Annotated in this window: 106 protein-coding genes (2 of these 106 running past the window's edge); 48 read left to right on the top strand and 58 right to left on the bottom strand. The window is 73.0% G+C overall.

Features of this window, described 5'->3' with window-relative positions:
• The 4 genes from QCD66_RS25360 to QCD66_RS25375 form a co-directional block, all read right to left on the bottom strand.
• Positions 1-2,412, bottom strand: partial view of an ATP-binding protein gene (locus tag QCD66_RS25360; protein WP_407566806.1) — the 5' portion only. The gene continues 495 nt to the left of window position 1, outside the view; 2,412 of the gene's 2,907 nt are visible here — the first part of the coding sequence; its start codon is at positions 2,410-2,412; the stop codon falls past the left edge of the window.
• Between the two features lie 5 nt (positions 2,413-2,417).
• Positions 2,418-4,214: a hypothetical protein gene (locus QCD66_RS25365; RefSeq protein ID WP_375735218.1), complete on the bottom strand. Its 1,797-nt coding sequence runs from the start codon at positions 4,212-4,214 to the stop codon at positions 2,418-2,420.
• A gap of 430 nt (positions 4,215-4,644) precedes the next feature.
• Complete coding sequence (locus tag QCD66_RS25370; protein WP_375735219.1) at positions 4,645-4,797, bottom strand: hypothetical protein; 153 nt, start codon at positions 4,795-4,797, stop codon at positions 4,645-4,647.
• Positions 4,794-4,952, bottom strand: a complete 159-nt coding sequence (locus QCD66_RS25375; protein WP_375735220.1) for a hypothetical protein — start codon at positions 4,950-4,952, stop codon at positions 4,794-4,796. The genes QCD66_RS25370 and QCD66_RS25375 overlap by 4 nt, the downstream gene beginning before the upstream one ends.
• Before the next feature lie 106 nt (positions 4,953-5,058).
• Here QCD66_RS25375 and QCD66_RS25380 point away from each other — a divergent pair, with 106 nt between their 5' ends.
• The 3 genes from QCD66_RS25380 to QCD66_RS25390 all read left to right on the top strand — a co-directional run bounded on the left by QCD66_RS25380 (position 5,059) and on the right by QCD66_RS25390 (position 8,114).
• Positions 5,059-5,577, top strand: a complete 519-nt coding sequence (locus tag QCD66_RS25380; protein WP_375735221.1) for a DUF6993 domain-containing protein — start codon at positions 5,059-5,061, stop codon at positions 5,575-5,577.
• 549 nt (positions 5,578-6,126) lie between these two features.
• On the top strand, positions 6,127-7,338 hold the full coding sequence (locus QCD66_RS25385; RefSeq protein ID WP_375735222.1) for a hypothetical protein: 1,212 nt from the start codon (positions 6,127-6,129) through the stop codon (positions 7,336-7,338).
• A 95-nt stretch (positions 7,339-7,433) separates the two neighbouring features.
• Entirely contained in the window at positions 7,434-8,114 is a 681-nt protein-coding gene (locus QCD66_RS25390) for a hypothetical protein (RefSeq protein ID WP_364214127.1), read from the top strand.
• Positions 8,115-8,136: 22 nt separating this feature from the next.
• Here QCD66_RS25390 and QCD66_RS25395 read toward each other — a convergent pair whose 3' ends face one another.
• Complete coding sequence (locus tag QCD66_RS25395) at positions 8,137-9,072, bottom strand: LysR family transcriptional regulator (RefSeq protein WP_375735227.1); 936 nt, start codon at positions 9,070-9,072, stop codon at positions 8,137-8,139.
• A gap of 113 nt (positions 9,073-9,185) precedes the next feature.
• On the opposite strand from QCD66_RS25395, the gene QCD66_RS25400 reads away from it, so the two are divergent.
• The 4 genes from QCD66_RS25400 (at position 9,186) to QCD66_RS25415 (ending at position 13,191) form a co-directional block, all read left to right on the top strand.
• On the top strand, positions 9,186-9,830 hold the full coding sequence (locus QCD66_RS25400; protein ID WP_364214281.1) for a succinate dehydrogenase cytochrome b subunit: 645 nt from the start codon (positions 9,186-9,188) through the stop codon (positions 9,828-9,830).
• 3 nt (positions 9,831-9,833) lie between these two features.
• Positions 9,834-11,774 (top strand): fumarate reductase/succinate dehydrogenase flavoprotein subunit, encoded by a 1,941-nt coding sequence (locus tag QCD66_RS25405; protein WP_364214124.1) that lies wholly within the window; start codon positions 9,834-9,836, stop codon positions 11,772-11,774.
• A complete protein-coding gene (locus tag QCD66_RS25410) occupies positions 11,771-12,526 on the top strand; it encodes a succinate dehydrogenase/fumarate reductase iron-sulfur subunit (protein ID WP_364214121.1) in 756 nt (251 codons plus the stop codon). The genes QCD66_RS25405 and QCD66_RS25410 overlap by 4 nt, the downstream gene beginning before the upstream one ends.
• A 113-nt stretch (positions 12,527-12,639) precedes the next feature.
• Positions 12,640-13,191, top strand: a complete 552-nt coding sequence (locus tag QCD66_RS25415; RefSeq protein WP_364214119.1) for a hypothetical protein — start codon at positions 12,640-12,642, stop codon at positions 13,189-13,191.
• Here the strand turns inward: QCD66_RS25415 and QCD66_RS25420 are convergent.
• The 4 genes from QCD66_RS25420 to QCD66_RS25435 all read right to left on the bottom strand — a co-directional run bounded on the left by QCD66_RS25420 (position 13,167) and on the right by QCD66_RS25435 (position 20,693).
• Positions 13,167-15,590: an EAL domain-containing protein gene (locus QCD66_RS25420; protein WP_364214116.1), complete on the bottom strand. Its 2,424-nt coding sequence runs from the start codon at positions 15,588-15,590 to the stop codon at positions 13,167-13,169. The two genes, QCD66_RS25415 and QCD66_RS25420, sit on opposite strands and share 25 nt — an antisense overlap.
• A gap of 124 nt (positions 15,591-15,714) precedes the next feature.
• Positions 15,715-17,259 carry a dGTP triphosphohydrolase gene (locus tag QCD66_RS25425; protein WP_357537988.1) on the bottom strand — a complete coding sequence of 515 codons (1,545 nt, stop codon included), beginning with the start codon at positions 17,257-17,259 and terminating at the stop codon, positions 15,715-15,717.
• A 449-nt stretch (positions 17,260-17,708) separates the two neighbouring features.
• A complete protein-coding gene (locus QCD66_RS25430; RefSeq protein WP_375735224.1) occupies positions 17,709-18,458 on the bottom strand; it encodes an SDR family oxidoreductase in 750 nt (249 codons plus the stop codon).
• A gap of 96 nt (positions 18,459-18,554) precedes the next feature.
• Complete coding sequence (locus QCD66_RS25435; protein WP_375735225.1) at positions 18,555-20,693, bottom strand: putative bifunctional diguanylate cyclase/phosphodiesterase; 2,139 nt, start codon at positions 20,691-20,693, stop codon at positions 18,555-18,557.
• Positions 20,694-20,971: 278 nt separating this feature from the next.
• Between QCD66_RS25435 and QCD66_RS25440 the strand changes: the two genes are divergently transcribed.
• Both QCD66_RS25440 and QCD66_RS25445 read left to right on the top strand, forming a co-directional pair.
• Positions 20,972-21,997 carry an ROK family protein gene (locus tag QCD66_RS25440; protein WP_375735226.1) on the top strand — a complete coding sequence of 342 codons (1,026 nt, stop codon included), beginning with the start codon at positions 20,972-20,974 and terminating at the stop codon, positions 21,995-21,997.
• Positions 21,998-22,326: 329 nt separating this feature from the next.
• Positions 22,327-24,774: a Tex family protein gene (locus tag QCD66_RS25445; RefSeq protein ID WP_364214101.1), complete on the top strand. Its 2,448-nt coding sequence runs from the start codon at positions 22,327-22,329 to the stop codon at positions 24,772-24,774.
• A 166-nt stretch (positions 24,775-24,940) separates the two neighbouring features.
• On the opposite strand, the gene QCD66_RS25450 is transcribed toward QCD66_RS25445, so the two are convergent.
• The gene (locus tag QCD66_RS25450) at positions 24,941-26,245 is read right to left on the bottom strand and encodes an NAD(P)/FAD-dependent oxidoreductase (RefSeq protein WP_364214098.1); all 1,305 of its coding nucleotides are present in this window, start codon (positions 26,243-26,245) and stop codon (positions 24,941-24,943) included.
• A 137-nt stretch (positions 26,246-26,382) separates the two neighbouring features.
• Here QCD66_RS25450 and QCD66_RS25455 point away from each other — a divergent pair, with 137 nt between their 5' ends.
• Positions 26,383-26,559: a hypothetical protein gene (locus QCD66_RS25455; RefSeq protein WP_357538001.1), complete on the top strand. Its 177-nt coding sequence runs from the start codon at positions 26,383-26,385 to the stop codon at positions 26,557-26,559.
• Positions 26,560-26,568: 9 nt separating this feature from the next.
• Complete coding sequence (locus tag QCD66_RS25460) at positions 26,569-27,285, top strand: methyltransferase domain-containing protein (protein ID WP_375737092.1); 717 nt, start codon at positions 26,569-26,571, stop codon at positions 27,283-27,285.
• Between the two features lie 151 nt (positions 27,286-27,436).
• On the opposite strand, the gene QCD66_RS25465 is transcribed toward QCD66_RS25460, so the two are convergent.
• Positions 27,437-27,826: a DUF2267 domain-containing protein gene (locus QCD66_RS25465; RefSeq protein WP_364214094.1), complete on the bottom strand. Its 390-nt coding sequence runs from the start codon at positions 27,824-27,826 to the stop codon at positions 27,437-27,439.
• Positions 27,827-27,992: 166 nt separating this feature from the next.
• Between QCD66_RS25465 and QCD66_RS25470 the strand changes: the two genes are divergently transcribed.
• The gene (locus tag QCD66_RS25470) at positions 27,993-28,841 is read left to right on the top strand and encodes an aldo/keto reductase (RefSeq protein WP_364214091.1); all 849 of its coding nucleotides are present in this window, start codon (positions 27,993-27,995) and stop codon (positions 28,839-28,841) included.
• A 15-nt stretch (positions 28,842-28,856) separates the two neighbouring features.
• Positions 28,857-29,270: a hypothetical protein gene (locus QCD66_RS25475; protein WP_407566807.1), complete on the top strand. Its 414-nt coding sequence runs from the start codon at positions 28,857-28,859 to the stop codon at positions 29,268-29,270.
• A gap of 8 nt (positions 29,271-29,278) precedes the next feature.
• Here QCD66_RS25475 and QCD66_RS25480 read toward each other — a convergent pair whose 3' ends face one another.
• From QCD66_RS25480 to QCD66_RS25500, 5 genes are all read right to left on the bottom strand, one after another.
• Positions 29,279-29,749: a MarR family transcriptional regulator gene (locus QCD66_RS25480; RefSeq protein WP_364214086.1), complete on the bottom strand. Its 471-nt coding sequence runs from the start codon at positions 29,747-29,749 to the stop codon at positions 29,279-29,281.
• Positions 29,750-29,771: 22 nt separating this feature from the next.
• A complete protein-coding gene (locus QCD66_RS25485; protein WP_364214083.1) occupies positions 29,772-30,986 on the bottom strand; it encodes a PP2C family protein-serine/threonine phosphatase in 1,215 nt (404 codons plus the stop codon).
• 102 nt (positions 30,987-31,088) lie between these two features.
• Complete coding sequence (locus QCD66_RS25490; protein WP_375737094.1) at positions 31,089-31,793, bottom strand: SDR family NAD(P)-dependent oxidoreductase; 705 nt, start codon at positions 31,791-31,793, stop codon at positions 31,089-31,091.
• A 112-nt stretch (positions 31,794-31,905) separates the two neighbouring features.
• Positions 31,906-32,580, bottom strand: a complete 675-nt coding sequence (locus tag QCD66_RS25495; RefSeq protein ID WP_407566808.1) for a phosphatase PAP2 family protein — start codon at positions 32,578-32,580, stop codon at positions 31,906-31,908.
• A 41-nt stretch (positions 32,581-32,621) separates the two neighbouring features.
• Positions 32,622-33,179 (bottom strand): GNAT family N-acetyltransferase, encoded by a 558-nt coding sequence (locus QCD66_RS25500; RefSeq protein WP_375736807.1) that lies wholly within the window; start codon positions 33,177-33,179, stop codon positions 32,622-32,624.
• Between the two features lie 154 nt (positions 33,180-33,333).
• Between QCD66_RS25500 and QCD66_RS25505 the strand changes: the two genes are divergently transcribed.
• From QCD66_RS25505 to QCD66_RS25515, 3 genes are all read left to right on the top strand, one after another.
• Positions 33,334-33,702, top strand: a complete 369-nt coding sequence (locus QCD66_RS25505) for an FKBP-type peptidyl-prolyl cis-trans isomerase (RefSeq protein WP_364214071.1) — start codon at positions 33,334-33,336, stop codon at positions 33,700-33,702.
• A 74-nt stretch (positions 33,703-33,776) separates the two neighbouring features.
• The gene (locus QCD66_RS25510; RefSeq protein WP_375736808.1) at positions 33,777-34,928 is read left to right on the top strand and encodes a polysaccharide pyruvyl transferase family protein; all 1,152 of its coding nucleotides are present in this window, start codon (positions 33,777-33,779) and stop codon (positions 34,926-34,928) included.
• A 109-nt stretch (positions 34,929-35,037) separates the two neighbouring features.
• On the top strand, positions 35,038-35,760 hold the full coding sequence (locus QCD66_RS25515; RefSeq protein WP_364214065.1) for a DUF4142 domain-containing protein: 723 nt from the start codon (positions 35,038-35,040) through the stop codon (positions 35,758-35,760).
• A 63-nt stretch (positions 35,761-35,823) separates the two neighbouring features.
• On the opposite strand, the gene QCD66_RS25520 is transcribed toward QCD66_RS25515, so the two are convergent.
• Positions 35,824-36,462, bottom strand: coding sequence for a hypothetical protein (locus QCD66_RS25520; RefSeq protein WP_364214062.1), 639 nt, complete (start codon positions 36,460-36,462; stop codon positions 35,824-35,826).
• A gap of 18 nt (positions 36,463-36,480) precedes the next feature.
• Between QCD66_RS25520 and QCD66_RS25525 the strand changes: the two genes are divergently transcribed.
• Positions 36,481-36,669, top strand: a complete 189-nt coding sequence (locus tag QCD66_RS25525) for a hypothetical protein (protein WP_375736809.1) — start codon at positions 36,481-36,483, stop codon at positions 36,667-36,669.
• 84 nt (positions 36,670-36,753) lie between these two features.
• On the opposite strand, the gene QCD66_RS25530 is transcribed toward QCD66_RS25525, so the two are convergent.
• Together QCD66_RS25530 and QCD66_RS25535 are read right to left on the bottom strand one after the other, a co-directional pair.
• A complete protein-coding gene (locus QCD66_RS25530; RefSeq protein ID WP_375736810.1) occupies positions 36,754-37,845 on the bottom strand; it encodes an App1 family protein in 1,092 nt (363 codons plus the stop codon).
• A gap of 122 nt (positions 37,846-37,967) precedes the next feature.
• Positions 37,968-38,753, bottom strand: a complete 786-nt coding sequence (locus QCD66_RS25535) for a trypsin-like serine protease (protein ID WP_375736811.1) — start codon at positions 38,751-38,753, stop codon at positions 37,968-37,970.
• A 292-nt stretch (positions 38,754-39,045) separates the two neighbouring features.
• Here QCD66_RS25535 and QCD66_RS25540 point away from each other — a divergent pair, with 292 nt between their 5' ends.
• From QCD66_RS25540 to QCD66_RS25555, 4 genes are all read left to right on the top strand, one after another.
• The gene (locus QCD66_RS25540) at positions 39,046-39,891 is read left to right on the top strand and encodes an ATP-binding protein (protein ID WP_375736812.1); all 846 of its coding nucleotides are present in this window, start codon (positions 39,046-39,048) and stop codon (positions 39,889-39,891) included.
• Between the two features lie 48 nt (positions 39,892-39,939).
• Entirely contained in the window at positions 39,940-40,845 is a 906-nt protein-coding gene (locus tag QCD66_RS25545; RefSeq protein WP_375736813.1) for a diacylglycerol/lipid kinase family protein, read from the top strand.
• Between the two features lie 120 nt (positions 40,846-40,965).
• Positions 40,966-41,886, top strand: coding sequence for an ABC transporter ATP-binding protein (locus QCD66_RS25550; protein WP_375736814.1), 921 nt, complete (start codon positions 40,966-40,968; stop codon positions 41,884-41,886).
• Positions 41,883-42,617, top strand: coding sequence for an ABC transporter permease (locus QCD66_RS25555; RefSeq protein ID WP_375736815.1), 735 nt, complete (start codon positions 41,883-41,885; stop codon positions 42,615-42,617). The genes QCD66_RS25550 and QCD66_RS25555 overlap by 4 nt, the downstream gene beginning before the upstream one ends.
• Before the next feature lie 45 nt (positions 42,618-42,662).
• Here QCD66_RS25555 and QCD66_RS25560 read toward each other — a convergent pair whose 3' ends face one another.
• The 6 genes from QCD66_RS25560 to QCD66_RS25585 all read right to left on the bottom strand — a co-directional run bounded on the left by QCD66_RS25560 (position 42,663) and on the right by QCD66_RS25585 (position 50,112).
• Positions 42,663-43,478 (bottom strand): anchored repeat-type ABC transporter permease subunit, encoded by an 816-nt coding sequence (locus tag QCD66_RS25560; RefSeq protein WP_375736817.1) that lies wholly within the window; start codon positions 43,476-43,478, stop codon positions 42,663-42,665.
• Positions 43,479-43,513: 35 nt separating this feature from the next.
• Positions 43,514-44,263, bottom strand: coding sequence for an anchored repeat-type ABC transporter ATP-binding subunit (locus tag QCD66_RS25565; RefSeq protein ID WP_364214037.1), 750 nt, complete (start codon positions 44,261-44,263; stop codon positions 43,514-43,516).
• On the bottom strand, positions 44,260-45,795 hold the full coding sequence (locus QCD66_RS25570) for a TIGR03773 family transporter-associated surface protein (RefSeq protein ID WP_407567258.1): 1,536 nt from the start codon (positions 45,793-45,795) through the stop codon (positions 44,260-44,262). Before QCD66_RS25570 ends, QCD66_RS25565 begins: the two co-directional genes overlap by 4 nt.
• A 5-nt stretch (positions 45,796-45,800) precedes the next feature.
• Positions 45,801-47,315: an anchored repeat ABC transporter, substrate-binding protein gene (locus QCD66_RS25575; protein ID WP_407566809.1), complete on the bottom strand. Its 1,515-nt coding sequence runs from the start codon at positions 47,313-47,315 to the stop codon at positions 45,801-45,803.
• Positions 47,312-48,307, bottom strand: a complete 996-nt coding sequence (locus QCD66_RS25580) for a WxL protein peptidoglycan domain-containing protein (protein WP_407566810.1) — start codon at positions 48,305-48,307, stop codon at positions 47,312-47,314. Before QCD66_RS25580 ends, QCD66_RS25575 begins: the two co-directional genes overlap by 4 nt.
• 338 nt (positions 48,308-48,645) lie before the next feature.
• The gene (locus QCD66_RS25585) at positions 48,646-50,112 is read right to left on the bottom strand and encodes a choice-of-anchor M domain-containing protein (RefSeq protein WP_375737235.1); all 1,467 of its coding nucleotides are present in this window, start codon (positions 50,110-50,112) and stop codon (positions 48,646-48,648) included.
• A gap of 306 nt (positions 50,113-50,418) precedes the next feature.
• Here QCD66_RS25585 and QCD66_RS25590 point away from each other — a divergent pair, with 306 nt between their 5' ends.
• The 5 genes from QCD66_RS25590 (at position 50,419) to QCD66_RS25610 (ending at position 54,603) form a co-directional block, all read left to right on the top strand.
• Entirely contained in the window at positions 50,419-51,519 is a 1,101-nt protein-coding gene (locus QCD66_RS25590) for a PP2C family protein-serine/threonine phosphatase (protein WP_364214025.1), read from the top strand.
• A gap of 48 nt (positions 51,520-51,567) precedes the next feature.
• Positions 51,568-51,804, top strand: coding sequence for a hypothetical protein (locus QCD66_RS25595; protein WP_364214022.1), 237 nt, complete (start codon positions 51,568-51,570; stop codon positions 51,802-51,804).
• 193 nt (positions 51,805-51,997) lie between these two features.
• Complete coding sequence (locus QCD66_RS25600) at positions 51,998-52,720, top strand: FKBP-type peptidyl-prolyl cis-trans isomerase (RefSeq protein ID WP_407566811.1); 723 nt, start codon at positions 51,998-52,000, stop codon at positions 52,718-52,720.
• Positions 52,721-52,741: 21 nt separating this feature from the next.
• Positions 52,742-53,677, top strand: coding sequence for a M56 family metallopeptidase (locus QCD66_RS25605; protein WP_407566812.1), 936 nt, complete (start codon positions 52,742-52,744; stop codon positions 53,675-53,677).
• Between the two features lie 56 nt (positions 53,678-53,733).
• The gene (locus tag QCD66_RS25610) at positions 53,734-54,603 is read left to right on the top strand and encodes a LysR family transcriptional regulator (RefSeq protein ID WP_375735638.1); all 870 of its coding nucleotides are present in this window, start codon (positions 53,734-53,736) and stop codon (positions 54,601-54,603) included.
• A gap of 76 nt (positions 54,604-54,679) precedes the next feature.
• Here the strand turns inward: QCD66_RS25610 and QCD66_RS25615 are convergent, their stop codons facing one another.
• Positions 54,680-55,255 carry a snapalysin family zinc-dependent metalloprotease gene (locus tag QCD66_RS25615; protein ID WP_357538049.1) on the bottom strand — a complete coding sequence of 192 codons (576 nt, stop codon included), beginning with the start codon at positions 55,253-55,255 and terminating at the stop codon, positions 54,680-54,682.
• 126 nt (positions 55,256-55,381) lie between these two features.
• Here QCD66_RS25615 and pepN point away from each other — a divergent pair, with 126 nt between their 5' ends.
• Positions 55,382-57,919: an aminopeptidase N gene (gene pepN, locus QCD66_RS25620; RefSeq protein WP_375735636.1), complete on the top strand. Its 2,538-nt coding sequence runs from the start codon at positions 55,382-55,384 to the stop codon at positions 57,917-57,919.
• A gap of 7 nt (positions 57,920-57,926) precedes the next feature.
• Here pepN and QCD66_RS25625 read toward each other — a convergent pair whose 3' ends face one another.
• The gene (locus QCD66_RS25625; protein WP_375735635.1) at positions 57,927-58,652 is read right to left on the bottom strand and encodes a hypothetical protein; all 726 of its coding nucleotides are present in this window, start codon (positions 58,650-58,652) and stop codon (positions 57,927-57,929) included.
• A 237-nt stretch (positions 58,653-58,889) separates the two neighbouring features.
• Between QCD66_RS25625 and QCD66_RS25630 the strand changes: the two genes are divergently transcribed.
• Entirely contained in the window at positions 58,890-59,210 is a 321-nt protein-coding gene (locus QCD66_RS25630; protein ID WP_357538054.1) for a hypothetical protein, read from the top strand.
• A gap of 144 nt (positions 59,211-59,354) precedes the next feature.
• On the opposite strand, the gene QCD66_RS25635 is transcribed toward QCD66_RS25630, so the two are convergent.
• Positions 59,355-59,897 (bottom strand): type II toxin-antitoxin system PemK/MazF family toxin, encoded by a 543-nt coding sequence (locus QCD66_RS25635; protein ID WP_357538055.1) that lies wholly within the window; start codon positions 59,895-59,897, stop codon positions 59,355-59,357.
• A gap of 179 nt (positions 59,898-60,076) precedes the next feature.
• Between QCD66_RS25635 and QCD66_RS25640 the strand changes: the two genes are divergently transcribed.
• Positions 60,077-62,053 carry a lantibiotic dehydratase C-terminal domain-containing protein gene (locus tag QCD66_RS25640; RefSeq protein WP_375735634.1) on the top strand — a complete coding sequence of 659 codons (1,977 nt, stop codon included), beginning with the start codon at positions 60,077-60,079 and terminating at the stop codon, positions 62,051-62,053.
• 339 nt (positions 62,054-62,392) lie between these two features.
• Here QCD66_RS25640 and QCD66_RS25645 read toward each other — a convergent pair whose 3' ends face one another.
• Entirely contained in the window at positions 62,393-63,958 is a 1,566-nt protein-coding gene (locus tag QCD66_RS25645; protein WP_375735633.1) for an aldehyde dehydrogenase family protein, read from the bottom strand.
• Positions 63,959-64,137: 179 nt separating this feature from the next.
• Here QCD66_RS25645 and metH point away from each other — a divergent pair, with 179 nt between their 5' ends.
• On the top strand, positions 64,138-67,755 hold the full coding sequence (gene metH, locus QCD66_RS25650) for a methionine synthase (RefSeq protein ID WP_375735632.1): 3,618 nt from the start codon (positions 64,138-64,140) through the stop codon (positions 67,753-67,755).
• 317 nt (positions 67,756-68,072) lie between these two features.
• Here the strand turns inward: metH and QCD66_RS25655 are convergent, their stop codons facing one another.
• Positions 68,073-69,221, bottom strand: coding sequence for a M20/M25/M40 family metallo-hydrolase (locus tag QCD66_RS25655; RefSeq protein ID WP_375735631.1), 1,149 nt, complete (start codon positions 69,219-69,221; stop codon positions 68,073-68,075).
• Between the two features lie 28 nt (positions 69,222-69,249).
• Complete coding sequence (locus tag QCD66_RS25660) at positions 69,250-70,308, bottom strand: pyridoxal-phosphate dependent enzyme (protein WP_375735630.1); 1,059 nt, start codon at positions 70,306-70,308, stop codon at positions 69,250-69,252.
• Between the two features lie 83 nt (positions 70,309-70,391).
• On the opposite strand from QCD66_RS25660, the gene QCD66_RS25665 reads away from it, so the two are divergent.
• On the top strand, positions 70,392-71,300 hold the full coding sequence (locus QCD66_RS25665; protein ID WP_375735629.1) for a LysR substrate-binding domain-containing protein: 909 nt from the start codon (positions 70,392-70,394) through the stop codon (positions 71,298-71,300).
• Between the two features lie 6 nt (positions 71,301-71,306).
• Here QCD66_RS25665 and QCD66_RS25670 read toward each other — a convergent pair whose 3' ends face one another.
• Together QCD66_RS25670 and QCD66_RS25675 are read right to left on the bottom strand one after the other, a co-directional pair.
• Positions 71,307-72,947, bottom strand: a complete 1,641-nt coding sequence (locus QCD66_RS25670; RefSeq protein ID WP_375735628.1) for a LamG-like jellyroll fold domain-containing protein — start codon at positions 72,945-72,947, stop codon at positions 71,307-71,309.
• Between the two features lie 69 nt (positions 72,948-73,016).
• Positions 73,017-73,604 carry a CGNR zinc finger domain-containing protein gene (locus QCD66_RS25675; protein ID WP_375735627.1) on the bottom strand — a complete coding sequence of 196 codons (588 nt, stop codon included), beginning with the start codon at positions 73,602-73,604 and terminating at the stop codon, positions 73,017-73,019.
• Positions 73,605-73,665: 61 nt separating this feature from the next.
• On the opposite strand from QCD66_RS25675, the gene QCD66_RS25680 reads away from it, so the two are divergent.
• Together QCD66_RS25680 and QCD66_RS25685 are read left to right on the top strand one after the other, a co-directional pair.
• The gene (locus QCD66_RS25680; RefSeq protein ID WP_364213981.1) at positions 73,666-74,949 is read left to right on the top strand and encodes an MFS transporter; all 1,284 of its coding nucleotides are present in this window, start codon (positions 73,666-73,668) and stop codon (positions 74,947-74,949) included.
• A gap of 22 nt (positions 74,950-74,971) precedes the next feature.
• Positions 74,972-75,235, top strand: coding sequence for a transcriptional regulator (locus tag QCD66_RS25685; RefSeq protein WP_364213978.1), 264 nt, complete (start codon positions 74,972-74,974; stop codon positions 75,233-75,235).
• A 97-nt stretch (positions 75,236-75,332) separates the two neighbouring features.
• Here QCD66_RS25685 and QCD66_RS25690 read toward each other — a convergent pair whose 3' ends face one another.
• A complete protein-coding gene (locus QCD66_RS25690) occupies positions 75,333-76,127 on the bottom strand; it encodes a class I SAM-dependent methyltransferase (RefSeq protein WP_375735637.1) in 795 nt (264 codons plus the stop codon).
• Positions 76,128-76,782: 655 nt separating this feature from the next.
• Here QCD66_RS25690 and QCD66_RS25695 point away from each other — a divergent pair.
• Positions 76,783-77,514: a FadR/GntR family transcriptional regulator gene (locus QCD66_RS25695; protein WP_364213975.1), complete on the top strand. Its 732-nt coding sequence runs from the start codon at positions 76,783-76,785 to the stop codon at positions 77,512-77,514.
• A gap of 127 nt (positions 77,515-77,641) precedes the next feature.
• Here the strand turns inward: QCD66_RS25695 and QCD66_RS25700 are convergent, their stop codons facing one another.
• Positions 77,642-78,250, bottom strand: a complete 609-nt coding sequence (locus tag QCD66_RS25700; RefSeq protein ID WP_364213972.1) for an SAM-dependent methyltransferase — start codon at positions 78,248-78,250, stop codon at positions 77,642-77,644.
• Positions 78,251-78,405: 155 nt separating this feature from the next.
• On the opposite strand from QCD66_RS25700, the gene QCD66_RS25705 reads away from it, so the two are divergent.
• Positions 78,406-79,614 (top strand): RNA-guided endonuclease InsQ/TnpB family protein, encoded by a 1,209-nt coding sequence (locus QCD66_RS25705; protein ID WP_375735626.1) that lies wholly within the window; start codon positions 78,406-78,408, stop codon positions 79,612-79,614.
• A 281-nt stretch (positions 79,615-79,895) separates the two neighbouring features.
• Here the strand turns inward: QCD66_RS25705 and QCD66_RS25710 are convergent, their stop codons facing one another.
• On the bottom strand, positions 79,896-82,334 hold the full coding sequence (locus tag QCD66_RS25710; RefSeq protein WP_375735625.1) for a transketolase-like TK C-terminal-containing protein: 2,439 nt from the start codon (positions 82,332-82,334) through the stop codon (positions 79,896-79,898).
• Positions 82,335-82,577: 243 nt separating this feature from the next.
• On the opposite strand from QCD66_RS25710, the gene QCD66_RS25715 reads away from it, so the two are divergent.
• Positions 82,578-83,141: a hypothetical protein gene (locus QCD66_RS25715; RefSeq protein WP_375735624.1), complete on the top strand. Its 564-nt coding sequence runs from the start codon at positions 82,578-82,580 to the stop codon at positions 83,139-83,141.
• A gap of 19 nt (positions 83,142-83,160) precedes the next feature.
• Here QCD66_RS25715 and QCD66_RS25720 read toward each other — a convergent pair whose 3' ends face one another.
• Positions 83,161-84,096, bottom strand: a complete 936-nt coding sequence (locus QCD66_RS25720; RefSeq protein WP_375735623.1) for a TerC family protein — start codon at positions 84,094-84,096, stop codon at positions 83,161-83,163.
• Positions 84,097-84,356: 260 nt separating this feature from the next.
• Here QCD66_RS25720 and QCD66_RS25725 point away from each other — a divergent pair, with 260 nt between their 5' ends.
• The 3 genes from QCD66_RS25725 to QCD66_RS25735 all read left to right on the top strand — a co-directional run bounded on the left by QCD66_RS25725 (position 84,357) and on the right by QCD66_RS25735 (position 86,856).
• The gene (locus tag QCD66_RS25725) at positions 84,357-85,109 is read left to right on the top strand and encodes a BTAD domain-containing putative transcriptional regulator (protein ID WP_364213960.1); all 753 of its coding nucleotides are present in this window, start codon (positions 84,357-84,359) and stop codon (positions 85,107-85,109) included.
• A 438-nt stretch (positions 85,110-85,547) separates the two neighbouring features.
• Positions 85,548-86,366, top strand: a complete 819-nt coding sequence (locus QCD66_RS25730) for a hypothetical protein (RefSeq protein WP_364213956.1) — start codon at positions 85,548-85,550, stop codon at positions 86,364-86,366.
• A gap of 16 nt (positions 86,367-86,382) precedes the next feature.
• Positions 86,383-86,856, top strand: a complete 474-nt coding sequence (locus QCD66_RS25735) for a hypothetical protein (RefSeq protein WP_357538088.1) — start codon at positions 86,383-86,385, stop codon at positions 86,854-86,856.
• Positions 86,857-86,914: 58 nt separating this feature from the next.
• Here QCD66_RS25735 and QCD66_RS25740 read toward each other — a convergent pair whose 3' ends face one another.
• The 3 genes from QCD66_RS25740 to QCD66_RS25750 are packed head-to-tail and all read right to left on the bottom strand — an operon-like array spanning position 86,915 to position 90,319.
• Positions 86,915-88,000 (bottom strand): hypothetical protein, encoded by a 1,086-nt coding sequence (locus tag QCD66_RS25740; protein ID WP_407566813.1) that lies wholly within the window; start codon positions 87,998-88,000, stop codon positions 86,915-86,917.
• Complete coding sequence (locus QCD66_RS25745; RefSeq protein WP_375736003.1) at positions 87,997-88,728, bottom strand: hypothetical protein; 732 nt, start codon at positions 88,726-88,728, stop codon at positions 87,997-87,999. Before QCD66_RS25745 ends, QCD66_RS25740 begins: the two co-directional genes overlap by 4 nt.
• 4 nt (positions 88,729-88,732) lie before the next feature.
• Positions 88,733-90,319, bottom strand: a complete 1,587-nt coding sequence (locus QCD66_RS25750) for a protein kinase domain-containing protein (RefSeq protein ID WP_375736004.1) — start codon at positions 90,317-90,319, stop codon at positions 88,733-88,735.
• 207 nt (positions 90,320-90,526) lie between these two features.
• Here QCD66_RS25750 and QCD66_RS25755 point away from each other — a divergent pair, with 207 nt between their 5' ends.
• Positions 90,527-91,240 (top strand): hypothetical protein, encoded by a 714-nt coding sequence (locus tag QCD66_RS25755; protein WP_364213941.1) that lies wholly within the window; start codon positions 90,527-90,529, stop codon positions 91,238-91,240.
• A 170-nt stretch (positions 91,241-91,410) separates the two neighbouring features.
• Here QCD66_RS25755 and QCD66_RS25760 read toward each other — a convergent pair whose 3' ends face one another.
• The 7 genes from QCD66_RS25760 to QCD66_RS25790 all read right to left on the bottom strand — a co-directional run bounded on the left by QCD66_RS25760 (position 91,411) and on the right by QCD66_RS25790 (position 99,762).
• Positions 91,411-92,553: a M14 family zinc carboxypeptidase gene (locus tag QCD66_RS25760; RefSeq protein WP_407566814.1), complete on the bottom strand. Its 1,143-nt coding sequence runs from the start codon at positions 92,551-92,553 to the stop codon at positions 91,411-91,413.
• A 1,000-nt stretch (positions 92,554-93,553) separates the two neighbouring features.
• Positions 93,554-94,252 carry a fasciclin domain-containing protein gene (locus QCD66_RS25765; RefSeq protein ID WP_364213935.1) on the bottom strand — a complete coding sequence of 233 codons (699 nt, stop codon included), beginning with the start codon at positions 94,250-94,252 and terminating at the stop codon, positions 93,554-93,556.
• Between the two features lie 110 nt (positions 94,253-94,362).
• Positions 94,363-96,438, bottom strand: a complete 2,076-nt coding sequence (locus QCD66_RS25770) for a M14 family zinc carboxypeptidase (RefSeq protein ID WP_407566815.1) — start codon at positions 96,436-96,438, stop codon at positions 94,363-94,365.
• Positions 96,439-96,743: 305 nt separating this feature from the next.
• On the bottom strand, positions 96,744-97,400 hold the full coding sequence (locus tag QCD66_RS25775; RefSeq protein ID WP_357538100.1) for a response regulator transcription factor: 657 nt from the start codon (positions 97,398-97,400) through the stop codon (positions 96,744-96,746).
• A gap of 564 nt (positions 97,401-97,964) precedes the next feature.
• Positions 97,965-98,567 carry a disulfide bond formation protein DsbA gene (locus QCD66_RS25780; RefSeq protein ID WP_375736006.1) on the bottom strand — a complete coding sequence of 201 codons (603 nt, stop codon included), beginning with the start codon at positions 98,565-98,567 and terminating at the stop codon, positions 97,965-97,967.
• 27 nt (positions 98,568-98,594) lie between these two features.
• On the bottom strand, positions 98,595-98,813 hold the full coding sequence (locus QCD66_RS25785) for a hypothetical protein (RefSeq protein WP_357538103.1): 219 nt from the start codon (positions 98,811-98,813) through the stop codon (positions 98,595-98,597).
• A 166-nt stretch (positions 98,814-98,979) separates the two neighbouring features.
• On the bottom strand, positions 98,980-99,762 hold the full coding sequence (locus QCD66_RS25790) for a TetR/AcrR family transcriptional regulator C-terminal domain-containing protein (RefSeq protein ID WP_375736007.1): 783 nt from the start codon (positions 99,760-99,762) through the stop codon (positions 98,980-98,982).
• A 76-nt stretch (positions 99,763-99,838) separates the two neighbouring features.
• On the opposite strand from QCD66_RS25790, the gene QCD66_RS25795 reads away from it, so the two are divergent.
• The 3 genes from QCD66_RS25795 to QCD66_RS25805 all read left to right on the top strand — a co-directional run bounded on the left by QCD66_RS25795 (position 99,839) and on the right by QCD66_RS25805 (position 103,309).
• The gene (locus QCD66_RS25795) at positions 99,839-100,825 is read left to right on the top strand and encodes an ATP-binding cassette domain-containing protein (RefSeq protein ID WP_375736008.1); all 987 of its coding nucleotides are present in this window, start codon (positions 99,839-99,841) and stop codon (positions 100,823-100,825) included.
• Entirely contained in the window at positions 100,822-101,598 is a 777-nt protein-coding gene (locus tag QCD66_RS25800; protein WP_375736009.1) for an ABC transporter permease, read from the top strand. The genes QCD66_RS25795 and QCD66_RS25800 overlap by 4 nt, the downstream gene beginning before the upstream one ends.
• A 160-nt stretch (positions 101,599-101,758) precedes the next feature.
• Positions 101,759-103,309, top strand: a complete 1,551-nt coding sequence (locus QCD66_RS25805) for a hypothetical protein (protein ID WP_375736010.1) — start codon at positions 101,759-101,761, stop codon at positions 103,307-103,309.
• Positions 103,310-103,336: 27 nt separating this feature from the next.
• Here QCD66_RS25805 and QCD66_RS25810 read toward each other — a convergent pair whose 3' ends face one another.
• The 4 genes from QCD66_RS25810 to QCD66_RS25825 all read right to left on the bottom strand — a co-directional run bounded on the left by QCD66_RS25810 (position 103,337) and on the right by QCD66_RS25825 (position 106,187).
• Positions 103,337-104,029: a hypothetical protein gene (locus QCD66_RS25810; protein ID WP_375736011.1), complete on the bottom strand. Its 693-nt coding sequence runs from the start codon at positions 104,027-104,029 to the stop codon at positions 103,337-103,339.
• The gene (locus QCD66_RS25815) at positions 104,026-104,853 is read right to left on the bottom strand and encodes an ATP-binding cassette domain-containing protein (protein ID WP_375736012.1); all 828 of its coding nucleotides are present in this window, start codon (positions 104,851-104,853) and stop codon (positions 104,026-104,028) included. The genes QCD66_RS25810 and QCD66_RS25815 overlap by 4 nt, the downstream gene beginning before the upstream one ends.
• The gene (locus tag QCD66_RS25820; protein WP_357538117.1) at positions 104,850-105,188 is read right to left on the bottom strand and encodes a PadR family transcriptional regulator; all 339 of its coding nucleotides are present in this window, start codon (positions 105,186-105,188) and stop codon (positions 104,850-104,852) included. The genes QCD66_RS25815 and QCD66_RS25820 overlap by 4 nt, the downstream gene beginning before the upstream one ends.
• Before the next feature lie 63 nt (positions 105,189-105,251).
• A complete protein-coding gene (locus QCD66_RS25825) occupies positions 105,252-106,187 on the bottom strand; it encodes a nitroreductase/quinone reductase family protein (protein ID WP_375736013.1) in 936 nt (311 codons plus the stop codon).
• A gap of 355 nt (positions 106,188-106,542) precedes the next feature.
• Between QCD66_RS25825 and QCD66_RS25830 the strand changes: the two genes are divergently transcribed.
• Entirely contained in the window at positions 106,543-106,737 is a 195-nt protein-coding gene (locus QCD66_RS25830; RefSeq protein WP_357538121.1) for a hypothetical protein, read from the top strand.
• 37 nt (positions 106,738-106,774) lie between these two features.
• Here the strand turns inward: QCD66_RS25830 and QCD66_RS25835 are convergent, their stop codons facing one another.
• The 4 genes from QCD66_RS25835 to QCD66_RS25850 all read right to left on the bottom strand — a co-directional run bounded on the left by QCD66_RS25835 (position 106,775) and on the right by QCD66_RS25850 (position 109,418).
• Positions 106,775-107,119 (bottom strand): ADP-ribosylation/crystallin J1, encoded by a 345-nt coding sequence (locus QCD66_RS25835; protein WP_357538123.1) that lies wholly within the window; start codon positions 107,117-107,119, stop codon positions 106,775-106,777.
• 103 nt (positions 107,120-107,222) lie between these two features.
• Entirely contained in the window at positions 107,223-107,546 is a 324-nt protein-coding gene (locus QCD66_RS25840) for a putative quinol monooxygenase (protein WP_375736014.1), read from the bottom strand.
• Between the two features lie 67 nt (positions 107,547-107,613).
• Entirely contained in the window at positions 107,614-108,279 is a 666-nt protein-coding gene (locus QCD66_RS25845) for a LuxR C-terminal-related transcriptional regulator (protein ID WP_375736015.1), read from the bottom strand.
• Entirely contained in the window at positions 108,267-109,418 is a 1,152-nt protein-coding gene (locus tag QCD66_RS25850) for a sensor histidine kinase (RefSeq protein ID WP_375736016.1), read from the bottom strand. The genes QCD66_RS25845 and QCD66_RS25850 overlap by 13 nt, the downstream gene beginning before the upstream one ends.
• 168 nt (positions 109,419-109,586) lie before the next feature.
• Between QCD66_RS25850 and QCD66_RS25855 the strand changes: the two genes are divergently transcribed.
• The 3 genes from QCD66_RS25855 (at position 109,587) to QCD66_RS25865 (ending at position 111,004) form a co-directional block, all read left to right on the top strand.
• On the top strand, positions 109,587-109,754 hold the full coding sequence (locus QCD66_RS25855; RefSeq protein WP_357538130.1) for a hypothetical protein: 168 nt from the start codon (positions 109,587-109,589) through the stop codon (positions 109,752-109,754).
• A gap of 87 nt (positions 109,755-109,841) precedes the next feature.
• Positions 109,842-110,639 (top strand): hypothetical protein, encoded by a 798-nt coding sequence (locus QCD66_RS25860; protein ID WP_375736017.1) that lies wholly within the window; start codon positions 109,842-109,844, stop codon positions 110,637-110,639.
• A gap of 5 nt (positions 110,640-110,644) precedes the next feature.
• The gene (locus QCD66_RS25865) at positions 110,645-111,004 is read left to right on the top strand and encodes a hypothetical protein (RefSeq protein WP_375736018.1); all 360 of its coding nucleotides are present in this window, start codon (positions 110,645-110,647) and stop codon (positions 111,002-111,004) included.
• A gap of 231 nt (positions 111,005-111,235) precedes the next feature.
• Here QCD66_RS25865 and QCD66_RS25870 read toward each other — a convergent pair whose 3' ends face one another.
• Complete coding sequence (locus tag QCD66_RS25870; RefSeq protein ID WP_375736019.1) at positions 111,236-111,649, bottom strand: GNAT family N-acetyltransferase; 414 nt, start codon at positions 111,647-111,649, stop codon at positions 111,236-111,238.
• Positions 111,650-111,728: 79 nt separating this feature from the next.
• Here QCD66_RS25870 and lipB point away from each other — a divergent pair, with 79 nt between their 5' ends.
• Positions 111,729-112,397 carry a lipoyl(octanoyl) transferase LipB gene (gene lipB, locus QCD66_RS25875; RefSeq protein WP_357538138.1) on the top strand — a complete coding sequence of 223 codons (669 nt, stop codon included), beginning with the start codon at positions 111,729-111,731 and terminating at the stop codon, positions 112,395-112,397.
• On the opposite strand, the gene QCD66_RS25880 is transcribed toward lipB, so the two are convergent.
• Together QCD66_RS25880 and tnpB are read right to left on the bottom strand one after the other, a co-directional pair.
• Positions 112,385-113,188, bottom strand: a complete 804-nt coding sequence (locus QCD66_RS25880; RefSeq protein ID WP_375736020.1) for a hypothetical protein — start codon at positions 113,186-113,188, stop codon at positions 112,385-112,387. The two genes, lipB and QCD66_RS25880, sit on opposite strands and share 13 nt — an antisense overlap.
• A 134-nt stretch (positions 113,189-113,322) precedes the next feature.
• Positions 113,323-113,330 carry the end of an IS607 family element RNA-guided endonuclease TnpB gene (gene tnpB / locus QCD66_RS25885; protein ID WP_407566816.1) on the bottom strand. Its footprint extends 1,372 nt past the window's final position, so only the last 8 of its 1,380 coding nucleotides appear in the window; the start codon falls outside the window, past its right edge; its stop codon occupies positions 113,323-113,325.

A 113,330-nucleotide genomic window follows, 5' to 3' on the forward strand; every position in this document is an offset into this window, starting at 1 on the left:
TGACAGGGCGCAGTGCCGCAGCCGGGCCGGCAGTGCCTCGACCTCCGCCATCAGGTCGCCGTCGGGCAGCGGGCTGCCCCAGCCGGTCAGGTGTCCCAGGACGCCGAGTTCGGCCCAGACGACGAGCAGCGGCCGATCCTCGAGAAGGTGTTCGGCGTGCCGCATCTGGCGCAGGTCGCAGGGCCGGGCGCGGCAGTCGGTGCCGCAGGTGACGCTGCGCCGGCCGATCAGGGTGTCGACGGGTGCGGTGCGCACCGCGGCGGCTTCCCGGTCGGTGCCGTCGGGGACGGTCACCAGCAGCGGATGGTCCATCCCGTCGGTGAACACCGCGCCGGTGCCGGGCCGGAGCGTGACCAGGTATGCCGACTGCGCCTCGGTCAGGTTGACGGTGGCGCCGACGGCGTCCCGGTCGTCACGGGCCGGCAGCCGGTGGATGACCTTGACCGCGGTGTTCTTGATGACGTCCGGGGCGATCTTGGCGGGAATCTGTTCGGCGATCACCAGGCCCTCGCCGTACGCCCGGATCTCGGCGAGCAGCGACGCGAACAGTTCGACGGCATGGGCGGCCGGCCCCGGACGTTCGCTGCGGCGCAGCAGCCGGTGTGCCTCCTCGAAGACGCTCAGGTGCCGCAGCCCGGCGCGCGCGGGTGCCGGGTCGCGCCGCTGGGCGACCCGCAGGTGTTCGACGAGCCGGATGAGCAGGGCACCCATCAGGAACGCCTTGTCGCGGTCGTCGCCGACGTCCTCGATCTCGAACACGACCCGGGAGGCGAGCAGCCGGTCGAGGTCGAGCGGGTGGCCGCCCTCGAAGAACCGGCCGGTCGTGCCGAGCCGCAGGCTGGCCAGCCTGACCCGGACGAATCCGCGGACGTTGTCGCTGATCTCCGGGCCGTACCCGATCTCGGCCACCACCTGTTCGGCGGTCCGTTGGAGGTCGGTGAGGGTGGGGTGGCGGGGCCGGCGGCCGGCGGTGCGGGCGGCGCCGAGCGGCAGGTCCCAGCCCTGCTCCGTGTAGCAGCGGTGCAGCGCGGCGGCCAGCACCTGCGGGAACGGTTCGTCGGCCTCGAACGCCGCCAGGAACAGCGCGCGGACCAGGTCGAGATGGGTCTGGAGCGGGAACCCGGCGGCGGGTTCGAGCGGGTTGAGGCCGACGGGCGGGGCGTCGGGGTCACCGGGCCGGACGGCGACGACCCGGCCCGGACCGAGCCGGGCGGCCATCGAGCGGTATTCGGCCTTGGCCGGTTCGACGACCAGCCACGGCAGGCCGGCGGCGGTGGCACCGTCGAGCAGGTGCCGGATGGTCTGCGATTTGCCGGCGCCGGTCGCCCCGCAGACGAAGGTGTGCCGGTTGAGGCTCGCGCCCGGCAGCCGGAGCCGGCCGGCGGGCGCTCCGTCACGGTCCAGGATCTCGCCGATGTCGATGCCGCCGGGGTCCGCGGCCTCGGGGGTGACGTCAAAGGTCGGCCTGGGTACGACCCGCAGACCGGGCACCTCCACCGCGGGTGGCCGGGCGAGCGCGGCGACCAGCAGCGAACCGGCCAGCAGCGGTTCGCCTCCGGGGCCGTCGGCGGCCGGGTCGAGCGGGCCGGCCGGATCGACCGGGGCCGGGTCGGGGACGAACGCGTACGGCAGTCCGGTCAGGTCGGCGCCGGCGCAGAGCAGACCCGCGACGGCCGTGGCGGCGGCCGGGTCGGGGCCGCCGGCGAACAGCCGTACCCGCCAGAGGCCGGTCGCCTCGGCGGCGCGCAACTCGCGGTGCCGGTGTTCCAGCCGGACGGCGCGTACCGCGTGCTCCGGTGACGAGGCGCGGGCCCGGGCGTCGCGTTCGGCGGCGGCGACCCGGTCAGCCTCGCGGCGGATGTCGGCGGGCGGGACCGGTACGGCGACCAGCAGCCAGGCGAAGGGGCGGTGCCAGGCGCCGAGCAGCCCGTCGGCGAGATCGGGGCGCCGCGCGGCCGGCTCCGGTGTCGGCTGGTCGACGAGGAGGCCGTCGACCACGCCGCGCAGTTCGGCCCAGGCGGGCAGGGCGCCGAGGAGCCCCGCCACGTCGGCGGCGGGACAGGGCTCGCCGCGGCTGCCGGGCGGGAAGCTCAACGGCACGGCCCGCCCGGCGGCGGCACCGCGCGGTGCCGGTGGCGCGTCGCGCGGTCGCGGGACCGGTGCCGTCGGTGCGGTCGAGGCGGTGGTCAGCACGGTGACCGGGCCGCCTTGCGCTGTCCGGCACCAGCCGAAGACCAGCGGTGGGGCCGGGGCGTGGACGCCGAGGTGGTAGGCGGAGACGACCGCCGCGTGCCGCCGGGGCCGGTCCGGGTCGTTGCCGGCGCGGTCCGGGTCACCGGGCGGTGGTGGGGCCGGCGCGAACACCTCGACGACGCGGCACAGGTCGGCGGGCGCGACGACGGGCGCGGACACGGTGGTCACGATGGCGGCCGTTGGCGCGGCGGCCGGGCCGGCGGCGCCGCGGTGAGCGGCAGCGGGGACGCCGCGGGTAACGGGGCGGCGGCGGTCGGGCCCCCGACGGCCGGTCCCGTGACCTCCGGCGGGGACGGCAGCGGGCCCATGCCGACCCGGGGCAGGGTGACGAGGTCCGGGTTGCACTCGGTCGGGACCACGGTGGCGCCGTCGTCGTCGCGGCGGACCAGGATCAGCGCGTAGTCGGGCAACTCCTGGAAGGTCCGCGGTTCGACGGCGTACTCGTAGACCCGCTGCCGGCTCTCGGCGTCGCTCCAGTTGGTGCCGTCGGCGAGGCTGCGGGTGCGGCTCCAGTTCCGGGTGACGCTCCAGTTGGCGCTCTCGCTCAGGTTCCAGCCCCGGTTGCGGCTCCAGGTGGTCGGCGTGGATCCGCGACCGCCGCCGCGGCCGGTGCCGTCCGACGTCCCCCACCCGGTGCCGTGCCCCTCGGTCTCGCTCGCGCCCTCGGTGTCGGCGACCGTGTGCGTCTCGTTGCCGCCCAGGGTCCGGGTCAGCTGGGAGAGCACGAACCGGTGTTCCCGGCCGACGAAGTCGGCGGCGTGCCGGGCCTCCTCGTGGTTGCCGAGCCGCATGAAGCCGACCGTGCCGGCGCCGATCGCCTGCACCACCGGGCCGCGCAGGTGGCGGTGGAGCAGGACCAGCCGTACGCCGCGTCGCTCGCAGAGGTCGCCCAGCCGCTCGACGTGCCGGGCGGGCAGGTCGTCGGCACCGGCGACGACGAGGCTGCCCGGCCGTGTCGGCCCGTGGGCGATCCGCCGGATCAGCCACTGCACGACGAGGTCGTCGAGCAGTTCGGCACGTACGGTGCGACCGCCGGTCGCCAGGGCCAGGCAGGTCAGCGCGGCGGCCGGGCGGGCGTCGCGCCGGGTGCCGAGCGGGGCCAGCGGTTCGACGAACGACTCCAGCCGGCTCAGGTGCTGGTGCGCGTGCCGGCGGTAGTCGTCGCCGAAGAGCCGGTCGGCGACGTGCCGGCGCTCCTCGGGGGTCAGCTCGGGGGTGTCGCCCGGTTCGTTCATGAGGACCCGGAGCGCGGCGGCGAGCCTGGCCATCGAGATGTGCTCGCCGAGCGCCGCGCAGACGGCGGTCAGGATCCGGTCGTCCATCAACCGGCCGGCCAGCTCGGTCGACGGTTGTCCGGAGTGGATCGACTCCACCAGTGAGTCGACGAGCTGGCGGGGAGTGAGCCCGACGAGCAGGTCGCTGTCGGCCAGTTCGTCGGGGAGCAGCAGCAGATCGACGGTCAGCCCGTTGGCGGCGGCGACCCGCAGCAGTTCCCGGCTGACCGCCTCACCGGACAGGTCGACCATGACCATGGGGCCCCGGGTGGCCAGCAGCGACGTACCGCAGACGGTCAGCAGGGCCTCCCAGCCCCACAGGTTGCCGCCCACGACGTCGACCCGGCGGGCGTCCGGTCCCGGCGACACGGTGCCCCATTCCGGCAACGCGTCGACCCGGTCGGTCTCCTGCCGTTCGAACGTGGCCTTGCGGGCCGCCCATTCGGCCTCGGCCCGCTCGTGCCGCTGACGCAGTTCGTCGGCGGTGCGGACGGCCCGGCCGCGCAGTACGCCGTACCGGACGAGGACGCCGGCGGCGGCGCCCAACCCGGCGAGCAGCGACACCGTGCCGAGTGTGCGGAACAGGTCGCCGGCCATCGAGCCGACACACGCCAGAATGGTGGCGGCCGCCGTCCCGGAGCCGGCGGTGACGAACAGGTTCCGGGGCAGCCGCGCTCGGGCGACCACCACTTTGGCCGAGAGATCGACCCGAGGTGGCGGTGGCAGGGGGAGCATTTCGGGAAAGGGCCGCCGCTGCGTGTTCCGGTCCCGGAAGACCCAGCCGAGACGCTCTCCGGCGGTCAGGAGGGTGGTGGTTTCGTCACCGGGCGACGGCGCTGCCACCGGCACTGTTTCCCATGATCGACACCCCGTCATCGAATGCATGAGCTTCAATTGAAAGAGGTCATGCTAGACCGATTCGCAAGCTCTCCACCAGGGACGTTTCATTGTTGCCGGAAGGGCGACGCCCGCGAAGCCCAGTTATTACGCCACGATCGGGTGATATGACCAAGGGTGCCACTTTGAGCACGTCGCCAGATGGCGCGAACCGTCCTCAGTGGTCGCGGCGCCCCTGCCTGACGGCGGCCCAGCCGTCGGCGACCCAGCCGTCGGCGGCTCAGCTCACGGCGGCGCGGACGAGCGCGGCGGCCCCGCCCAGCGACGCCTTCTCGGCGGCGCTCAGCGTGGGATCGCCGGCCCGCATCGCGACCGCCGTACGAGGTGTCCTTGAGCGGGCCGATGCGGGGGATGCCGGATCGAAGTCCTTCATGCCGAAGAACTGCAACTCGATGTCGCCGCGTTCGACGACGAGGTAGGGGTAGGGCGCCTTTGGAGGTAGGTCACCTCGAAGCCGAGCGCGTTGTAGAAGTCGGACACCGGGCTGACCTGGGCGCAGGTGAGCAGCGGGATGGTCTTCTCGGCCATGCGGCGACGGTAGACCGGATCGGTGCCCATACGCCTATGGAAAGTTCGGGGGCGGCGCCGGACCGGCGGGGCGGTCCGGGACGGCCGCGGTCGATAGGTTGTCGGCATGGCGGGTGAAGCGGCACGGACGCGCCGGTCGTGGCTCCTGGTCGGGCTGCCGGCGGTGGCCGTCGCCGCCGGGGCGCTCGCGGTGGGCCTGCCGGTGCTGCGTGGCCTGGGAGTGACCGGGAACGACCCGCCGGTGGTCGTCGAGCGGTCGGCTTTCGCCGTCGTGTGCGAGGTCAGCCGGCCCGACGACTGCGAGCGGCGGACGCGGCTGCACGCCGACCGGCGGCCGGTGCCCCTGCCGGAGCACATGCGGGCGCTGACCGACTGGCAGCGGGTCGTCCTGCCCGCCCCGTCCGGCGGTGTGGTCGCCGTCGACGAGGTAAGGGCGGCGATCGTCGCCGCCGGGCACCCCGATCCGGTGGTCCAGATCGCGCTGGCCGGCGACCCGGCACCGCCCGGCACGGTCCTGTTCGCGGTGCCGGTGTACGAGACCTGCGTGATCGGTCACCTCGGTGGTGGATCACACGACCTTCAGGTGGTCGGCCGGCTGCCCGACGGCCGCTGCCTGGCCGGCTGAGCCGGGCGGGCCGACACGCCGGGGCGGGCCGCCCGAGCCGGGCGCACCAGTACGCCGGGAAGGGCGGGCCGCCCGAACCGGGCGGGCCGAGTGCCGCCGGCGCCGGCGCTCCCACGCGACCTCGGCGACCCGCCGGCCACGGGAGACTTTTCAGCACTTATCGCCGTGGCGGACCGAGGGCGACGGACAGAGACCGGTTGATCTGGGCGGGAGAGACCTTATCCACGCGTGGTGAGGTCTCTCCCGCCCAGATCAACGAGGACCGCCCACGACGCTCCGGCAGAAAGCGTCCGTCGACCGTGCGCCGGGATGGGCGGACCGGTCGGATGGCGATCCGGCGCCTGGCCGTCGGCGCTGGTCGACCCTCATCGCCCGGCAGATTTCGGGATCGTTTCGGACCACCCCCTTGCCTGAGTTGATCGAGACCTTCTAGGGTCCGAGAAAGCGCTTGCCGCAACAGTTGCAGCCGGCCGGCGAGCCGTTTCGCCGGAGGTGGTCCGTGCGCCCGTACCCACAGATCATGGTCGCCGGGACGGCGGGTGCCGCGCGATGAGCGCCAGCCCCACGACCGCCCCGCGGCGGTGGACCGACGCGGCCGGCGCCTGGCTCGGCCTCGGCGCCGCCCCCGCCGCGCTGATCATGGGCGCCGGGATGGCCGACCGCAACGGCGGCGCGCTCCCCCTGGTCGCCGTACTCTGCGGTGCGGTGCTGATGGCGCTGCTGCTCTTCGGGCAGGGCGCGCTGGGCGTACGTCCCCCGTACGGCGAGGGCGCGACGCTGACCGAGGTGGCCCCGCGCTACCTGCACCCGTCGAGCCGTCCGCTGATCGGCCTGGTCCTCGGCATCGCCATGATCGGCTGGAACGGGTTCAACGTCGGACTGGGCGGCGCCTCCCTGGCCGCCGTGACCGGGCTGCCCGGCCCGGTCGCCGCGCTGCTGCTGGCCGCCACCGTGATCGCCGCGTCGTTCGCCTCGCCCCGGCTCGGCAACCGGATCGCGGTGCTCACCACGCTGTCGGCGCTCGCCCTGGTCGCGCTCTGCCTGATCCGGTTGCGCCCGGACTCGTCGCCGGTCACCGCCGGGGTCGGGGGCCTCGGCATGGCCGCCGACGTCGCCGCGATGTGCGGGTATGCCGCCGTCTTCGCCCTGCGTGCCCCCGACTTCAGCCGTGACCTGGCGGGCCGGCGCGACCTGCTGTGGTGCGTGGGGCTGCTGGTCGTACCGGCGGCGCTGCTCGTCGTGGCCGGTGCCGGGGTGTGGCTGCGTACCGGCTCGGCCGACGTGGTCGCGGTGCTGGGCGGCACCGCGGGAATCGCCGCGTACGGGAACCTGTTCGTCACCGCCGGCATCTTCGCGCCGTCGCTGACCACGACGTTCTCCGGGGCGCTGGCCCTGCGCGGGGTGTGGCCGAGGTTGTCGACGGCCGTCGCGACGCTGCTGGTGGCGGTGCCCGGCGCGGCGCTGGCCGCGATGCGGTTCGACCGGCTGATGCTGCCCTGGCTCACGGTGCTGGCGGCCGCACTGCCGCCCCTGGTCGTGCCGATGGCCGTCGAGGCGTTCCGGCGCCGGCGCGGGCGGGTGCCGCGGACCGTACCGGTGTGGACCTGGCTGCCGGCGGGTGCCGTCGCCGTCACGCTCACCGTCGTGGGCACGCCCGTCGCGGCCCTGGTCGGCCTGCTGCTGGCGGCGCTGGCCACCGCCGGTCACCTGCGGCGCCGACCGCCGGGTACGGGTACGACCGGCAGGCGGCTTTCGCCCTGACCGACGGAAGTTTTCGGCATCGGCGTCTAACTATGGACTGGTCTCGACGAAAGCCGTAACCTCTGCGCAACAGCGCCCGCCTCGAGGAGCCGTGCATGTCGCCGAGAACCGGCCCGCCGTCGTACACCCGGAACCGGACCGGCGGCGGACGCCCCGGGTGGCGGACGGCGCTGGTCCTGCTGCTGTCGGTCGTCCTGGCCGGGCTGGTCGGCGGTGCGATCGGCTATTCGATCGCCGCTCCGGACGCGACCGAGTCGGCGGTGGAGCGGATCCGGGCCGAGGAGGCCCGGCGGGACGTCGCCCAGATCACCGCGCTGACCGCGCAGGCCCGGACCACCCGGGCCGAGTTGGAGACCCTGCTGGGCGAACTCGACCCGGCCCTGGCCGCCGGCGCGCCACCGGCCGACGCCGACCGGGTGGCCCGCTGGCAGGCGACCATGCGGACCGCCGTCGAGCGGCACGCCGAGACCCCGTCGGGTACGACCGCGACCAACGTGGCCCGCGGCGCGCTGCGCGGCGCCGTCGACGGCTTCGCGACCGCGGTCGACCTCTACGCCGCCGCGCTGCCGTTGCCGGCGGCCGACCGGGCCACGCTGCTGACGGTCGTGCAGCGCCAGCGGGCCGACGCGGCGACGGCCTGGTCGGTGGCGGCGGCGCAGCTCGACCAGATCAACATCGACGCCGGCAACGGGCACCAGCACGTCTACCTCGGCGGGCACGCCGGCGAGGGCGCGTTCACCCCCGACGGCGCACCGGAGGGCCACTCCGACGACTGAGGCCGCTCTCCCCCGGGCCGGTTCACAGGGGTTCGACGCCGGCCGGGAGGGTGCGGTCGGCGGCGGCCCTGCGCAGGTATTCGTGCAGGGTCTGGCGCAGCGCCTGGGCGGCGTGGGTCGGCACCACGCCCCGGCGCCAGGCCAGCGCGATCGTGCGCCGGATGCCCGGTGCGGCCAGCGGGGTGGCGTGCAGTTGGGGCCGGCCGGCGACGACGATGCCGGGCACCAGGGCGACGCCGAGGCCGGCCTCGACGAAACTGAGCACGGCGTCCATCTCGCCGCCCTCGACGGCGAACCGCGGGATGAACCCGGCGTTGCGGCACGCCTCCAGGGTCGCGTCGCGCAGGTCGTATCCGGTGCGGAACATGACCAGCGGCTGGTGGCGCAGCGCGATCAGGTCGACCGGACCCTCCGGTGCCACGCCGAACAGCGGGCCGACCGACGCGACCACGAGGTTCTCCCGCAGGATCGGTTCGGCGGTCAGGGTCGGGTCGGTGCCCTGGCCGGGCAGGATGATCAGGGCCAGGTCGAGTCCGCCCTGGGTGAGTTCGCGTACGAGGTCCTGCGAGCCCCCTTCCTCGACGTGCAGGTCGATGGTGGGGTGGGCGGCCCGGAACCGGCTGAGCACCTGCGGGGCGAGCGACGAGCACAGGCTGGGGGTGGCGCCGAGGCGTACCCGGCCGCGCCGCAGGCCGACGAGTTCCTGGACCTCGCGCCGGGCGGTGTCGACGTCGGCCAGGATCCGGGCGGCCAGCGGCAGGAGGGCGTCGCCGGCGGCGGTGAGGGTGACGTTGCCGCGTACGCGTTCGAACAGGGGGGCTCCGAGCTCGGCTTCCAGGCTGTGAATCTGCTTACTTAAAGAAGGCTGAGTGATCCCGACGCTCTCGGCCGCCTGGGTGAAATGTCGGTGTTTGGCCACGGCCAGGAAGTACTTGAGCTGTTGGAGCTGCATACCGATAGCCTATGGCTATCGTCGCTGCGACTGCGATGCATTGGACGACTGGATCAGGCGGTCCTTACGTTCGTGCCGTGGCAGTAGCGACCCGGTCGCCGATCCGCTCCAGCGTCGGCATGAAGGCCCTCATGGCGGTGACGGGCATCCTCTTGGTGCTCTTCCTCTTCGCCCACATGCTCGGCAACCTCAAGATCTTCGTGGGCCAGTCGTCGTTCGACGAGTACGCCCACTGGCTGCGCGGCATCGGCACCCCGATCCTGCCCGACACCTGGTTCCTGTGGATCCAGCGCTTCGGGCTGCTCGCCGCGGTCATCGGACACATCGTGGCGGCGACGGTGCTGGCCGTACGCGCCCGCAAGGCCCGCCCGGTCCGCTACGCCCACCGGCCCAAGGTGCAGGGCAGCTACGCGGCCCGCACCATGCGCTGGGGCGGCGTGATCATCGTCCTGTTCGTGGTCTACCACATCCTCGACCTGACCACCGGACACCTGAACCCGATCGGCGACAAGTCCGCCCCGTACGGCAACGTGGTCGCCGACTTCGCCCCGGACCGGTGGTACGTCACCGCCTTCTACACGCTGGCCATCCTCGCCCTCGGCTTCCACCTGCGGCACGGCATCTACAGCGCGCTGCGCACGCTCGGGCAGCAGACCGCGGACGGGGAACGCAACGCCCGGGTGATCGCCCTCGGCGTCGCGGTCGTTCTCTGCGTCGGCTACCTGACGGTGCCGTTCGCCGTACTCACCGGATTGGTGTCCTGAGCCATGACCGAACTGTTCACGGTCGGCGACCCGATCGCCGACACCAAGGCGCCGGACGGCCCGGTCGAGACCCGGTGGGACCGGCGGCGGTTCTCCGCGAAGCTGGTCAACCCGGCCAACAAGCGCAAGCTGTCGGTGATCGTGGTCGGCACCGGCCTGGCCGGTGGCTCCGCCGCCGCGACCCTGGGTGAGCTGGGCTACCGGGTCCGGTCCTACTGCTACCAGGACAGCCCGCGCCGGGCGCACTCGATCGCCGCGCAGGGCGGCATCAACGCCGCGAAGAACTACCGCAACGACGGCGACTCGGTGCACCGGCTCTTCTACGACACCGTCAAGGGCGGCGACTTCCGCTCCCGGGAGTCGAACGTGCACCGGCTGGCCCAGGTCTCGGTGGAGATCATCGACCAGTGCGTGGCGCAGGGCGTGCCGTTCGCCCGCGAGTACGGCGGGCTGCTCGACACCCGCTCGTTCGGCGGCGCGCAGGTGTCGCGGACCTTCTACGCCCGCGGCCAGACCGGCCAGCAGTTGCTGCTCGGGGCCTACCAGGCGCTGGAGCGGCAGGTCGCGGCCGGCACGGTGGAGATGTTCACCCGGCACGAGATGCTGGAGCTGATCGTCGTCGACGGCCGGGCCCGCGGCATCGTCGTCCGCGACATGGTGACCGGCGAGATCAGCACCGACCTGGCCGACGCCGTCGTGCTCGCCTCCGGCGGCTACGGCAACGTGTTCTTCCTGTCGACCAACGCCAAGGGCTGCAACGTCACCGCCACCTGGCGGGCGCACCGCAAGGGCGCGCTGTTCGCCAACCCCTGCTACACCCAGATCCACCCGACCTGCATCCCGGTCTCCGGCGACCACCAGTCGAAGCTGACCCTGATGAGCGAGTCGCTGCGCAACGACGGCCGGGTGTGGGTGCCGAAGAAGGCCGGCGACGACCGGGCCGCCGCCGACATCCCCGAGGACGAGCGCGACTACTACCTGGAGCGGATCTACCCGGCCTTCGGCAACCTGGTCCCCCGCGACATCGCCTCCCGGGCGGCGAAGAACGTCTGCGACGAGGGGCGCGGGGTCGGCCCCGGCGGGCTCGGCGTCTACCTCGACTTCGCCGACGCCATCGGCCGGCTCGGCCGCAAGGCCGTCGAGGCCAAGTACGGCAACCTGTTCGAGATGTACGAGCGGATCACCGGCGAGGACCCGTACACGGTTCCGATGCGGATCTACCCGGCCGTGCACTACACGATGGGCGGCCTCTGGGTCGACTACGACCTCCAGTCGACGATCCCCGGCCTGTTCGTGATCGGCGAGGCCAACTTCTCCGACCACGGCGCCAACCGGCTCGGCGCCTCGGCCCTGATGCAGGGCCTGGCCGACGGCTACTTCGTGCTGCCGAACACGATCGGCGACTACCTGGCCGCCGGGCCGTTCGAGCGGCTCGCCGCCGACGACCCCGAGGTCGCCGCGGCCCGTACGGCGGTCGAGGACCGGATCGCCAGGCTCCTCGCCGTGAACGGCGACCGTACGGTCGACTCGTTCCACCGCGAGCTCGGCCGGATCATGTGGGAATACTGCGGCATGGAGCGCACCGACGCCGGGCTGCGCAAGGCGATCGACCTGATCCGCGGGTTGCGCGAGGAGTTCTGGCAGCGGGTCCGGGTGCCCGGCGAAGGCGAAGGGCTCAACCAGGCGCTGGAGCGGGCCGGCCGGGTGGCCGACTTCTTCGAGTTGGCCGAGCTGATGTGCGTCGACGCGCTGCACCGCACCGAGTCGTGCGGCGGCCACTTCCGGGCCGAGAGCCAGACCCCGGAGGGCGAGGCCGAGCGGGACGACGAGAACTTCAGCTACGTCGCGGCCTGGGAGTTCACCGGCACCGGCGACGCACCGGTGCTGCACAAGGAAGACCTGATCTTCGAGTACGTCCACCCGACGCAGCGGAGCTACAAGTGAAACTGACCCTGCGCATCTGGCGCCAGAACGGCCCCGAGGACAAGGGCCGGATGGTGTCCTACCAGCTCGACGACGTGTCGCCGGACATGTCGTTCCTGGAGATGCTCGACGTGCTCAACGAGCGGCTGACCCTCGACGGCGAGGAGCCGGTCGCCTTCGACCACGACTGCCGCGAGGGCATCTGCGGCATGTGCGGCATGGTGATCAACGGCGTGGCGCACGGGCCGGAGCGGGCCACCACGACCTGCCAGCTCCACATGCGGCACTTCAAGGACGGCGACACGATCGACATCGAACCGTGGCGGGCCCGGGCGTTCCCGGTGGTCAAGGACCTCGTCGTGGACCGCTCGGCGTTCGACTCGATCATCCAGGCCGGCGGGTACGTCTCCGCGCCCACCGGCAGCGCGCCCGACGCCCACGCCACCCCGGTGCCGAAGGCGAACGCGGACGCGGCGTTCGAGGCCGCGGCCTGCATCGGCTGCGGCGCGTGCGTGGCGGCCTGCCCGAACGGCTCGGGCATGCTCTTCACCGCCGCCAAGATCACCCACCTCGGGCTGCTGCCGCAGGGCCAGCCGGAGCGGTCGGCACGGGTGATCGACATGGTGGCCGCCCACGACGACGCCGGGTTCGGCGGCTGCACCAACGCCGGGGAGTGCACCACGGTCTGCCCGAAGGGCATCCCGCTGACCACCATCGGCCGGCTCAACCGGGACTTCCTCAAGGCGTCGGCGAAGCGTCCGGACAACGCGTAAACCGGCCGACCGGGCCGGTCGGGGCGGGCCGGTCGGCGGTTCGATCGGCCGCCGGTGGCGCGATACCGTTTCGGCTCCCGTGTTGATCACGGGCGGGATCGGGAGGTGGATCGGTGCGGGTCGTGGCCGAACGGGTGTTGCCGGCCGAGATCGCCGAGCAGGCCTGGCAGATCTACGCCGAGGCGTTCGAGGAGATGAAGATCCGGGCGGTGCAGCGGCACGTGCTCCACCGCCACGAGTTCGACGAGGTGATGACCGACGAGCGGGTGCGCAAGCTCCTCTACGTCGACCAGCGCCGGCCCGACCGGATCCGGGGCGTCGCCACCGTCACCGACGACCTGTCGGCGATCCCGTTGATCTCACCGGAGTACTTCGCGCACCACTGGCCGGACCTCTTCGCCGCGCGCCAGATCTGGTACGTCGGCTTCCTCGCCGTACACCCCGCCGCCCGGGGCACCGGCGCCTTCGCCCGGCTGACCCGGGAGATCTGGCGACCGGTGCTGGCCGCCGGCGGGATGGCCGTGGTCGACGTCTGCCGGCACAACGACGAGCTGGGCTTCCACCGGGCGATCCACCACGCGCTGGGTTCGCTGGGCGGCGGCGTACGCGCCGAACACATCGACGACCAGTCGTACTGGATCTACGAGGCGCCCGTGCCGTCCTGAACCGGTCCCCGCCATGCCGCCGCCGTCGGCGGGCCGGACGGCACGGTCGCCGGCGGCCCCGGTGACCGGGACGGCACGACCGGCGACCCCGGTGGGAGGGCCGGCAGCGTGGACCAGCGCTCCCCGAACCGGGCGGGGCCGATCGGGGCGCCCCACAGCAGCCCCTGCCCCATCACCACGCCGAGTTCGGCGAGGACACCCTGCTGGGTCGTCGTCTCCACGCCCTCGGCGACCACGGTGAGCCCGAGCGCACTGCTCATCGCCGTGACCGCCCGGACGATCTCCTCGTCCTGCGCGTTGACGCCCAGGCCCCGGACGAACGACCGGTCTATCTTGACGCCGGTGACCGGATGGCGCCGCAGGTAGCCCAGCGCGGAGTAGCCGGTGCCGAAGTCGTCGACGACGATGCGTACGCCGATCTCGCGCATCTGGCGCAGGACCTCGTCGGTCACCGCCGACGCGTCGATCATCACCGACTCGGTGATCTCCAGTACGACGACGTCGGGCGGGACGCCGTACTCGGTGAGCGTCGAGGCGAGCACGTCCGGCAGGTAGGGGTCGCGAAGCTGGCGGGGCGAGACGTTGACGGACATCCAGAAGTCGTCGCCGACGGCGTCGGTACGCCGCCAGTCGGCAAGCTGCCGCACGCTCTCCCGCAGCACCCACCGACCGATCTTGGCGATCAGGCCGGTGTCCTCGGCGATCGGGATGAAGACACCCGGCGGGATCGCCCCGCGCGTCGGGTGGTTCCAGCGGATCAGCGCCTCGGCCCCGAGCAGCCCACCGGTACGCAGCTCGACGATCGGCTGGTAGGCCAGGTGCAACTGCGGCGACACCGCCGACCCGTCGGGGGTCTCGGCCGGCAGGGCCTTGCGCAGGTCGACCTCGATGTCGACCCGCTCCCGGACCCGCTGGTGCATCGACGAGTCGAACATCGTCCACTTGCCGGGGCCCTCGGACTTGGCCTGGTACATGGCGGTGTCGGCCTCGCGCATCAGGTCGTCGGCCGTGACCTCGGTGCCGGCGTCGACCGGCCGGCCGGCGATGCCGACGCTGGCGCTGATGACGACCTGGGCGAACGGCATCGACAGCGGCGCGCCGAAGCAGTCCAGGACCCGTTCGGCGAGCGCGACGGCGTCGTCCCGGCTGCCGACGTCGACCATCACGAACTCGTCGCCGCCGACCCGGGCGACGGTCGCCGGCACGGGCACGACCGTACGCAGCCGCCGGGCCACCTCGACGATCAACTGGTCGCCGGCGGCGTGCCCCCACGAGTCGTTGACCCGTTTGAAGCCGTCCAGGTCGAGATAGAAGACCCACACCATCGCCCCGGGCGGGGCCGGCGTGTGGAGCAGCCGACCGACGTGCTCGGGCAGCATCGTCCGGTTGGGCAGCTGGGTGAGCGCGTCGTGGGTGGCCTGGTGCTGGTAGCGGTGCTGAGCGGCGGCGTACGCCGACACGGCCGACACGGCCCGCCCGAGCAGCAGGACGACCATGGCGACACCGCCGACCGCGATCACCACCCGCTGCAGCGCGCTCTTGTCGGGCAGCAGGACGGTGAGCAGGAACGGCACGGCGAGCGCCGGCACGATCAGCAGCAGCCGCGGCCACGACCACGCCTGCACCGGCAGCGGGGTGGCCCGCCCGAGTTCGACCATCGACGGGTGCAGGGCGGCCGCGCCGATGAACGCGAAGCTGAACAGGAACGGCAGGTCGAGCAGGGGCGACCCGGTCAGGTGACCGGTCCGGCCGATGATCGCGTACGCGACGTCGCCGATCAGGACGCCGGTCATCGTGGCGACCAGCAGCAGGTAGCTGGGCCGCCGGGCGGCGGTGGTGAACGCCAGGTTGACCACCAGCAGGACCAGCACCGTGTCGAAGAGCGGATAGACGCCGGCCAGCGCCGACACGACGGCGGACCGGTGCGCGATGCTCGCCGCGGGTACGGCGAACAGCAGGATCGACACGATGGCCATGCCGACGCAGACGATCAGCCCGTCGATGACCGCGTGCTTCTCGATGGCGCGCCGGGCGCGTAACAGGCCGGCGAGACTGAGCAGCATCAGGACGTATCCGGGCACGGTGAACATGTCGGCGGCCAGCTCGCTGACCCCGGTCCGGCCCGACGCCCACGGGCGCAGCAGTGCCCCCGCGGTGAAGACGACGATGGCGGCGGCCAGCAGCGTCCAGGGGTTGCGCAGTTCGGTGCGGTGCCAGCGGGGGCCGACGAGGAGCGCGACCACACCGGCGATGGCCACGACGATGAACGTCAGGCCGGACAGGACCGGGCTGACGTCGGCGACGTAGAGAACGGCGGCCAGAAGCCCGCCGACTACGTAGAGGCAGGCGGGCAGAGCCGAGGCGGCGGGGCTGTCCGACGGCGAAGCCGTACGCGGCATCGGCATCGCCCCCTGAACGGACACGTGTGCTGACTGATCGTCTGGCAGGGCCACACAGTATCAAGGCAAGCCGGAACCGGTGGGTGAAGATCCCCACCCCGGCCCGTCGGCGCCGCCGGGCAGGTCACAGCACGAAGGCGTCGGTCCAGAGCTGACGGGAGCGCCCGGAGAGGGCGTCGAGCAGGGCGACCGCCTGCCCGTCGGTGAGCGCCGCGACGAAGTCGATGACCGCGCGGCCGCGGGCCCGGGCCCTCAGGTCCGGACCGCTCCCCCGGCCCGTACCGGCCGCGTCGGCACCGGCCGACAACAACTCGGCCTCGGCCAGCTCGACCAGGTCGTGCAGCCGGCGCGGGAGCCGGGTCTCCTCGCCGGGGTCGAGGATCCAGGCGACCAGCGCCTCGACCAGGGTGGCCAGCAGCCGGGCCTGCCCACGCTGGTGCAGGGCCAGATCCGGACGTTCGAGCACGAACCGGTGGTGGACGAACTTGAGCACCTGCACCTCGTGCCACTGTGCCGCGTGCAGCAGGACGTGCCCGGACCGCATCGACGGCTCGGCGACCACCTCGATCGCGTCGACCAGCCGGCGGGTCCACCGGCTGGAGAACCCGGTGACGTACTGCTCGGCCGCGAGCGAGCCGTCGAAGGGGGCGGCGAGCAGCCCGTCGACCAGTTCGGCCCGGACGTGCTCGACGGCCGCCGCGAACGCCTCGTCGTCGCTGATCCAGCCGTCGCGGCGGTGCAGCCGGCGACGCAGCCGTTCGATGGCCGCGCCGGGCCGCCGGCCACCGGCGTCGAGTTCGCCGTCGGGCAGTTCACGCAGCCGGGTCGCCTCGCGCTGCCAGCCCATCAGCTCGCCGGCCACCGCCCCCTGCTGGAGCACGCCGACCCGGTGGAAGTCCTCCAGGTCGTGGATGGCGTACGCGATGTCGTCCGCGGTGTCCATGATCGACGCCTCGACGGTCTGCTGCCAGTCGGCGACCCGGCCGGCGAACGGGGCCCGGGCCTGGCGCAGGTCGTCGACCTCGGTCGTGTACGCGCCGAACTTCAGTGACCCGCTGCCCGGGTCGTCGGCCGGCGGGGTCGCCCCGCGCGGCGCCGGATCCAGGTCACGCGGGTGCGGATCTGGATGATCGTGGCGGGTCCACGGATACTTCAGGATCGCCGCGCGGACCGCGGCGGTCAGGTTCAGACCGATCGTCGCCGTCCCCCGGATCTCGGTGCTGGTGACGATCCGGTACGACTGCGCGTTGCCCTCGAACCCGTCCGGCAGGCCGAGCCGCTGGCGGGCCAGCCGGTCCAGCACCTGCTCGCCGAGATGGCCGAACGGCGGGTGTCCGAGGTCGTGTGCCAGCGCCGCGGCCTCGACCACGTCCGGGTCGCAACCACCGAGCTTGTCCAGCAGGTCGCGGTAGCGGTCGTCGGCCGACAGCCGCTCGGCGACCGCCCGGCCGACCTGCGCGACCTTGAGGCTGTGCGTCAGCCGGTTGTGCACCAGCAGGCCGGACCCGCCCGGGCTGATGACCTGGGTCACCCCACCGAGCCGGGAGAAGAACGGCGAGCCGACGATCCGGTCGCGGTCGGCGCGGAACGGGCTCGCGGCCAGATCGCCGTACGCGGTGGCGCTGTCGCCGAACAGGCGCTGGGCGCGGGGATCGACGGGGTGGGTCATGAAGTCGACCGTACTCCCGACCGGTTCGGGCGCGCCGGGCCGGTCCTCGGCGTGCCGGGAGGGTCGGGTCGGACGGGGCGGTCCGGTCGTGGGTGGCGGGGCGGGCCATCCGGTCGTCGGTGGCGGGCGGGACGGTCCGGTTGTCGGTGGCGGGCGGGGCGGGGTTGGGCCTCCGGACGACCGATGTGCGGCCGCCGCAGGCATGGATTGCTGTTGCGGCCCACAGCGAATTCGGCGTATCCACAGCGATTTCGCTGTGAGCCCGGACGGCTACACCCGTCCGAACTCCGCGGCGAATCCGGACTGACCATCAGTAACGGGCACGAGCCGGTCACCGCTTCTCCTTGATCGCGTCCCTCCTGGTCGCGACACCCCGGCCCGGCACCCCGCACCCGGCGACCGGGGGCCGCCGGCCCGCGTCATCGCGGCGGGGCCCGGGGGCGGGGACTCTACGGGGCCGGCCGCCGGGCCAGCCACTCGGCGAAGGTCTGGGTGCCGTGCTCGGCGGCCGGACCGGCGACGAGCGTGCCGTCGCGCATCGCCCGGCCGAACGCGCCGGGCAGCGGGAACTGGATGACCGGGCCGCGCGCGCCGACGGAGCGTGCGTAGGCCCGGACCAGGTCGGCCATCATCTCCTCGCGTGGCCCGCCGAGGTCGGTGGCCCGGCCGACCGGTTCACCCTCGGCGAGGTCGACGAGTCGTTGCGCGACCTCCCGGGCGGCGACCGGCTGTGACCTCATCGTCGGGATGAGCGTGAGCGGGCCGAATCTGAGCTGCCCGTAGATCTGGGTCGCGAACTCGTGGAACTGCGTCGCGCGCAGGATCGTCCAGGGCTGTCCGCCGTTCGCTACCAACCGCTCCTGGGCGACCTTTCCGGCGTAGTAGCCGAACGGGGCCCGGTCGATGCCGACGATCGACAGCACGAGGAGGTGCCGTACCCCGGCGGCCGCTCCGGCGGTGAGCAGGTTCGTGGTCACGGCCCGGAAGAACCTTTCCGCCACCTCGGCGGAGCGGGTCGACACCGAGGTCACGTCGACGACCGCCCGTACGCCGCCGAGCGTGGCCGCCAGGCCGGTGCCGGCGACGAGGTCGACGCCGGTGGAGCGGGCGAGCACGACCGCTTCGTGCCCTCGTTCCCGCAGGACGTCGACGACGTGCCGTCCGACGGCGCCGGTTCCTCCGGCGACTGCGATCCTCATCCGTGTCTCTCCCGCCTGTGCTGGGTGCGGTTGCCGTCATGGAGGACGGGACAGCACCGACGGATGTGACGGACCGGTTGTGGACGGCTGCCGGCGTCAGGTGGCGGGGTGGGTGAGGTGGTGCGGGTATTCACCGATCTGTTCCGCCCGGCCGGCCGGGCCGAAGTGCCAGCCCTGGGCCAGGTCGCTGCCGAGGGTGGCGAGCCGCTCGGCTTGCTCGGCGGTCTCGACGCCCTCGGCGGTGACGCTCATGCCGAGCATGTGGGCGAGGCGTACGACGGTCTCCACGATCTGCTCGTCGACCCGGTCGGGGGTCGGCAGCCGCATGCCGGCCATGAACGCGCCGGCCAGCTTCAGCCCGTGCACGGGCAGGTGGCGCAGGTGGGCCAGGTTCGAGTAGCCGGTGCCGAAGTCGTCGATGACGATCCGTACGCCCATGTCGGCGATGGCCTGGAGGGTGGCGACGGGCCGGTCGTACGACTGCATCACCGCGCTCTCGGTGATCTCCAGTTGCAGTGCCTGCGGGGGCAGCCCGCTGTCGCGCAGTGCCCGGGCCACCTCGTCGGCGAGGTCGGGTTCGGTGAACTGGCGCATGGAGACGTTGACGCTGACGAACCGGGGTGGGCCGCCGTCCTGCCAGCGGGCGGCGTCGGCGCACGCCTGGCGCAGCACCCAGCGGCCGAGCGCGACGATCACCCCGGACTGCTCGGCAACCGGGATGAAGGTGTTGGGCGACAGCCGGCCCAGCTCGGGGTGGTGCCAGCGCAGCAGTGCCTCGGCACCGCGCAGCCGGTGGTCGGTCAGCGAGACGATCGGCTGGTATTCGAGCTGGAACTCGCCGCGGCGCAGTGCCTCGGGCAGCCGGCCGGCGAGGTCGTAGCGGCGCATCTGGGCGGCGTTGCGGTCCGGGTCGAACAGCGCCCACCGGCCCCGCCCGTCGGCCTTGGCCAGGTAGAGGGTGGCGTCGGCGGCCCGCAGCACCTCCTGGAAGTCCTCGCCGTAGGCGGGCCGTTCGAGCACCCCGATGCTGGCCGACACGGTCAGCCGATGGCCCTCGACCTCGACCGGCGTGTCGAGCACCTCGAGGAGCTGCTCGGCGAGCGCGGTGACCTGGCCGGGGCCGTCGGTGTCGCGCAGCAGGACGACGAACTCGTCGCCGCCGACGCGCGCGATGACGTGGCCGGCGCCGGTGACCCGGTCGTGCAGCCGGCCGGCCACGGCGACCAGCAGTTGGTCGCCGATCCCGTGCCCGAGCGTGTCGTTGATGATCTTGAAGTCGTCGAGGTCGAGGAAACAGACGCCGACCCGACGGTCCGGGGTGGCGGCGGCGATGGTGTCCTTCAGCCACCGGTAGAGCAGGGTGCGGTTGGGCAGGCCGGTCAGCGGATCATGGTGGGCCTGGTGGTGCAGCTCGGTCTGCAGGCGATGCCGGTCGGTCACGTCTTCGGCCATCGCCACCAGGTAGGCCGGCCGGCCGTCGTCGCCGTGGACCAGGGAGACCGACAGCGTCATCCAACCCGTCGTGCCGGCCGCGTCGACGAACCGCTTCTCCATCCGGACCAGGCGCCCGCCGGAACCGAGCAGCCGTTCGACGATCTCCTGCCGGATCGACGGCACGTCGTCGGGGTGGAAGAAGTCGAGCACCCGCCGGCCGACCAGCTCGGCGGCCGGGATGCCGAGCATCAGGGAGACGGCGGGGTTGGCCTCGACGAGCCGGCCGCGCAGGTCGGCGATGGCGATGGCCGTGCCGGCCGCGCTGAACACCGCCCGGAGCCGGGCCTCGCTGTCGCGTCGGGCGTGCTCGGCGGTGTCGACGGCCGCCAGCGCCGCCGCCCGGATCCGCTCCTGCCCCATCAGGGTGCGTTCCCGCTCCGCCGCGCAGAAGCCGGCCGACAGGCCGCCGAGCAGTTCGCCGAGCCGGACCTCCACCGCTCGTCCGGCCAGTCCGGCCTCGGCCGGGAGCCGGGCCAGCGTGGTGATCGAGTCGCGCAGCACCTCGGGGGCGGTGAGCCGGGCGCGGACGAGGGCGACGCCGACATCGTGCCCGACCCGCTCGTGCTCGGCCGGGGCGCGCAGCGCGCCGGCCATCCGCCGGACGAGTTCGTGCAGGAAGACGCGCAACTGGTCGCCGTCGGGGGCCAGGTAGCCGCTGGCCCGCACCGCGGACACCCAGCGTTCCGTCAGGTCGGACAGATCCCGTCCGGCTGTCGTCTGGTCGCTTTCGGTGCCATGCACGCCATCACCGCCCTTTCGGCCGCACCTTAAACCAAACCGTCCACCCACGGGACCCCGCACCCCGCCTCTCCCGCCCACCCGCAGGCCCGCCCGCCGCCGTCGCGCCGGCCCGGCCGCCACCCGCCCGCCACCCGCCCGCCGATCAAGGAGGAATCGTGGGGGTTATGTCCACTTTGGGCAGCAACGAGTCCTCGATCAACGCGGCGGTCGACGCCGGACCGGTCACCCGTCCCCTGAGTACGATTCCTTTCCAGTCAACGCGAAAGGGCGGCAACTCTATGGGGACCGTCGACCGACCGGTCGTCGTCGGACTGGACAACGGTGGCAACAGCACGAACGCGACCGTCCTCGACGTGTCGGGCCGGTTCCTGGTCGACCGGCTGGTCGAGACACCGAGCCGGGTGCTGGAAGGGCCCGCCGCCGCGGTCGAGGCGATGGTGACGGCGATGGACGCCGCGCTCACCCTGACCGGGGTCGCCCGGGAGCGGGTCCTCGCGGTGGGCCTCGACACCCCCGGTCCGGCCAGCGCCGACGGGGTGATCAGCTCGAAGGGCTCCACCAACTTCTCGCAGCCACCGTGGCGGGGTTACGACATCCGTACGGCGCTGGCCGACCGGCTCGGCCTACCGGTGGTCTACAACAACGACGGCAACGCGGCCGCCCTCTACGCCCACCACGTGCACTTCGGCGCCGGCGCCGGACAGCACTCGTCGATCTCGGCCATCGTCGGCACCGGGCTGGGCGGCGGGGTGGTCGAGTCCGGCCGGGTGGTCCGGGGCGCCGCCGGGATGGCCGGCGAACTCGGGCACGTACACATCCCGCTGCACGGGCTCCTCGCCGAGGGGCAGCCGATCCCGACCTGCCGGTGCGGCTTCGCCGGCGACGTGGAGAGCGTCGCCTCGCTGACCGCGATCGAGCGCAACCTCCTGCCGTACTGGTTGGGTCGCTACCCGGACCACCCGCTGGCCGCCGCCGAGTCGCCGCGCGCCGCGGCCAAGCTCGTCCGCACGTACGGCGAACAGGGCGACGAACTGGCCCGCCGGGTCTTCGACCAGCAGGCGATGGCGCTCGGACGGCTGTTCACGATCGCGGCCAACTTCACCGACCCGAGCGTGTTCTTCGTCGGCGGCGGTGTGGTCGAGACGGATCCGGGGTTCCGGGAATGGTTCCTCGGCCGGATCCGGGAGCACACCCTGCTGCGTACCGAGCAGGCCGCGGCGTCGCACTTCGCCCTGGTTCCCGACCTCGACATGGCCGGCGCCCGCGGTTCGGCCATCGCCGCCCTGAACGTCCTCCCCCGCTGACCCACCCCACCCGCCCCGTCTCGCATCCCACCCACTCCCGCCCCGCCCTCGCCCGCCCTCGCCCGCCCCGCCCTCGCTGATCAAGGGGATCCTCTTCGCAAAGCGGGCGGGAAACACCACAACTTCCCCTTGATCGGCGCTCACCCGGCGCTCACCGGGCGCTCACCGGGCGCTCACCGGGCGCTCACCGGCGGCGGAGGCGCGGGAGGTGCCGCACGGCGTGGGGTGGGCCACGGGGGCCGACGCGCCGGGGTGGGCGCGCGACAAGCGGGGTCGGGCCCGGGCAGAATGCAGCGGCGAAGTCCACCGGAAAGGGACGGATCAGGATCGTGACTACGGCGGTTTACCAGCGGATCGCGCAGGAGCTCGGCGTACGCGAGCGGCAGGTGCAGGCGGCGGTCGACCTGCTCGACGGCGGCGCCACGGTGCCGTTCATCGCCCGCTACCGCAAGGAAGCGACCGAGATGCTCGACGACGCCCAGTTGCGGACCCTCGAGGAGCGGTTGCGCTACCTGCGGGAGATGGAGGAGCGTCGCAGCGCGATCCTCGAGTCGATCCGCGCCCAGGGCAAGCTCGACGACGCCCTCGAAGCGTCGATCATGGCCGCCGACTCGAAGGCCCGGCTGGAGGACATCTACCTGCCGTACAAGCCGAAGCGGCGGACGAAGGCGCAGATCGCCCGCGAGGCCGGGCTGGAGCCGCTGGCCGACGGGCTGCTCGCCGACCCCACCGTCGACCCGAAGGTCGCCGCCGAGAAGTACGTCGACGCCGACCGGGGCGTCGCCGACGCCGTCGCCGCGCTGGACGGGGCCCGGGCGATCCTGGTCGAGCGCTTCGCCGAGGACGCCGACCTGATCGGCGGGCTGCGCGAGCAGATGTGGTCGCGGGGCCGGGTCACCTCGGCCGTACGCGACGGCAAGCAGGACGAGGGCGCCAAGTTCTCCGACTACTTCGAGTTCGCCGAGCCGTTCACGAAGCTGCCGTCGCACCGGGTCCTGGCCCTGTTCCGGGGCGAGAAGGAGGGCGTGCTCGACCTGTCGCTGGAGCCGGACGAGCAGCCCGCCGACCCGACCGCCCCGGTGACGCCGAGTGACTACGAGCGGCGGATCGCCCACCGGTTCGGCATCGCCGACCAGGGCCGTCCCGGCGACCGGTGGCTCGCCGACACGGTCCGCTGGGCGTGGCGTACCCGGATTCTCGTACACCTCGGGGTCGACCTGCGGACCCGGCTGTGGCAGGCGGCCGAGGACGAGGCGGTCCGGGTCTTCGCCGCCAATCTGCGCGACCTGCTGCTCGCCGCGCCGGCCGGGACCCGGCCGACGATGGGGCTCGACCCGGGATTCCGTACCGGGGTGAAGGTGGCGGTGATCGACGGCACCGGCAAGGTCGTCGCGACCGACACGATCTATCCGCACGAGCCGGCGCGGCGGTGGGACCAGTCGGTCGAGACGCTCGCCAAGCTGGCCGCCGCCCACCAGGTGGAACTCGTCGCGATCGGCAACGGGACCGCGTCCCGGGAGACCGACAAGCTCGCCGGTGACCTGATCAAGCGGCATCCGCAGCTCCGGCTGACCAAGGTCGTCGTGTCGGAGGCCGGCGCGTCGGTCTACTCCGCGTCGGCGTACGCCTCCCAGGAACTGCCCGGCCTCGACGTGTCGCTACGCGGCGCGGTGTCGATCGCCCGGCGCCTGCAGGACCCGCTCGCCGAACTGGTGAAGATCGACCCGAAGTCGATCGGGGTCGGGCAGTACCAGCACGACCTGGCCGAGACCAAGCTGTCCCGGTCGCTCGACGCGGTGGTCGAAGACTGTGTCAACGGCGTCGGCGTCGACGTCAACACCGCGTCCGCGCCGCTGCTGAGCCGGGTCTCCGGGATCGCGCCCGGACTGGCCGAGAACATCGTCATGCACCGCGACACGAACGGGCCGTTCCGCAGCCGCAAGGCGCTGCGGGACGTACCCCGGCTCGGGCCGAAGGCGTTCGAGCAGTGCGCCGGCTTCCTGCGCATCCCCGGCGGCGACGACCCGCTCGACTCCTCCAGCGTGCACCCCGAGGCCTACCCGGTGGTCCGGCGCATCCTGGCCAGCACCGGCACCGACCTGGGCGCGCTGATCGGTAACAACTCGCTGCTGCGCGGACTGCGCCCGGAAGGGTTCGTCGACGACACGTTCGGTCTGCCGACCGTCACCGACATCCTGCGGGAACTGGAGAAGCCGGGCCGTGACCCGCGTCCGGCGTTCAAGACGGCGACGTTCGCCGACGGCGTGGAGAAGATCTCCGACCTGACGCCGGGGATGCTGCTGGAGGGGGTCGTCACGAACGTGGCGGCGTTCGGCGCGTTCGTCGACGTCGGGGTGCACCAGGACGGGCTGGTGCACGTGTCGGCGATGTCGAACACCTTCGTCAAGGACCCGCGCGACGTGGTCAAGCCCGGCGACATCGTACGGGTCAAGGTCGTCGACGTGGACATCGCGCGCAAGCGGATCGGGCTGACGCTGCGCCTCGACGACGACGTGACCGCCGGCCGGGGCGACCAGCGGTCCGGCGGCGGCCGTCGCGAGGGCGGCCAGCGCGGGGACGGCCCGCGCGGTGACGGCCAGCGCGGCGGGCAGCGCGGGGACGGCCAGCGCGGCGGCGGGCAGCGCGACGGGCGGCAGGGTGGTCGCGGCGGTTCCGGCGGCCGGGGTACGTCGGGCGGCTTCACCGGCGGCGGTGCGCTCGCCGACGCCCTGCGCCGCGCCGGCCTCGACAAGGGCCTGGGCGGGTCCGGGCGCTGATCAGCGCCCGCGGCGCGGGCCGGCTTGCCGTCGCGCGCCGCGGGCTGGCGTGCCACCGCGCGTTGATCAAGGAGAAAGCGTGCCCGTTCCGGGGGGCTTTGTCGCTCGACTTCTCCTTGATCAACGCGCGGACCCGGCGCGCCCGACGCGTGCCGGGCGCGCGGGCTCAGCGGGCGGCGTGCATCAGTTCCGGGGAGGAACTGTCCAGCGGGACCGCCTGGGGCGGTACCAGGCCGAGTTGCACGCCCTGCCGGGGCAGGACCGAGCCGACCAGCCAGTCGGCGAGGACCCTGATCCGGTTCCCCGGCATCGACACCAGGTGGTAGCCCCGGGTCACCACCTTGGCGACCGGCCCGGACAGCGGCACCCCGAGCGGGTTGCCGGCCGCCTGCGTACCGCCGAGGTCGACCACGAAGCCGAGGTCGTGGTGCTTGTACGGGCGCCGCGCCCCCCGCCCGTACGAGGCGGCGATGTTGTCGGCGGCCAGCCGGCCCTGCCGTACGGCGTGCTGGGCGGTCATCGTGGTGATCTCGCCCGGCCGGGTCAGGTCCGGTACGGCGGCCGCGTCGCCGCAGGCGTACACCTCGGGGTGGCCGGGGACGTTGAGGTACTCGTCGACGACGAGCCGGCCCTTGGCGGTCGGCACGCCGAGGTCGGCGACCAGCGGGTCGGGGCGTACGCCGACGCACCAGATCAGCGAGCGGGTCGCGACGAATCCGCCGTCGGTGAGGCGTACGCCGTCGTGGGTGGCCTCGGCGACCGACGTACCCATGCGGACGTCGACGCCGCGGCGCCGCAGCACCCGGTCGGCGGTGCGGGACATCCGCTCGTCGAGTTCGGGCAGGACCCGCCCGGCGACGTCGAGCAGCAGCCAGCGCGGCGGGTTGCCGGCCAGGCCGGGCAGCCGGCGGGCGAGCGCGTCGGTGTAGAGGATGCCGTTGCCGGCGACCTCGGTGCCGGTGTAGCCGGCGCCGACGACGACGAAGGTGCGGCGGGCGTCGCGTTCGGCCGCGTCGGACGTCTCGGCCGCGAGTTCGACCTGCCGGGTCAGGTGGTCGCGCAGGAAGAGCGCCTCGGGGATGCCCCGGAAGCCGTGCGCGTGCTCGGTCAGGCCGGGGATCGGCAGCAGCTTGTTGACGCTGCCGGCGGCCAGCACCAGCCGGTCGTACGTCAGCTCGCGGGGCCCGCCGCCCGGTCCCCCGTACGTGACGCACCGCCGGCCGAGGTCGATCCGCTCGGCCTCGCCGAGGATCAGGCGTACGCCGGGCAGGGTGTCCACCAGCGACACGGTGACCCGGCGCGGCTCGAGCACCCCGGCGGCGACCTCCGGCAGCAGTGGGAGGTAGAGGAAGTAGTCGTGCGGGTTGACCAGCACGATCTCGGCGGCACCCCGGGCCAGGCGGGACAGCCGGCGGGCGGCGTGGTAGCCGGCGAACCCGGCTCCGATGATCACGATTCGTGGTCGGCTCATGCCTGGGTCTCCGATCGGTCGTCGGTGCCGCCGGATTCCCCGCCCGTCGGCGGACAAACCCGGCCGCCCGGTTTACCGCGCGTGCCGCGGGTATACCGCGCCGTCCGGACGGACGATCCGACAGCGGAGGGCGTGACATGGGCGAGGGCAAGAAGAAGCGGACGGACGACCGGGAACCGGCCGGTGAGCGCGACGAGCGGCAACTGTCCCCGGACTGGGCCGACGAGGCGGCCGAGGCCCGGACGGCGGACGACCCGAGGGCGCGGGCACCGCACGACCGGACCGGGACGCCGAGTACCGGCGCGGCCCGCTGACCGGCCGCGGTGACGGTTGTCGAGGCGCCGGCGCAGAGCCGGCTGCGGTTGCGTGACCGGTGCCTGGACCATTTCGCCGACGATCTGCTGACCAACGACCCCCGGCTGCGTGACCTGCGGGTCAACGTGACGTTCGACCGGGGGGTGGCGCACGTGACGGGCGCGGCGGACAGCCGTGCCCATCTCGCGATCCTGCGTGACCTGCTCGGCCGGTTCGAGGGCGTGTACGCCGTCTGGGACCGGGTCGCGGTCGCCGGGCGCGAGCCGGTGGTCCTCGACCTGGGGTGTGGGGACACCCTGCAACAGCCGGGCAGCCTCGGCATCGACTGGCGGCCGGGGCGTGGGGTCGCGGTGGTCGCGGACCTGGCGGCCGGGATCCCGGTACGCACCAACTCGGTCGACCGGATCTTCACCGTGCACGTCCTGGAGCACCTGACCGACTACCTGCCGCTGCTCGACGAGTGCCACCGGGTGCTGCGGCCGGACGGCGTGCTGCACGTGCTCGCGCCCTGGTGGCGGCATGTCAACGCGGTGGCGGACCCGACCCACGTACGGTACTTCGACCCGCAGACGATCAAGAGCATCTGCGAGCGGCGGGACGCGGCGTACCCGTGGCGGCCGCTGCACGCGGCGTGCGACGGCGCCACGGTCTTCGCCGACCTGTCGCCGGCCCGGCCCGGCGACGACACACCCGGCCCGGCGTTCCTCGCCCGCTTCTTCGACTGAGCCCGCCCGACCGGCCGGCCCTCGGCCGCGGCGGCCTCGGCCGTGCCGGCCCGCCGGCGGCCCGTCATGATCCCGGTGATCAGGGGCTGGTGACGGCGGCACGCCGACGACACGCCCGACGTACTCCCTGATCACGCGGATCTAGGGCGGGTCAGCCGCTCAGGCCGGGGCGGCCGAACAGGACCGCGTAACCGGACGGGAGCTGGCCGAGCACGTCGTTGAGTTCGCCGCCGGTGACCGAGTCGGCGACGGTCGACAGCACCGCGCTCGCGTCCCACTCGGCGGTCATGTCGGTCGCGCCGGTCTCCTCCGCGACCCGCTCCAGGAACTCCCGGACGCTGAACTGCTCGGCGGCACCGGACCGGGCCTCGAACGGTGTCGCCGCCGCCCCGGGCAACTGGGCCCCGAGGTCGTGGGCCTCGCCCGGCGAGAGCCGCTGCGCCAGCACCCCGAGCACCGTGGTGGTGATCCGTTCGGCCTCGTCCCGGTCGACGTACTCGCCGCGTTCCCGGACGTCGGCCAGAAACTTGTCGTACCGCATTGCGTACCTCCCGGTCCGCGTTCGCGCCGGACTGCCCGGCCCGTCGGGCCGAACGGGTGGCCGGCCCGTCGAGCCCCACGGATACCCGGCGCGGCGGCGACGATTCCGGTTTGCCCGTACGGCGGCCCGGGAACTCGCCGCGTCCGGCAATCGTGGAGGAGCAGCCATGACTCAGACCGCACAGCGCGCGATCAATCTGCCCTCGGGTGACGCCGTTCCCGTTCTCGGCCTCGGCACGTGGGGAATGGCGGAGGACGTACGCCGCCGCGACGAGGAGGTCGCCGCCCTGCGGCTCGGGCTGGACCTGGGCATGCACATGATCGACACCGCCGAACTCTACGCCGACGGCGCCGCCGAACAGCTGGTCGGCGAGGTCATCAGGGGTCGGCGGGACGAGGTCTTCATCGTCGACAAGGTGTCGCCGACGAACGCGAGCGCCACCGGCGCGGTCAACGCCTGCGAGCGCAGCCTGCGCCGGCTGGGTACCGACCGGATCGACCTGTTCCTGCTGCACTGGCGGGGCACGGTACCGCTGGAGGAGACGATCACCGCGATGACCACGCTGGTCACCGAGGGCCGGATCCGGCACTGGGGGGTCAGCAACTTCGACCTGCCCGACCTGGTGGAGCTGACCAGCCTGCCCGGCGGCACGGCGGTGGAGGCGAACCAGGTGCTCTACAACCTCGGCAACCGGGGCATCGAGTGGGAACTGCTGCCCAGGTGCCGGGAGGCGGGGCTGCCGGTGATGGCGTACTCGCCGCTGGGACGCGGCCGGGTGCTGGGCGACCCGGCCCTGCGCGAGGTGGCGATCCGGCACGACGCGAAGCCGGCGCAGGTGGCGCTGGCCTGGACGCTGCGCCAGGAAGGGGTGTGTGCGATCCCGAAGGCGAGCACGCCGGGCCACATCCGTGACCTGTGGGGGGCGTTCGACCTGCGGCTCACCGGCGACGACCTGACGATCCTGGACCGGGCGTTCCCGCCGCCGAACGGCCAGACCACGCTGGAGATGCTGTGAGCGTACGGTCGTCGGATGGACGACGAACGCGGGTGGCAGGAGCGGCGCAGGCTCGCCGTCGAGGCGCACGGGGCGGCGCTGGCCCGGGCCCGGGCGGCCGAGGAGGAGCGGGCGGCGGCCCTGATCGCCGGGTTCGTCGCCCGGGCACGTGACCGTGGCCTGGCCACGGTCGCGCTGACCGCCCGCTCGTACGGCGGTCGCGGCCGCTACCGGACCGGGCTGCGGGGCTGGTACCTGCGGGCCGACCTGGCGGTCGGCGAGGACGGCAACCTCTACCTGCTGACCGTCCCGGCCAGCCTGCGGGCCCGGTTGGTGGGTACGGCGCTACCGCCGTACCCACCACGGCTGGTGATCGGCGAGGGTGGCCGGGACGGCGAGTCGATCCCGCTGGAGGTGCTGCTGCACCGCCGGCTGGACGCCGACGGCTGACCGACGGGTCAGGCGCTCTTCACCTCGGTCGGGGTGTCCACCGCGCCGTGCACCGTCCCGGCCGCGCTGCTGAAGGCCACCAGGGAGAGCAGCAGTTCGCGCTGGGCCCGGCTGGGCATCCGGTCCAGCACCGCCTGGACCGCCTGGTAGCGGCGTTCCTTCAGTTCCTGGAGCAGCACCCGGGCGGACGCGGTCACCGAGAGCTGGACCTCGCGGCGGTCCCGGGGGTCGGGGGCGCGGCGCAGCATGCCGGTCGCCTCCAGCCGGTCGCAGAGCCGGCTCGCCGACGACGGCACGACGTCGAGCAGTTCGGCGAGCCGGTTGACGTTGGTGCCGGGCCGACTGCTGATGATGGACAGCACGCGGAGCTGGGTCGGCGACACCGTCGAGTCGTGGCTGGACCGTGCGGCGTCGAGCACAGCGATCAGCGACTCTGCGGCCGCCTCGACCGCGGCGGCGAGATTCGCAGATCGCTCCATGCCGTTGTCCTCTTGCCTTGGTCTAGCCCGTCCGATCCGGTTCGATCCTGCGTACGCCGCTACCCGCGGTATCGAGTTTCATACCATCCCAATCCAGACAGACGATGACGGCGTCGTCTTCGAGATCAGCATGTTCGTGGTAGGCGCGCAACTCGCGCATCACCGTACCAACCGCTTCGGTCGCCGGCTGCAGCCGAGTTCGACGGATGGCTCTGGCAAGGGCACTCTCGCCGTACGGGGCCCGGCCGCCGGGAGCGGCGGTGTAGACGCCGTCGCTGACGACCACCAGCCGGTCGTCCGGTTCGAGCTTGAACTCCTGCGCCTCGTAGCGGGTGTCGGCGAACATCCCCAGCGGGAGCTGCTGGTCGAGCCGGAGCAGTTCGACCTGCTGGCCGCGCATCAGCAGGGCGCGGGGCGAGCCGGCGTCGACGACCCGGACCCGGCCGGTCGGCAGGTCGACCTCGACGAGCAGGGTGGCGACGTGCCGGGTCCCGCGGTGTTCGGCGAAGACGGTGTCGGAGGCGAGTTCGGCCTGCTCGACCAGGCTGCCGCCGGACCGCCGGGCGTTGCGCATGGCGTTGACGGTCACCGCGGTCAGCAGCGACGCGGCCAGGCCGGCGCCGTATCCGTTGAGGACGGTGACGGTGAGCCGGTCGTCGGTCAGCGCCCAGTCGAAGTGGTCGCCGCCGACGGTGTACGCGGGTTCGAGCTGGCCCGCCAGCCGGTAGGCCGGATGTGTCTGGCCGCGGCCGGGCAGCAGGTCCCACTGCATCTCGGCGGCCATGGTGAGCCGTTCCCGGCGGCGGGCCCGGCGGTAGCGGTCGGTGTCGCGGTCGGCGGCCCGCAGCGCGACGGCGAGTTCGTCGGCGACCAGGCCGACCTCGTCGACGAGTTCGCCGTCGGGGGTGGCGGCGAAGTCGGTGACCAGCACCCCGATCCGCTCGCCCCAGGCGGTGACCGGAAGGTGGAGCCGTACGCCGCCGGCGGCCAGTTGCTCCACGACGGACCGCTGGCTGCCGAAGCAGCGTACGGCCGCGCTGGTCTCGGCCAGCGGGCCGTGGGCGGGGTGCGACTCGCCCAGCACCGGCCAGAGCCCGGAGATGCGGTAGTCGGCGACCAGCACGTCGGTCCGGGCTCCACCCAACCGGGTCCGGATGAATCCGTCGGCCACCTCGACCAGTTCATCCGGCGCGGCGGCCCGGAGAAGGGCCGCCACGGATCCGCGTGATTCCGGCATTTAATGGCTCTCCCGATCAATGTTTGCCACAGGGCAAGCATCATATGCGCAGAGAGATGTGGGGTGTCGCCCGGCCGTCCACCCGGGACCGGCGGCCCGGGCTCACCGCAGCGCGCGGATCCGGGCGGCGGTGACGGCGCGTAGTCCACCGACGACGGCCGCCATCCGGCGCGGCCGGGACACCGTGACCCGGCCCCGGTCCAGCGTCCGCAGCACCACCTCGGCGGCCTCCGCCGCGGACATCAGCAGCGGCCGGTTCGGCGCCTTGCCCATCTTGGTGTCGACGAACCCGAACCGAACCACCGACACCCGCACCCCTCTGGGCCGCAGCGCCAGCGCCAGACCCTTCAGGTACGCCGTCAGCCCCGCCTTCGACGCCGGATAGGCCGGCGCGTCCCCGGAGACCAGCACGTCGGCCAGGCTGGACAGCCCGACGAAGTGGCCCCGCCCGGCGGCGACCATCCTGGGCACCACCACCTCCACGGTGCGGGCGGCACCGAGCAGGTTGACCTCGAACGCCCGGGTCTGGGTGGCCAGGTCGGCGAGGTCGAGCGGCTCGCCGATCCCGGCGGCGTAGACACAGGCGTCGATCCGGTCGACCGGCTCGACCGCCGCGGCCAGCAGCGCCGGGTAGTCGGGGGCGGTGACGTCGGCGACGACGTGGCGGTAGCCGTCGTGGGTGACCGGGCTGTCGCGCCGGGAGACCCCGGTCACCGTCCACCCCGATTCCAGCAGCCGCCGGGTCAGCACCAGGCCGATCCCGTCGCTGTTGCCCACCAGCAGGGCGTGTCCCCTGGTCCGCGTCATCTGTTGTGCCGTCCCTCGTGGTGCGTGTGCCGTGGAACCCCGCCGGTGGCGGGCCGCCGATGCTACCGACGCGGAACCACCCGGCGCCCCGGGTCGGTCCACGGCGGACGGGTCAGGCCCGTCCCGTACGGCGGGCGCGGGCCAGCGCGGCGACGGCCGGTACGGCGGTCAGCGCGACCAGCCAGCCGGCGAGCACGTCACTGGGCCAGTGGACACCGAGCAGCACCCGGGTCGCGCCCACCACCGCCGGGGCGGCGACCGCGCCGGCCAGCACCCCGGGACGGCCCGGCGCCGGCACCTCGGACCAGGCGACCCCGGCCACCACCGCCGCGGCGAGGGTGGCGTTCGTGGCGTGGTTGGACGGGAAGGCGTATCCGTCGGCGATCCGCAGTGCCCGGTCCGGCCGGGTCCGGGCCACCCGGGCCCGGACCAGCCGGCACAGCAGGGTTCCGGCGGCCGGCGCGGCGGCCACGAAGGCGAGCGCCCGCCACCGGCGGCGCCGGGCGACGACGGCGGCGGTCGCGGTGAGCACGCCGACGACGACCCGCCCGTCACCGAGGTGGGTCAGCCGGCCGGCGGTGGTCGCGACGCCGGGGTGGCGGACGGCGAACCGGTGTGCCCGGCGGGCCAGTGCGGTGTCGGCGGTGACCAGTGCCGGCCGGCGGGTCGCGACGGCCACGGCCAGCGCGGCGAGCCCGGCGCCGGCGACCGCCGCCGCGCCGAGCATCGGACCGGCCGGCGTCGTGCGGGACGCCGCCGGACGGCCGTACCACCGGTCCCCTGTCATCACTGACCGCAACGACCGGCGCGGGCCACCGTGACGCCCGGCTACCCCGGGTGGCACCAGGTGCGCAGGCTGACCGTACGGCCCTCGGCCTCGCGGGTCACCGGCGGCTCGTCGGTCGGTGCGAAGCCGGCCGAGTGGGCCACCGCCACGCTGGCCACGTTGGCCGGGTCGATGCGCAGCACGACCCGGCGCATCCCGAGCGACCGGTGGGCGTACCCGGTCAGCAGGGTGACCGCCCGGCGGGCCAGGCCCCGGCGCCGGTGGGCGGCGCCGACCGCGTAGCCGACCTCGGCCTCGTCGGGCCCGCCGCCGGTCTGGAAGAGCAGGACCTCTCCCAGCGGGGTACGGCCGTCGGTGGTGATCGCGAGATGCAGCCCCCGGTCCTCGGCGCGGGCCCGGAACGCCTTGTCCAGGTATTTCCGCGCGGCCGTCAGGTCGAACGGCGAGCGGAGCGGGGTCCACCGGTCGACCTGCGGTTCGTCGAAGAGTTCGGACAACGCCGGCAGGTCGTCGTCGGTCCACTCGCGCAGGTGCAGCCCGTCGCCGATGATCTGCGGGTGGGGCGGAATCCGCAGGGTGCCGTGGTCGGCCGTCGTCATGGGGTGATCATGCCGGACGGGCGCCGCCCCGCCCACGCGTTTTCCGACCGTGGCGGGGTGGTTCGCCCGGTCGTGGCCGGATGCCGCGCCGGCGCCCGGCCCGGCGGCTAGGCTCGGACGGTTCATGCCACCGACCGTTCAGGAGAGCGACACGATGAGCAAGCCACAGGTCGACCCGATCCAGGGCCAGCCGCCCGCGGACCTCGTGATCGAGGACATCTCGGTCGGCGAGGGCGAAGAGGCCAAGGCCGGCCAGTCGGCGACGGTCCACTACGTCGGGGTGGCCCACTCGACCGGCCAGGAGTTCGACGCCTCGTGGAACCGGGGCGCGCCGTTCACGTTCCCGCTCGGCGGTGGCCGGGTCATCGCCGGCTGGGACCGGGGCGTCGTCGGGATGCGGGTCGGTGGCCGCCGCCGGCTGGTCATCCCGCCGCACCTGGGCTACGGCGACCGCGGCGCCGGCGGCGCCATCCGCCCGGGTGAGACGCTCATCTTCGTCGTGGACCTGCTCGACGTGAACTGAGCGCCGGCTCCCCGTCCGGTGTCTACTCGGCACCGGACGGGGTAAGCGCCGCGAACCCGACCTGGGAGCGGCGAATGGACGCACACGGTATGACCGTCGGGGTTCTCGGCTCGTACGGCGGCCGCAACCTCGGCGACGAGGCCATCCTCACCAGCCTGCTCGACGACCTGAAGGTCCGGGCGGACCGGGCCCGGATCCTGGTCTTCACCCGCGACCCCGACCAGACCCGGCGGGCGCATCCCGGCGTGGAGGCGGTCCGCTGGCAGGACAGCAACCACGACGGCCGGCTCGCCCTGCTGCGTGGCCTCGACCTGCTGGTGCTCGGCGGGGGCGGGGTGCTCTACGACACCGAGGCCCGGCGCTACCTGCGCATGGTGCGGGCCGCCCAGGAGCAGGGCGTCCCGGTGTTCACCTACGCCGTCGGGGCCGGCCCGCTCACCGAGCCGCTCGACTGCGCGATGGTCGTCGAGACGCTGAGTGCCGCGATCGAGGTGACGGTCCGCGACGAGGAGTCCAAACGGGCCCTCGAGGATGCCGGGCTCACCCGGCCGGTCACGGTCACCGCCGACCCGGCCCTGATGCTCGAACCGGAGGAGTTCGACCTCGGGATTTTGCACGGCGACCGGCTGCCGGAGCAGCGGCGGCTGATGGGGATGAGCGTACGGGAGCCGGGGCGGGCGGCGGAGAGCCTGGACCCGGCCGAATACCACCGGTTGCTCGCGCACGTCGGCGATTTCCTGGTGCACCGCTTCGACGCGCACCTGCTGTTCGTGCCGATGGAGAACCGGGACCTGCGGCACGCGCACGCGGTGCTGTCGCACATGACGGCCGCCGAGCACGGCCGCATCCTGCACGGCGACTACCGGCCCCGGCAGATCCTGGGGCTGATGGAGCACCTGGAACTGGTGGTGGGGATGCGGCTGCACTTCCTCATCTTCGCCGCGCTGGCCGGGGTGCCGGCGCTGCCGCTGCCGTACGCCGGGAAGGTGTTCGACTTCGCCCGGCAGATGGGCGCCCCGGCGCTGCTCGGCGTGGTCCGTGAGTCGGCCGGCCCGTTGCTGGCGGAGGTGGACCGGCTGTGGGACGAGCGGCCGGTGCGGTTGCCGCAGAACACCGCCCGGCTGGCGACGCTGCGGGACCGGGCGGCCTGGACCGGGGTACGCCTGGAGGCGGTGCTCGGCGAGGTGCGGGCCGGTACGGCTCGTCCGGTCGTCCGGGTGGGGTGAGACGGGGGTGAGCAGATCGGCTCAACATTTCCGGAATGCCAGGTAATCAGTCGAATGCTCGATGAGGAACCGGGTACCCGAGCATTTCAGGAAATAAGGGGGGAAAGCAATGTTTGTCATCAAGCGTTTGGGCGTGCTCTGCGCCGCCGCGGCACTCGCCCTGGCGCCGGCCGGGGCGGCAGCGGCGGTGGAGGCACCGGCGGCCCCGCCGATCGCGGCGCAGCCGTCGCAACAGGACACCCAGTTCCTGCAGACGATCCACCAGGTCAACCTGGCCGAGGTCGCGATGGGCAACCTGGCCCAGCAGAACGCCGGGAACCAGCAGGTGAAGGACGCCGGGGCGCGTTTCTCGGCGGACCACACCGAACTCGACAAGCAGGTCCAGCAGGTCGCGTCCAACCTGAACGTCAGCCTGCCCAACCAACCGACCGCCGAGCAGCAGGCGACGATGACCCAGCTCCAGGGGCTGACCGGCAACGAGTTCGACTCCGCCTGGGTGACCGCCGAACTCAACGGCCACATGCAGACGATGCAGGCCGTCGACACCGAGATCGCCCAGGGCAGCGATCCGCAGGTCGTGCAGCTGGCCCAGACCGCCCAGCCGGTGATCCAGGCACACATCGACCTGCTGGTGTCGCTGGCGCAGGGCCTGGGCATCGCGGTGCCGAGCATCACGCCGAGCCCCGGCGGCACGGTGACCCCGGCCCCCGGCGCCACCACGACCACGCCGGCCCCGGGCGGCACGCCCACCACGCCGTCGCCCGGCCGCACCTCGGTGACGCCCGGCCCGGGCGGGACCGAGACCCTGACTCCCGAGCCGGAGGTCTCGTAACCGCGAACCGTTGAACGGCCCGCCACCGGTCGCGCCGGTGGCGGGCCGTCGCGTGTGGACCGGCTACCGGCCCGGTACGTCCACCGCGATCTCGGCCCCGAGCGAGTAGCCGCCGGTGAGCCTGAGGTCGTCGCCGCTCCAGAAGCGGCCGGGGTCGTACCAGTTGGGGCGACGGCCGGGCGCGAGCAGCCCCATCGCCTCGTACGTCACCGCGACGACCTCGGCGCAGTAGGCGCTCTCCAGGTCGTTGTCGCGTACGCCCCGGCGGAACGCCGGCACCCGGCCCCGGGCCCACCGCCAGGCCAGTTGCGCGGTGGAGGGGAACGGGACGCCGTCGAGACGGGCGATGGTGCGCAGCACCGCGTCGTCCATCTCGCCGGTGACGGCCGGGTCGAGTTGGCGCAGCCAGGCGCGCTGGCCGTAGCGGCCGGCCCAGACCGAGACGGCGTCGCGCAGGTCGTGCAACTGCACCCCGCGGTGGTGGGTGCCCGACCACATGTCGGGCAGTGACCGGCCGAGTTCGGCGTGCCACATCAGCGGCGGCAGGTCGTCGAGGACGACGGCCATGCCGACGTGGTTGACCGGGCTGTTGGTGGTGAACTGGATGGCGCGGTCGGCGCCGCTGGTGCCCCGGAAGACCCAGAGGTCTCCGGTGCGGGTCAGGTTGACCGCGTCATCGAGGTTGATCGGCGTGGCGGACACGAGCCCTACCATAGGCAGATGCGTTCGTGGAAGATACTTGGGCTGGCCGGTTTCGTCGGCGTGGCGGCGTCCGGGGTGGTCATCGCGCGGGCCGAGCGGCGCCGCCGGGCATACACCCCGGAGCAGGTCCGGCAGCGGTTGCTGGAGCGACACGCGGCGGCGGCCACCCCCACACCCCCCGCCCCCGCCGAAGGCGCCTGGCCCTGACCGTCCTACCCTCCCGCGATCTTGGAGTTGTCTCCCCCTTTTGTCGGGTTCGTCGAGCGACAAGTGCAAGATCGCGGGAGAAGGTCAGAGCAGGCCGGCGGAGCGGAGCAGGGTGACCAGCCCGGCACCGTCGGGCGCCGACACCCACTTCTTGGCGAACCGGCCCGGCGAGTCGACGCCGCCGAGCTGGGGCGGCAGCATGCCGGCGATGTGTGCCGGCAGCGCGCCGGCCAGCACGACCTGGGCCGGTGACAGCCGGCGGATGGCGACCGCGGCGACGTTGTCCGGGTAGGCGGCCGCGAACTCGGCGTAGATCTCCTGGTCGTGCTGGCCGTCGTCGCCGATCAGCAGCCATTTGATGTCGGGGAACTCCTCGGCCAGCCGCACCAGGGTGGCCCGCTTGTGTTCCCGGCCGCTGCGGAACCACCGGTCGACCGTCGGACCCCAGTCGGTGAGCAGCAGCGGACCGGCCGGGTAGAGGTGCCGGCCGAGGAACCTGGTCAGCGTGGGCGCCACGTTCCACGCCCCGGTCGACAGGTAGAGCACGGGCGCGCCCGGGTGGGCGTTCACCAGCCGCTCGTAGAGCACCGCCATGCCGGGCACCGAGGCGCGGGCGTGTTCGTCGAGCACGAACGTGTTCCAGCCGGCGAGCAGCGGCCGGGGCAGCGCGGTCACCATGACGGTGTCGTCGATGTCGGAGACGATCCCGAACCGTACGGCGGGGTCCACGACGCGTACGGGGGCGTCGACCGGCTCACCGCCGGGGCTGCTCAGCCGTACGGTGTGCCAGCCCGGCTCGAGGTCGGCCCGCACGACGACGTCGACGAACCCGCCCCGGTCGGCGAGGACCTCGTGCCGCTGGTCGCCGGCCTCGATGACGACGGGGGCGGAGTTGACCGACACGGTCAGGAAGCTGCGCCAGCCGCGGACCTTCTTGGGTCGCCGCCGGGGCTTGCCGCCGGTGCGGCTGAGCAGCACCCGGCCCAGCACCCGTACCCAGCCGGGCGCGCCGTAACCGGTGTACGGCAGGACCACGACGTCCCAGCCGCGCTGGCGCAGCCGGCGCTCCATGATGTTGCGGACCGCGTCTTCGAACCGGGCGGCGCGGTGCAGGCTGGGCACGGCCGGTTCACCCACCGGGATAAGCGACACACTCCAACCCTGCCCTATGGCCATGGGTGACAAACCGCCGCCCCGCCCACCCACGGCAAAAAACGACCTTGCCCCTGTCGCCGCCCGGATCAGGTCGAACGGGCGGGTGACAGGGGCAGGATCGCGTCGGGTGGTACGGGTGCGGATCAGGCGGGCAGACCGCCGACCTGGGTGTTGATCCAGGGGCGGATCGACGACAGGTCACCGTAGATGGACGGGCCGGTCGCGCACACCGAGTTGTTGTTGCCGGCGCGGCTGGTGGCGCCGATCAGGTGCCAACGGTTGTTGATCATGCGGACCTGCGGGCCGCCGGAGTCGCCGTAGCAGGCGCCCGCGTTGCCGTTGGTGTTGTTGGTGCAGATCTCGTACGGGCCGTTGATGCCGATGCAGGCGCTGTCGGCGCGGATCGAGGTGTCCAGCTCGTGGGCGACCAGCGGGGCGCCGCCGCAGCCGGGCTGCGGGCAGGTCTGGCCCCAGCCGATGATCCGGGTCGCCGTGCCGACCGCGCCGGAGCTGGTCGGGATCGGCGCCGGGGCGTAGCTGACGGAGCTGCCGAGCTGGAAGAGCTTGACGTCGATCGTCGGGTGGTTGACCACCCGGATCACCGACACGACGACGCCGCCGCTGCTGCGGTTGACGCTGCCGACCCGTACCGTGCTCGGGCTCGGACAGTGCTTGGCGGTGACCGCCCAGTTCGCCTTGATCAGCGAGCCGGTGCAGCCCGAGACGTAGACCATGAACGAGTAGTTCTCCGAGGCGGGGCGGCCGTTCACGACGAGGGTGCCGACGTCGCCCTGCGGGCCGCTGGCCGCCTCGGTGGCGGCGTACGTGGGAGTGGCGGGCGCCGCGCTGGCCACGGCGGGTGCGGCGAGGCCGGCGGCGACGACGCCGGCCGCCAGCAGGAGACGGGCGAGCAGGACGGGTGCCTTCATCATGCTTGTCCTTGTCTGTGGGAGGACGCCGGACCGGGGGTGGATCCGGCGGCTGACCGCGTGCCGGCGCGCATCCGGCGGCCGACCGGATGCCGCGGGCGCGCATCGTTGGAGGTGAAGCACTGGGACGCCCAGGGAAAACCATATCGACACGGTGAAGAATTTCAATCTGTCTATCTATATTGATTCGCGCCCTACCCCCGTGTGATGACCGTCGACACCGGCCCGTGACGCGTAGAGCCGGCCCGTCCCGGGTATAGGCGCATCCAACGCAGGTGAGGGAGGGATCGCGGTGACGTTCGCAGCCGTCTCGGCGCACATCGAATCGGGCGCTCTCGTGATCACCCTTTGTGGACCGCTGACCGTGCCCGCGGTGGCCGCCACCCGGCGGGCGCTGGCCTGGTGCGTCGCCCACCGGCCACCGGCCGTGCTGGTCGACTGTGCCCGGGTGGCCACCGGCCGGCGTACGACCGCGACGGTGCTGACCGCCGCGATGGCGCGTACGGCGAGCCAGTGCGGCACCCGGCTGGCGCTGTGCACCCCCACCCGCCGGGTGGGCGGCCTGCTGCGCCGGGCCCGGCACGCCCCGTTCCGGATCTACGGCGGTCTCGGCGCGGCGCTGCGCGAACTGCGGCCGCACCACGTACCGGCCGGCACCCGGCGGGCCCACCTGCGGCTGGAGCCACAGCCGGACGCACCGGCCGCCGCCCGCCGGCTGCTGCGGGCCAAGTGCGCCGAATGGGGCCTCGACCAGGTCGTCGACCCCGGCCAGATGATCGTCTCCGAACTCGTCGCCAACGCGGTCGAGCACGCCGGCACGCCGATCGACCTGACGCTCAGCCACGCCGGCCGCAAGCTGCGGATCGCCGTCGCCGACCGCTCGCCGGCCCACCCGGCCTTCCCCGGGCCCGAACCGGCCCCCCGGGACCCGGCGGCCGGCCTGTCGATCCGCGGCCGGGGACTGGGGCTGGTCAGCCTCGACGCCGACGGCTGCGGCGTGGTGACCGGACCGGACGGCAAGATCGTGTGGGCGAGCGTGACGACGCCGGCCCGGGTCCGGGTGGCCGGCCTGCGGCGCTGGCACCCGGCATCCCTGTCCGGCCAGCCGCGACGCGTCCCCCGCTACCGCACCGCCTGACCCCGCGGTCAGGTTGGCGGACCCGCCCGCGCGGGTAAGGAACCGGCCATGGGCGCAACCGGAAAGCCACGCCGCGTCGCCGTCGTCGCGCACGCGAAGAAGACCCTCGACGGCGGTCTCGACGAGCTACGCAAGCTGATCGCCGACGAGGACGTCGACGAACTCCTCTGGTACGAGGTACCCAAGAGCCGCAAGGCCCCGAAGAAGGCCCGCAAGGCGGCCGAGGCCGGCGCCGACCTGGTGTTCGTGTGGGGCGGCGACGGCACCGTGCAGCGCTGCCTCGACGCGCTCGCCGGCACCGGCACCACCGCCGCGATCGTGCCCGCCGGCACCGCCAACCTACTGGCGTCCAATCTGGACATCCCGCGCGACCTGGCCGAGGCGGTCCGGATCGGCTTCCGTGGCGACCGCCGCGACCTCGACCTCGGGCGGGTCAACGGCGAGCACTTCGCCGTCATGGCCGGCGCCGGCTTCGACGCCGCGATGATCGGCGAGGCCGACCGCGACCTGAAGGATCGGGTGGGCCGGCTGGCGTACGTCTGGACCGGCCTGCGCCACATGCGCGACGGCGCGGTCGGGGTACGGATCCGGGTCGACGGCACCGGTTGGTTCGACGGGAAGGCGAGCTGTGTCCTGATCGGCAACGTCGGCACCATCACCGGCGGCATCGAGGCGTTCGACGACGCGCGGCCCGACGACGGCTGGCTCGAGGTCGGCGTCGCCACCGCCGACGGCGCGGTGCAGTGGGCCCGTACCCTCGGCCGGATGGCGGCCGGCCGCTCCGACCGGTCCCCGTTCGTCCGCATCACCCGGGCGAAGAAGATCGACGTACGGTTCGCCGAGCCGGTGACGTACGAACTGGACGGTGGCGAGCGGGGCACCACCCGCCGGCTCAAGACGAAGGTCCGGCCGGGCGCGGTGACGGTGTGCGTGCCACGCCCCGAGCCGGCCTGAGCCCCGGCCCGACCGGCGCCGCCCCCGCGGCCAGGACCCGGGTGGGGGTGTAGCTGGCCCCACCCGGGTCGGCAGCTTTCCGTATACCCTCCCGACCCGCCCGGTCCATACCATCGACGCATGACAGCGATCGAGGTACGCAACCTCCACAAACAGTACGGCGACCGGGTCGCCGTGCGCGACGTGTCGTTCGCCGTCGAGGAGGGCGAGATCTTCGGAATCGTCGGCCCGAACGGCGCCGGCAAGACCACCACGGTCGAGTGCGTGACCGGCCTGCGGCGCCCCGACGGCGGCTCCGTCTCGGTGCTCGGCCTCGACCCGGTCCGGGACCACCAACGGGTCAGCGAACTCGTCGGCGCGCAGCTGCAGGAGAGCGCCCTGCCCGACCGGCTGCGGGTCGGCGAGGCGCTGGAACTGTTCGCGTCGTTCTACGCGTCGCCGGCCGACCCGGCCCGGCTCATCGACGAGCTGGGGCTGGCCGACAAGCGGCGGACCCCGTACGCCAAGCTGTCCGGCGGGCAGAAGCAGCGGCTGTCGATCGCCCTGGCCCTGGTCGGCAACCCCCGCATCGCCGTACTCGACGAGCTGACCACCGGGCTGGACCCGCAGGCCCGCCAGGACACCTGGCGGCTGATCGAGCAGGTCCGCGACCGGGGCGTCACCGTGCTGCTGGTCACCCACTTCATGGCCGAGGCCGCCCACCTGTGCGACCGGGTGGCGGTGATCCGCGACGGCGAGGTCGTCGCGCTGGACACCCCGCACGGGCTGACCGGCGGTGTGGAGTCCGGCCAGCGCCTCGGCTTCCGCCCGGACCGCGACTTCGACGAGCGGCTGCTCGCCGACCTGCCCGGGGTGACCTCGGTCCGCCGGCAGGACGGCGAGGTGCTGGTCACCGGCACCGGTGACCTGGTGTCGGTCGTGCTCGTCGAGCTGACCCGGCGCGGCGTGGTGCCGACCACCGTCCAGCTGAGCCAGCCCAGCCTCGACGACGCGTACCTGGCCCTCATCGGCGGATCCGCGCGGCAGGAGGAGACGGCATGAACACCCGACTGGTACGCACCGAACTGCGGCTCTTCCTGCGCGAGCCGGCCTCGGTCGGCTTCGGGCTCGCGATGGCCCCGCTGATCCTGGTGATCCTGGGCTGCGTCCCAGCGTTCCGGGAGGTCAACGAGGACCTCGGCGGCCTGCGGGTGATCGACCTCTATGTGCCGATCATCATGCTGATGGCGATCGCGATGATGGCGGTGAACGCGCTGCCGAGCGAACTGGTCACCCGCCGGGAACGCGGGGTGCTGCGCCGGCTGTCGACGACCCCGGTGAAGGCGTCGGCGATGCTGTCCGCCCAGATCGTGGTGCACCTGCTGCTGACGGCCTGCACCGTCGCGGTCATCCTCGCCCTCGGCCGGCTGGTCTTCGACGTCCGGATCCCGCAGAACCCGGCCGGCTTCCTGCTGGCACTGGTGCTGAGCACGTTGGCGCTGTTCTCGATCGGGATGTTGATCTCGGGCCTGTTCCGCACCAGCCGGGGTGCGCAGGGGGTGGGCACCCTGCTCTTCTTCCCGATGCTGTTCTTCGCCGGGCTGTGGGTGCCGCGCGAGGCGATGCCGGACCTGCTCAACCGGATCGGCGACTTCACCCCGCTGGGCGCCGGCGCGCAGGCGCTGCGGGACACCTCCGACGGGGGCTGGCCGTCCGCGCTGCACCTGGTGGTGCTGCTCGCGTACGTGATCGGTGTCTCGGCCGCCGCGGTCCGGACGTTCCGCTGGCAGTAGGGGCAGGTGCGGGGGGCGGGCCGGGCGGGGCCCGCCCCCGCCTCGTCAGGGTGCCACCGGCACCGCCCGAGTACGGCGCCGCAGCAGGCCGTAGCGGGGGGCGAACAGCCAGGTGCCGACGAAGACCGCGCTCAGCGTCAGCACGATCAGCCCGCCGGCGGCCAGGTTCAGGTGGTACGACAGGTAGAGGCCGGTGACCGCGCAGACCGCGCCGATCCCGGCCGAAAGCGACATCATCACGCCCAGCCGGTCGGTCAGCATCCGGGCGGTCGCCGCCGGGGTGATCAGCAGCGCCAGCACCAGGATGTTGCCGACCGCCTGCAACGAGATCACGATGGCCACCGTCACCATCACGTACAGCGCGGTGTCCAGCCAGAAGACCGGCAGCCCGGACGCCGCGGCCGTCTCCCGGTCCAGGCTGACCGTCACCAGTTCCCTGCGCAGCGCCAGGACCGCCGCGACCAGCAGCCCGCCGACCACCGCCACGGTCACCACGTCGGCGTCGGACAGGCCGAGGATCTGTCCGAACAGGAACGACGCCAGGTCGCCGGTGTAGCTGCTCCGGGTGCTGACCAGCACGATGCCCAGCCCGAAGGCGAAGGCGAAGAACACCCCGATCACGGCGTCCTCCTTCAGCCGCCGGTTCTGGGCCACGACGGCCACGGTCAGCGCGGTCGCCACCCCGGCCACCGCCCCGGCGACCGCCAGGTTGACCTGGAGGACATAGCCGACGGCCACCCCGGGGAACACCGCGTGGGCGACCGCGTCGCCGATGAACGCCATGCCGCGCAGCACGACGAAACTGCCCACGACCGCGCACACCACGCTGGCGAGCACCGCCACGACGAACGCCCGCTGCATGAACACGTGCTGCCAGGGTTCGGTGAGCGCCTCGATCACCGCCGTACCCCCAGGGTGTCGAGCAACCGGTCGGACGAGGTGACCCCGAAGGCGCGCAGCCACAGGGCCGGGTCGGTCAGCCGGTCCGGCGGCCCCTCGGCGACCACCCGCCGGTTCAGCAGGCACAGCCGGGTGCAGGACGCGGCCGCCGCCGGCAGGTCGTGGGTGGTCGTCAGCACCGCCACGCCCTCGCCGCGCAGCCGGTCCAGCAGCGCGGTCAGCAGTTCCTGGGTGGGTACGTCCACCCCGGTGAACGGTTCGTCGAGCAGCAGCACCCGGGGACGCAGCGCCAGCGCCCGGGCGACCAGGACCCGCTGGCGCTGGCCGCCGGAGAGCTGCCCGACCGGGCGGTCCCGCAGGTCGGTGAGACCGGCCAAGGCCAGTGCCTCGGTCACCGCCGCCCGGTCGGCGGGTTTCGGCCGGCGCAGCCAGCCGATGGCGCGGGTACGGCCGGTCAGCACCGCGCCGGCCACGGTGACCGGGAAGTCCCAGGCGAACTCGTGCCGCTGCGGGACGTACCCGATCAGGGACCGGACCCGGGCGGCGGGTGAGCCGGCGACCAGCACCCGCCCGCGCTGCGCCGGGACCAGCCCGAGCACCGCCCGCAGCAGGGTGGTCTTGCCGGCGCCGTTCGGGCCGATCAGCCCGACGATCTCGCCGGCCCCGACGGTCAGGTCGACGTTGTCGACGGCGAGCCGCTCCCCCAGCCGGACGGTGAGCGCCTCGACCCGCAGTGCCGGGGTCACGACGCCCGCCCCGCCCGCCGCCGGCCGAGCCGGACCAGCAGCGCGCCGGCGCCGAGCAGGACCAGGCCACCGACGGCGGCCGGCAGGACCCACGACTCCCCGGTACGCGGCAGCCGGCCGCCCGGCCCGTCGCCGTTGCCGTCGCCGCCACCGGGGGTGACCCGGCCCGGGTCGGTGCCGTCACCGACGGCGACCGTGAGGGTACGGCTGTCGGTGACCGGCGCGCCGCCGGTCGTGGTGGCGCTCATCGCCACCTCGAGCCGGTAGACGCCGGGGGCGCCGAACGCCCAGTTGCCGTGGGCGTGGGTGTTGAGCGGGATGTCCAGTTCCCCCGGCAGCCTGGTGCCGTCGAACAGCACCTGTGGTTTGCCGAACGAGCCGGTCAAAAACAGCGTGAACGCGCCCGGTCCGGTGACGCTCTTCAGCGTCCAGGTCACCGGCCCGCGGATCCCGCCGACGACCGCCTCGTGCTGGGTGTTCCAGCCCGGCCAGACGATGCCGTCCTGCTGCGCCTGCGGCAGCAGCCACACGCTCCCGCCGGCCGGGCCGAGGAAGGCGTGGTCGGCGCCGTCCGGAACGGTGATCCTCGCGTTGTCGCGTACGTGCAGCACGGTGTCGCCGAGTTCCCGCCAGACCGGCGGGCTGACCGTGCCGTCCTTGATCCGGATCCGCCACCGCCCGTCGGTCAGCGTCGGCCCCATGTCGACGTGGCCGTCGTCGATCACCTTGCGCTCGCCGGTGCCGGCCGGAGCCGTCGCGGCCAGCGCCGCCGGTGCGGGTGCGGCGGCCGGGACCGCCGGTGGCGCGGCGGCCCGCGCGAGCGGTACCGGCCCGGCGGTACGGTCCCCCGCCGGGGCGGACGGCGGGCCGACCGGCGGCGGGCTGATCGGCGGCGGGTCGACTGGCGGCAAGTCGATCGGCGGCACCGTCACCCGCCAGGTGGCCGCCGCCGGGCCGACCGGCCCGGCGGCGGCGGTGAACGTCAGCTCGTAGTCGCCGGCGGCGTCGAAGGCCCACACCACCCCGCCGGTCCGCGTACCGGCCGGCAGCAGGACCGAGTCCGGTAGCCCGGCCCCGCTGCCGAGCAGCGGCGTCGGGGTGCCGAAGCCGGACAGCGTGTACGCCGTGAACCGCCCGGGGCCGGTCACACCGGTCAGCGCCAGCGTCACCGGGCCGCCGGACACCCCGGTGGTGTCCAGGGCCGGCAGGGCCGGGTCGCCGCCGGCCAGCGCCCACACCGGCCGGCCGGCGGCGCCGAGGAACCGGAACGCGGGCCGGTGCGGCACCCGGGCGGCGAGCCCGCCGTCCGGCCCGAGCCGCACGTCGTCGGGGCGGTACCCGGCCTCGCCCCGGGCCGCCTGCCGGGCGTCGCGGAACCGCAGCGACAGTTCGCCGCCGTCGACCCGCACCGAGAGCAGGTCGGCCCCGGCCACCACCGCTGTCGGGGGCGGCGGCGGGGACGGCGGCGCGGCCACGGCCGGCGGCGCGCCGCCCAGCAGTACGGCGGCCAGCACGCCGGCCGCCACCCGCATCGGTCTCATCGTTCTCCTCCCAGGCAGCGCAACAGCTCGTCGGCGTTGTGCCGCATCATCGCGACGTACGAGGTGGTGTCGTGGTCGAAGGCGTCGCCGTAGATCCGGCAGACCCGCACGCCCTGATCGGCGGCGACCCGTTTCAGCACGCCGGCCCGGGCGGCGAGTTGCGGTTCGACGAAGACGGCCGGCACCCGCAGGTCGCGGATCGTCTCCGTCAGCTTCGTCACCTGGGCCGCGCTGGGCTCCTGGGCCGGGTTCGGCACCACGAAGCCGGCGATGGTGAGCCCGTACGCGCTGGCCAGGTAGCCGAACGCGTCGTGGGTGGTGACCAGGTTCCGCCGGTCGGGCGGGACCTTCGCGAGCTGCGCGCCGACGTACGTGTGCAGTGTGGACAGTTCGCCGAGGTAGCGGTCGAGGTTGCCGGCGTACAGGTCGGCGCCGGCCGGGTCGACCTCCGCCAGGGTGTCCGCGATGACCTCGGCGTACGCCCTGGCGTTGCGGACGTCCTGCCACAGATGCGGGTCGATCTCGCCGTGCACGTGCTTGCCGAGCACCGCCTGCGGCAGCTGCCACACCCTCGTGCCGGGTGCGCCGAGGAACGCGAACCGGGCGTCGTCCGGCACCTGCTCGACCGCCCGGTCGGGTACGTCGACGACGACCTGCCCGGCCGGGATGTCGCCCTGTTCGTCGGTGCGGGCGAACACCTGCCCGGTGTCGAGGTCGACGGCGAGGTCGGTGTGGCCGGCGTCGAGCAGCGTGGTCCGGCCGTCGCGCAGCGCCCCGCGCGGGTCGACGCCGACGGCGAAGGCGAACGTGCCGCTGCCGAGCTGGCGGGGCGGGCTGCCGTCGCCGGCGTCGACCCGCGCGGTCATCGTCACCCGGTACTCCCCCGCCGCGCCGAACGACCAGTTGAGGTGGGTGTGCGCGTCGGGCGGCAGGACGGCCACGTCGGCGTCGGTGATGCCGTCGGCCGAGTCGTAGTAGACCCTCGGCTGGCCGAGGGCGTCGGTGAGGTAGGCGGCGAAGCGGCCCGGCCCCTCGACGGCGGTCACCGACAGCCGTACGTCGGCGGTGCGGCCCGGCCCCTTGCCGCGTACGGCGAGGCCCAGCCAGACCACGTCGAGGTCGAGGTTCTCGACCAGCGGGATCAGGGTCGCGCCGTACGGTTCGGCGCTCTCGGCGAGCGAGACGTTCGGGGACCCGGTGGGGACGTTGCTGTCGAAGAGCTTGATCAGCGAGTGCTCCTCGAGCAGCAGGTGGTTGGTGAAGGCCGCGTCGGCGCGGGCCACCTTGGCGGCGTCGGCCGGGGTCGGCTCGTAGGAGTGCGGGTCGCCGCCGGCCGGCACGACGGTCTCCACGGAGATCCGGTCGCCGCCGACGTTGCGTACCAGGTCGGCGATGATCTCGGTGCTCGCCACCACGGTCACCGCGCCGTCGTCGGCGGCGCCGGTGCAGCCGGCGAGGGCCAGGGTCACGGCCAGGGCGGCGGCGCCCGGGCCGGTGCGGGGCCGTCTCACGGTCGGTCCTTTCCGGTGGTCACGGTCGGTCGGCGGTCGTCCACGGGCGGGTCGGCGTCGGTGTCCGACCGGCCGGCGGCTTCGGCGCGGCCCTGGGCGCGGGCCCGCGCGACCGCCTCGGCCAGTGCGGTCCGGCGGCGCCGGCGCAGCCGGACCGCCGCGAGGGCCAGCAGCCCGAGCACGGCGAGCAGCAGCAGGTGCGGCCACGGCCAGGCCCACACCACGGCCCGCGCCGGGTCGGCGGCCGGCGGCGGATCGAGCACCTGGTCACCGACCGCGGCCGGGGTCACCCCGGCGGTCGCGGCCAGCCGGAGGAGCGGCGGTACGCCGGACAGCCGGACCTGGGCCCGCAGTTCGCCGCCGGGCAGGATCTCCGGCAGCGGTTGGGCGGTCGCGGTCCACCGGCCGAGCCCGAGCGGACCGGTGGCGGTCAGCGACGGCCGCCCGGTGAGCCGGACATTGCCGGTGTTGCGGACGGTGAACGTCGCGGTCAGGTCCCCGCCGGTGAACGGGTGGACCGGGCCGTCGTACCCGATCCGCAGGTCCCCGACGGCGAGCACGGGTCGCAGTTGACCGGTGACCCGCAGGTGGACCCGGGTGCCGACCCGGTGGTCGACGGCGACCCGGTTGCCGTCCGGGCCGGTGCCCTCGGCGGCCAGCGACGCGACGATGCCGCCGGCGTGGTCGCCGGGGGTGGCGTCGGCCGGCACCCGCAGCTCGAACGGGATGTCGACCCGGGAGGTGGCGGGCACGGTCACCGTCCGGGCCGGCAGCGTGATCCAGGAGCCGACGTCGACCGGTGCCGCGCCGGCGGCGAGCAGGTCGAAGCCGCCCTGTGCGGTGGTGAACGCGTCGCTGGCGTAGACGTCGAGGGTCAGCGGGCGGGGCGTGTGGTTGGTGACCGCGACGTGGTCGGTGAGCACGGCGCCCGGGTCGAGCTTGTATTCGAAGCCGGGCCGGCCGTCCGGCCCGGCCGGGCCGGACGGTGCCACGCCCCAGGTGACGGCGCCCGCCGCCGGCCCGGGTGCGGGCGAGGGGTGGCCGGGGCCGGGGTCGGCGCGGGCGCGGCGAGGGTGACGGCGGGCGGCGGGTCCGCCGCCGCGGCGGGTGGGGCCGGGCCGGCCGGTACGGCGGCCAGGAAGGCGGCGGCGAGCGCGGTGGGCAGGCGCATGGGTGGTTCGGTCCGTTTCCGGGGCGAGGGATGTCGGGGTCGGTGGCCGGGTCCGCCGTTCCGGTCGGCCGGCGGACCCGGCCGGGACGCACCGGCGAGGCCGGCCGGCGGTCCCGCCCGCCGGGGTACGGCCGGTGGCCCGTACCCCGGCGGGGCGGCTCAGATGGCGGTGAGGGTGAGGGTCGCGGTGTACGTACCGGGCGGGGTCTCCGTCGGCACGCTCAGCCGCAGGCCGGCGGAGAGTTCGGCGGTGCCGCGGCCGGCGCCGCCCGGCGCGGTCGCCAGTACGCTGCTGGCGCCGAGGCCGGTGCCGGTGGCGTACGGGGCGACCTCCGGGCCGGCGACCGCGCCCTGCCCGCTGCCCTGGCTGACCACCCGGGGCGTCCAGCCGAGGTGGCCGGCGCCGAAGGTGGTGCCGTCCGGGCCGGCGAAGTCGGCCGGGATCTGGCCGGAGACGCTCCAGCCCGGGGCGGCCGAACGGGTGTCGGTCACCTTGACCGGCCGCAGTTCGCCCTGGCTCTCCCACCGGTCGCCGGCGGCGTTGAGCCGGGCGGTCGGCAGCACGACGGACCGGTCGTCGGGGTCGACGCTGACCACCAGGGCGCCCTGCGTGGCGTCGATGGAGGCGGTGATGGTCTGCGCCGCCCCCGGCTGTTGCGGCTGGTCGGCGACCCGCAGCGTGACGGGGGGACTCGTAGCCACGACGCCGTGGCCGGGCCCGTAGAGCTTGACCACGTACTCGCAGGCGTCCAGTTCGCGGGTGGCGGTGAAGCGGTAGGTCTCGCCGGCCTCGCCGGGGATGATGGCGAAGTCGGTGGCGCCGGGGCACCGGCTGAACCAGTGGTAGTGGTCCAGTTCGGACGGTGGGGTCTGGACGGCGCGCAGGGTGACGGTGTCGTTCGGCTGGTAGCTGTCGGCCAGGCCGCCGATGGTCAGCCCGTTCTCGGTTCCGCCGCCGGTCAGGTCGCCGACCACGAAGGAGTAGTCGACCGGGCCGGTGGTGAGGGCGGTGCCGTCGGCGAGCGTGGCGTCGGCCCGGAACTTCAGGGTGTATTCACCGAGTGCGGTGAACGCCCAGCTCGCGTGGGCGTGGGTGCCCACCGGTACGTCGATCGCGTCGGGCAGGCCGTCGGAGCTGCGGAACCTGACCAGCGGGTCGCCGAAGGCGTTGACGCCGAAGAGCGTGACGGCGCCCGGCCCGGCCACGTCGACGAGGCTGAGCCGGACCTGGTTGCCGGCGAAGACGCCGGTGCCGAGTTCGGTGGTGTTCCAGCCCGGCCAGAGCAGGTCCGGGTCCTGGGTCTGCGGCAGCACCCAGACGTCGGCGCCGGGGGTGCCGAGGAAGGCGTACCGGGGGTCGTCCGGCACGGTGGTGGCCGCGCCGGGTGCCACCTGGAAGGTGACGTCGGCCGGGTCGCGCTCGACGGACGGCTCGACGGTGCCGTCGTGCACCTTGAGCTGGAGCTGTCCGCCGGTGTAGTGCACGTCGACGGCGTCGACGTGCCCGCGGGACAGCACGACGCGCTCGGCCGCCGCCGCGGGTTGCGCCGCCAGCAGGGTGCCGGCGACGAGTACGCCGCCGGCGATCAGGGACGCGAGGGTACGCGTCCGCGTGGTGTCGGTCATTCCTCCCCTTTCATCGCGACCGGTGGTGGCCGCCGCATGGACGGTCCACTCCGGACAGTTCGGGTGCCGCCTCCCGGTCCGGCCGGGACGGCGTGACGCCACGGCAGAGCCGGGCCGATCGGCCGGGCCGCCGCGAGGCGAAGCCAACCTATAATGACAATCGTTTTCAAATAAGTCGAGGGGGTATCCGGACCCGACCCGCCGGAACCGTCGGGGCAGTCGGCTCCCAGCAACGTCGGCTAGCCTCAGTGCGCGCGTGACGAAGCGGCCGGACCGGTAGCCCGGTCAAGGGTGAGGAGCCGACAGGTGCCCGGACGGCAGGCGAAAACCGGTCGGGGTGCCGGCGGCACCCTCGACCGGTGGCGTGGACTGCCCGCCGCGCTCGTCTTCGTCGCCCTCGTCTGGCTGCTCGACGTCGTCAGCCAGACGCACGCCGTGTTCATCGGCTTCCTGGCCCTGGCACCGCTGATCGCCGCCGCCGTCGAGGGCGGCCGGCGGACCGCCGTCGTGTCCGGGGTCGCCATGACGGTCGCGGTGCTCGCCGGGCTGCCCAGCGGCCTGTTCGGCAGCCTCGACCACCTGCTGCGGGTGGCCGTCGTCTTCTCCGTCGGGCTCGCCTCGATCTACGTCGCCCGCTCCCGCACCCAGCGCGAACACCGCCTGCGGCAGGTCAGCGAGATCGCCCAGGTGACCCAGCGGGCCGTCCTGCGGGTGCTGCCCGAGCAGGTGGGTGACCTGCGGGTGGCGGCCCGCTACCTGTCGGCGTACGAGACGGCCAAGGTCGGCGGCGACCTCTACGAGGTGGTGGTCACCCCGTACGGCGTACGGGCCATCATCGGTGACGCCTGCGGCAAGGGACTCCAGGCGGTGCTGACCGCGTCGACGGCGCTCGGCGCGTTCCGGCACGCCGCCTACGTGCACGAGGACCTCGCCGCCGTCGCCGTCGACCTGGACCTGGCCGTCGCCCGGGACCCGGCGGGCGGGGCGGCGCCGGTCGCCTTCGTCACCGCCGCCCTCGTCCAGTTCGGCGCGACCGAACTCGAGGTCGTCAACTGCGGTCACCCCGCCCCGGTGCTGCGCTCCGGCGGGGACGACCTGGTCACGATCGAGCCGCCCGACCGCTACCCGCCCCTCGGCCTGCGCCGGGGGGCGCCGCCGCCGACCCCGGTACGGCACGCCTGGCGCCCCGGCGACCGGTTGCTGCTCTACACCGACGGACTGCTCGAGGCGCGTGACCGCGACGGCGGGTTCCTGGCCCTGTCCGAGATCTACGACTGTCTCGCCGAGTCGACCGGTGACGAGTGCGTCGACCGGATCGTCGCCCGCCTGCTGGCCCACACCCGGGGCCGGACCCGCGACGACGCGGCCCTGATGGTCCTCGACCGCACCCCGAACCCGGCCCGTTGATCAAGGAGTAGTCGCCCGATCTTGCCTGTCCGTCGTTAGCGTGAAGCCATGAACTACGACCAGGAACTGGTCATCGACGCCGACGCCCACCACCTCCTCGCGATGGTCGCCCGCCATCATGGACAGACGATGGAGAAGGCGCTCACGTCGATGATCGAAGCCGAGGCGGAACGGGTCGAACCCGGCCTGGTCGAGGACATGCGCCGTCCCGGCGCGGCGGTCAACCGGTTCTACGCGGCGATGAGCCGTCGGGTACCGGTCACCTTCCTCGACTCCGAGCGCTGATCCCGCCCACCGCACACCACACCTCACATACAACCCATATCCACCATTCCGCCCGTCGGACGGCGGTCGGGGACTGCGGCCCGGACGCGTGAGCAGGGCCGTCCCGGGGACGGGTTGGTGCCACTCGCAGGTGGGGGCGGTACCGTGTCTGGCAGTTTTTCGCCGGCACCCCACCCCCTCACCCCCGCCGGCCATGACCCGACGGGAGTCGACGTTGAGTGACCGGGTTCAGAACCGCCCCCGCTTCGAGCCGCCGGAAGGGCGCACGCTGACCAAGCCGGAGAAGCGTGCCCTCGCCAAGGAGGCGAAGGCCAAGGCCGTCGCCGCGCAGAAGCGCCGGCAGGCGATCCTCGGCGGCGTCGCCGGGCTGGCCGTCATGGCCGTCATCGTCGGCGCGTTCTTCCTGCTGAGGCCCGGTGACGACGACACCGGCACGGCGAGCCTCCCCAGCCCGGGCGCGAGCGCGCCCGGGTCGCAGGCCGGCGACCCGCCGGCCGGTCCGCCGACCGAGGCGCCGTTCCCGCCGCTGCCCGAGGGCGCCGACCCGGCGCTGGGCACCAAGCCGACGGTGACCGCCGGCACCGGCGAGCTGACCGAGCTGAAGGTCACCCCGATCATCGAGGGCACCGGCCCGGCCGCGGCCAACGGCCAGACGATCACCGTCAACTACGTCGGTGTCTTCTACGGCTCCGGCGAGGAGTTCGACGCCTCCTGGAACAGCTCGCGGCCGTTCTCCTTCCAGCTCGGCGCCGGCGGGGTCATCCCCGGCTGGGACCAGGGCCTGGTCGGTGTGAAGGTCGGCAGCCGGGTGCAGCTGGACCTGCCGACCGCGCTGGCGTACGGCGAGAACCCGCGCCAGGGCGCGCCGGAGGGCCCGCTGCGGTTCGTCGTCGACGTGCTCGGCGCGCAGCAGTAACCGCGGAACGCCGGATCCGCCGTGTTCGACCACTGGGTGATGGCCGTCGTCGTCGGCCCCTTCGCGGGAATGGTGGTGGTCCGGCTGCTCGCCGAGCGGCTGCGCCCCGGTGACGCGGCGGTGGTCTTCGCCTGGTCGGCGGTGATGCTGGCGGCGTCCAGCACGGTGAGCCTGTTCGTCTTCGCGCTGAAGGCCGCGGCCGAGCTTCCGGCGGTCGCGGCCCGCGGCAACTGGTCCCACGAGCGGGTGCTGCTCGACACCGCGCACGTGCCGTGGGCGTCGTGGCTGTCGCTGGCGCTGCTCGTCGCCGCGTTGCTGAATCTGGGGCGTACCCGCTGGTCGCAGCGGCGCGCGGTCCGGGCGGCGCGGCGGCACGCCGCGGCGCTGCCCGGCGACGGGCCGGGCGGGGTGGTGCTGCTAACCGACGGTGCGGCGGACGCCTTCACGCTGCCCGGCCCCGACGGCCGGATCGTGGTGACGACCGGGATGCGCGAGGCGTTGACCGACGAGCAGTACGCGGCCCTGGTCGCCCACGAGCGGGCCCACCTCACCGGCCGGCACCACCAGCTGGTGATGCTGGCCTGGCTGGCCGCGGCCACCCACCCGCTGCTGCGGCCGATGGCCCGGCACGTCGAATACCTGGTCGAGCGGTGGGCCGACGAGCGGGCGGCGGAGCAGACCGGCGACCGGCGGACGGTCGCGCAGGCGGTCGGGGTGGCGGCGCTGGCCGCCGGCCGGCGCGGCGGGCTGGCGCACGCCGGGGCCCTGCACGTCAGCGTGACGACCCGGCCCGGGGCGGTGCCGCGCCGGATGGCGGCGCTGCTGCGGCCGGCGGGGCCGGTACGGCACAGCTACCTGCTGTACGTACCGGCGATGGTCGCGGTCGCCTCGACGGTGTGGGCCGGCGAGGGCGTCTACGACCTGCACGAGTTGCTCGGGCTGGCGCGCGTGCGCTGACCGGCGGCGAGCGCTCTGCTAACTTCTACAAACCTGTAGAAGAAAGCGGGGTGGCGATGGAGCTGAACCGGCTGGAGCACTTCATCGCCGTCGCCGAGCAGCGCAGGTTCACCGCCGCCGCCCGGCGACTCCACCTCGCGTCGGTGCACGCCCTCGAACGGGAGCTGGGGACACCGCTGTTCGAGCGCGCCGGCACCCAGCTCTCCGACGCGGGACGGGCGCTGCTGCCGGAGGCCCACCGCGTCATCGCCGCCGCCCGCGCCGCCCGGCAGGCCGTCAGCGACGCCCGGGCCGGCCAGCGGCAGCCGGTCAACGTCGGCATCCCGCACGGCCTGCTGCCGCCCGGCCTCTTCGCGACCCTGACCGCCTTCGGTGTCCAGCACCCCGGCGTCGACCTGCGGTTCGTCGGCGCGGGCGGGCGCGGCTGCGCCGACCAGGCCGACGGCCTGCGCGCCGGCCGGCTCGACGTGGCGTTCCTGGTCCGCGCCGCGGCCGGCACCGGCCTGCGGATGCACGTCGTGGCGACCGAGCCGGTACTGCTGGCCACCGCCGCGGACCACCGACTGGGCGGGCGCGACACGGTCGAGCTGACGGACCTGCGCGACGAGGGCTTCGTCGACTTCCCCGCCGGCTGGGGCGTACGTGCCGTGGTCGACGAGGTGTTCGCCACGGCCGGCGTCGGGCGTCGCCCGGTGGCCGAGATCGGCGACGCCGCCACCGCGCTGGACCTGGTCCGGCACCGGCTCGGCGTGACGCTGGTGCCTAGGTCGTGGGCGGCCCGGGCGACGGATCTGCGGTATGCCGAACTGGGGCCGCCGCGGCCGATGGTCGAGGTCGTGGTCGCGACCCCGGACAGCGCCGTGCCGACCGCCTCGACGGTGGCGCTGGTCGCCGCGGTGCTACGGGCCGCCGACGAGACGACCTGACCCCGCCCACGGCACCGGTGCGGGGAACGGGCGGGTGGCGGACCGGGGCGGGGATCCGGTCCGCCACCCGGAGCCGTCAGTTGCCGTGCCAGGTCCAGGTCACACCGTTCCCACCGCTCCCGGAGCCGGCGAGCGCCGGGGTGAGCGAGCCGGCGAAGAGTTGCTGGACGCGGTTCGCCTCGGCGGTGCTCGGCTGGGCGTTGGTGCACGACACGGGTGCGCTGCTGCCGGACATCAGGTCGGAGCAGAGGCCGGTGCGCCGGTCGGGCAGGCCCAGGATGTGTCCCCACTCGTGGGTGGCGATCCGGGTCCGGTCGTAGCCCTGGTTGACCGCCTGCCATCCCATCCAGATCCGGCCCGCGCCGAGCGAGGTGGTCTGGGCGCGGGGCCAGCCGGTGTCGACGTAGATGACCACGCTGGCCGGGGTGCCGGCCTGGAGGCGGATGTTGCTGACCCGGCTGTTCCAGATCTGCGCGGCCTGGGCGAAGTTGGTGGCGAAGACGCCGGCGCGGCTGGCGTCGTAGTAGATGGTGCGTACGGCGGCCGACATGTCGGCCGAGGCGGGCGCGGCGGTGACGGCCTGGATGCCGGCCACCGGCAGGAGCGCGGTCAGGACCGCGAGGGCGGCCTGCAGGAAACGTCGTCTGAACATGACGGACTCCTCGTGTGGGGGGTGGATCCGGCGCGCGCCATCGATCGACGCTAGACAATATAGATGCTGGTCGGTGGGGTCGGCCGCATAGCATCTGCCCCATACCGGGCCGCGTAGGCTCCGGACATGCCGAGCCTGACCCGCCACGAGGCGGCCGTCCGCGCCGACCGGCTTCGCGTCGAGGCGTACCGGGTCGAACTGGACCTCGCGGCCGGACGCGACGCCGACCACTTCACCTCGACCACGACGGTGCGCTTCGCCTGCACCCGGCCCGGCGCGACCACGTTCGTCGAACTGCGGCCGGTGTCCGTGTCGCGGGTCGTCCTCAACGGCCGCACCCTCGACCCGGGCACCCTGATCGGCAACCGGCTGCCGCTGGACGACCTGCGCGCCGACAACGAACTGGTCGTGCGGGCCACGATGGCGTTCTCGTCGACCGGGGAGGGCGTACACCGGTTCACCGACCCCGACGACGGCGAGGTCTACGTCCACTGCCACGCCCCGCTCGACAGCGCGCAGCGCGTCTTCGCCTGCTTCGACCAGCCCGACCTGAAGGCGCCACTGACGCTGACGCTGACCACCCCGGCGGACTGGACCGCCCGGGCCAACGCCGCCGTCGACTCCACCGTGGACACCGCTGACGGCACCCGCCGATGGGAGTTCGGGGCCACCCCGCCGATCTCCACCTACCACTTCACGTTCGTCGCCGGCCCCTGGCACGTACGGCGGGCCGAACACGACGGCATCCCGCTCGGGCTGCTCTGCCGCCGGTCGCTCGCCGCCGACCTCGACCGCGACGCCGACGAACTCTTCGCCGTCACCGGCGCCTTCCTCGACCGCTACCACGAACTGTTCGCGTCGCGGTATCCGTTCGCCAAGTACGACCAGGCGTTCGTGCCCGAGCTGAACTCCGGCGCGGTCGAGAACCCCGGCTGCGTCACCTTCACCGAGGACCTGCTCTTCCGGTCGGCGGTCACCGACGCCGACCGCGAACTGCGTACCGTGATCGTCGCCCACGAGATGGCGCACATGTGGTTCGGCGACCTGGTCACCATGCGCTGGTGGGACGACATCTGGCTGAGCGAGTCGTTCGCCGAGTACATGGGCTGGCGGGTCACCGCCGAGGTCACCGCCTACCGCGACGCCTGGACCAGCTTCACCATCCGGCGCAAGAGCTGGGGGTACGTCACCGACCAAGGGCCGTCGACCCACCCGGTCGCCCCCGAGGGCGTCCCCGACACCGCGCACGCCCTGCTCAACTTCGACGGCATCTCGTACGCCAAGGGCGCCGCCGCGCTCCGCCAGCTCATCGCGCACCTCGGCGACGACACGTTCCTCGCCGGTGTCCGCGCCTACTTCACCGCGCACGCCTTCGCCAACGCGACCCTCGACGACCTGCTGGCCGCCCTCGGCGCCGCCGCCGGCCGGGACCTGACCGGGTGGGCCCGGCTGTGGCTGCGCCGCGCCCAGGTCAACACGCTACGGCCCGAGGTGGCCCTGGACGCCGACGGCCGCTACCGGTCGGTGACCGTGGTGCAGACCGCGTCGCCGGAGCATCCGACACTGCGCCCGCACCGCCTCGCCGTCGGCGTCTACGGCACCGGCGACGCCCCGGGCACCCTGCTGCGCCGGTACACCGTCGACCTCGACCCGACCGCCGACGGTGGTCGGACCCCGGTGCCGGGGCTCGCCGGCACCGAACCCGGACGGCTGCTGCTGCTCAACGACGGCGACCTGACGTACACGAAGGTCCGCCTCGACCCGGCGGACCTGGACCGGCTGGACACCCTGCTCGGCGCGCTCGACGACCCGCTGGCCCGCGCCGTGGTCTGGACCGCGGCGATCGACGCCGCCCGCGACGCCGAACTGTCCCCGGCGCGGTTCGTGGCGCTCGCCGCCGCCGGACTGCCCACCGAGACCGTGACCTCGGTCTTCGAGGAGGTGCTGCGCTTCGCCCGCGACTTCGCCGCCACCCGCTACCTGCCGGAGCCGGCACAGCCCGCCGCCCTGGCCACCCTCGCCGCCACCTGCCTGGAGACCCTCGACCACGCCGCACCCGGCAGCGGCCGGCAGCTCGCCGCCGCCCGCTGGCTGGCCGCGTGCGCCGGCCCGACCGACACCGGCCGGCTCGCCGGCTGGCTGGCCGGCGACGGCGTACCCGAGGGCCTGGCCGTCGACGCCGACCTGCGCTGGACACTGCTGTACCGGCTGGTCGCCCTCGGCGCCGCCGGCGAGACGGAGATCGCCGACGAGGTCCGGCGCGACCCGCAGGGCATCGAGCCCGCCGCCCGCTGCCGGGCCGCCGTCGCCACCGAACAGGCCAAGGAGCGGGCCTGGGCGGCGATCCGCGACGACGACACCCGGTCGGCCCACCTCGCCCTCGCCGCCGCCCAGGGCTTCTGGCACCCCGGCCAGGCCGGGCTGACCGCCCCGTACGTCGACCGTTACTTCGCCGACCTTCCCACGCTCGCCGGCCGGCGTACCCCGACCGCGACGGCCCGGATCGCCGCCACCGCCTATCCCAGGTACGCGGTGTCGGCGCGGACCGAGGAGGCGGCCGGGACCCTGCTCGGCCGGGCCGACGTCGACCCGGTCCTGCGCCGCGTCGTCCTCGACGCGACCGACGAACTGCGCCGCGCCCGCGCCGCCCGGACCGCGACCTGATCCCCACCTACCGTCTGCGTCTGGCCCCGCTCGGCCGCCGCTTCACCCCGGTCCGGCGGCCACCGTTGCCGCCGTTGCCGTCGGTGGCGCTGCCGCCGGTGGGCTTGCCGGTCGTGGCGGCCGGGTGCCCGCGGCGGCGACGTTCGCCGAGGACCGCCGCGACGACGATCGCCCCGGCGAATCCGGCGAAGGCGACGAGGGCCGCGACCTCGAAGACCCACGTCGTCTCCAGGTCGACGGCCAGGCGTGGCGCGAACACACCCAACGGATCGGTGATCACCTCCAGCGACGAGCCGGGCGGATACTCACCGGTCTCCTGCAGCTTGCCCGGCAGCGTGGTCCCGTCCGGCCCGGTCAGCGTGTAGCTGTAGAGACACCTGCCGGTGCGGGCGTTGTAGTGGCAGGTGGCGTCGCCGACCGTGGCGGTGACCGGATTCCCGACGGCCCGCATGTGCCACTCGGCGGGAACCGCGAACGCGGACCCCGCCAGCACGATCGCGAAAACGAACGCCACCCAGCTCGGGCCGGTACGTCCCTCGCTCAACCAGTAGAGCGAGAACGGCAACGCGATGAACACGACGATCGGTACGGCCGCGACCAGCCACCAGACCGGGCTCGCCAGGGCCGACCCGACGCCGAGGACCAGCCAGGCGAGCACGGTGACGGCGAGCAGCCCCGCCACCCAGATTCCGGCCCGCCCGGGCTTGAGCAGCGTCTTCTCGGACTCGTTCATGGTCAACATCCTCGTACGTCCGGGCCGGTCGGCGACGGTCCGGCACGACCGGATGGCCCGATCCTGGGACCTACCGCCGGCCCCGCCCCGCCGCCGGTCCGGTTTTGGTCCCGGCCGATCCGGTCAGATCCGGTCCGGTCCGGTCCGGTCCGGTCCGGTCCGGTCTGGTCCCGGGAACGTGCCAGAGCGGTGCCCCGGTTGATCCACCGGCATTACTTCGATGACAAGCTTCCGGTCATGCGAACGAAGCAGATCCTGACCGCCGCGATCGCGGCGCCGCTGCTCCTCCTCGGCCTCGCCGCGTGCAGCGCCAGCACCACCACGAAGAAGTGCAGCGGCAACACCTGCGAGGTCACGGTCAAGACGAAGAGCTCGGCCAAGACCAAGATCTTCAAGTACGACCTTCGGGTCAGCGAACTGAAGGACGACTCGGTGAAGGTGTCGTACCGGGGCGACTCGAAGACCCTCAAGGAGGGCGAGACCGCCACCGTCGGCCGGGTGACCGTCCTGGTCAAGGACGCCGACCCGGGCGAGGCCGAACTGACCGTCAGCCGCTGACCGACCGCGCCCCCGGCGCCGGCGACCCACCGCCGGCGCCCGGCCGTTCCCCACCGCTCTACCTAGCCCGGTGCGCCGCTGCTTCCCGGCGCCCGGCCGGCTCCCGGTACCCGGCCCTTCCCGGCGCGGGCCCGGGCGGCCGCCTCAGTTCCAGCCGTAGTCGCGGCGCAGCTCGGCGGCGACCAGGTCGAACCGCCGCCGGTCGAGGATCGCGCCCTCGCGGCGGATGCCGTCCTCGTCCACCTCGATCACCCGGTCCAGGCGTACCCAGCTCGGCCGCGACTCGCGGTCCCAGGCCCCCGGGCCGAGCCCGAACCAGTGCCGCTGCCCGTCCCGGTCGTCCTGGCTGGAAAGCATCAGCCCGAGCAGCGTGGCCCCCTTGCGGCCGACGACCAGCACCGGACGGTCCTTGCCCTGCCGGGGATCGTCCTCGTAGGGCACCCACGTCCACACGATTTCGCCCGGATCAGCCTGCCCATCGAGCTGCGGCGCGTAGACGAGAAGCCGGCCGTCACGGACCTCCCCCGTCGGACGGTTGCGCGGCGGCGCGGGACGGGCGGCGGGGATCGTACGGCCGTTCGGCGTACGGCCGGGTGCCGGCGCCTCCCGCCGGGCGGGCGCGGGCGCCTCCCGCCGGCCGGTGAGCTTGCCGAGCTTGGCCGTGACGCCTTTCCACAGGCTGGTCATGGCGCAACCCTAGACGAACCCGATCACCGGCGGCCGCAGGCCGGGCCGTCCCCTCAGGACGATCACCCCCCCGCCCGCGTCGGTAGGGTTGGGGACGCCGGCCAGGCGGGTGGAGCCGGGTGCCGTCGTACGGCGGCCAACTCCGCGCGGGCCGCACCGTTGCCGGAGGAGCCGCCGCTGTGACCAGCACCTGGAACTCGTTCCACGTCCACCTGCACGGCGGGCCGGAACAGATGGACACGGTGCTGCGCGAACACATCGGGCCGTACGCCACCCGGCTGCTGCGGGACGGCTTCGTCGAATCGTGGCACTTCGACCGGTCCTGGCAGGGCGGCCCGCACCTGCGCTGGCGGCTGGCCGGCGCCGACCCCGACACCCTCCGGCAGGTCCGCACCGACCTGGCCGCGAAGGCCGCCACGCTGCCGCCGCCACCGCGCGAGCTGGTACCGGAACACTGGTACGCCCGGTTCGGGTGGCCGGACGGCACCGGCCGCCTCGGCTGGCATCCGCACGGGACGGTCGTCGAGTCGCCGTACGCGACGGGGTCCGGGCCCGACGGCGGGCCGGGGGTGACGGGGGCGGGACCCGACGAGGAGCCGGTGGGAGCTGTGTGGCCCGGCGGAGCCGCCCGGGCTGGGGTGGCTGGTTCAGGGCTCGCCGCGACCGGAATGGCTGATGGTGAAGCGGCCGAGGTCGGGATGGGCGGCGTCGGGATGGGCGGCGTCGGAGCGGCCGGGGCCGGGATGGCCACGGTCGGGGCGGCCGCGCGACTGGCCGCCGAGTCGAGCCGGGCCGCGCTCGCCGTGCTCAGGCTGCCGGCCCGCCGGCGGCTGGCCACCTGCCTGGATCTGCTGTTCGCGACGGTCGCCGCCGCCCGGCTCGGCGACACCGACGCGGTCGCCCTGCTGCGCGGTTACGCCAACGGCCGGGTGCTCGGCGCGGAAGCCGTCGGCACCGAACTGTCGACGGCACTCGACGCCGCCGAGGCCGACTTCCAGGACGATCCAGACCGGGTACGGCAGCGCCGGCTGGTCGTCGCCGCGTCGGTCGAGTCCCGCGAGACACCCCGTACGGTGGTCGCGCTCTGGGCGGACGCGGTCGCCGCGCACCTCGGCACGCTGCGCTACCGGACGGTCGGGCCACCGGCCACCGTGCGGTCGGTGCTCGCCACCCAGATCCACCTGCTGCACAACCGGATCGGGCTCGACACGGCCGCCGAATGCCAGGTCGCATGGCTCGCCTCGTTCGCCTACCTGGCGGGGACCGGACCAGCCGGCTTCCACGACGGCGGACCGGACCGGGTCTACCACGAACGGGCGAAGTACGTCCGCTCCCGCTGGTCGGCGCAGTCCCCCAGGCACGGCCCCCACCCGCCGGCCGACGCCGTCGCGGCGGGTGGAGACGTCCCGCCACCCGGCGGCGTCGTACGGCCGCCGTCCGCCGGGGACGTCGTACGACCGCCGTCCGCCGGGGACGTCGTGCGACTGCCGGCGGTCGCGGCCGGGGTGCTCGGGGACGTGTCGCTCGCCGACGCGCTGCTGGCCCGGCGCAGCCACCGCCGGTTCGCGGCGGCACCGCTGGCCGCCGACGACCTGTCCCGGTTGCTGCGTTACGCGGCCGGCGACACCACGCCGGACGGTGGCGCCCGGCCCCGGCTGGCCCATCCGACGGCGGGTGGCCGACCGGCCGCCTCGCTGTCGGTATGGCCACGTCGGGTCGACGGGATCGTGCCCGCGCTGTACGCGTACCGGGCGGCCGGACACACGCTGCACCGGCTCGCGCCCGGCCCCACCGACGGGCGGCTGCGGCGGATCGCCCCGCAGCTCGCCGCCCGGCCACGGCTGACCGCGCCGCCCGACGTCGGAGCCGATGTCGGAACCGAGGTCGGCGTCGACGTCGACGCGGTGCCGCTGTGGCTGTTCGTGACCTCTGATCTCGGCGGGCTACGGGCCAGGTTCGGGCAGCGTGCCTACCGGTACGCCGCGATGGAGGCCGGCCACCTAGCGCAGAACCTGCTGCTGGCCACGACCGCGATGGGGCTGTCGGCGCTGCCGCTGGGCGGCTTCTTCGACGACGACCTCAACCAGCTACTGCTCCTCGACGGCGTACACGTCACCGCCTTCTACGCCCTCCCGGTCGGCCACCCAGCCCCCTGAAGATCCCCGTGATCAGGGAGTAGGTCGGGCGTGTCGTCGGCGTGCCACGCTCTGTACTCCCTGATCGCGGGGATCTTGAAGGACGGCACCCGCGCATGCCCCGGCCAGCACGCAGCCACCGGCCAGCACGCAGCCATCGGCCAGCGCACAGGCACCAGCCGGCGGGCGAGCGCCGGTAGGCGCCGAAGCCGGGCGGAGTGCGGCCCCGGTGATCCGCGTGATCAGGGACGTACTCCCCCGACACGCCGCCGACCCGCCCGATTTAGTCCCTGATCACGCGGATCTTGGAGGGCGGGTCGGGGGCAGGGACGTGGGGCTTGAGGGCGGGGGCGGGGTGGGTCAGGGGAGGCGGTAGGTCAGGTCCGGGGTCAGGTCGGCCACGTCCATCTGGGCCTTCTGCAACGTGCCGGAGTGGTCCCAGTTGACCGACTGCCAGCGGGTGAACTGGTCGAGGACCCAGATGCCGGACTGGCGGCTGCCGTTTCCGGAGAGGCCGTTGCCGCCGAACGGCAGGTGCGCCTCGGCGCCGGAGGTGGTGTTGTTGACACTGACCATGCCGGCACCGATCCCGCGGCGGAACGCGAACGCCTCCCCCGCGTCGGTGGTGTAGATCGCCGCCGACAGGCCGTAGCCGGGCAGGTTGCCCAGCCGGATCGCCTCGTCCAGGTCCCGGTAGGTCGTCACGCCGACGACCGGGCCGAACGTCTCGTGGCGGAACAGGTCGTCGTCGGCGCGTACGCCGTCGACGATCGTCGGGTGGTAGAAGAGGCCGGCCGCCGGATCGCCGACGAAACCGGGCCGGGGCCGGTCGGCGGTGACCCGACCGGTGTGCGGCGAGCCGGAGACGGTGTGGTGCGGCTGGATCCAGCCGAGGTAGTCCTCGAAGCGGCGGGCGAACCGCTCGTCGATCAGCGGGCCGAACACCACGGGCGCGGTCGGGTCGCCGACCGGTGCCGCCGCGACCGCCTCGGTGAAGCGGGCCAGGAACTCGGCGTGCCGCGACTCGTGCACGATCACCGTGCCGAGCGAGGTGCAGCGCTGGCCGGCGGTGCCGAAGCCGGAGAAGAGCGCGCCGCGTACGGCGAGGTCGAGGTCGGCGGACGGGGTGATCACCATCGGGTTCTTGCCGCCCAGCTCCAGGCACGGCGTCTGGAGGTGCCGGCCGCACAACTCGCCGATCCGGGCGCCGACGGCGCTGGAGCCGGTGAAGCCGACCTTGTCGACCAGCCCCTCGTCGAGGGCCGCGGACAGCCCGTCGAAGGTCGTCTCGCCGTCGGCGAAGACGACGTTGAGTACGCCGTCCGGCAGCCCGGCCCGCACGAACAGCTCGTAGAGGGCGAGCGAGGTGGCGGCGGCGTATTCGGCCGGCTTCCAGACCACGGTGTTGCCGGCGAGCAGGGCCGGCACGACGTACCAGGCCGGGACGGCGGCCGGGAAGTTTCCGGCGGTGATGACATTGACCACACCGACCGGGTTACGGAAGGTGAAGAGCTGCTTGTCGGGCATCTCGGACGGGACGGTCTGCCCGTAGAGGCGCCGGCCCTCGCCGAGGAAGAAGTCGCAGGTGTCGACGATCTCGCGGACCTCGCCCAGCGCCTCGGCGTACGGCTTGCCGATCTCGCGGGTGAGCAGGGCGGCGAGCGCCTCGGCGTTGGCCTCGACGAGCCGGCCGATGTGCCCCACGGCCCGACCGCGCACGGGGGCCGGAACATCGGCCCAGGCGGCCTGGGCGTCCCGGGCGGCCCGGCAGGCGGCGAGGTAGGTGTCGGCGGTGCCGAGGATCACGTCCGCCACGACCTGACCGGTGTCGGCCGGGTCCACCGACCGGTACCGCCCGCCGGGGCCGGCCGGTTCACCCTGGCCGGCGGGTTTTCCGGCGATGTGGGAGGTGACGGTGACCGGCATGGGGAACTCCGTTCTTCGGGGGCGGGCGGTGCGGGCCGGCGGTGGGACGGGTGCCCCTGGCCGACCAGTGGGAAAGGTAGCCTTGGTTGGAAGTTCGTGGGGGATCATGTTTCTTTGGCCTTTCGGCACGCGGGAGCAGTTCGCCCACGGCCGGCGCAATTCAGCCTATGAACGGGAGCATGGTGGCGGGACGCGCGGAAACCCTCAGAAGCCTTCTTGAGCAGCGAATTCTCGTTCTCGACGGGGCATGGGGGACGATGCTGCAGGGCGCCGCCCTGACCCCGGCGGACTACCGCGGTGACCGATTCGCCGATCACGGCCACGACCTGACCGGCGATCCCGACCTGCTGAACATCACCCGGCCGGACGTGATCCTCGACATCCACCGCCAATACCTGGCGGCCGGTGCCGACATCACCACCACCAACACGTTCACCGCGACCAGCATCGGCCAGGCCGACTACGGCATGGAAGCGGCCGTACGCGAGATGAACCTCGCCGGTGCGCGGCTGGCCCGGCAGGCCGCCGACGAGGCCGGCGGGAAGTTCGTCGCCGGCTCGGTCGGGCCGCTCAACGTCACCCTGTCGCTGTCGCCCAAGGTTGACGACCCGGCGTTCCGCGCGGTGACGTACGACCAGGTGAAGGCGGCGTACGCGGAGCAGATCGCGGCGCTGGCCGAGGGCGGCGTCGACGTACTGCTGATCGAGACGATCTTCGACACGCTCAACTGCAAGGCGGCGATCACGGCGGCCCGCGAGGTGGCCCCGGACCTGCCGCTGTGGATCTCGGTCACCATCGTCGACCTGAGCGGGCGCACCCTGTCCGGGCAGACCGTCGAGGCGTTCTGGGCGGCGGTCGCGCACGCCGAGCCGCTCTTCGTCGGGCTCAACTGCTCGCTCGGCGCGAGCGAGATGCGCCCGCACATGGAGGCGATGGCGAACATCGCCGGCACCTACACCGCCTGCTACCCCAACGCGGGGCTGCCGAACGCGTTCGGCGGCTACGACGAGCAGCCGCACGACACGGCCCGGCTGCTGGGCGAGTTCGCCGAGGCCGGTTTCGTCAACGTGGTCGGCGGCTGCTGCGGCACCACGCCGGCGCACATCGCGCGGATCGCCGAGAAGGTCGCCACGCTGGCGCCCCGCCCGGCGGTCGCCCGGCCGCCCGCGTCGCGGTTCAGCGGGCTCGAACCGTTCGAGATCACCGCCGACACCGGGTTCGTGATGATCGGCGAGCGGACCAACGTCACCGGCTCGGCCCGGTTCCGCCGGCTGATCGAGGCCGACGACCACCAGGCCGCGGTCGACGTCGCGCTGGAGCAGGTACGCGGCGGCGCGAACCTGCTCGACGTGAACATGGACGCCGACCTGCTCGACGGCGAGCTGGCCATGACGACGTTCCTCAACCTGATCGCGACCGAGCCCGAGGTGGCCCGGATCCCGGTCATGATCGACAGCTCGCGGTGGAGCGTGCTGGAGGCCGGCCTCAAGTGCGTGCAGGGCAAGGCCGTGGTCAACTCGATCAGCCTCAAGGAGGGCGAGGAGCAGTTCCTCGAGCAGGCCCGGCGGATCCGTGACTACGGCGCCGGCGCGGTCGTGATGGCCTTCGACGAGCAGGGCCAGGCCGACACGGTCGAGCGCAAGGTGGCGATCTGTGCCCGGGCGTACGACCTGCTGACGCAGAAGGCGGGCTTCGCGCCCGAGGACATCATCTTCGACCCCAACGTGCTCGCGGTCGCCACCGGCATCGAGGAGCACAACGGCTACGCCAAGGCGTTCATCGAGGCGCTGCCGCTGATCAAGGAACGCTGCCCGGGGGCGCGGACCAGCGGCGGCATCTCCAACCTGTCGTTCTCGTTCCGGGGCAACGACGTCGTACGCGAGGCGATGCACTCCGCGTTCCTGCTGCACGCGATCCGGGCCGGGCTGGACATGGGCATCGTCAACGCCGGCCAGCTCGTCGTCTACGAGGACATCCCGGCCGACCTGCTCGAACTCGTCGAAGACGTGATCTTCGACCGGCGGCCGGACGCCACCGACCGGCTCGTCTCGTTCGCCGAGACGGTCAAGGGTGCCGGCACGAAGCGGGCCGTCGACCTCTCCTGGCGCGAGGCGCCGGTCGAGAAGCGGCTGGCCCACGCGCTGGTGCACGGCATCGTCGACTTCATCGAGGAGGACACCGAGCAGGCCCGGCTGGAGGCGGCCCGGCCGCTCGACGTCATCGAGGGCCCGCTGATGGACGGCATGAAGGTCGTCGGCGACCTGTTCGGGGCCGGCAAGATGTTCCTCCCCCAGGTGGTCAAGAGCGCGCGGGTGATGAAGCGCTCGGTGGCCTACCTGGAGCCGTTCATGGAGGAGGAGAAGCAGGCCGCGATCCGGGAGAACCGGGTCGGCGGCGGGCGGGCCCAGGGCAGGGTCGTGATGGCCACCGTCAAGGGCGACGTGCACGACATCGGCAAGAACATCGTCGGTGTGGTGCTCGGCTGCAACAACTACGAGGTGATCGACCTCGGTGTGATGGTGCCCGCCGCGAAGATCCTCGACACCGCGGTGGCCGAGCGCGCCGACGCGATCGGCCTGTCCGGGCTGATCACCCCGTCGCTCGACGAGATGGTCAGCGTCGCCAAGGAGATGGACCGGCGGGGCATCCGGTTGCCGCTGCTGATCGGCGGGGCGACCACGTCGAAGCAGCACACCGCCGTACGGATCGCCCCGGCGTACACCGGTTCGACGGTGCACGTGCTCGACGCGTCCCGGGTCGTCGGTGTCGTCTCCGACCTGCTCGACCCGGTCCGGTCCGACAAGCTCGACACGGCCAACCGCGAGGAGCAGGAGCGGCTGCGCGAGCAGCACGCGGCCAAGGAGAAGCGGCCGCTGCTGCCGCTGGCCGAGGCCCGCGCCAACCGGGTACGCCTCGACTTCGCCGACCTGCCGACCCCGCCGTTCACCGGCACCCGTACGGTCGAGCCGGCGCTGGCCGAGGTGCGCGCGCTGATCGACTGGCAGTTCTTCTTCACCGCCTGGGAGCTGAAGGGCAAGTTCCCGGCGATCCTCGACGAGCCGGCCGCCCGCGAACTCTACGACGACGCGATCGCCATGCTCGACGAGATCATGGCCGGCGACCTGCTGCAGGTCCGTGGCATCTACGGCTTCTGGCCGGCACACGCCGAGGGCGACGACATCGTGCTCGCCGACGGCACCCGGTTCCCGCAGCTGCGCCAGCAGGCGCTGTGGGAGGGCGGCCGTCCCAACCGCAGCCTCGCCGACTTCGTCGCGCCCGAGGACGGCGGTGACCACGTCGGCGCCTTCGCCGTCTCGGTGCACGGCGCCGACGAGCTGGCCGCCGGCTACGAGGCCGAGCACGACGACTACCGGGCGATCATGGTCAAGGCGATCGCCGACCGGCTCGCCGAGGCCGCCGCCGAATACGTGCACCTCGCCGCCCGGCGCGGCTGGTACGAGCCGGACGCGAACCCGTCGCTCGCGGACCTGCACGCCGAGCGGTTCCGGGGCATCCGGCCCGCGTTCGGCTACCCGGCCTGCCCCGACCACACCGAGAAGGACAAGCTCTTCAAGATCCTCGACGCGACGAGCATCGGCATGGGCCTGACCGAGTCCTACGCGATGACGCCGGCCGCCAGTGTCAGCGGCCTGCTGTTCGCGCACCCGGAGTCGCGGTACTTCGCGATCGGGCGGATCGACCGGGACCAGGTCGAGGACTACGCCGCCCGCAAGGGCGTCGGCGTCGCCGAGATGGAACGCTGGCTACGCCCCAACCTCTCCTACGACCCGTCCTGACGATCACCCCGGCATGATCGTCTGCTGTTCAGACAGTCGACCCGCCGACACCTGAGCAGCAGACGATCATCTCGGCAAACGAGCACGCGCTCGCCACCATGGAGCGGGCCGCCCGCGGCCCGAGGGCACCTGTGATCATCAGCTGCCCAGCAGCTCGACACGCCGTGCAACAACGGCGGAACAGCTAACGATCACCACGCACCGCCATCTCCCGAAGAGCGCGGGGGTGGCGGCCGGTTGACGCACCGTAGAAGCACTGACCGGTTGTCGAGCGGCTGTCGGCGGTGCCGAAGTCGTGTCTGGCGGCAGCGGCCCCGTCACACGACTTCGCCGCAGAACGACCGGGTGACGGCGATCAGGCTGTCGGCGCAGGCGGACGTGTCGGCGAGGCTGACCCACTCGACCTCGGCGTGCGCGCCGTCCCCGCCCGGTCCGAACAGGACGGTCGGGATGCCGGCGGCGGCCAGGAACCCGGAGTCGGCCCAGTAGCTCATCCCGGTCACCTCGGGCGTCCGCCCGGTCACCCGCGCGACGGCCGCCCCCAGTGCGGTGACGATCGGGGCCGACGGGTCGGTCTCGAACGGGTCGCGGGCCAGCGTCGTACGGCTGGTGACGACCAGGTCCGGGTCGACGGCCCGGCACCGGTCGAGCAGTTCGGCAAGGTCGCGTTCGACGGCGGCGACGGTTTCGCCGGGCAGCGTACGGCGCTCGACGGTGATCAGGCAGCGGTCCGGGATCGTCGACTCCTCCCGCCCGCCCTCGATCAGCGAGCCGTGCAGGTTGCCGCTGCCGAGCAGCGGGTGGACGGTCCGCCGCAGGCGGGTGTCGAGTTCGGCGAGGGCGACGAGCACCGGCCCGGCCTTGAGGATCGCGTCGACGCCGAGGTGCGGGCGGGAGCCGTGCGCGGCCCGCCCGGTCACCTCGATCTCGCTCCAGACGAAGCCACGGTGGCCGACCGCGACCGCCATCTCGGTCGGTTCGGTGACGATCGCCGCGTCGACGTCCAGCCCGCCGGCGGCGAGCACGTCCTGCACGCCCCGGCTGGCGTGTTCCTCGTCGGCGACGGCCGCGACGACGACCTCACCCGCCAGCCCGTCCCGGGCCGCCTGCCGGGCGGCGATCAGTGCCGCGGCCAGCCCGGCCTTCATGTCGTACGCGCCCCGCGCGTAGAGCCGGCCGCCGTCGACCCGGGGCGTCAGCGGGTCGGTCATCGTGCCGTGCCCGACGGTGTCGAGGTGCCCGCAGAGCAGCAGCCCGCGCCCGCCTCCCCCACCGCCGCCGCGCACGATCACGCTGGGCCGCGCCGGGTCCGGGGCGACGATCCGCGCGGACAGGCCGTTGTCGCGGGCCCACCGTTCGACGTACCCGGCGATGGTCCGCTCCCCGGCGGCCCCCGGCACCAGCGAGGGGTTCGCCGAGTCGATCGCGACGAGTTCGCGCAGCAGTTTGACGACGTCGGCGGTCACGCCGGCCGCCGAGCGACAACGTCGGCGGTCACGCCGGCCGCCCGGCGGCGCCGTCGGTGCTGAGCAGGACGACCGTGGACGCCCGGTTGAGGCCGAGGCCGGTGTGGTGCCGCATCGCGCGCAGCCCGGCGAGCGGCGCCGCGCCGCTCGGCCCGGCCGGCACGCCGAGCCCGGCCAGGTCGGCCCGCGCCCGCACGGCATCGTCGTCACTCACGGTGGTCGCGGCGTCCAGCCCGTCCCGAAGGTACGGCCACGCGAGGCTGGACGGCACACCGCAGTTGAGCCCGGCGAGCACGGTCGTTCCCGTGGGCACCTCGGTCAGCGTGCCGGCCCGCAGGCTGGCGGTGACGCAGCCGGCGACGGCCGGTTCGACGCCGAGCAGGGCCGCCGGCCGGCCCCGCCCGTCGCGGTGGTGCACGACGGCGGCCTGGGCCAGCGAGCCGACCCCGACGGGTACGCCGACGAGCGCCGCGGGTGCCGCGCCGGCCGCCGCCAACTGCTCGTCGACCTCGTGGAACAGGGTCGAGTAGCCTTCGACGATCCAGGCCGGGACCTGCTCGTAGCCGGGCCACGCGGTGTCCTGGATCAGCAGCCGGGACGGATCGCCGGCCGCGTACGCCGCCGCCCGGCGTACGGTCTCGTCGTAGCCGTCGGGGACCGTCGTCACGGTGGCACCCTCGGACCGGATGGCCGTCGCCGACGCGGCGCCGATGGTCCGCGGTACGAAGATGTGGGCCGGCCGGCGGAGCATCCGGGCCACCCGGGCGACCGCCCGTCCGTGGTTACCCTCGGTGGCGGCGACGAGCGTGACCGGCCGGCCGTCCGCGCGGTCCGCCAACGCCTGCCGGATCGCCCACGAGGCGCCGAGGATCTTGAACGCGGGCAGGCCGAACCGGTCGGACTCGTCCTTGACGAAGAGCCGGCCGACGCCGACCTCGGCGGCCAGGGCCGGCAGTTCGACCAGCGGCGTCGGCCGGTAGCCGTCGAGGGCCCGGTGGAACCGGGGTACGTCGGCCGGCGCCGGACGGCACCGCCAGGCCCGCGCCCCGGGTCGCAGATACGAGTCGGTGGCAGCAGCGGTCAGCATGGTTCCAGCCTCCGCGCCGAGCCGTACGTCAGTCCAGCGGATGTTTCCGAACGAAACCCGTCAGTTCCGCTTACGGTTTACTGATGCTGGACGTACACCGGCTGCGGCTGCTGCGCGAACTCGCGATGCGCGGCACGATCGCCGCCGTCGCCGAGGCCCTCTCCTACAGCCCGTCGGCCGTGTCGCAACAACTCTCGGTCCTCGAACGCGAGGTCGGCACCCCGCTGCTCGAACGCGTCGGCCGGGGTGTCCGTCTCACCGCCCCCGCCCAGGTGCTCGTCGGTCACGCCGACGCGATCCTGGCCCGCCTCGAACGTGCCGAGGCCGACGTCGCCGCCAGCCTGACCGAGGTCACCGGGACGCTGCGGGTCGCCGCCTTTCAGAGTGCGGCACTCACCCTGGTCCCCCGCGCGCTGACCCGGCTGCGCGACCGGCATCCGGCGCTGCGGATCGAGGTCACCGGCATGGAACCCGAGATCGCGCTGCCGGCCCTGCTGGCCCGCGACCTCGACCTCGTGGTCGCCGAGGACTACCCGGACCGGCCGGCGCCCCGGCCGCCGGAGTTGCAGCAGGAGGACCTGTGCCGCGACGAGATGCTGCTCGTCCTGCCGGCCGGCACCCGGATCACCCGGCTCGCCGACCTGGCGCGGCACCCGTGGGTGATGGAGTCAGTTGGTACGGTCGCCCGGAGCTGGTCGACGGCGCTGTGCCGGGCCGCCGGGTTCGAGCCCGACGTGGCGCACACCAGCACCGACCTGCTCGTGCAGGCCGCCCTGGTGCGCGCCGGTCAGGCGGCGGCGTTCCTCCCGGCGCTGGTGCCGGCCGAGTTCACCCCGGACGTCGTACGGCTGCCGATCCCCGACGCCCGCCAGCACCGCCGGATCTTCACCGCCGTACGCGCCGGGAGTGACGGTCACCCGGCGGTGACCGCCACCCGGCGGGCACTGCACGACGCGGCACCGCCCACCAACGGCTCATCGTTCAGGCCGTAAGCCAGGTCACCAGAGCATGTGGACGAGAACATCGATCTCGCCCCACGCCCGCTGCGCGGCCTGCACATGGTCGAGTTCACCAATCCACCGATCGCTGCCGGACCAGGCCCGGCCGACGGCGAAGCCGCCGGTGGCCGACCACCCGCCGGTGTAGTGCGCCTGCGCCAGGGTGCCGCCGAAATCCGGTGGCCCGTTGACGTAGATCTTGATGAGTCCGTGGTACGGCTCGTAGATGCCGACCAGGCTGACCCACTCGCCGACGTTGACGAAGTCGGTCGTGCAGGCGGCCGCTTGCGCCGCCGTCGCGGAGTCGGTCGCGGCGAGCGTGAAGCACCAGGCGGGGTCGGGCTGGTTGTCCCCGTCTACGTCGACGTCGTCGCGGAAGCCGAGCCGGAACATCGACGCCTGATCGCCGTCCTGGGAGATCGCCGTCCGCGACTGTCCGAGGTCGGCGAGCCGGACCCAGGCGGCCACCGTGAATCCGGCCGGCGCGGCCGTGTCGAACACCGGCGCCGGCGTGGACAAATCGTCGGTGCCGGTCAGCGTGACCGCGCCGGCACCGAACCGCCCCGGGCTGGCCCACGAGACGCCGGGACCGGTGAAGGTCAGTGGGTGGCCGGCGGGATCGGACTCGGCGACGGTTCCCGTCCCGGCGTCCATGTTCCAGCTCCACGCACCGGGACTCGGGTTGACCAGAAACTGGTAGGTCGTCGTATCCGACCGCAGTCTCGTCGAGTTGTAGGAGTGGACGGACAGGATGTTGACACCGTCCCTGATCGGGGTGATCGAGACCTCGCTGGTGGTCCCGACGTACTCCCGTACGGACAGGTCGTCCCAGTACACCGTCTTGCCGGAGCCGATGTTGAAACCGTTGTAGAGCCGGAAGAAGGCGTCGGTGGCGGTGGGCGGAACGTCCATGACGACCGAGAGCCGCTGCCACGTGTCGGTCCTCGACGCCCGCCACGAATGCACCGCGGTGTACGTCGGGCCGGCCTTGTAAAACGCGACGAGGCTCAGGCCCCGCTCCCGGCCGATGCTCCCGGTGGGCGCCAGGCCGGTCGCCGCCGGCACGTAGATCCACGCCGAGATCTCGTACCGCTTCCCGGGCTGCATGCCGGACCGCAGCCCGCCGCGGTCGCCGTCGACAGTGGCGAACGTGTCGCCGATCGCGCCACTGGCACCGCCGCCCGCCGCGATCGGGGTGACCGCCAGCGAGTCGTCGGAGTCGTGGCCGAGCGTGGTGACCCGGGTCCGGGTCGCGTTCACCGCCCCGTAGCCGGTCACGTCGGTCGAGACCTGGCGCTGGTCGGCGGGCAACTGCTCGGCCCGCGGCTCGCCGGCGGGCACCCACACCGCGTTGCCGTGGTTGAGCTGGTAGACGTACTGCACCACGTCCGGGGAGCCGTTGGCGCCGAACGTGAAGGTGCCCGGCTGGCCGACCCCACCGCTCCAGGAATCCGGGACGTAGGGGTCTCCCGACACCGTCGGCGGCAGCGGGCCGGCGGACGTCGCGGAGTTCGGGGCCGAGGACGCGGGAGCCGGGCCGACCGCCACCAGGGCGACGGCGACGACGGAGGCGGTGAGCAGGCGCGGCAGCCGGCCGGCGAACCGCGCGGGGTGACGGCGGTATCGAGATCTTGGGAGCACGTGCCAACAGTAGAGATCGACACTCACCGCGCACAACCGTTTACGCGGAGCACCGAGGCTCCGCCGCCGTCACCTGCGGGTGGGTACGACGCTGGCGTTGACCGGCCGGCTCCGCCCCCGGTAGGCGCGCATCTTGGCGCGGCTGCCGCAGATGCTCATCGTGCACCAGCGGCTGCGGCCGGCCGGGCTGTGGTCGTAGTAGACCCATCGACAGTCGTGGGCGCCGCAGGCCTTCAGGCGGGGCCAGGTGCGGTCGGCGGCGGCGGCGAGGATCCGGGCCGCGAGTGCGGCGGTGAGGGCGGACAGGCCGGTGAGCCCGGGGCGCGGCAGGGCACGGGCCTGCCCGCCTGCGTCGACCGAGAGCACGAGCGGCGCCCCGTCCAGCATCGCGTCGAGGACGGCGAGGCTGGCCGCCGGGATCTCGACGCCGGTGTGCGCCTCGCACACGTCGCGTAGCGCCTCGCGGAGCCGGCGGGCCTCGGCGATGTCGGTCTCGTCGAACCACACGTCGGTGAGCCCGTGGGCGGCGCAGAGGGCGGTGAGGTCGTCGGGGCCGCCCAGGCCGTCGCGCCCGCCGGCGAGGTCGGCGGTGTTGGCGAAATCCTGCACGAGCGTGAGCGCGCCGGGTGCCGGTGCGCGGTCGCCTGGCTGCGTCATGACTACACGTTACCGCTGTGGCATCATCATGCGGTAACCGTTACTGGAAGGGAACCCCCAAGTGGTAACGAAGACCGGCCTTCTGCGCCGCAACCAGGACTTCCGGCGGTTCTGGTTCGGCCACACCGCGTCGGTCGCCGGCACGCACGTCACGGCGGTGGCGCTGCCGCTGCTGGCGACGCTGACCCTCGACGCGGGCGCGGCCGGGGTCGCCGCCATCGCCACCGCCACGTTCCTGCCCAACCTGCTGCTGTCGCTGTTCGTCGGCCACTGGCTGGAGCGGCGCCGGCGCCGGCAGGTCATGGTGGTGACCGACATCGTGCGGGCGGTCGCGCTGGCCGCCGTACCGGTGGCCTATGTGGTCGACCTGCTCTCGATTCCGTTGCTGGTCGTGGTGGCGTTCGTCGTCGGGGCCGCCAGCGTGGTCTTCGAGCTGGCGAGCTTCGCATACGTCCCGACGCTGGTCGAGGAGGACGACCTGCCGGCGGCGAACCAGGCGACGCAGGGGTCGACGACGGCGGCGCAGGTGGCCGGGCCGGGACTGGCCGGCGGGCTGGCCCAGCTCGTCGGTCCGGCGATGGCGGTGGCGCTGGACGCGGTCAGCTACGTGCTGAGCGCCTTCGGTGTGGCCGGGGCGCGCCGTCCCGAACCCCCGCCACCGCCGGTGGCGGGCCGGCCCGGGCTGCTGGAGGGGCTGCGGGCCGTCGCGGTCAACCCGTTCCTGCGGGCGCTGGCCGCGTACGCGACCGTCTACAACGGGGCGTTCCAGATCCTGACGGTCAACCTCGTCGTCTTCGCCGTCACCGACCGGGGCCTCAACGCCGGCATGTTCGGGCTGGCCCTGTCCGCCGCGGGAGTCGGCGCGTTCATCGGCACGATGCTGGCGCTGCGGCTGACCGGCCGGATCGGCTACGGGCGCGGATTCATCGTGGGCATGCTCCTGTCCTGCGGGTTCCCGCTGGTGATCGCGGTGCTGCCGGGCACCGGCACGGTGCTCGCCGCCGGGTTGGCCGCCGTGCAACTGGTCAGCGGGATCGGGCTCGGCATCGCCAACGTCCTGTCGGTCACCCTGCGCCAGATCGTGGTGCCGCGCGGCTCGCTGGCCCGCACCAACGCCGGCTACCGGCTGCTGATCTACGGCATCCTGCCGCTGGGCAGCGCGGCCGGCGGGTTCGTCGGCCAGGCCGCCGGCAGCCGCGCGGGCGTGGCCGTGGGCGCGGTCGGGTTGGCCCTGTCCGGCCTGCCGATGCTCACCCGCCGGATGCGGACGCTCAAGAGCCCGCACGACGTCCGGCCGCCCGCCCCGCCCGCCGCGGCGCCGGTTTCCGAAGGTGTGACAGCTTGAACCCGCCGCCTACGGTGCGGGGATGGCCCTTCCGTCCACGCCTGACAAGATCGCCAAGACCCGCACGGTCAGCGCCGAGGCGATCCTGCGCAACCAGGTCGACCTGCGCGCATATCCGTTCCGGCACGTGTCGGTGGTCGCCCGCCACGGTTTCTCGGGCGGGACGTCCCCGGTCACGGAAGTGCTCATGGCGGTCGAGGTGTTGCAGCAGGCCGGCTGGGAGTTGGTCAACGTGTCGGAGTTCAGCAACGGCCGCTTCGTGCACGGCATCGTGCGCCGGCGCTGAGGCACCCGGGTGGGCCGGGTCGACGTCGGGCCGCTCCCGCGTCCGGGGTCGTACCGGCACCGGAGCGGCTGTCGCCGTCCGGGATGGAGTCGGCGCGTCAGGCCGGGACCCGGCAGACGATCTCGCCGTGCGGGACGGCGAACCAGCCGTCGGCGGCCTCGACCCACTCCCGCCAGCCGGCCGCGATGCGCCGCAGGTCGTCGTCGGTGGCGCCGAGCGCCCGGAGTTGGCGGGCCAGGTCCGACCGGGTGACCCGCTCGGCCCAGTTTCCGCCCCACCACCGGCGGGCGTCGGGTTCGGCGAAGCACCAGACGCCGGCGGTGGCGGTCACGTCGGTGAACCCGGCCGCCCTGGCCCAGGACAGCAGCCGCCGGCCGGCGTCCGGCTCGGCGCCGTTGGCGCGGGCCGCCCGCCGGTAGAGGTCGAGCCATTCGTCGAGTTCCGGCACCTGCGGAAACCAGGCGAACGCGGCGTAGTCGGCGTCGCGGGCGGCGACCACGCCGCCGGGTCTGGTCACCCGGCGCATCTCGGCGAGCGCCCGGACCGGGTCGGCGACGTGTTGCAGGACCTGGTGGGCGTGTACGACGTCGAAGCTGCCGTCGGGAAAGTGCAGCTCGTGTACGTCGGCGACGGCGAAGTCGATGTTCCGCTGGCCGCGGGCGGCCGCCTCGTCGCGGGCCAGTCCGAGCGCGGCGGCGGTGATCTCGACGGCGGTGACCCGGCCCGGGGCGACCCGGGCGGCGAGGTCGGCGGTGATGGTGCCGGGCCCACATCCGACGTCGAGGACGGACATGCCGGGGACGAGGTGGGGCAGCAGGTAGGCGGCGGAGTTGTCGGCGGTTCGCCACCGGTGCACGCGCAGCACCGACTCGTGGTGGCCGTGGGTGTAGATCGTCATGTCGCCCGCCTCTCTCCTCGTCAAGGCGTCGACACTATCCCCCCGCTCCCATTTCTCGGGACAGTCATCTCACATCATGGTTCGCCCGAGAACGCCGGAACGACCTTGAAAGGAGCAGGTAAATTGCTGGTCATCGGCGGACAGAAGACACGGTTCCCGCATTCCGGAACACGAAGACCCTCCACCGGTGGCCGCCTTCCGACAGATCCGCTTCCAGCCCGGAAACGGCATGCCGATGGTCGACCTCATCGCCCCGGCACCACACCCGATCGGCGCTTTATCGCCTCCATGATCAGCGACTATTCCGGGGCACGCTTCCGCCCGCGCCGTCGACCGGTGGTCACGGTTCCCGGCACCTCCGGCGCGGATGGCCGGTGGGCCGCGATGCCTTGCGCCGTACGGCCCGCGGGCCGCGCCGGCCGGCCTCGGGACATACCGGCGTCACGACCGGACGGGGGTCGGCGTAATATCAGCGGACGTACTTTTTGCGCAGTCGGGCAACCATTCTTCAACCTTTACGTCTTACAATAGCGCCATGGCCACCCGCCGACCTCGGTCCTCATCTTCAACAATGCCAACCGGGCCGCAACGATCCGGTCCATCAGCAGCGAAACTGCCTGTCTCGCGAATTCGTCCGGCTTATGTTCAAGTGGCTGACCAACTGCGCGAGGCGATCGTCACCGGTTCACTGCGGCCGGGTGACCGGCTGCCCATCGAGCCGGAACTGTCGACGATCTTCGGGGTCAGCCGGAGCACGATCCGCGAGGCCCTGCGCCTCCTGTCGTCCCAGGATCTGGTGAGCACCAGCCGCGGGATCAACGGCGGCACCTTCGTGATGGCGGCCGACCCCGCCAAGCTGCGCGAATACCTCACCACCCGGCTCGGCCTGCTCAGCGGCGCCCAGGTGATCTCCGTACGCGAACTGCTCGAGGCACGCGAGATGTTCGAGGTGCCGGCGGCCCGGCTGGCCGCCCGGCTGCGTAGCGAAGACGAACTGGACGAGCTGACCGCCTGCGTCGCGGAGGAGAGCGCCCTCGCCGAGCGCGGCGGCGACTTCGAGCCGCACCGCGCGTTCCACTCGCTGGTACTCAAGGCGGCGAGGAACCAACTACTGCCGCTCACCGTCGAGCCGATCTTCCAGGTGCTGCGCACGCGGTTCCTGCGCCCGGCGGCCCCGGCCCAGTTCTGGCGCGAGACCGCCCACGACCACGCGCAGATCCTGCGACACATCCGCTCCGGTGACGAGGAGGGCGCCGCCGTCGCCATGCGGCAACACCTGGACCACCTCGCCCGCACCTACGTCGACCTGCACGTCGAGCCGGCGGTCGATCCACTCACCGCGTTGTCGTCCCGCCCGGCCGGCGGTCGCCCGTTCGGCTGACCGGCCCGACCACCGGCCGGCCCGGCCGAGGAACAGACCGGCCGTCGAACACCCGGCCGGCCTAAGACCGGTCGACGGCGGTCCGGCCCGGCCGTCGGCCGGGCCGGTTCCGCCCGCCGTCAGCCGCTCACGGCAGGGAGCGCGGCCGGCGGGCGAAGTACACGGTCGCCGGGGGCAGGTTCGCCCACACGGTACGGCCGCTGACCACCTCCTCGAAGCCGGCCCGCAGCCCGTGCAGCAGCCGGCGGGCGGGCGGCGCCCAGCGGGTCCAGGTGTACGCGAACTGGGTCAGGACGCCCTGGGCGGTCAGCACCGAGGCGAGGGTGTGCACCAGCGGCGGGCCGTCGCTGTCCGCCTCGTAGGCGAACCAGGGCAGGCCGCTGACGATGACGTCGGCCCGGTCGATGCCGTACCCGGCGAGGATCTGCGGCAGGTCGCCGGCTCTGCCGCGGGCGACCTCCACCCCGGGGAACCGGGCGGCGAGGTGGTCGGCCATGGTCGGGTTGAGCTCGACGGCCAGCTGCCGCCCGCGTCCGGCGAGCCGCTGTTCGATCGCCCGGGTGAACGCGCCGGTGCCGGGTCCCAGCTCGACCACCACCGGCTCGCCCCGCTCGGGGATCGGCAGGGCCATCTGGTCGGCGAGTGCCGTACCGCTCGGGGCGACCGCGGCGGTCCGGGTCGGCGCCCGGAGGAACTCGCGCAGGAACAGCGAGCCGTCGGTCTTCGTACTGGTCATCGGATTCCTTCCATGGATACTCCGGCCTTCAGACCGGAGAGGAAACGGAACCCCTGCGGAGCAGGACAGGAAAAGCCGATCCGCCGCCAAGGCGGACAGGCGTCTACCCGCGCGGCACCGCAAGGTTCAGTCGCTAGCTTGCTAGTTTGTGGGCGATGGCCACGAAGGCGGTGAAGCGGGCGTTCAAGTACCGCTTCTACCCGAACCCGGAGCAGGCCGCTGAGCTTGCCCGCACGTTCGGGTGCGTCCGGCTGGTCTACAACATGGCCCTCGCGGCTCGTACCCAGGCGTGGACGCTGCGCCAGGAACGGGTCAACTACAACGCCACGTCGGCGATGCTGACCGGGTGGAAGAAGACCGGGGAGCTGGCGTTTCTCAACGACGTCTCCTCGGTGCCGCTGCAACAGGTGCTGCGGCACCTGCAGGCCGCGTTCACCAACTTCTTCGCCAGGCGCGCCAGGTACCCGACCTTCAAGAGCAAGAAGAAGTCGCGCCGGTCGGCGGAGTACACGACGAGCGCGTTCCGGTGGCGCGACGGGAAACTGACCTTGGCGAAGATGGCCGCACCGCTGAACATCGTGTGGTCGCGTCCGCTGCCGGAGGGGGTGGCCCCGTCCACGGTCACCGTGTCGCGGGATGCGGCCGGACGATGGTTCGTGTCCCTGCTCTGCGACGACGTGATCGAACAGACCCCCACGTCGGGTGTGGTCGGCATCGACGCCGGACTCGACAGCCTGCTCACCCTGTCCACCGGGGAGAAGATCGTCAACCCCCGCCACGAACGCCGCGACCGCGCCGCCCTGGCCCGCGCCCAACGCGCGTTGGCGAGAAAGGAGAAGGGCTCGAACAACCGGGCCAAAGCCCGGCTCAAGGTCGCCCGCATCCACGCCCGGATCACCGACCGCAGGCGGGATCACCTGCACAAGCTGACCACCCGACTCGTTCGTGAGAACCAAACGATCGTGATCGAGGACCTGACCGTACGCAACATGGTCAAAAACCGAAGCCTGGCCCGCGCCATCAGCGACGCGGCCTGGCGACAGTTCCGCACCCTGCTCGAATACAAGACTGACTGGCACGGCCGAACCCTGCTGGTCACCGACCGCTGGTTCCCCAGCTCGAAACTGTGCTCGACATGTGGTGCCCTCGCTGAACGGATGCCGCTGAACGTACGGACGTGGACGTGCCGGTGCGGCACCGTCCACGACCGGGACGTGAACGCGGCACGCAACATTCTGGCCGCCGGACAGGCGGAGAGAGCCTGTGGAGAAGGTGTAAGACCTCAACGGGGAAACCTCCGTTCGGGGCAGCCAACCGTGAAGCAGGAAAACCCGAGGGCGACCACGGGAATCCCCTCCCTTTAGGAAGGGGAGGATGTCAAGTAACTCCTGTCGGGCCAGCGGCCGGGAGTGGCCGAGGATTACTTCGTCACCGGCTCCGCCGGCCGGCGTGTCGCGTGCCGGCCGGGTCGGCCACCCGGCATCCGTGCCGGCATGCGGGGTGTCGGGGGTGGTGCCGGATGCGGCCCGGGACCGGCCGGCGGCTGGTTTCGTGGCCGGGGGTCCGGGTCCGCGCGACTGGCGGGGGCGCTCCGGCCAGGCGGTCACCGGGTTCGGTGGCCGCCTGGCCGGGCTTCAGACTGTGGTCATTCGGCCGCCATGTGGTGGGTCGATTCCGCGGTGTGGCTGAGTTCGAGGGCGGCCAGCGCAGCGTTGACGATACTGCCCGGGTCGAGGTCGTGCGCCCGGTAGAGGTCGGCGACGGTGCCGGACTGGCCGAACGAGTCGACGCCGAGCGGCACGCAGTGCACGCCGAGTGCGGCGCCGAGCCAGGCCATGGCGTGGGATGCTCCATCATGGACGGTGACGACGGGTCCGCGGGTGCCGCCGAAGGCGGCCCGCAGCGCCCCGGCGGTGCTCGGCGTGGTCGCCGTACGGATGCCCTGGCGCAGGGTCCGCTGCCACGCCGAGTAGAGCCGGTCGGCGCTGGTCACGTCGACGACGTGGGCGGCGACGCCCTCGTTCATCAGCTCGGCCGCCGCGGCCAGCACCTCGGGCAGCACCGCGCCGGAGGCGGCCAGCACCACCGACGGCGCCGGTTCGCCGCCGGGCCGCGACCGCAGGTGCGGGGCGCTGTCGTACGGGTCGAGCAGCCGGTAGGCGCCGGCGAGCACCTGCCGGCGCAGCACGACGTCGCCGAGCCGCTGCCGGGCGGCCTCGAACGGGGCCTGGTCGAGCGGCCGCGTCGAGAGCCGGAAGTAGTACGACGCGGCCTCGGCGGGGGCGGCGGTGGTCGGGGTGTCGCCGCCGGCGGCGATATGGCCGACCGCGTCGCACAGCAGCCAGTCGAGCGCGGTGCCGTACGCCGGCTCGACCAGCGTCACCCCGGGCAGTTCGAGGCCGACGCTGGGGGTGATGGTCGACTGGTGGGCGCCGCCCTCGGGGGCCAGGGTCACCCCGGACGGGGTGCCGGCGACGATGAACCGGGCCCCGGAGTAGACCGAGTAGACGAAGGCATCGAGTCCACGTAGGACGAACGGGTCGTAGACGGTGCCGATCGGGATCAGCGGCTGGTGCGACAGGTCCCAGGCCAGGCCGAGCTGGCCGAGCAGCAGGAAGAGGTTCATCTCGCTGATGCCCAGCTCGATGTGCTGCCCCTTCGGGCTCTCGGTCCACTTCAGCGCCGGGTCGACCGACCAGGCGCGCTGCTCGACCGGGTGGAAGACGCCCATCCGGTTGATGAACCCGGCGAGGTTGGTTGACGTCGCCACGTCGGGCGCGGTGCTGACCAGGTAGGGCGCCAGGTCGGCGTCGCGGGACAGGTCGACCAGGGTGCGGCCGAACACCTCCTGCGTCGACACCGGCTTGCGGCCGGCCCGGCCGGCCCCGGTCGCCTCCGGTACGGTCACCGCCAGCCGCCGCGGCGCCGGTTCGAGCCGCAGCGCCTCCTGCCGCCGGTTGCACCAGATGCCCTCGCCCGACGCGGCGTCGAACCGGTCCCACTCGGTGTCGTCGGCCAGCCCGGTCGCCTCCCGCAGCGCGGCGATCTGCTCGCCGCCGAGCAGTTGCGAGTGGTTGCGCGGGTTGCCGGCGATCGGCAGCCCCCACCCCTTGACCGTGTACGCGAACACCACGCTCGGCCGGTCGGTGACCCGGTCGCACTCGGCGAACGCGTCGAGCAGGCTGGCCAGGTCGTGCCCGCCGAGATCGGTGACGGCGGCGAACACCTCCTCGTCGGACAGGTCGGCGAGCAGGTCGACGACGGCCGCGGGCGCGTCCTCGGTGAACCGGCTCCGGGCCTCCCCCGGGTTCAGCGCGAACAGCGACTGGTAGCGCTCGTTCGGCATCCCCTCGATCCAGCGGCGCAGCGCGTCGCCGCCGGGCCGGGTGAACAGTTCGCTGAGCCGGCCGCCGAAGCGCAGTTCGACGACGTGCCAGCCGGCCGCCTGGAACTGCGCCGACCACTGCCCGATCCGTACGCCGGGCACCACCCGGTCCAGCGACTGCCGGTTGAAGTCGACGACCCACATGACGTTGCCGAGGCCCTGGGTCGCCGGGTCGGCGATCGCCTCCCAGATGTTGCCCTCGTCGAGTTCGGCGTCGCCGAGCAGGGCGACGAACCGGGCCGGCGGGCGGGGGCCGAAGTGCGCGTCGACGTACCGGCGGGTGACCGCGCCGAACAGCGGCGCGGCGGCGCCGAGCCCGACCGAGCCGGTGGAGAAGTCGACCCGGTCCGGGTCCTTGGTCCGCGACGGGTACGACTGCAGCCCGCCGTACGAGCGCAGCCGGGTCAGGTAGGAGCGGTCCAGGTTGCCGAGCAGGTAGTTGATGGCGTGCAGCACCGGGGAGGCGTGCGGCTTGACGCTGACCCGGTCGGCGGCGTCGAGGTGGGCGAAGTAGAGGGCGGTCATCAGCGACACCATCGACGCGCTGGAGGCCTGGTGCCCACCAACCTTGACACCCTCGATGTTCGGCCGCTCACGGTTGGCCGCGTCGACCATCCGGACGGCCAGCCACAGCACCCGGCGCTGGATCGCGTCGAGTGTCGCCAGGTCCGGTACGGGCTGGGCGGGTGCGGTCGACATGTGCTCTTCCCCTTCGACGGTCGGTCGCTGGTGCGGGTCGGTCCGCCGGCTCCGGGTCCGCCGGTACTCGTGGTCGGCGGTCCGTGGCTCGGCCGGGACAGTCTGACCGAGCGGACGGCGTGCGTGAAGTCCCCCGGTTGTCCGCCCTGCCCGAAGTGCCGGCGCGGACCGCCCCGGCACCGTCCGGAGCGGCAGAATGACCCGCGACGGCACCGTGGCGACCCGGCGGACCGGAGGAGCGGCATGCGGTACGGCGGAAAACTCACTCCCGAGCAGTTTCGGCGCATGCTCGACGGGCAGCAGCGCGAGATCGCCCGGCACCTGCCGGCGCTGCCGCTCTACGGGCTCGACGGCTGGGCCGGTCTCCGCCTCGTCGACGAGTGCGGCCTGGAGAGCGGGGTGTTGCAGGCCATCGGCCTCGCGCACGGCCGGCCGAAAGGACCGGGTCCGTACCTCCGGGTGGTCACGGCCCGGGTGGGCGCCGCGCACGTGGCGCGGGAGCGGCGGCGGGCGCTGGCGTTGGCGCGCGAGCGGCCGACGGCGGAGGCGTTCGACCGGGTCGACGCCGCGCTGCGGGCGGAGGTTCCCGGGGCCGTCACGATCGTGGTCGACGGTGTGCCCCGGGAATTCGCCCGGTGGCCGCACGACGGCGGGTGGATCGCCGAGGCGGTGCTCGGCGACCACCCGGTCGTCGTGGAGGCGACGGGTGTCGGGCCCGACGCGGTCCGGCTGATCCGGGTACGTGACTTCGGTCCGTACCTGGACGGGCGCCGGGCCTTCCTGGACAGCGTGGCCGGCAACGGCTGATCCGGTCGCCGGCCGGTTCTCAGCCGCGGCCGGACCGGCCGCCGCGCCCGCCCTTGCCGGGCCGGTTGGTGTTGCCCGGCCGCCCGCTGCGGTTCGGCTGTCCGGCCCTGCCCTGCTGGCCGGCGTTGCCGGGCTGCTTGGGGAGTTGGGTCTTCTGCCCGGTCGGGCGGGCCGTGGCGGGTGCGGCCCCGCCCTGCGCTTCGCCGTTCTTGACGTACGTCGGGTGCAGGTGCACCGGCGCGGAGCGTTCGCGCTTCTGCCGGGACCGGACCCGCAGGTTGAGGAACTCGACGAAGATCGAGAACGCGATGGGGCCGTAGACGTAGCCCTTGGGGATGTGCTGGTCGAGTCCTTCGGCGACGAGGCTGGCGCCGATCAGCACCAGGAACGCCAGGGCCAGCATCTTGACCGTCGGGTGCTTGTTGACGAAGTTGCTGACCGCGCTGGCCGACACCAGCATGATGACCATCGCGACGACGACCGCGGCGACCATCACGGCCAGTTCGTCGACCATGCCGACGGCGGTGATGACCGAGTCGAGCGAGAACACGATGTCGAGGACGAGGATCTGGGCGATGACGGAGGCGAACGAGGCGGCCTTGCTCTTCTTGCCGTGGTCGTCGCCCTCGAGGTGTTCGTGGATCTCGTACGTCGCCTTGGCGACCAGGAACAGACCGCCGATCAACAGGATCAGGTCGCGGCCGGAGATCTCCTGCCCGAAGACGGTGAACAGTGGTGCCGTCAGCCCGATCACCCAGGACAACGAGGCGAGCAGGAGCAGTCGGGTGATCAGGGCGAGCGCCAGACCGATGGTCCGGGCCCTGGCCCGCTGGTGCTCCGGCAGCCGGCCGGACAGGATCGAGATGAACACGATGTTGTCGATGCCGAGCACGATTTCGAGCAGGAGCAGGGTCGCGAACGCGATCCAGATCTCCGGGCTGGCCAACAGCTCCATTTCGCTCCAATTGTCCAAAGATCAACCGCAGTCAACGCCATAGAGTACGGCCTGATTCCGCATCCGGCACGACGGGAGGGCTCGGCTCGCGGGCGGCGGATCGTACCCAGCCCGGTGGGCGAGGCAAGGGTGGCCGAGCGGAATCACTCGATCAGCGCACTGTGTCGCACACCTATTTACAATCCGTGTCCACACGGTGACTCTTTGGAGGCAAGCTCCGCCGCGCGGCACCCCCGCCGCACCGGGCAGCCAGGAGGACCATGCGACCCGGCGAAGAGCCTCAGCCGTCCGCGCCCGATTCGCCGCCGCTGCGCCTGCAACTCCTCGGCGCGTTCCGGGTACGACGTGACGGCACCCCGCTGGTACTGCCGGCGAGCGCCGCCCGGCTACTGGCCGCGCTCGCCCTGCACGACGTCACCGAACGGCAGGAACTCGCCGGCCGGCTGTGGCCGGACGCCACCCAGCGCCGGGCCAACGCCGACCTGCGTACCGCCCTGTGGCGGCTGCAGAAGGTCGAGCCCCGGCTGGTGGTCAGCACCCGGCACCTGCTCGCCCTGGCCGACCCGGTCGAACTCGACGTACGCCTCGTCGAGCGGTGGGCACTGGCCGCGGTGCGGCCCGGCCGCGACCCCGCGGAACTGGGCACGCCGCCCCCGGTCACCACCGTCCGCACCCTGCTGCCCGGCTTCGACGACGAGTGGGTCGAGCAGCCGCGCGAACGCCTGCGGCTGCTACAGGTGCAGGCGTTCGAGTCGACCGCCGCACAGCTGCTGGCCGCTGGGCAGGCCGGGCCGGCGCTGCCGCACATCCTCCAGGCCGCCCAGGCCGACCCGCTGCGGGAGAGCGCCAACCAACTGCTGATCGAGACCCACCTCCGGCAGGGCAACGTCGCCGAGGCGCTACGCCAGTACCACCGCTACCGCGGCCACCTCGCCACCCTGGGGGTCGCGCCCGGCCTGGGCGTCACCAACCTGATCGCCCGGCACCTGCCCACCGGCACCGCCCGCGGCTGACCCACCGCCCTCCACGGCGGCCCGCCCGTGGCGCACGCCCCACCCCGCCCGCGGCGCCCGGCCCGTCCCGCCCCGCCTGTGGCACACGCCCCGCCCCGCTTCGTGATCGTCTGCGGTTCAGGCGCTTCCGGCCCGGCGTGTCAACCGCCTGAGCCGCAAACGATCGAGGTCGACACGAGCCCCACGCGCCGCTGCCCGAGGTCACGGTGACGCACCGGTGACACGGCGTACGCGCACGGTCGCCCCCGGCGTCGGACCCGCCGCGCTCCCGCACCCCCGACGGACGCCGGCTCGGGACGTACGGGCGGCATCGCGGTGACGCGGCGGTGACCCGGCGACGGCCGGGGCACGGCGGCCGGGCGACGCCGCCGACACGCCCCACCCGGTCTGCTGTGCCCATCGCCCCGACCGGCGGGGCGGCAACCGAAAGGAGCGGTCATGGTCTATTCGGCCGGACCGAAGAACATCTCCCTGACCTCGGTGGGCTTCCGCTCGCAGCACGACCCGACGCTCGACCAGCCCGGCGTGATGTCGTACGCGACCGGCGACGCCGGCCTCAACCCGGCGGGCGTGCTGCCGGCCACCCCGCAGGCCTTCGCCGCCGTCGCCGGCACCCGTCCCGCCGGGGACGGCCCGCCGAGCCTGTGGGACCAGCAGGAGGCGTGGCAGAACTCGCTGCTGTTCGCGCAGGACGCCAACTCCGGGCAGAAGCTGACCGACCCGTCCAAGCCGGCGTACTGGACGGGCCTCCAGAAGCACCTCGCCCAGTGCGGCTGGACGACGACCAGCTACGAGAGCCTGAAGTGGGACCAGAGCAAGTCCGGCACCTCGATCAACGTCATCGGCATCATGGCCGACATCCTCGGCGCCTATCTCGGCATCACGGCCGGCTCCATCGAGTCGATGTTCGCCGCGCTCAAGGACGCCGCCGACCCCGGCGCGACCAACTTCCGCAATGTCTGGTGGCAGTCCGCCTCGGTGCACGAGCACCGGGTGCAGGCCGCTGTCGGGCCGCTGACCATCGACCAGTCGACCGGCATGGCCAAGATCTGGCTCGTCTACTACAGCTTCGACTTCTCGGCCAGCAGCTTCGAGTCGCTGTTCGTCGAGCACGACTCGTCCACCTTCAAGGTCGACTCGTTCGGCGTCCAGCTCGGCCTCGCCTGGGACGGCTGGCTGGCCGTCAAGGACCAGGTCACGGCCGCCACCAGCAAGGTCGCCAAGGACAGCATCGCCAACACCGTACTCGCCGACTGAACCGGAGAAGCCAACAATGATCATCACCGTGTGCACCGACGACGACCTCCTCGTCCGCGAGGCCGAGAAACAGTCCAGGCAGAACCCCCGGGTGTACGGGACCACGTACCGCGTCTTCAGCCAGGTCATCCCCCGGCTCGGCGTCGACGAGGACCTGTTCGTCTCCTCCCACGGCGCGTACGACGGCACCGGCTGGATCTCCCCGCCCCAGCCGGTGATCGGTGACAAGAAGAAGGACCTCTTCCTCACCGCCGGTGACCTGTACGTCAACCTCGAACACCTGCTGCCCGCCGACTACCGGGGCCGGATCTTCGTCTCGGCCTGCGAGTCGGCCGACGCCGGCGGCCCGGCGGCGATGTCCTTCGTGGACCGGCTGGCGACCACCCTCGGCGCGCACGGCCACGGCGGCATCGCCGTGTACGGCCAGCGCGGCGCGGTCGGCATGCGGATCCCGGCGCCGAACGACCCCGGCTGGATCCGCGCCGCGTAACGCCTTCCACTCCCCGAGGGTCGGGCACCGGGCCAGCCACCCGGTGCCCGACCCGCGTTCACCCGGCGGGCAGATTGGCCAGCAGCCGGGCCGCGGTCTTCCGGGCCCGCTCCAGGTCGGGGACGGTGAGCGTGCCACGGTGCACGGCGTCGAACGCCAACCGGTTGAGGTCCAGCGCGGCCCGCCGGCAGTCCCGGTTGGCCCAGCCCTGCGTCGCCGGATCGTGGCCCAGGACGGCCAGGCAGAACCGGAAGTCGCGCAGCCGCCGGCCGGGCTTGTGACCGGCCTCCCGGCGCCGCCGGTTGACCACCGTCAACCAGTCCGGACCGTGGTACGCGACGAGCCTGCGCTCCAGCAGCGGGGCGACCTTTCGCGCGGTGTCCTCGACCACCGCCTCCACCTGGCGGGCGATCGTGACGGCCCGGGTGTCCGGTCCACCGGCCTCCGGTCGACCAGCCGCCGCCCGCGGCGGCGGTGCGGGCCGCGCCGCCGGGGCGGGCCGCGCCGCCGGGGCGGGCCGCGCCGCCGGGGGTGTATCGGGCGCCACAGCCGGCATCTCCGCCGGCTCCGGCGCCGGGGCGCCGGATCGCGCCGGGCCGGGAGGCGGATCGGGGCCGGGCTTCCCGGCCGGGGCAGGACGCGGGCGGGACCGGGAACCCGGACCGGGCGGTGCAGCCGGTGGCTGCCGGAACGGTGGCGGGGTGGCTCGCCGGTCGGCCGTTGGCGGCGCCACGGGTTCTCCCCGTACCGCCCGGATCGACTGCCGTAGCGGCGCCGTGACCAGCACGCCGACCGCGAAGGCGGCGAGCCCGGCGGCGAGCGGCCCCCGCAGGGGATCGCCGGTGTGCGGCACGTTGGCGAGCAGGACCGGGTCGAGTGTGCTCAGCAGCATGGCGAGTGGGACGACGGCCCGTGGCCCGCGTCGTCGGGCCGGCAGCCAGCGCCAGGCCAGCCCGAGCGAGGCGATCGGCCAGGCCGCGAACATCGCCAGGTCGGCCTGTGTCGACGGCGGCGGCACGCCCAGGTCGGCGGCGGCGTGTCGGCTGGCCGAGGCGAGCGCGGCCGTACCGATCGCCAGGCCGGCACCGACGGCCAGCAGCCAGCGGATCCCCAGCCAGGTGTCCGGCTCGGTCGGCGGCCTCACGGGGCATCCGGCCCGTCGTGCGCCGGCCCGGGTTCGGCGGGCCGGTCGAGGTCGGCGGCACTGATGACGCGCATGGCGAGCAGCCATTCGCACAGCGGGCGCCGCGCGTCGCCCTCGCCTTCCAGGCCGAGTACGCCGGCGGCGACCAGCTGCTCGCGTACCCGCTCGACCCGGCGGACCACCTGGGTACGGGTCAGTCCGAGGCGGTCGGCGACCTCGTTGTACGTGCGCGGGCGCGGGTCGTAGTGCGGGTAGGGGCGCAGGTAGCCACGGGCCATCGCCACCAGCACCGCGCGCTGCCGCGGGGTGAGCGCGGGCACCTGGTTGCGGGTGCTGTGCGGGTCGACGGGGGCCGGCACGGTCGGCTGTTCCGGCGCCGCCGCCGGGGTCAGCACGAGCGCGTACGTCCACGCCTGCCCGGCCACCAGGACCGTCGTGTGTGGATGGTCGACGGTGCGGGAGCTGGACGGCCAGCCGGCGGCGGCGACCGGCAGCGGGGTCGCGAAGCCGTACGCGTCGACGAGGTGCAGGGTCCGTTTCCGACTGAGGTTGGTGACCTGCCAACCGGAGCCGTCGTGGTGCACCCGGCCGGCGGTACGGCTGATGCCCAGATCCGTGGCGTCGAGGCGGACGGTGCAGGAGGCGTCCCGCCCGAAGGTCAGCGCCTGCCCCGGCAGCAGGGTGTGCCGCCGGTCGTCGATCCGCACGGTGAGCGAGTCGTCGGCCATGGCGTCACTTCGTCAGGATCGGGTCGGCGAACACGGTGGTGACCCCGCAGTTCCAGCCCCCGGCGATCTCGGCCTCGATGCGCAGCCGGAAGGCGCCGGTGAGGTCGGCCTCGACGGTTCCGGTCGCGGCGAGGCGAACGGTGGCGCTGTCCTGCCGTTCGTCGTCGACGTAGACGACGAACGTCGCGGAGCTTCCGGAGTCGGATTCGTCGTCGAGGCCGACGGTGCTGCGGAAGCGGGTGTAGTCGTAGCCGAGGTGGTATTCGAGACTGACGCCGTAGCAGCTGCGGGAGATGCTCGACGGGTATTCCCGGTCGTCGATGGTCGCGACGCCGATCTCCTCGTCCATGTTGGGCTTCTCGCGTGCCTTGAGGGAGACGAGGTAGACCTCGGTTCCCCGCGCGTCCGGTCCCGGCGTCGGGGAATCACCGCTCGGGCCGGGTGCCGGGGAGGCGGTGCCGCCGGGCTGCTCCGGGCCGCCGGTCGGGTCTCCCGCGCCGGCCGTACTGCCGCTTTCGGCCCGGTCGCCGGCGTTCTCGCCACCGAGCAGGCTGACCGCGCCGAGGACACCGGCGACCAACACCAGGGCGAGTGCGGCCCCGGCCACGGCCAGCCACCACGGCCTCGGCCGCCGGTCGCCTCCGGCGGAAACGCCGGCGGGCACCGGGCCGCCGGCCGAGGCACCGGACGGCGCGGCGCCGGGGCGCATCGGCGGGAGGCCGGTCGGCGTCGTGGTCGTCGTGGAGGTCTGCGCCCGCAGGTTACGTACCCATTCCCCGGCCGCCGGCCGGGCGGCCGGATCGTCGGCGAAGATCCGCAGCGCGTGGTCGAGCAGTGGGGTCGGGCCGAACACGGCGTGCAGACCGGCGGCGCGGGCGTCGGCCGTGGCGGGCGGGTGGGCGCCGGTCAGCAGGAAATAGGCCAGGCCGCCGAAGGCGTAGCGGTCGGAGGCTGGGCTGTAGGCGCCGTCGCGGAGCACCTCGGGGGCGATGTAGCCCTGGGTGCCGGCCGGCAGGTTGGTGACGTGGCTGCTCATCCGGAACAGTCCGAAGTCGACGAGAACGGCCTGCCCGTCCCGGTTGACGATGACGTTGGCGGGGCTGATGTCGCCGTGGACGACCGGCCGCCGCGACGGGGTGGCCTTTCCGGAGTGCAGCCAGTCGAGGACGTCGGCGACCTGGGTGAGGCAGGTGAAGACGGCCGCCGGCGGGCCGGACTGCCGGGCCGGCCAGTCGCGCAGGTCGGTGCCCTCGATCCAGTTCATCACCAGGTAGAGGGCTGTCTCGGCGGGGTCGGCCGCGCCGGCGTGGTGCATCCGCGCACCCTCGAAGGCGGCGTGTACGCCGACTACGCCCGGGTGCCGGATCAGCCGCAACAGGTCCGTCTGTTCGATCCACCGGCTGCGCCAGGCCGCCCGGTCCTCGTGGGCCGAGCGGAGCACCTTGACCGCAACCTTCTCCCGCTCGGCGCCCAGGGCCACGTCGGCCTGCCAGAGTTCCGCCTCACCGCCACCGCCGACCTGCCGCAACAGGCGGTACTTGTCCGGCTCCTCCGGCGGGCCGACGAAGAAATAGGTGGTGCCTCCGGGCATGGTCACTCCCCCGAGCCGAATCGGCTGTCCACATCACCGGGTAGCCTGCCCGACCACAATGGACCCGTCCAGGGGTAGCCCTACCCCCTCACGGCGGTCGTGACACCGCTGCGCGAGGGGCGCACGCGGTGTTACCGTCCGGGCCGTGAATCAAGCAGCCGTGGCCTCGCCCATAGGCCAGGTGTCGCCGACGGGTGGGGATCAGTGGTGACCCTGCCCGGCTACCTCGACGGTTACCAGCCACCGGTCGACGCCTCCGTGCTGGTCGACGCGACCGCGTGGTTGGACGATCCGGTCTTCTGGCCCGCCCTGCTGTGGTCGGTCGGCGGTTCGCCCACCGCCGTGGAAGGGTTCGACGTCGACCCGGCGGACGTCGACGCGATGCTCTCCGAGATGGACCGGCCGGACCGGTGGCCGGTGGTGTCGCTGCACCTCGGCGATGGTCACCTGGCGCATCTGGTGTGGCGCAACTTCCCGGACGAATCGGGGCAGGACTACCTGGTCACGCTCCCTGACGTCGACGAACCGGTGCTGGTCGCCGCTCTCGAGGGCAATTTCCGGGGACCGGCGCTGTCCTGGCGTGAACTGGCCACCGTCGCCGCCGGTGCCGGCTCCGCGCCGGACGCCGCCCGCCGGTTGCTCGTGCTTCTGCCGGCCATCGGGGATGCACACCTGCCCGCCCAGGCCACCGAGGTCGTCGCCGGGGCCTTGGCGGCGCTCGGCTGCCACCGCCGGCAGGCGGAGATCGCCGACGAGCTGCTCGCGGCGAGCGAACGGTTCTGGGGTGCCATCGAATGGGGGGACCGGGACGGTGTTCCGGTCTGCCTGGGCTCACACAGTGATCGGGGGTTCGGCCGGCCGCTGGCGGAGCTACGGTCGATCGCGCGGGCGTTCCAGGGGCGGCCGGCCGGGCCACGGTAGGCGCGGCGGGTCCGAGCGGCGGCGAGCCCGAAACGCGGTGCAGCCACCGCCTACCGTGTCCGCTGAACGCGGGGGCCGTACACGGTGGGCGGTGGCTGCTCCGGACCGGCGGGCTGGGGAGGTACCGCCCGGTCCGGGCCCCTTGGTCAAGGGGTCAGCGCTGCGCGGAATCAGGTCCGGGGAACGTTCCGCCGCTCCGGGATCGCGTCGTAGCGGGCCGGGTCGATGGTGTCCAGGGTTTCGTCGGTGATGGAGTCGATGATGCCGGTCATGCCGGTCACCAGCTGCTTGGTCAGCATGCCGTGCTGCTTCTGGCCCCACGACTGGGTCTGGCCACGCGTCTCGAACAGGATGGTCGCGCTGCCACGCAGGGCGAACGAGCCGAGCGCGGTGCCGGGCAGGTTCGTGTTCTGCGGGTAGAGGGTCACCTTGCTCTGCGGCGAGTTGCCCGACTGGAGGGCGTCGTACACGGCGACGTTGATCCGGCGCGACGCGTCGTAGTTGAACTTGGGCCAGTTGCCGTGCTGGGCGGGGTTGGAGATGAACCGGCCCGAGATGGACAGGGTGGTGTAGTCGTCCATGCCCTCGCCGGTGTAGCAGGCGCCCTGGTTGTGCAGGTCGACGAAGACGTCGACGGTGCCGAACTCCTGCTCCAGCGCCCGGTACACGTTGCGGGAGGTCTGCGCCTCCGGCGTGATGTACCAGCCGACGGAGGCGCTGTTGCCCGGGAAGTCGGCGGCCTGCGGCACGTAGTCGAGGTTGGGGTTGAAGTCGCGGTTGACGTCGAAGCCGCCGACCCGCGTGTTGTAGTTCCACGACGGCGAGGCGCCCGCGAGCTGCGGGAAGTCGGCGACGACGTCGTTCCAGGTCCGGGCGTTCTGCCGGGTGTCGAGTTCGCTGCCGTCGGCGTTGAGCTTGGGTACGACGACGACGGTCACCGCCTCGCGGATCTCGGCGGACCGCTTGGAGTTGTTGCCGAGGGTCTTGAGAAGGTCGAGCGCGGCGGCGGTGCCGTGCATCTCGTTGCCGTGGATCTGGCTCTGGACGTAGACGACGGTGTCGCCCTCACCTACCCGGGCGGACCAGATCTCGCGGCCCTGGTTCGAGTATCCGGCAACGTCGACGCTGACCTTGCCACCACTCGTCGCCTCGATCTGTTCGAGGCTCCGCTTCAGTTCCGCGTGGCTGATGAAGCCGGAAACCGGCCCATTGCCGGTCTCGTTCCCGCAATGCGACTCGAGGGGTTGGGCGAATGCCGGAGTGGTGAGCACGGCGGCGACGCCGGGGACACCCACCAGCGCCGCCGCGGCCACCGCAAGGTGGCGCTTGACGCGGCTCGTTGACTGTGGCGGCAGTGAACGACGCACAGTTTACCTCCGATTCAAAGGAGTGGATCTTGTCGGTCAGCTAAGCACATGGCGAGACAGTGAGCAATAGATCTCGGCGCAATGAAATTGCACCGTCCAGAACCCGAACGATGCTCACGCATGACGCTTTCGGCAATCAAAGACCGACAATTGACAGCTCATGATCATCCGTGCCCGGATCGACATTTCGAAGCACGACGTCCGACTTACCGGATTTGAGTGAAATGTGACATGCGAAGAGAGTCCCGCTGACGGGACAATGCTGCCCCACTCTCGCGACAACCGATATCGCTTCCCAAAATGCGAACAACACTCACGCTGAATGCACTCGCCCGGCACGACAACCGGAGTGGATCGTGCACAGTGGATCGTCCCCGGTGGTCGGATATCGATTCCCCGAAAGCGTGCGCCTTCAGCCCGGGCAACGACGGCTCCGGCCGGTCGTCAGCGGCGGGGCCCGCCGGGCAGCTGGCCGTGTTGATCACCAGCCGGTGCGGGCGGTCGCCGCAGGATGTGACGCGCTGGTGGCGACCGGCATGATGCCGGCCGCGACCGGCGCGGGGTCGCTGGCCGAGCGACTGGGCAACCGCTCAGGTCCGCGACGTTTCAGCGGCTCACCCTGCCATCGCGGCATCACCCGCCGGACGTGACCGACAACGGATGGGCGGGACCTGGACGCCCGAGTGGGCAAGCGTCCACAGGTCGGCCCGGACGCGGGACGGGCTCGGCATCAGCCGGCCGCGGACGCGATCCGTATCTCCGGACCAGCCGCTCGTGGCTCTCCACGGAGTGGGGATCGGGCGCGGGCGTCGTCGGGGCAGGATCGGCCGCGCGGCCTGCGGCGGGCAGCGGTGCCCGACGCCCGCGCGCGGCCGCGCGCCACGTGCCCCGGGGCCACCGGCGTAAGGCGCCGTACGGCCGTCGGGCAGATCCGCCCCTTGTCCCGTCAGTGGCCGATGTGGTCGTCCTCGTGGGCCGTCGTGGGCAGGTCGCCGAGAACCTTGTCGATTACGTGGATCCGGGCGTTCGTGGCCCGGTAGTCCACGCACAGCGTCTGGGCGTCCCCGGCGATCCGGGCCATGGCGCCGTCCGCGGCCACCGTGGCCTCGGTGCCGTCGAGCGTGGTGATGTTGCCGGCGGTCACGAGGTCGGCGAGGGAGTGGGCACCGTCGATCAGGTGGGCGCGGAGCAGTGCGCGCAGGTCGTCCGGACGGCTGAGGATCAGTTCGTCCCAGTTCGCCGCGGAGAACTTCCGGAGAAAAGCGTCGTCGGTCGGTGCCAGGATGGTCAGCCCCTCCATCCCCCGCAGATCGGTCGCGAGTCCGGAGGCCCGCACGGCCGCCTCGAAGGCGGTGAGTACGGTGATCCACTGCAGGGCCACGTCGACCGGCTCACCGGTCAGGGAGGCCGGGTTCCCCGGCTCGGTGCCGGTCGGCAGGACCTCGCAGAGGGGCCCGGTGACGATGGGGCTGGCGGGCGCCGTCGAGCCGGCGGCCGAATCGTCGCCCTTGCCCGTACAACCGGCGAGGACCACCAGACACAGCAGGGATGCGGCGACGCCGCGGGCGCGTACGGCGAGGCCACGGTCCCGGGGGTGCCGAGGGGACCGGGTGGGGCGACCGGGGCGCCGGGCTGAACTGGTCACAAGGATCTCCATGATCGACTCATACCAGGACCGTACCGGCGGGCCCGGTGCGTGACCCGCCGGTACGGCATTTCATGGTTGCCGGTTCAGGTCACCGGCGGCGTGGGTCCCTAGAGACCCGCGCACTGGCCGGACCTGGGGCCGGCGACCGAGTTCGACAACTCGAGGTTGGTCGGTACCCGGGTGTTCTGCGCGCAGTTGAGCGGACCCTGCACGGTGTTCGCCGCCACGAACGGGGCGTTGCCACCGGCGCGGTTCCCGACCAGGTTGACCGGACCGTTGACCCGGTTGTTGATCAGGGAGACCGCGTCGGTCACGTTGGCGACCTGGATCGGGCCGTGCACGGTGTTACCGGACATGAACAGGCCCGCGGACCCGGCGGCGGTGATCGGACCGTTGAAGGACGAGCCGCTGGCGACCAGGACGGCGCCCGGCTGCACGTTGACCGGCCCGTTGACGTTGGCGCCCGAGACACAGGTGAAGCCGCTCACCCGCAGCGGCCCGTTGTGCCGGCCGGTCAGGGTCGGGTAGACCCGCTCACCGGCGACCAGCCGCTCGACACCGGTCCCGTCCAGCAGCAGGGGGATCAGGCCCCGCTCGGGCTGGGTCAGCGGAACGAAGTAGCCGTCGCCGACCTTGACGACCCGCCAGCCGTGGGCCGCGAGCCGCTGGGCCACCGTCGTACGATGCCCGGCCGCGCCGTCGGTGCGCTCACCGTTGTACTGCTCCTCGGTGAGCCGGTACGCGCACGGCGCGTTGTCGAGGATCAACTCCTGGCGCGGCGCGTCCACCGGCGGCGGGGTCTCGCCCGGGTGCGGCGCCGGGTGGGCGGGAACCTCGTGCGAGCCCCGGAAGACGATCCGTCCGGTGTTCCCGCTCTGCAGCTTGATCGCCTCGCCCCTCGCCTGCCGGATCGCGCTGTGGTTGGCCCGGTGGTAGTCGAGGAACTGGGTGAAGGTCCAGAGGGCGGAGTAGCCCTTGCGGCGGCGGTTGTTCGAGGTGTTTCCCTCGTCCGGCCGGGTGGCCCCACCGGAGCTGCGCAGTTCGAGCAGCGAGTTGACCACGTTCTTCAGACCCAGCGTGTTGCGGAGGATGGTCTCCTCGCCCAGGCCCACGCTGGCGCCGGTGCAGCCGTACGGGCAGGCCCACCAGCCGTCGGTGGCACCCTGCTCGTACATGTGGCCTTCGATCATGTTCATCGACTCGTCGAAGATCTCCCGGGCCACGTTCTGGTGCCGCGGCGGAAGCATCGGCAGGTCACCGGTGCCGCTGTTGCCGTACTCGTGGCCGTCGTAGCCGGCCACCGGCCGGTACTCCTGGAGCATCTTGACGAACGCGAGGGTCTCCGGCTGGCGGACCAGGGAGTAGTCGCGGTTCAGGTCCTGCCCGGCGTTGTTGCCCCGGGTGTTGGCGGCCCGGCCGTCCCCGTTGATGGTCGGGACGATGAGCACGGTGCTGTTGGTGAGTACGTCGATCGTGCCGGGGTCCTGGCTGAAGGCCAGCTGCCGGGCCAGGATCAGGCAGGCTTCCCGGTCACCCGGCTCGTTGCCGTGCACGTTGCAGTTGATCAGCACGGGCGAGGTGGCCGCGATCGCCTCCGGGGTGGCCGGCGGGGTCGGGTGGCCGAAGACCATCATGTTGATCGGCCGGTTGAGGATGGTGCGGCCGATCTCCACCACCCGCATCCGGTCGCTCAGCTCGTCGATGGCGGCGGTGTAGGCGTACTCGTTGACGTCGCTGGTGTACTGGGCACCCTGGGTGGTCTCCCACTGGGTGCGCAGGCTCTCGCCGGGCGCGTCCGGGTTGCCCCAGGACCCCTGGGTGGTGCCGGAGACCGGGGTCGAGTACGGCTGCTCGGCGGTGCCGATCCGGGCCCGCACCCGCCACTGGAACCGCAGGCCCGGGTTGAATCCGGCGTCGGCGAAGGTCGGCGACTCGTTGTTGACCTGACGGTTGGGGCGCCAGAGCCCGGTGATGACGGAGTTGCCGGTCGGCACGTCGTCGGCGTCGACCGGGGTGCGCTCGATCTGGTAGTCGGTGGCGCCGTCGACGTGGGTCCAGGCCAGGGTGGCGAAGCCGTACCCCTGGGTGACCTTGAGACCCTGGACCTGGTTCGGTTCCACGGCGTTGAGGGCGGGCACCCGGGTCAACGGGTCGGCCGAGGCCGCGGTTGGTGAGGCGACCACCGATACGGTGGCCACGAGGAGTGCAGCTAGCGCTATTGCCGCTGGCCGTCTATGCAGCATGGGGGCTCCTGTGCATTGAGGCTGGACCTAGGTGGAGACAGCACACGTCAGTCCGGCCGCGCCATCTCGGAAACACGACGATTCTTGAGGATCCTCTGAGACTCCGGCAGGGGCCGCATGCCGTGCCGCGGGCCGATCCAGGGCCGCCGACACGAGACGACGACCGGGTGTCAACGAACGATCACGCTGAGATTCGCGCGCCGGACGGGGCTCGGCCGCCACCGCCGTCGCCCGGGCGTGCGGATCTAGGTCACCCGCAGGCGGTAGCCCACGCCCCGTACGGTCTGCACCAGGCTGGCATCGTCCAACTTGCTCCGCAGGGCGGCGACGTGCACGTCGAGGGTGTGGCCGGCCGCGAAGGTGGTCTGCCAGATCTCCAGTTGCAGCCGCTCTCTCGGCACCACCGTGCCGGCCTGCCGGGCCAGCGCCATCAGCAGCTCGAACTCCTTGCGGGTCAGGCTCACCTCCCGATCGTCCACCCAGGCCTGCCGGGCGGTCACGTCGATTCGGATCGGACCGACCTCCAGCACCCCCTCGGCCCGCCGGGCCCGCGCGGTCCGGCGCATGACCGCCTCGATCCGGGCCTGCAGTTCGGCCATGGAGAAGGGCTTCACCACATAGTCGTCGGCCCCGGCGCGCAACCCGGTCACGCGGTCGTGCTCCTCGCCACGGGCAGTCACGGCGATGATGCAGACGTCGGCGTCCCGCCGCCGCAACTCCCGGCAGACCTCCAGGCCGTCCCGGTCGGGCAGGTTGAGGTCGAGCAGGACCAGGTCGACCGGCCCCGCCCGGAGGGCCTCGGCCGCGGTCGTCGCGGGAATGACCAGGTGGCCCCGACGGCGCAGGGCCGAAGACAACGCGGAGGCGACACGCAGGTCGTCCTCCACGAGAAGTGCTCGCATCCAGTTGCTCCTCTGGGCCTCAGAAGGTCGACGAAGTTCCTGAAGCCTGCCGATCGGACCGGCCCTGAACAGACGCTAATCCGACCCGGTTTCAAGCAGATATCCCCGCGCCTCGCGGTCCGCCCGGAGCCGGCCGTCCTCGAGGTGTCGCTCGACGCGGCCTGATGGCCGTGGCACGGGAGATCGACGCACGGCTTCCTCCGATTCAAAGGAGTGGATCTTGCCGGTCAGCTAAGCACATGGCGGGACGGTGAGCAATAGATCTCGGCATAATGAAATTGCACCGTCGAAAACCCGAACGACACTCACACATGACATCGCCATCAATCAAAGCCCGACAATTGATAATTCATCATCATCCGTGCCCGGATCGACATTTCGAAGTACGACGCCCGGGATATCTGGTTTGCGTGAAATGTGACATGCGGAGCGGTCCCGTGCATGAGACAATGCTGCACCACTTGCACAACAGCCGATATTCGATCCCAGAATGGGAACACCCCGCGCGGAAACCCGGCAGCCCGTTCCGCCAACCGTCGCGGCCCGGTTCGCGGCAGGTCGTCCTCAGTGGCCGAACCCGGCTTCCTCGTGCGGACGCCCCTTCAGCTCATGGAAAGCCGGCTCACCGGCCACCAGCAGCACACCGTCCCAGAGCCGGCCGGCCCGTTCGCCGCGCGGGATACGGGAGATCACCGGCCCGAAGAAGGCGATCCGCCGGCCGCCGGACCCGCCCGCGGCGATGATCGGTGTGCCGACATGCCGCCCCACCAGGCTGATGCCCCGCTCGTGGGACTCCCGCACCGCGGCGTCGTATTCGGTGGACCCGGCGGCGGCGGCCAGCTCCGGCGGCAGCCCGGCGTCGGCGAGGATGTCCGCGGGGTCGGCCCACTCGCCGCGCTCGTGGACCCGTACGCCGTACGCGGCGAAGAATCGGTCCAGGGCAGCCGGGCCGTACCGTCGCTCCACCGCCGCGCACACCCGGACCGGCCCCCACAGGTAGCCCTCCGGGTCACCCTCGGGATCGTCCGGCCGTCCCTCGTTGAGCACCGACAGGCTCATGATCCGCCAGCGGATCGTCACCGGCCGCACCGCCGCCACCTCGACCATCCAGCGGGAGGTGATCCACGTGTAGGGGCAGCTCGGGTCGAACCAGAAGTCGACCTGCATCCGCACCGCCTCCGGTGGGCCGGGCCGTCAGGATCCGTCGGCGAACGACAGGCCGCGGCCGGCCAGTTCCTCGCGCAGGATCGAGATGCTCTTCCGGCCCACGCCATGGATCTTGAGCAGCTCGGCGGGGGTGGTGGTCGTCAGGTGCGCGAACCGGGTGTATCCGTTCGCGGCCAACTCCCGCGTCGCCACCTTGCCGATACCGCGCGGAAACTCGGTCTCCGGTGCGGGTTCCTGAGCCGTCATGACGGTGCTCCTTCCCTCGCGGACCGGGCCGGTGGGATCGGACTGGCGGGATCGGACTGGCGGATCGGGCCGGGTCGGTGGTTCGGACCGGGTCGGCACCGCGAGACTATCGCCCCCCACCGACAGCGACGGCACACCGACACGAGGGCGCCCACGAATCGGCCCGTCAGGTGGCGGCGTCGGATGACCGGGCGGCGGCGAGCAGTTCGATCCCGTCGAGGATGCGGTCGAGGCCGAACCGGAAGGCCAGGTCGGGGTCGCTGACCGCGTTGTACGCCTCCCCCGCGGCCGTACCGACCCGGTCGGAGACGACGTACCGGCCCGGCTCCATGATCCGTTCGAGGATGGGGGCGTTGATCTCCCACCACTGCACGTCGGTGATCCCCGAGATCTCCTGGGCCCGGCGGGCTTCGATCGAGGCGCGGGCGGCGCTGGCGGCGAACCCGCTGACCAGCGTGACGATCTGGTCCATCTCGATGTCGCCGAAGCCGATCCCCTCGATCGCCCGCAGTTGCCACTCGTAGCGGTCGGCACCGTTCGGGCCGATGAACGGCCGGTGGTGGGTCACCTGGAGCAGCCAGGGGTGGCGGTGGAACTCGTCCCAGAGTTCGCGGGCGATCCGGGCGAGCCGGTCCCGCAGCGGGCCGGTGAGTTCGGGGAGTTCGCGTTCGCCCTGCACCTCGTCGACCATCAGCCCGATCAGTTCCTCCCGGCCGGGCACGTACGTGTAGATCGACATGACGCCGAGGCCGAGCTTTTCGGCGACCTTGCGCATCGAGAAGGTCGCCAGCCCTTCGGCGTCGGCGACAGCGATCCCGGCCCGCACCACCTCGTCGACGGTCAGCCGCTGCCGGGGGCCGCGGGACCCCTGGGGTTCGCCGAGCGTACGCCGCCACAGCAGCATGAGCGTCCGGTCGTAGTCGGGCGCCGCCCCGGGTTCGTTTTCCATAGGCGGATGGTACTCCGTGTGGTGTACGGTGATTCGGCGCAGTCACGCCGTACGGCGTACGGAGTTAAGGAGTCCCATGGCACGCGACCACTCACTGACCGCGAGCGGCCTTCGCAAAAGGTACGGCGACCTGGCCGCCCTGGACGGATTCGACCTGAGCGTCGAGGCGGGGACCATCCACGGGCTGCTCGGCCCGAACGGCGCCGGCAAGAGCACGGCGGTACGGGCCCTGACCACCCTTATCGACCTCGACGGCGGCACCGCCACCGTCGCCGGCCACGACGTGCGGACCGAACCGCAGGCCGTACGGCGCAGCATCGGGCTGGTCGGCCAGCACGCGGCGGTCGACGAGATCCTCGGCGGCCGGCAGAACCTGGTCATGTTCGGTCGGCTGTTCGGGCTGGGCAAGGCCGCCGCCCGCGCCCGCGCCGACGAACTGCTCCGCTCGTTCGACCTCACCGAGGCGGCCGACCGGCCGGTCTCGACGTACTCCGGCGGGATGCGGCGCCGGCTCGACATCGCGGCGGGCCTGATCCTGGCCCCGGCGGTGCTGTTCCTCGACGAGCCGACCACCGGCCTCGACCCGCGGGCCCGCAACGAGGTCTGGACCACCGTGCGCGGGGTCGCCGCGCAGGGCACGACGGTGCTGCTGACCACGCAGTACCTGGACGAGGCCGACCAGATGGCCGACCGGATCTCGGTGATGAACCACGGCCGGGTCATCGCCTCCGACACCCCCGACGCGCTGAAGCGCCAGCTCGGTGGCGACCGCGTCGTCGTCACCCTCCCCCGCCACGAACCGCTCGGGCCGGCGGCGGAGACCCTCGGGGCGGCGGTCGGTGGCACGGCTCTGGTCGACGCCGAGGCACACACCCTCACCTTCGAGGTGGGGCACGGCGTGGTGGGCCTAGCCGAGATCGTCCGCGCGCTCGACGCCGCCGCGATCGGCCCCGAGGACCTGCTGCTGCGCCGGCCCACCCTGGACGAGGTCTTCCTGTCCCTGACCGACACCACTTCGAGCGGCACCGCTCCGGCCGCCGGCAAGGAGGTCGTACATCGATGAACACCCTGCGAGCCGGCTGGATCATCACCCAGCGGGACCTTCTGCACTGGGTCAGGCAGCCGTGGACACCGATCTTCAGCCTGCTGTTCTCGGTCGTGCTGCTGCTGATCTTCGGGCTGCTGTTCGGCGGCGCGATCGACGTACCCGGCGGCGGATACGTCGACTTCCTGCTGCCCGGGATGCTCGCCCTCACGATGATGTTCGGCCTGGAGACGACGACGTCGGCGATGGCCAACGACGCCAGGAAGGGGATCACCGACCGGTTCCGGTCCATGCCGATCGGCAGCGCCTCGGTCGCGCTCGGCCGGGTCGGGGCGGACATGGCCAACTCGGCGGTCGAACTCGCCGTACTGATTGGCGGCGGCATGCTCATCGGCTGGCGGATCACCGGCGATGCCGGCTCCGCGGCACTGGCCGTACTGCTGCTCCTGACCCTGCGGTTCGCGCTGCTGTGGGTCGGCGTCTACCTCGGCCTCGCCTTCAAGGGCGACAGCACGACGATGGCGGTACAGACCCTCATCTGGCCGGTCGGGTTCCTGTCGACGGTGTTCGTCTCCGCCGAGACGATGCCGGGCTGGCTCGCCGCGGTCACCGTGTGGAATCCGGTCTCGGCGACGGCGACCGCCGTAAGGGAACTCTTCGGCAACCCGACCGGCGCGACCAGCGGAGTCCTCGCCGACCACGCCGTCGCGCTCGCCGTCGGCTGGCCGATCCTGATCACGGCGGTGTTCCTGCCGCTGTCGGCGTACGCCTACCGCAAACTGCGGTCGTAGCACCGTGCGGGGTCGTCGACGGTCGCCGACGACCCCGCACGGAATGAGACCGATGTCCGTCAGTCCGCTTGGCCACAAGCGACAGTCGTGTCACGCTCCACCGCGTTTCGGTCCACCCGTCGTCCCCGGACGGTGCCCGCGTGGTCGAAGGAGTCGGCACATGGGAATTCGGCGCATCCTGGTCGTCACCGCCGTGGCCCTGCTCGTGACAGGTGGCATCCAGGCACCGGCGGCCGCCGACCCGACCACGGTCGCGATGCCGGTCGACGTCAACCCGTACCGGACCGGGATCGTGCTCGCCGCGGGCGAGGGCGTCACCGTGTCCGCGTCGGGTGTCATCGGCTACTGGGGCGGGTCGTTCGAATCCGGTGACGTCGTACCACCGGCCGGCCACCCGACGATCCGGCACCTGGGCAACGCCGTCGCACCGCAACTGCCGGCGCTGGCCCTGATCGGGCGGGTCGGGTCGGGCCCCTACCGCTACATCGGTGCCGGACCGACGACGCTCGGCGGCGTCGGCGAACTGGAACTGGTCATCAACGACGATGTCGCCGCCTTCCCCGACAACAACGGCACCTGGCAGGTGCTTCTCGATCCGACCGGCTTCGCCGACAGCGACGGCGACGGCGTCCCCGACGGCGAGGACCTGTGCCCCGGCACACCGGCCGGCGTCGATGTCGGCACCGACGGCTGCCCGCTGCTGATCGTGTCCGCCGGCGAGGACCGGCCCGTCGCCGGTTCCCGGACCACGAACCTCGGCGGCACGATCGTCGGCACCGCGACCGCGTCCGCCTGGCAGAAGGTGTCCGGTCCCGGCCGGGTCACGTTCGCCTCCGGCGCACCGGACACCGAGGTCGAGTTCTCCGCCCCCGGCAGCTACGTCCTACGGTTCACCGCCGTCTCCGGCGCGGGCGGCAGCCCGAAGTCCGACGACGCGACGGTCACCGTCCTCGACCGGTACGAGATCGAACTGAAGTCGTGGATCCCGCAGTTCTCGGTCGTCGACCCGTTCCACATCGAACCGCTCGAACTGACCATCGCCGGCGGCGTCTGGACCGACCTGGGATCGCTGGACGTGCCGGAGGACTGCCGGCCGAAGTGGCGCAACGCCCGCATCCGCCTCGAGTCGTTCTTCTACGGCGACAACCACGTCGGCTACGGGCCGGACGGTGCCGCCCGGATCACCACGACGTTCGAGTTCCTCTGGGACGGCGCCAGCATGACCCGGCCCCGGCTGCGCGACGACCCGGCGCACAGCATCCGGCTGTGGACGTTCACGAACCTGGACACCGGCGTGATCCGCAACTGCCGCGAGTACGGCGACGAGACGGTTCCGGACCCGGCCGACTACGGCATCGACGGGAACACCTTCACGCTGTCCCACCGGCACGCCACCGACCTCGTGGCCGGCGCCCCGCCCCTGGAGGCCACCGTGGTCGGCACGTTCACCGACACCGACCTGACGCTCAGCACCGAGGTCACCGCGTTCCCCAGCCACGCCTACCGGGTCACCCGCAACGGCACCCGCCGGGCCACGAACGTGTTCGTCAACGCCTCCTGCGTCGAGACGATGGGTCCGGTCGGGGCGGTCAACCTCGCCACCGGGCTGATCACCTACGTCGAGAGCGAGGGCCCGTACCTCGTGCCGCTCGTCGGTCCGCGGACGCCGAGCGACATCACCCCCTGTCAGCCGGCACCGACCCCACGGTAGGAGACGGCAGCACCAGGTGAGGTCGGGCTACCGGGACGGCATGAACCGCAGGTGTGGCCGCCGCCGCAGCCGTACGCCCGCCGCCACGGCCACCAGCGCGGTCAGCGCGACGGTGAAGACGACGCCGTGCAGCAGGCCCCGGTCGAGGTATCCGGAGTCGGTGTGGTCGATGGCGTACGTGCCGATCTCGCGGCTGAACCAGAACGGCAGCGCCCGTGACGCGGTGGCCGCCGGGTCGGTCATCATCTGCAGCCCGACCACGATGAGCAGCACCAGGGTGCCCTCGAGCTCGCGGGGCAGCACGGCGCTCAGGGCCAGCCCGAACGGTGCCGCGACCGCGACGGTCAGCAGCATCACCACGGCGATGGCGCCGTAACGCACGTCGTGCTGGTCGACGAGGATGAGCAGGTAGTACGGCAGCGACAGCGCCAGCCCGACCGTCCACAGTGCCAGGAGCCGGCCGAGGACGAGGTGCCGGCTGCCGTAGCCGGACAACCGCAGCCGTGGCTCGATGGGCCGCGCCGCGCTGCCGGCGAACAGCGCGGCGGTGCTCAAGGCCCAGCCGAGCCCGAGGCAGACGAACCGGATCGACTGGCCGAGGTGGTCGCCGCGCCGGCTGAGATAGAAGGCGAGCGGCAGCACGGCGAGGACGACGAGCACGGTACGCCGGCGGGCGATCTCGCGCAGGGCCAGATCCGCGGTGGTGAGGATCTTGTTCATACGACCCGCTCCCGGTCGGGGGTCAGGTCGAGCACGATGTCGACCCGGTCGAGTTGGTTGAGCAGGTGGGTGACGACCACGACGGCGGTGCCGGTATCGCGCCACCGCCACACCTCGTGCCAGAAATCGAGGTAGGCGCCCCGGTCGAAGCCCTGGTAGGGCTCGTCGAGCAGCAGGATGTCGGGTTCGCCGAGCCGGGCCATGACCAGGTTCAGCTTCTGGCGGGTGCCGCCGGAGAGTTGGCCGGCGAGACGGCCACGGTCCGGCTCCCAGTCCAGCCGGGCGGCGTGCGCGCGGCCGGCCCGGCGGGCGGCGGACCGGTCCAGGTCGCGTCCGGTGCCGATCAGGACGAAGTGCTCGTCGGGGGTGAGGAACTCGCGGGTGCCGCCGTCCTGCGGGCAGTAGCCGAGGCTGCCGTACGCGTGCACCTCGCCCCGGTCGGGGCTGACGAGGCCGGCGCAGATGCGCAGGAAGGTGCTCTTGCCGGCACCGTTGGCGCCGACGACGGCGGCGATCTGGCCGGCGCGTACGGTCAGGTTGACGTCGCTGAGGACGCGGTGCCGGCGGTAGCGCTTGCTGATCCCGCGTACGTCGAGCCGGACCGGGCCGGGTGGCGGGCGCCGCGGGGCGGGTGCGGCGGCACCGATGCTGTCGGCGACGTCACGGGCGTACGACCCCGGTGCGCCGAACGCCGACAGCGGCGGCTCTCCGCTGTCGCGCAGGTGGGTGGCCGCCTCGGCGACGACGTGCCCGGCGAGGTCGGGGCCGACGCCGTGCCGGCGCAGTTCGCCGACAAGGGCCGCCAGCCATGCATCCTGGTTCACCGCGCTGGTACCTCCCGTAGTATCGCGCCGACCCCGCCGGCGAACCGGCCCCAGTCGGCGGTGGCCTGCCGCAGCACGTCGTGGCCGGGTCCGGTGATCCGGTAGTACTTGCGGGCCGGGCCGGCTTCGCCCTCGCGCCAGTCGGCGGCGATGAGTCCGGCCCGCTGGAGCCGGAGCAGGACCGGGTAGAGGGTTCCGCCTTTGACCGGCCCGAGGCCGGCCGCCTCCAGCGCCTGCGACAGTTCGTAGCCGTACGACTCGCGCCGGGCGAGCATCGCCAGCACGCACAGGTCGAGGACTCCCCGTAACCATTGGGCGCGCCGCTCCTGATTCACGCGCAAGAAGATAGCACGACCAGCTAGCTGGTCGTGCTATCTAGCCGCGATCGGCCGGTGACCTCAGGCGCCGGGACCGGCCGGCGGGAACGGGACCTGCGCCAGGACCGGGATCAGGGTCTCCTCCTCGTACGCCAGGTGGGTCGTCAGCTCGCTCGACATCCGGTCCAGTTCGGCCCGGAACCGCACCGGGTCGGCGGTGGCGACATCGGCCAGCAGTCCCTCCAACTCGCGGCGGATCCGGTCGACTGTCACGTGTTCGGCCCGCAGCCGCTCGATCACCGGCGCGAGATGCGGATACCCCTGCTCCAGCCCGGGCAGCATGTGCCCGTCCTCGCCGGTGTGGTGGAAGTGCAGGGACTGGCAGAACGCCAGGCAGTGCGCCCGGATCTGCATCCCCAGCCCGACCGGCGGCGGCCCGTCGGTGGCGTGCCGGGCCGCGAAGTACGCGTCGGTCTCGGCCCGGGTACGCGCCAACTGGTCCCGCAGCCAGTCGTGGATCTCCATAAGCTTGTCGGCCAGGTTGGCCACCTCGCGGTCACCCGCCTCCGAGTGCACCCGGTCCAGCACCACCACCGGAATCCGCCGGCTCGTGCGGGCCTGGTAGTCGCCGTACCCCGGCTCCTGTGCGACGACGTGGGCGAAGAGCCGGTCGCGTTCGGAGCCCTGCGCGGGCACCGCGACCGCGTCGAACGTCTCGGTCCCGACCTCGACCCGGACCATCGGGTTGGCGATCAGGTTGTGGTACCAGGCCGGGTGGCGGGGCGAACCACCGGCGGACGCGACGACGAGCAGCCGGTCGCCGTCGCGGACGAAGCCGAGCGGGCTGATCTGCCACCGGCCGGACCTCGCCCCGGTCGTGGTGAGCAGCAGCAGATCACCGCCCTCGAACGGGCCGCCGACCTTTCCGCCGTTGGCGCGGAACTCCTCGACGACCGGCCGGTTGAAGTCACTGATCTGCGGTTCGGGCTGCATGTGGTGCGCGGGGATTTCGGACAAGGTACTCCCTCGGTTCGAATGGACGACGGACCCCGGGGCGCGGTCGTACGGCCGGCGGCCGTACGGCATGCGGTGACGTGCGCGGATGGCACGGACGCACGCGGGCATCCGTCGTGGGGTTGAAGATCGGGGTGCAGGCGAGCGCGGCCGGGCGTGGCACACAAGGGCCACGCCGACGTGGCGGCGTTACGCGAGCGGCGTGTGTGGACTCACGATTCGCTCCCCGGGACCTGACAGGCGCCTCCATGCAACCGCCGTCGTCAGGCGGTTCGCACGCGACACGACGCAGATTCTAGCGCCCGCCGAGGGAAGCTCCCAGGGCGGACGCCGGCCCGCCCCGCCTATAGTCACGGGGATGTCGCGCCGGATCCTCGCCGTACTTCTGTTGCTCGTCGCCTTCGCGGCCCTCGTGGCCCAGCGGATGTTCCCGTTCCTCGCCGACGCGCCGTGGGCGCTACGGACGGCGGTGACGGTCGTCGGCGTGGTGTGTCTCCTGGTCGCGGTGAGCCTCTGGCTGCGCGGGCTCGCGGGCCGCGGACGGGAGCGGTAGCCGGGCGCGCGCACGAGGGGAACGCCCGGCCCCGGGCTCACCGGAACTCGTGCACGACCTCGATCAGGCCGACGATGTGCCGGTTGAACTCGTCGAGTTCCTCGGCCGGCACCCAGAGTTCGAGGATGTCGCGGCCGCCGACCTGCTGGACCGGGTAGCGGGCGGCGAACTCCGCGTCGACCTCGAACCGGGTGACGAAGCCGGCGCCGGAGGCGGGCACGTTCCAGTCGCGGGCGATCATGATGGCGTACTGCTCGTTGAGGACCGGGTAGAAGATCGGCTGGTCCGGCCGGCGCGGCGGCCACGCCGTCCAGCCCGAGGCGCGTACGAGGTCGAGCTCCTGCGGGCCGGTCGGCCGCCACAGCGTCATCGTCTCGGTCATCTCGCCCTCCTTGCCGGTCGGGGCAGGCTACCGGCCGGGCGGACGCCCGGACCAACGGTATTGACGACGCTGTGGCGACGGGGTGCGTCCGCGTTCTGCCGTGCTAGCTGACGGCCATCTCCCCCAGGTCGGACCAGTCGTCCTGGTCGACCGACTGGCTGACGATCTTCGGGGTGGCCTGAAGGTATGCCGGCAGGTCCTGCTGGGCCTGCCGGAAGTGCGCGGAGTTCACGTGGGCGGCGCCCGCGTCGCCGTCGCGGAAGGCTTCCACCAGGACGTACTCGTTCGGGTCGTCGAGGCTGCGGGACCAGTCGAACCAGAGGCAGCCGGGTTCGGCCCGCGTCGCCCGCGTGAAGGGTCCGGCGATCTGCGGCCACTGGTCGGCGTGCTCCGGCTTGATCAGGAACTTCGCGGTAATGAAGATCATGCTGTCATCCTCCCCCACACCGGCCGGCGGATCAGCCCGACGTACCAGGGCGCTCGTGTCACGGCCGCTAGCGGGCGGGGCCGCGCGCCTCGCCGTGCTGGAGATAGGCCAGTACGGCGAGGACCCGCCGGTGCCCGCTGTCGCTGGGCGGCAGGCCGAGCTTGGCGAACACGTTGCCGATGTGCTTGCTCACCGCGCGTTCGGTCACCACCAGCGTCCGGGCGATCGTCACGTTGTCGCGGCCCTCGGCCATCAGCCGCAGCACCTCGAGTTCGCGCGGGGTCAGCGAGGCCAGCGGGTCGTCGCGGCGCCGACTCATCAGCTCCGTCACCACCTCGGGGTCGAGGGCGGTGCCACCGGCGGCGACCCGCTCCAGCGCGTCGAGGAACTCGTCGACCCGGCCGATCCGGTCCTTCAGCAGGTAGCCGACACCGCTCGCGCCACCGCTGAGCAGTTCGGTCGCGTACGTCTCCTCGACGTACTGGGACAGCACCAGGACCGGCAGCCCGGGCACCGCCCGGCGGGCGTCGAGCGCGGCCCGCAGGCCCTCGTCGCGCAGCCCCGGTGGCAGCCGTACGTCGACGACGGCGACGTCCGGACGGTGCTTCAGGAGGGCGGGCAGCACCTCGGGGCCGTTGACGGCGACCGCGACGACCTCGTGCCCGGCGGACGTCAGCAGGAGAACGAGGCCCTCGCGCAGCAGGGCGTTGTCCTCGGCGATCACCACGCGCACGGCAGTCCTATCTCGATCACGGTCGGCCCTCCGGCCGGGCTGTTCACCCCCATCGTGCCGTCCAGGGCGGCGACCCGGCGCCGGATGCCGAGCAGGCCGCTGCCGGCGGACTCGTCGGCCCCGCCCCGCCCGTCGTCGCGGACGAGGATCGTCAGCGTATCCGCGTCCTTCGCCAGGCGGACCGTGGCCGTGGTGGTGCCGCTGTGCCGGGCCACGTTCGTCAGCGACTCCGCGACGACGAAGTACGCCGCCGCCTCGACCGCCGCCGCCGCCCGCGCCGGCGGCAGCCCGTCCACCTCGACGGCGACGTCCAGTCCACTGCTGGCGGCGAGCGCCCGTACCGCGCCGACCAGGCCCCGGTCGGTGAGGATCGGCGGGTAGATGCCGCGGATCACGTGCCGCAGCTCGGCAAGAGCCTGCTCGGCCTGGTCCTGCGCCTCGTCCAGCAGCTTGCGGGCGTGGTCCGGGTCCCGGTCGTACGCCCGCCGGGCGAGACCGACCCGCATCGACAGCGCCACCAGCCGCGCCTGGGTGCCGTCGTGCAGGTCCCGTTCGATCCGCCGCAGTTCCGCGCCGTGCGCGGCGATCGCGGCCGCCCGGGTCTCGGTCAGCTCGGCCACCCGCTCGGCGAGGCGGTCGCTCGGCGACGGCAGCAGCAGCGCCCGCGTCCAGGCGGCGTCGAGGCCGGCGAGCCGGTCGATGACCGGCAACAACAGCGGCGGCCGGCCCAGCAGACCGGTCCACACCCCGTCGACGAGCACCGCGAACGGCCACACGGTCAGCACGACGCAGGCCAGGCCCAGCCCGTAGAGCAGATGCCACAGCAGCCAGCGCAGGTCGCGGCGGGTCCCCGGATCGGTCAGCGCGGCCCGGACCCGGCCACCGAGCGGACCGGTCAACGGCAGGTAGCGGGACGGGATCTCGACCCCGGCGTACGCCGCCACCTGGCGCCGCTTGAGCCCGGCGAGCCGGCGCAGCAGCAGCACGGTCTCCGGCAGTACGCCCGCGCCGACCACGGTGAGGCTGATCATGACGGTGAACAGGATCAGCCCGAGGAAGGCGTAGGAGACCAGGGCCAGCCCGGCGGCCCCGAAAAGGCCGTACGTGGACCGCCCCGCCTGCTGTAACGCCGTACGCATGGGGCCAGGCTATGTGCCGGATCCGGGACTGCCGGTGGGGCGGGCTTCCCCGGCATGGTGTAGCGGACTACACCATCGGTTCGGGAGTGGGGGCCATCGCCGGGCACTCTGGCCGGCGGCAGACTCGGACATGTCATCGCCCACCGCATTCGAGAGGAACCCGCCGCCGTGAAGAACCTGCTCTGGGTCACACTCGTCATTTCGGCCGCCGCCAACGCCGCCACCAACCTGTTCGTGCCGGGCGGGGCGGGACAGATCACACTGCAGCTCGTCACCGGACTCATCGCGGTCGGCTCGATCGCCGGCCTGGTCACCGCCCACCGCCGGCGCGCCTGACCTCGCCGGTCCGGGCCACCGACGAGGCGGCCTCGGGTACGGCTCTCCGGGCCCCCGCTGCGGGCCCGGACCGGTAGGTTCCCCGACGTGTACGTCGGCGACGACCCCTCGCTCTCCCCCCGCCTCCACCGGTTCCTGGCGGAACACACCCACCGGCTGCCGCACACGACCGAGGCCCGCATCCGGTCCGCCGCCGCCATGACCGTCGACGGCCGCGACGAACCGGCACCCGAGGAACTGATCACCGCGATGGTCCGGTTCGAGGAACGCTACGGCGGGCTCCGCTACGCCGTCATCGGCAGCAACGGAATGGAGTACGGGCTCGACGGTGTGCCCACCGGCCACCGCGGCCCGCTCGGACCGGCCCTCCCCGGCATCTTCGACGGCGACCAGACCTGGGGCATCGACGTCCTCGCCGACGGCAGGACCGCCATGGGACCGGGACGGTGGCCCTACCGCATCATCGACCGGTCCGTCGACCAGCGGCTGGAGAAGCACGCCCTCCTGGTTGCGGTGCGGTCCTGGCCGCACCGGACCTTCACCTGTTCCACCCCGCCGGAGGTCCTGCCGGTCGTCGACGAGGAACGGCTCCCGCCACCCGTGCCCGAAGCGACCGGGCCGGCCGACCTGTGGTGGGGCGACGACTCCACCGCCATCCAGATCACACTGAGCGGCTGGCCACCAGGACAGGACCGCTGGACCGTACGCTACTTCGCCCGTACGCCTCGGCGGGCGGCCGACGCCAACCCGACCGTCTACGCGGCGATCGGGCACGAAACCGTCCCCGCCCACTGGTGCGCACTCTGCTCTCACGACATCGCTCCGGGCACGACGTGTCCTCCGGCGCTCGACACGAACGATCGTCACCGCCGGGGCCGGCCATGACGTCGATGTCCCGGTGGCCCGTGCTCGCGCCGGTGGTCGCGGTCGGTCTGCTCCTGTCGATGGTGGGGCTCGTCCGCGGCCAGCGGTGGGCATATGTGGCGACCTGCTTCCTGGTCGGCCCGTTCGTGTACTGCTGCGGCGTGGTGTTCGCCGGCGGCAGGGGCTCGTTCGAGGGGACGATGGCCGACTCGAGCGGGACCGCGCCCGTTCAGACCCTGCCGACCTCGTTCCGCGTCGGCAACACCGTCGGGCCGCTCCTGATCTTCGGCGCGGCGATCGCCGTCCTGGTCCTGCTGTTCCTCCCGCCGATCTTCCGGCGCTTCCACCCACCGCCCGGCCGTCCCCCGACAACGGTTGACGCGTAGGCGACCTGCCGTACCCGGCGCAGGCTGCGTTGCCGGCGGCCCCGGAGTGGTCCTCGTCCGAGGGTGACGGGCAGGGGTTGCTGTTCCGGTCCACAGCGAGTTCGCTGTGGATACGCCGAATTCGCTGTGAGCCCTGACAGCGATACCGCCCCGTCGCCGAACCTGGCCCGCGACCACCCCGTACCCCGAGGCGCCTGAACCGTCTCGGGCGACCCGTTACGGCCTTCCAGGTCAGAGCCGCTTGTGGAAGTGGTGTTTCGCCGTCCCGTCCGGCATACCAGGGGTGCGGCCGACTTCCCGGTAACCGAACCGCAGGTAGAAACCGGGCGCCTGGAAGGACATCGTGGCCACCACGACCCGGTCACACCCGCGCCGCCGGATCTCGTCCTCGGCGGCGGCGAGGAGCCGTCCGCCCCAGCCCTGTCCACGCAGGTCGGATGCCAGCCACAGGGACGTGATCCCGCCGCACCCGCCCCAGGTCCAGCCGGTCAGCCCGCCCTGAAGGACGCCGTCGTCGTCGAGCAGTCGGATCGACAGCGGGGTCTGGTCGTCGGAGGCGACGGCCGCGTTGTTGATAGCGTCCAACTCGTCAGACAGGCGCTTCTCCAGCTCGGGATCTTCGGTGCCGAAGGCTAGTTCTGCCACGGCAGGAGTGTCCTACATCCACGGGGACGGAACAGGCATGAGTGTGAGCGCGCCGGGTGGTCCGGGCCGACGACGGCCCGTGGCACCGCCGCCGCTGACCCGGGTGGACCTCGGCGAGGTGCCGTACGACCGCGCGATGGCGGACATGGACGGGTGGGTACGCGAGCGCCGCGAAGGGCTGGCCGGTGACCGGCTGTTCCTGCTCAGCCATCCGCCCGTGGTCACCTACGGGCGTACGACGAATCCGGCCGACCTTGTCGGCCTGCCTGCGGACGTACCGACGGTGTTGGTCGACCGTGGCGGTCAGGCCACCTACCACGGCCCCGGCCAACTCGTCGGCTACCTGGTGCTCGGCCTGCGCGAGCGCGGTCCCGGCGACGTCGTACGGTGGGTCGAACACGGCCTCGTCGCCGCGCTCGCCGATCTGGGCTTCGCCGCCGTTCGCCGGGACACGCCGCGCGGCGGCACCAGTCTCGTCGGTGTCTGGACACCGGACCATCGCAAGATCGCATCGATCGGGATGCGGGTCCGGGGCACCGTCACCAGCCACGGCTTCTCCCTCAACATCGACCCGGACATGGCCGTGTTCGACTCGTTCACCTCGTGCGGTCTGGCCGACGTCACGATCACCTCCATCAGCCGGCTCGCCGAGGAGCAGCGGGTGCCGGTGCCGTCGGACGCCGAAGTCCGTGACGCGGTCGCCCGCCACCTGGGCGCTCAGGAGCCCGGTCCGGATCAGCGGACGTAGACGACGGTCGCGTCGTCGCCGTGCTTGTTACGCGGCCAGCGCAGGCACGACGGGTCGGTCGCCTCCGCCGCCCGGACCCGCCGGATCAGCTCGGCCGGTCCGTGGCTGTCGAGCACGTCGAGCACCGCCGGCCAGTCGAGCAGCCCGAACGGGGTGACCAGCCGGGCCGCCCCGTCCGTGAGCAGCGCGAATCGTCGGACGCTGTCGAGCGACAGGGACCCGGTGACGGCGTATGCCGCGGCGGCCGGATCCGCGGCGGCGACCCAGTACCCGCCGGGCCGGTTGCGCGCCGCCAACTCGGCGTGCTTCATACGCAGCAGTGCGGCCTGCTTCTCGGCGGACCCGAACGGATAGCGGTCCGCCTCGACACGTTCGGCCGTCGCCGTCCGGTCCACCCGGTCGTCAATGACGACCCGAACACCATCGCCGGTGTCGATGGCCACCGTGACATCACCGAGAACGAGATACTCGAGCACGTCGTCGTCGAGCCGTACGACAGCCACGCCGGCCGACGGGGTGCCGGGGTGGGTCAGGTCGCACCCACGATGCCGGTCCGCGGTGGCACGGATCCCGTCGGCCAGCGCGTCGTCGAGGCGTACCCGCCGGTCGGCCGCCAGACCGGCGACCGTCGACCCGAGAGACGCGGCGTACCAGGCGACCCCGTGCGAGCAGCCGGTTCCGGTGCGGGCGGTCGCCCCGTCGAGTACGACCATGAACCGGTCGGCCGCAAAGGCCCAGTCCTCGTTCGGGGTTCGGGAGACACCCGCCTCCGAGGCGACGTCTACTCGCACAGACAGCATCCTTCGCCGTGACACGACCGGACCACAACCTCAGTGCGGCGCTCGCGGCTGAAAGGGGGTGGGGTCACGGCTACCTGATCCAGTCCCGAGGTATACAGGGGACCCTCCCACCCACCCGTTACCTCTCAGTGAG

Origin of the sequence: Polymorphospora sp. A560, assembly GCF_045781765.1 — a bacterium.
GTDB classification, from domain to species: Bacteria; Actinomycetota; Actinomycetes; order Mycobacteriales; family Micromonosporaceae; genus Polymorphospora; species Polymorphospora lycopeni.

Bases quoted from the DNA above. Each gene is read 5' to 3' on its own strand.
- QCD66_RS25500 (WP_375736807.1), bottom strand. From the start codon at position 33,179: ATGACGACGGCCGACCACGGCACCCTGCGGATTCCGCCCCACCCGCAG.
- QCD66_RS25625 (WP_375735635.1), bottom strand. From the start codon at position 58,652: ATGAACGAGTCCGAGAAGACGCTGCTCAAGCCCGGGCGGGCCGGAATC.
- QCD66_RS25635 (WP_357538055.1), bottom strand. From the start codon at position 59,897: ATGACCAGCCTGTGGAAAGGCGTCACGGCCAAGCTCGGCAAGCTCACC.
- QCD66_RS25835 (WP_357538123.1), bottom strand. From the start codon at position 107,119: ATGACCGAGACGATGACGCTGTGGCGGCCGACCGGCCCGCAGGAGCTC.
- QCD66_RS25775 (WP_357538100.1), bottom strand. From the start codon at position 97,400: ATGCGAGCACTTCTCGTGGAGGACGACCTGCGTGTCGCCTCCGCGTTG.
- QCD66_RS25420 (WP_364214116.1), bottom strand. From the start codon at position 15,590: ATGCCGCGTACGGCTTCGCCGTCGGACAGCCCCGCCGCCTCGGCTCTG.
- QCD66_RS25430 (WP_375735224.1), bottom strand. From the start codon at position 18,458: ATGAGGATCGCAGTCGCCGGAGGAACCGGCGCCGTCGGACGGCACGTC.
- QCD66_RS25675 (WP_375735627.1), bottom strand. From the start codon at position 73,604: ATGACGCAGCCAGGCGACCGCGCACCGGCACCCGGCGCGCTCACGCTC.
- QCD66_RS25555 (WP_375736815.1), top strand. From the start codon at position 41,883: ATGAACACCCGACTGGTACGCACCGAACTGCGGCTCTTCCTGCGCGAG.
- QCD66_RS25710 (WP_375735625.1), bottom strand. From the start codon at position 82,334: ATGTCGACCGCACCCGCCCAGCCCGTACCGGACCTGGCGACACTCGAC.
- QCD66_RS25665 (WP_375735629.1), top strand. From the start codon at position 70,392: ATGCTGGACGTACACCGGCTGCGGCTGCTGCGCGAACTCGCGATGCGC.
- QCD66_RS25705 (WP_375735626.1), top strand. From the start codon at position 78,406: ATGGCCACGAAGGCGGTGAAGCGGGCGTTCAAGTACCGCTTCTACCCG.
- QCD66_RS25440 (WP_375735226.1), top strand. From the start codon at position 20,972: ATGGGGACCGTCGACCGACCGGTCGTCGTCGGACTGGACAACGGTGGC.
- QCD66_RS25490 (WP_375737094.1), bottom strand. From the start codon at position 31,793: ATGACGCGGACCAGGGGACACGCCCTGCTGGTGGGCAACAGCGACGGG.
- pepN (WP_375735636.1), top strand. From the start codon at position 55,382: ATGCCGAGCCTGACCCGCCACGAGGCGGCCGTCCGCGCCGACCGGCTT.
- QCD66_RS25390 (WP_364214127.1), top strand. From the start codon at position 7,434: ATGTCGCCGAGAACCGGCCCGCCGTCGTACACCCGGAACCGGACCGGC.
- QCD66_RS25525 (WP_375736809.1), top strand. From the start codon at position 36,481: ATGCGTTCGTGGAAGATACTTGGGCTGGCCGGTTTCGTCGGCGTGGCG.
- QCD66_RS25850 (WP_375736016.1), bottom strand. From the start codon at position 109,418: ATGCGTACGGCGTTACAGCAGGCGGGGCGGTCCACGTACGGCCTTTTC.
- QCD66_RS25380 (WP_375735221.1), top strand. From the start codon at position 5,059: ATGGCGGGTGAAGCGGCACGGACGCGCCGGTCGTGGCTCCTGGTCGGG.
- QCD66_RS25560 (WP_375736817.1), bottom strand. From the start codon at position 43,478: ATGCAGCGGGCGTTCGTCGTGGCGGTGCTCGCCAGCGTGGTGTGCGCG.
- QCD66_RS25470 (WP_364214091.1), top strand. From the start codon at position 27,993: ATGACTCAGACCGCACAGCGCGCGATCAATCTGCCCTCGGGTGACGCC.
- QCD66_RS25615 (WP_357538049.1), bottom strand. From the start codon at position 55,255: ATGTTCAGACGACGTTTCCTGCAGGCCGCCCTCGCGGTCCTGACCGCG.
- QCD66_RS25685 (WP_364213978.1), top strand. From the start codon at position 74,972: ATGGCCCTTCCGTCCACGCCTGACAAGATCGCCAAGACCCGCACGGTC.
- QCD66_RS25700 (WP_364213972.1), bottom strand. From the start codon at position 78,250: ATGACCAGTACGAAGACCGACGGCTCGCTGTTCCTGCGCGAGTTCCTC.
- QCD66_RS25645 (WP_375735633.1), bottom strand. From the start codon at position 63,958: ATGCCGGTCACCGTCACCTCCCACATCGCCGGAAAACCCGCCGGCCAG.
- QCD66_RS25725 (WP_364213960.1), top strand. From the start codon at position 84,357: ATGCGACCCGGCGAAGAGCCTCAGCCGTCCGCGCCCGATTCGCCGCCG.
- QCD66_RS25375 (WP_375735220.1), bottom strand. From the start codon at position 4,952: ATGGCCGAGAAGACCATCCCGCTGCTCACCTGCGCCCAGGTCAGCCCG.
- QCD66_RS25480 (WP_364214086.1), bottom strand. From the start codon at position 29,749: ATGGAGCGATCTGCGAATCTCGCCGCCGCGGTCGAGGCGGCCGCAGAG.
- QCD66_RS25805 (WP_375736010.1), top strand. From the start codon at position 101,759: ATGGGAATTCGGCGCATCCTGGTCGTCACCGCCGTGGCCCTGCTCGTG.
- QCD66_RS25495 (WP_407566808.1), bottom strand. From the start codon at position 32,580: ATGACAGGGGACCGGTGGTACGGCCGTCCGGCGGCGTCCCGCACGACG.
- QCD66_RS25585 (WP_375737235.1), bottom strand. From the start codon at position 50,112: ATGACCGACACCACGCGGACGCGTACCCTCGCGTCCCTGATCGCCGGC.
- QCD66_RS25400 (WP_364214281.1), top strand. From the start codon at position 9,186: ATGAAGGCCCTCATGGCGGTGACGGGCATCCTCTTGGTGCTCTTCCTC.
- QCD66_RS25465 (WP_364214094.1), bottom strand. From the start codon at position 27,826: ATGCGGTACGACAAGTTTCTGGCCGACGTCCGGGAACGCGGCGAGTAC.
- QCD66_RS25595 (WP_364214022.1), top strand. From the start codon at position 51,568: ATGAACTACGACCAGGAACTGGTCATCGACGCCGACGCCCACCACCTC.
- QCD66_RS25405 (WP_364214124.1), top strand. From the start codon at position 9,834: ATGACCGAACTGTTCACGGTCGGCGACCCGATCGCCGACACCAAGGCG.
- QCD66_RS25600 (WP_407566811.1), top strand. From the start codon at position 51,998: ATGACCCGACGGGAGTCGACGTTGAGTGACCGGGTTCAGAACCGCCCC.
- QCD66_RS25745 (WP_375736003.1), bottom strand. From the start codon at position 88,728: ATGGCCGACGACTCGCTCACCGTGCGGATCGACGACCGGCGGCACACC.
- QCD66_RS25630 (WP_357538054.1), top strand. From the start codon at position 58,890: ATGCGAACGAAGCAGATCCTGACCGCCGCGATCGCGGCGCCGCTGCTC.
- QCD66_RS25515 (WP_364214065.1), top strand. From the start codon at position 35,038: ATGTTTGTCATCAAGCGTTTGGGCGTGCTCTGCGCCGCCGCGGCACTC.
- QCD66_RS25810 (WP_375736011.1), bottom strand. From the start codon at position 104,029: ATGAACAAGATCCTCACCACCGCGGATCTGGCCCTGCGCGAGATCGCC.
- QCD66_RS25660 (WP_375735630.1), bottom strand. From the start codon at position 70,308: ATGCTGACCGCTGCTGCCACCGACTCGTATCTGCGACCCGGGGCGCGG.
- QCD66_RS25795 (WP_375736008.1), top strand. From the start codon at position 99,839: ATGGCACGCGACCACTCACTGACCGCGAGCGGCCTTCGCAAAAGGTAC.
- QCD66_RS25370 (WP_375735219.1), bottom strand. From the start codon at position 4,797: ATGAAGGACTTCGATCCGGCATCCCCCGCATCGGCCCGCTCAAGGACA.
- QCD66_RS25425 (WP_357537988.1), bottom strand. From the start codon at position 17,259: ATGACCCACCCCGTCGATCCCCGCGCCCAGCGCCTGTTCGGCGACAGC.
- QCD66_RS25530 (WP_375736810.1), bottom strand. From the start codon at position 37,845: ATGGCCATAGGGCAGGGTTGGAGTGTGTCGCTTATCCCGGTGGGTGAA.
- QCD66_RS25610 (WP_375735638.1), top strand. From the start codon at position 53,734: ATGGAGCTGAACCGGCTGGAGCACTTCATCGCCGTCGCCGAGCAGCGC.
- QCD66_RS25715 (WP_375735624.1), top strand. From the start codon at position 82,578: ATGCGGTACGGCGGAAAACTCACTCCCGAGCAGTTTCGGCGCATGCTC.
- QCD66_RS25485 (WP_364214083.1), bottom strand. From the start codon at position 30,986: ATGCCGGAATCACGCGGATCCGTGGCGGCCCTTCTCCGGGCCGCCGCG.
- QCD66_RS25730 (WP_364213956.1), top strand. From the start codon at position 85,548: ATGGTCTATTCGGCCGGACCGAAGAACATCTCCCTGACCTCGGTGGGC.
- QCD66_RS25510 (WP_375736808.1), top strand. From the start codon at position 33,777: ATGGACGCACACGGTATGACCGTCGGGGTTCTCGGCTCGTACGGCGGC.
- QCD66_RS25720 (WP_375735623.1), bottom strand. From the start codon at position 84,096: ATGGAGCTGTTGGCCAGCCCGGAGATCTGGATCGCGTTCGCGACCCTG.
- QCD66_RS25545 (WP_375736813.1), top strand. From the start codon at position 39,940: ATGGGCGCAACCGGAAAGCCACGCCGCGTCGCCGTCGTCGCGCACGCG.
- QCD66_RS25450 (WP_364214098.1), bottom strand. From the start codon at position 26,245: ATGAGCCGACCACGAATCGTGATCATCGGAGCCGGGTTCGCCGGCTAC.
- QCD66_RS25505 (WP_364214071.1), top strand. From the start codon at position 33,334: ATGAGCAAGCCACAGGTCGACCCGATCCAGGGCCAGCCGCCCGCGGAC.
- QCD66_RS25840 (WP_375736014.1), bottom strand. From the start codon at position 107,546: ATGATCTTCATTACCGCGAAGTTCCTGATCAAGCCGGAGCACGCCGAC.
- QCD66_RS25455 (WP_357538001.1), top strand. From the start codon at position 26,383: ATGGGCGAGGGCAAGAAGAAGCGGACGGACGACCGGGAACCGGCCGGT.
- QCD66_RS25800 (WP_375736009.1), top strand. From the start codon at position 100,822: ATGAACACCCTGCGAGCCGGCTGGATCATCACCCAGCGGGACCTTCTG.
- QCD66_RS25385 (WP_375735222.1), top strand. From the start codon at position 6,127: ATGAGCGCCAGCCCCACGACCGCCCCGCGGCGGTGGACCGACGCGGCC.
- QCD66_RS25735 (WP_357538088.1), top strand. From the start codon at position 86,383: ATGATCATCACCGTGTGCACCGACGACGACCTCCTCGTCCGCGAGGCC.
- QCD66_RS25830 (WP_357538121.1), top strand. From the start codon at position 106,543: ATGTCGCGCCGGATCCTCGCCGTACTTCTGTTGCTCGTCGCCTTCGCG.
- QCD66_RS25785 (WP_357538103.1), bottom strand. From the start codon at position 98,813: ATGACGGCTCAGGAACCCGCACCGGAGACCGAGTTTCCGCGCGGTATC.
- QCD66_RS25780 (WP_375736006.1), bottom strand. From the start codon at position 98,567: ATGCAGGTCGACTTCTGGTTCGACCCGAGCTGCCCCTACACGTGGATC.
- QCD66_RS25475 (WP_407566807.1), top strand. From the start codon at position 28,857: ATGGACGACGAACGCGGGTGGCAGGAGCGGCGCAGGCTCGCCGTCGAG.
- QCD66_RS25865 (WP_375736018.1), top strand. From the start codon at position 110,645: ATGTCCCGGTGGCCCGTGCTCGCGCCGGTGGTCGCGGTCGGTCTGCTC.
- metH (WP_375735632.1), top strand. From the start codon at position 64,138: ATGGTGGCGGGACGCGCGGAAACCCTCAGAAGCCTTCTTGAGCAGCGA.
- QCD66_RS25570 (WP_407567258.1), bottom strand. From the start codon at position 45,795: ATGCGGGTGGCGGCCGGCGTGCTGGCCGCCGTACTGCTGGGCGGCGCG.
- QCD66_RS25550 (WP_375736814.1), top strand. From the start codon at position 40,966: ATGACAGCGATCGAGGTACGCAACCTCCACAAACAGTACGGCGACCGG.
- QCD66_RS25535 (WP_375736811.1), bottom strand. From the start codon at position 38,753: ATGAAGGCACCCGTCCTGCTCGCCCGTCTCCTGCTGGCGGCCGGCGTC.
- QCD66_RS25790 (WP_375736007.1), bottom strand. From the start codon at position 99,762: ATGGAAAACGAACCCGGGGCGGCGCCCGACTACGACCGGACGCTCATG.
- QCD66_RS25750 (WP_375736004.1), bottom strand. From the start codon at position 90,319: ATGCCCGGAGGCACCACCTATTTCTTCGTCGGCCCGCCGGAGGAGCCG.